The sequence below is a fragment of the Pelomonas lactea genome (genome assembly GCF_043555885.1).
GTDB lineage: Bacteria > Pseudomonadota > Gammaproteobacteria > Burkholderiales > Burkholderiaceae_C > Pelomonas > Pelomonas lactea.
Genome location: NZ_JBIGHX010000003.1, coordinates 835,787 through 942,499, shown reverse-complemented (window position 1 = coordinate 942,499; position 106,713 = coordinate 835,787). Strand labels below are relative to the sequence as shown.

The window sequence follows — 106,713 nt, the reverse complement described above, 5'->3', positions numbered from 1 at the left end:
GCGGCAGCATCGCGCTGCCGCGCATCGAGGCGGCGCTGGCCAACGCGGCGGGCGGCGAACGCCTGAGCGTGAACCTGCTGGGCCTGCCCGACGGCGCCACGCTGACCGACGGCGTGCGCAGCGCCGCTGGCGGCGTGCCGGTGGACCTGGCCGGCTGGGACCTGACCCGCCTGAGCCTGGTGGCACCGGCCGGCTTCACGGGCGAATTCAGCCTCACCGTGGTGGCCGCCAGCGTCGAGGCCAGCAACGGCGCCAGCGCCAGCGTCAGCCAGGGCATCACCGTGCGCGTGCTGCCCGGCACTGCGGTGGCCACGCCGGTGGGGGTCAACCCCTTCGTCATCACGGCGACGCAGGCGCAGGCCACCCAGCGCCAGGCCGGCAGCTCCGCCGTGGCCGACGCGTCGGCCGCCGCGCTGGCACTGCTGGCCGACGACCGCGGCCGACTGGACGCCGGCGCCACGCCGGCCCCGCTGCCGCGCACCGCCGCCGAGATCGCCCAGGACGAGGCCGACCGCGCCCGCGCGCTCAGCGATGCCTGGCTCAAGGAGCTGGAAGAGCGCGCCAAGGCGCAGTGGCAGCAGCTGGTGGGGGGCAAGTAAGCCGCGTCGCTCGTGCCGGCGTCGCTCGCCCGCTCCTGCAGAGGAGTGGGTAAGCAGGGATCGCGGCCGAGCAGCCGCGATCCCGCGCGTGTGCACTGCTGCACTGCAGGCAGAGTCACGCATGGGGATCGCTTCGTTTCTCGCCGGTTGCTGTTCGCTACTCCGCCGGCCCTGACTGCGAGCCACCCCGATGCCCCGCATGCGACGGCAGGGTCGACAGGCCGCCCCGGCGCACCATCGGCATAGCGCCACGACATCAGCGCCGTCGAATGGCGGCTGGTCATCGAACCGCCACGCTCAAAAAAGAACCCCGGCGCGAGGCCGGGGAAGCAAATCCCGCGCTTGACTGGCGGGGCCTGCCCAGGGAGGGAGAAGCAGGCAGACGTAGCCTAGCGCTGCGTGGAAGCGCAGCACGTAGGACAAGACCGCGCTGCGGTGCGGAGAACCGTGAAGCGATGTGGCCTGTTTGCATGCGGTGTATCGGTCTGTGAGGCCGGCCACCACGGTCACGGTTGGCGATCTAGACTCGGAGCAGCCCAGACTCTGGGCAAGCAGGAAGTCGTCGATGGCCCCCACCCGTGAAGCAAGCCACAGCCCGCATACGCACCCGCACGGGGACGCGACGCTGCACCTGGACAGCGGGTTCGGCGGCCTGGAGGGCGAGGCCCGCGGCCTCGTCGAGCGCCGCTACGGCGACCGTGGGCTCAGCATCGGCCCCGAGCGCTACAGCTGCCGCAACCAGGATGGCGACATCGTCTGCACGGCCCGCGATCAGGGCCGCGTCGTCGGCACGCTGTCCGTACGCTTTGACGGGCCCGACGGGCTGCATGCCGACCTGCTGTTCCGCGAGGAGCTCGACGACTGGCGGGCCGAGGGCCTGAAGCTGTGCGAGTTCGGCGGCCTGGCCGTGGACAAGCACTCCCACGAGGCCAAGCGCGTGCTGGCGCAGATCTTTCACCTGGGCTATCTCCATGCCCACCGGCGGGCCGGCTGCCACCGGCTCATCATCGAGGTCAACCCGCGACACGTGGGCTTCTACCGCCGCTGCCTGGGGCTCGCGCCGCGCACCGCAGAGCGTCACAACCCGCGTGTCAACGCGCCGGCCGTGCTGATGAGCGTGGATCTGGCCGACGTGCGCGAGCAGATCTCGCGGTGGGGTGGCCAGCCGGAGCTGATGGCGACGGCACGCAGCCTGTACCCGCTGGCCTGGGGTCAGGCCGCCGAGGCCACGATGCTGGCCCGGCTTGCCAACAGCGGCTGAACAGGGGGCAGCCACCTGCTCAGAGCAGGCGCATGAAGCAGTCCAGCATGTGGAAGTGGTCGTCGTAGAACTGCGACTCCATCGCCGCCAGCTCGCCCACGGGCACCCAGCGCGCCAGCGCCGCGTCGTCGGCGCCCTGCACATCGGGCAGTTCACGGTCGCCGAGGTCGAAGTGGTGGGCATGCGTGATGGTGCGGCCGCGCTGGCTGCGGTCGGGGTGGTCGAACACGGCCACGCCGCGCAGCGCCCGCTGCAGCACGTCGGGCAGCAGGCGCAGGCCGGTCTCCTCCTCCAGCTCGCGCACGGCCGACTGGTACAGCGTGTCGCGCGGCTCGACGAAGCCGCCGGGCAGCGCCCACAGGCCCTGGCCGGGGTCCTTGGCGCGCTGGATCAGCAGCACATGGCCGGCGCACTGCAGCACCAGATCCACGGTCACGAACACCGGCGCGTAGGGCGCCGCCGCCCACGCCTGCCGGTAGGCCTTCAGCATGGCCCACTCACGCCGCAGCGGCGCGAGATAGGGCAGCCGTGCCCAGGCCTGCACGAAGGCCCTTGTGCCCGGCGGCACCTGGTCCACCCAGCTGGCGAGCACGCCGTCGACGTCGTCCGGCGCGGCCTCGAACAGCGCCGCGCGCAGGTGCGTCGCGTCCACGCGGTGCTGGCGCGGCAGGCTCAGCAGCTTCCACGGCGAGAAGCGGCGCAGGTAGTCGCTGGTGGCGTCCTTGAAGTGGCCCACCAGCGTCACGTCGCCGTTGCCCGCGCGCTGCTGCACGGCGTCCCGCACGGCCTGCACCCAGCGCGCTTCGTCGTAGAGGTCGCGCAGCGGCACGATCTCCACGCGCTCACGCTCGGCGTCGGTGAGCGCCAGGCGCAGCATCTCGGCGCGCTCCGTCCAGCTGAACGGATGACGGGGCGAGCGCGCCTGGTGGGCCGAACCCAGCAGCACGACGACGCGTGCCGCCTCGGCCAGCGCCGCGCGCAGCAGCGCGACGTGGCCGTTGTGGACGGGCTGGAAGCGGCCGATGAGGACGGCGGTTGAGGTCATGACAAAACTCCCGGATAGACCGCCGCGATCGGCATCTGCCGCCCCTGGCCGAAGGCCCGCGCGCGCAGGCGGATCAATGGCGGCGCCTGGCGGCGCTTGTATTCGCTGCGCTGGATCAGGCGGGCGATCTTCTCGATGAGCGCCCGGCCCTCGGCCGTCTCGCGCAGCGCGGCCAGGCGGCCCTCGGCGGGCTCGCGTTCGCCGGCGGCCAGCCGCTCGCCCTCGACGAGCAGCTTGAGCAGGTCGTCCAGCACCGGGTACGGCGGCAGGCTGTCGCTGTCGCGCTGGCCCGGCGCCAGTTCGGCGGACGGCTCTTTCTCGATGATGGCCTGCGGGATCAGCTCGCGCCCCGCCACGTCGTTGAGGTGGCGGCTCAGCGCGAAGACCTCGGTCTTGTAGAGGTCGCCGATCAGGCCCAGGCCGCCGTTGGTGTCGCCGTACAGCGTGCAGTAGCCCACCGACACCTCGCTCTTGTTGCCGGTGGTCAGCAGCAGGTGGCCGTGCGCGTTGGAATACGCCATCAGGATGGTGCCGCGCACGCGGGCCTGCAGGTTCTCCAGCGTCAGACCCTGCATGGGCGTGCCGATGCTGTCGGCGAACTGCGCCTTCAGCGCGTCGACGGCGCCGTGGATGGGGTGGTTGAGCAACGTGATGCCGAGGTTGCGGCACAGCGCCTCGGAGTCCGTCACCGAGCCGGCGGACGAGAAGCTGGACGGCATCGTGATGCCGACGACGTTGTCCGCGCCCAGCGCCTCGGCGGCCAGCGCCAGCGTCAGCGCGCTGTCGATGCCGCCGGAGCAGCCGACGACGGCCTGCGTGAAGCCGCAGCGGCGCGCGTAGTCGCGCAGGCCCAGCACGATCTGCGCGCGGTAGAAGGCCATCGCGCTCATGCCCGCCGGGTCGGGCCGCGCGGGGCGGTGGCCGTCCAGCTCGACGAAGCGGCCGTCCTCGAAGCCCAGTGTGCGGACGGACTCGACGAAGCGCTCGGCCTCGAAGACGACGCCGGCCTCGGGCTCGACGGCAAAGCTGGCACCGTCGTAGACGAGCTGGTCATGCCCGCCGACATGGTTGACGTAGAGGATGGGCAGGCCGTTGCGCCGGGCAGCGGCCGTGAACACCTGGTGGCGCTGCTCGCGTTTGCCGAGGTGGCTGGGGCTGGCGTTGATGCTGATGACGAGGTCGGGCGCGGCGTCGCGCAGGCGCTCGAAGGGGTTCACGCCGTAGTCCGCGCCGGCGTCGTTCCAGCCGTCCTCGCAGATCAGCAGGCCCACCTGCGCCGAGCCGACGCGCAGCACCTTGGCGACGTCGGGGCCGGGCTCGAAGTGGCGGCGCTCGTCGAAGATGTTGTAGGTGGGCAGCAGCTGCTTGGCATAGCGCAGCAGCACCTCGCCGCGTTGCAGCACCAGCAGGCCGTTCTCCAGCGGCTTGCCCGGGCCGTCACGCAGCAGCGGCGCGCCGAACACCCAGGTCAGGTCGGGCAGCTCGCGCGAAGCCTGGCGCAGCGACTGCAGGCCGGCCTCGACCTGGCGCAGGAAGGCCGGTTCGTCCAGCAGGTCGCCGGGGTAGTAGCCGCTGACGGCCAGTTCGGGGAAGACGACCAGCTGCGAACCCGCCCAGGCCGCCTGCCGCGCGGCGGCCACCATGCGCTGCACATTGCCCGCCACGTCACCGACGGTGAGGTTCAGCTGGGCGAGGGTGAGCTTGATCATGACTTGATGCCGAAGACTTGCCGCAGATAGGCCAGGAAGGTCTCGTCCTCGCACAGCGTCTTGCCGGGGCTGTCGCTGAGCTTGGCCACGGGCTGGCCGTTGGCATGCGTGAGCTTCATGACGATGTTCAGCGGCGTGAGGCCCAGATCGTTGCTGAGGTGGGTGCCGATGCCGAAGCCCAGCTGCACGCGGTCGGCGAAGTGGCGGTACAGCTCGATGGCCTTCGTGACGGTGAGGCCGTCGCTGAACACGAGGCGTTTGGTGTGGGTGTCGATGCGCAGCTTGGCGTAGTGCGCCAGCGCCTTCTCGCCCCACACGACCGGGTCGCCGCTGTCGTGGCGCAGACCGTCGAACAGCTTGGCGAAGTAGAGGTCGAAGTCGGCCAGGAAGGCGTCCATGCCCACCACGTCGGTCAGCGCTGTACCGAGGTCGCCGCGGTACTCCTGCACCCAGTCCTCCAGCGCGGCCTTCTGGTGGTCGCGCAGTCGCACGGTGCCCAGCGCCTGGTACGTCTGCAGGTACTCGTGCGCCATCGTGCCGATGGGCACCAGGCCCAGCTCCTTGGCCAGCAGCACGTTGGAGCTGCCCTTGAAATGCTGGGGCAGCGCGTCGCGCAGCTGCCGCACCACCTCGCGCTGCCAGGGGCCCGAGAAGCGCCGGCGCAGGCCGAAGTCGAACAGGTCGAACGGGTGGCGCTGCGGGCGCGGCTCGGCGGCGAAGGCCTGCAGCGCGGCGATCTTGGCGCTGAGCCGGCTTTGGCCTTCCGCCCTCACCTCGGGCGTGTCCAGGCGGCGGAAGTACAGCTCGTTGACGATGGCCAGCACCGGGATCTCGAAGCCCATCACGTGCACCTGCGGCCCGCGGGCGACGATGTGCAGCTGCTCCCCCTCGGTGCTCACGTCGATGAACGCGCGCTGGAAGCGGAAGATGCGCAGGAAGTCGACGAAGTCGCTCTTGATGAAGCGCAGGCCCTGCAGGTAGGCCAGTTCGTCCTCGCGGAAGCTCAGGGCGCACAGCGCGTCCAGCTCGCGCTCGACGTCGGCCTTCAGCTCGGCCAGCGGGTAGCCGGGCCGGTTGCGGCAGACGAAGCGGTACTCGCTCTGCGTCTGCGGGTGGCGATGCAGCAGCGTCTGCCACATCGTGAACTTGTAGAGGTCGGTGTCCAGCAGGCTGGTGATGACGGGGGTGTTCATGGGGGTCCTCAAATCTCCGTGCTGGCGGCCTGCTGCAGGCCGGCGGCGCGCATCGCCGCCAGGAACTCGGCCTGCTGCGCCTCGAAGCCCGTCACGGGGCTGATGCAGTCGGTCAGCAGCACCAGCTTGCCGAGCTGGCGCGACGGCAGGTGCGCGGCCAAATGCTCCACCGTGGCGCGCACGCAGTGGCTGCCGGCCTCGCCGGCGATGAGCACGCGGTCGAAGCGGTCCAGCGCGGCCAGCAGCGCCCGGTTCAACGCGGTGCCTTCGTCGGCCGGGTCGGGCACCTCGGCCTGCAGAGCGCTGTAGTGCTCGGTCCAGGGGTTCTCGCCCTTGGTGACGATCTCCACCGAGCGGCCCTGCGCGTCCGCCCACACGTCCAGCGCCGCCTGCAGGCCGGCATGCACACCATGGCCCCAGCTGCCCATCTGGCAGTGCACGGGCCACACCATCAGCGTGTAGCGGCCGGTGGCCTCCAGCGCGTCCAGGTAGGCCAGCACGCGGCCCAGCACGGCGGCGTCGCGCGGCCGGTAGTCGCCGGCCCGAACCTGCGCGGCCGTGATGGGCGTGAACGGCCCCGGCACGCGGCCCGTGGCGGCCGCCACCCAGAAACCGGGGTGGGCGATGTCGATGCGGTGGTGGGAATCCAGCGTCACGGTGATGGCGTCCAGCCCGCCACCCAGCCGCTGCACCAGTTGCGCGGCGCGCTGCAGGTCGGCGTGGGCGCCGGCCACCGGCAGCGCGGGGCGCAGCAGCTCACCGTTCACCGGCGAGCGCGGCAGCCAGTCCTCGGGCAGATCGCAGAAGTCGTTCTGCGGGTCGATCAACAGCAGATGTGTCGTCATGGGCAGGTCCTGTCGTGGTGTGGCGCCATGATAACCCCACTTAAATTAACAATGCAACTAAGTGGTTGTGAAGGATCGACCAGCCAGCCGACCGCTTATCCTCGCTTCGGTGAACGATTCAACGAACTCCCTGCCCGACCACCGGCTGATCTGCACGGTGGACATCGTGCTGCTGACGCTGCGCGCCGGGCAGCTGCAGGTGATGCTGCTCAAGCGCGACCGCGAGCCCTTCGCCGGTGCGCTGGCGCTGCCGGGCGGCTACGTGCACGCCAGCGAAGACCAGGACTGCGAGGACGCAGCGCAGCGCGTGCTGCTGAACAAGGCCGGGCTGCAGAGCCCCTACCTGGAGCAGCTGGCCAGCTTCAGCGGCCCGGCCCGCGACCCGCGCGGCTGGAGCGTGTCTGTGGCCTACATGGCGCTGGTGCCGGCGCCCGAGCCCGCCCTGCCCGGCCAGCACTGGCTGCCGGTGGACCGCCTGCCGCAGCTGCCGTTCGACCACGGCCGCATCGTCGCCGCGGCCGCCGAGCGCGTGCGCAACAAGAGCCAGTACTCGTCGCTGCCCGTGCACCTGTGCCCCGAGCCGTTCACGCTGCCGCAGCTGCACGGCATCTACGAGACGCTGCTGGGCGAGGCCATCAACCCGGTGAGCTTTCGCCGCAAGATGGACGAGCTGGCCATCCTCGAACCGGTGCCGGGCGCCAAGCGCGCCGAAGGCCCGCACCGGCCGGCCCAGCTGTATCGGCTGAAGGACGAGTTCCGGCAGACGCTGCGCCTCGTCGGGCGCGGGCTGAACGCCTGAAGAAGAACGCCCGGACCGTGGAGCGGCCCGGGCGTTGAACGCGTGGATGTGGGTGCGTCAGCGCAGCGTGTAGCCCCGACCGTCCATGCAAGCCTCGACGGCGCGGTTGAACACATCGCTGTCGGCCATGGCGGCCTGCTGCGTCGTCGCCCAGCGGTTGCAGTCCCGCCGATCGAATTCCAGCTGCTCGGCGCCCTGGCCGTTGCGCGGGTAGATGACCGGCGCCGGCCGGCTGGGCGCGGCGCTGAGCACCGGGGCGGGCACGTAGACCGTCTGCACCGGCGGCGGGGGCGGAGGTGGCGGCGCGTAGACGACGTCCGGCGCACGGTCCGCACGGCTGGCCAGCGCGATCAGCGGCACCGCCAGCGCCAGGCCCAGCACCACGGCGCCGGCAGACGGGCCTCGGTGATGGTGATGATGGTGGTGGTGATATCGGTCGTAGTACCGCGGCCCGGCGCCTGCCAGGCCTTGGCCCGCCACCAGGGCGGTCACGATCAGGGCTCTGACGATGGGCTTCACGGCGGCCTCGCTCGGGATGGAACCGCACCAACGCTTCAGCAGCGCAGCCGGTTGACGCAACGCGGCCGGAGGCTTGTGTCGAAAAAAACGCCCGGGCTCTTGCGAGCCCGGGCGCCTGATGCGGTAGTGGCCTGCCCACCAGGAATCGAACCCGGAACCTGCGGCTTAGAAGGCCGCTGCTCTATCCAGTTGAGCTATGGGCAGACGGAAAACCGGTGATTATCAGATCAGCACGTTGATGATCGCGTTGCCGATGCCCATCAGCGCGGCGCCGGAGATCAGGCCGGCGCAGATGGGCTCCATGCCGTCGACCCAGACACGCCAGCCCTGGGTGCCCTTGGTCTTGTGCTTGCGTCCCATCAGGAAGAACACGACGGCGCCGATGAACATCGCCAGCACGGATTCCGGCGGCAGCACGACACCCAGGCCCGTGGCCACGGCGGACAGCTGGAAGCGGCCCTTGGTCTTGATGCGCGCCACTTCCATGACGACAGCCGCCAGCGCGGCCACGCCCATGGAGATCAGCGCCGACGTCGGCAGGCCCTTCAGGCCCTTGGCGATGATGTCGGCCACGCCCTTCCACTGCAGCGCGGCGGGCATCGCGAACTGGTCGGACACCAGCGTCGCGACGCTGCGCACGCCGTTGGCGTCGGGCGTCAGGAACAGCAGGAAGAACAGCGGCACGCAGAACAGCACGCCGGCCAGGTTGCCGATGATGTGGCCGATGGCCTGGTGGCGCGGCTTGCCGCCCAGCATGTAGCCGGGCTTGATGTCGGACAGCAGGTTGGCCGCGTTGGACGCGATCTCGCTGGTCATGCCCGCCGGCAGCAGGTTGGAGCCGGGGTTGCTGCGGTCGATGGCGCCCATCGTGAACTGCGTGATCTTGGACAGCGAGCCGGTGGGCGTCCAGGACGTCAGCGCCATGGAGTTCGTGCAGATGATGGTCAGCACGAAGATCAGCGGCAGCGACACCAGCGCCAGCCAGAACGGCACGTCGAAGAACACGTGCGTGACGTAGCTGCCCAGCACGCTGAACACCGGCACGCCGATGTAGCTGATCCACAGCGGTACCTCGATGTCCTTCAGCAGGTCGCTGCTGTCGGCCTTGGCGGCCGGCGCCTTGCGCTTGAAGGCGCTCTTGAAGATCTCAGGCTTGGCCAGCAGGCCCACCAGCGCGCCGACGACCATCATCGTCACACCCCACCACAGCGACCACTGGTTGACGATCTCGGCGCGGTTCAGCGGCACCAGCACGCCGTCGGCACCGATGCGCGGCGCGATGTCGCCGGCCTGGATCATCAGCGGCGCCAGCACGACGAAGTTGATGAAGGCGCCCAGGAAGCAGCTCGTCGCCACGGCGATGCCCATCAGGCCGCCGACGCCCAGCATGGCGGCATCCAGCGTGAAGCGCAGGCCCAGCTGACGGATGTCGGTGCCGAGGATGGTGGGAATGAGCGCGGTCGTCTTGCCGGCCCAGGCGTAGTAGTACTGGTCCAGCCGCTCATGCAGGTGCCAGGGCTCCTTCAGGCCGGCCCACTTGTCCAGCATCAGGATCTTGAACTGGATCAGCTTCATCCAGCCATCGCTGACCAGCGCCTGGTAGATGGCCGTGAAGCCGCCCACGACGCCCAGCAGCTTGGCCTTGAAGATGCCTTCGTCACCGGCGCCGTGGTACAGCGAGTCCAGCACCACGCCGCAGGCGCGGCCTTCCGGGAACGGCGCCTGGTCTTCGTTGATGAAGCGGCGCTTCAGCGGGAAGGCCAGCAGCACGCCGATGAGGGCCACGACGAAGATCCAGATCATCAGCTGCCACCACGCCGGGATGACGCCGGTGACCAGCATGTAGGCCGCCAGGCTGGAGAACAGCGGCGTGATGACGTAGCCCGCCGCTGTCGCGATGGACTGGGTGCAGTTGTTCTCGAGGATGGTGTAGTCCTGCGCGAAGCCGCTGGCGTGCAGCGCGCGGAACAGCGCGAACGCCAGGATCACCGAGGTCAGGCCCACGCCGATGGCGATGCCGGTCTTGGCGCCGATGTACAGGCCCGTGGCCGACAGGATGCCGCCCAGCAGGAAGCCGGTGAAGCCGGAGCGCAGCGTCAGCTGGGCCATGTCGCCGCGGAACACGTTCTTGAACCACCACTCGTCCTTTTGGGCGCGGGTCCAGGTGGCGATCTGCTCGTCGGTCAGGTGTTGGAGTGCCATGGGATCTCGGGCGCGGCTCGTGGCCTTGCCGGGGGTTGCAGCAATGCGGCGGATTGTCATGGCCGACCGTTCGGTCGGACTTTGGGGGATGCCCCAGGAGCGAGGCCCCGTGGATGCGGGGCTTCTAAAAAGACAAACCCGCCGGTGGCACAAGGCCAGCGGCGGGTTGTTGAAAAGGTTTGGTCGGGGCGGCGGGATTCGAACTCGCGACCCTCTGCTCCCAAAGCAGATGCGCTACCAGGCTGCGCTACGCCCCGATCAAGCCCGCCATTCTAGCCGACAGAAATCACCCGGCCCTCGCCGCTGATCAACGCGGCCTTCACGGGCTCGCCCGGCTGCAGCGCCTGCACCGCCGCCACGTAGCCGCGCAGCTGCTCGTGGTAGGCCTGCTGGGCCTCGGGCGTCAGGCCAAGCTTGTAGTCCAGCACCCACCAGCAGCCGTCGCGGCGTTGCACGAGGCGGTCGATGCGCCCTTCCCCGCTCGGCAGCGTCACGGCCACCTCGTTGCCCGCCCACAGCAGCTCGGCCGGGTCGAAGAACGGCCCGGCCTCGGCGCTGGCCAGGATGGCGCGCACCGCGGCCTCCAGCTGCTTGCGCCCGGCCGCGTCCAGCCCGAAGGCCTGGCTGCTGCCGGCCAGCAGCACGGCCAGCGGCTGCATCTGCCCCGGCTGGCTGACCCACTCCAGCGCGCGGTGCAGCGCCTCGCCCACCTGCGCCGCGCGGGCGTTGTCGGCCGCACGTTCCTGCAGCGGCACGCGCTGGCCCTGCCAGGCCGGCAGCGGCCACCAACGCGGCGCCGGCGCCTCGCCCGCGGCGCCGTCCTGCAGCGGCAGCGGCCAGGGCTGGCCCAGCGGCGCCAGGCGCGCCCACCAGCTCGCCTGCGGCCGCTTGGCCGGCGTGCGGCTAACGATCAGCGTGCGCCGCGCGCGAGTCAGCGCCACGTACAGCGCGTTGAACTCCTCACGTTCGCGGGCGGCCTGCTCCTGGGCCACCAGCCCGGCCAGCGACGGCGGCGGCTTGGCCTCGGAGCCGAAAAAGGCCGCCTGCCGCGGCGCCGGCTGATCCACCGGCCAGTCCAGCAACAGGCCGTAGGTCTCGGCCTTCGGCGGCGCGGCCTCGGTGTCCAGCAGGATGACGACCTCGGCCTCCAACCCTTTGGCGCCGTGGATGGTCAGCAACTGCACGCCGGGCCCGCCCGCCGTCTGCCCCCAAGTCAGCGGCCGGCTGCGCAGCGCACGCACGAAGCCGTAGAGCTGCGCGTAGCGGCCGCCGTCCAGGTCCAGCGCGGCGCGCAGCAGCGCCTGCACGCTCTGCACGCGGGCGGCCGCCTCGGTGGGCGGGCTGGCGGCCAGCACGCGCGGCAGCAGCTCGCCCTCATGGACGATGCGGTCCAGCAGCTCGTGCGGCGTGCTGAGCGCGGCGGCCTCGCGCCAGCCGGCCAGCAGGCCGCGCGCGCGGGCCAGCGCCGGGCTGGGGTCGGCCAGCGTCTGCACGGTCGCCCACCAGGGCTGCGGCTGCTCCGCCGCCGGCGCGTCCAGATAGGCGACGCGGCCCGCCGCGCGGGCGATGCGCAGCAGCTCGTCGTCGCCGATGCCGAAGAGCGGGCTGGCCAGCGCCTGGGCCAGCGAATGGTCGTGGCCGGGCGACGCCAGCACGTCCAGCAGCGCCAGCAGGTCGCGCACGGCCGGCGCGTCGGCCAGCGGCGTTTCCTCCGGCGCGGCATGCGGGATGCCGGCCGTCGTCAGCGCGACGCTGAGCTGGCGCAGCGGCTCGCGCTTGCGCGCCAGCACGAAGATGTCCTCCGGCCCCAGGTCGGGCCGCGCCGCCAGCAGGCCGGCGATGCAAGTGGCCACGCGCTGCGCCTCGGCGGCACGGCGTTCGAACTCGGGCTCGTGGCGCGGCTCGGTCAGGCTGGGGCGCCAGGCCAGCGCGTTGGTCTCGCGCTCGGCCTTCTCGCCGGGCGGGCCGTCCAGCAGCCACAGGCCGGCCAGCGCATCCGTGCCCGGCGTGCCCTCGGTGGTGTGCGGGCGAAAGCCGTCCAGCACGCCGTCCAGCGCGCCATTCACCGCGGCCAGCACCTCGGGTGCGTTGCGCCGCGTGTGGTCGCAGGCCAGGCTGACGCCGCCCAGGCCGCCCAGCACGAACTCGCGTGCGGCGATGAACACGCGCGGCTCGGCGCGGCGGAAGCGGTAGATGCTCTGCTTGGGGTCGCCGACGATGAAGACGCTGATCTGCGCACCGCCGCCCGCGCCGGCATAGGCCTGCAGCCAGCCGTGCAACGCCTGCCACTGCAGCGGGCTGGTGTCCTGGAATTCGTCGATGAGCAGGTGGCGCACCTGCGCATCCAGCCGCTGCTGCACCCACCCGGCCAGCTCAGGCCGGGCCAGCAGCGCCAGCGCGCCGCGCTCCAGGTCGTTCATGTCGACGAGGCCGCGGCCGCGCTTGAGCGCGTCGAACTCCGCCACCAGCACACGGGCCAGCCGGCACATGCGGGCATGCTGCTCGGCGGCGGCCAGCTGATCGAAGTCGGCACGCAGGCTCTCGAGCTCGACGAGCGCGGCGCGCAGCGACGGCAGCGCATCGCTGGCCTTGTCCAGCTTGCGCGGCGTGCCGGCCGCGGTGAACAGCGCGGCCCAGACCTCGTCGAAGCTGCCCGCGTCCACCAGTGCCGCCGCGGCCGTCTGCGCCTTGGCGCCGCCCTGCCCCAGCTCGCGGGCCACGGTCACCAGCGACGGCGCCAGCAGCTCGAAGCGCTCGGCCGGGTCTTGCCGGGGCGGCAGCAGGCTGGCGTCCAGCACGCCGGTCGCATCGGCCAGGCCCAGTTCCACACGCTTGGAAAAAGCGGCCAGCAACCATTCGCGCAGGTTGTGCCGGCCGCGTGCCAGCGTCAGGGCCTGGAAGTCCGCCAGCAACTCAGACTCGGCGAGCACGAGGCCGTGGAAGCGCCGCCACAGCGGCGGCATCAGCTCGGCCTCGTCCTCGATGAGCTGCAGTTCCGGCGAGATGCCCAGCTCGGCCAGCAGGCTCATCGGCGCCGCGCGCAGCAGCTGCGAGAACCAGCCGTGGAAGGTGCGCACCTCCACGCCACGCCCGCCGCGCAGCAGCTCGCCGTGCAGCGTGGCCAGCCGCGGGCGCAGGCGCTCGGCCTCGGCGGCGTCCAGGCCGCGGTCGATCAGCGCCTGGCGCTGCACGGCCTCGTCGGCGGCCGCAAAGCCGGCCAGCCATTCGGACAGCCGCTCGCGCATCTCGCCCGCGGCCTTGCGCGTGAACGTGATGGCGACGATCTGCTGCGGCTCGGCGCCGGCCAGCAGCGCCCGCAGGATGCGCGAGACGAGCATCCACGTCTTGCCGGCACCGGCGCAGGCCTCGACGATGCTGCTGCGCGCCGGGTCGCAGGCGATGGCGTAGAAACGCTCGCGGGGGATCAGCCGGCCGTCGGCGTAGTAGGCGAAGGTGCTCATATCAGTTGTTCATCCGGCTTCGCATTCACGGGCCGAGCGCCGGGCCGCTCCCAAGCCGGCCCGTCCTGGCGATGTGCTTGCGGCTCAATGCCGCAAGCATCGCCGTCCCCGCGGGGGCTGAGGCCGGACACAAGGCGTCCGGTGGACGCCTTGTGCCTGCCGAAGCGTTGCGGCGCAAGCCGCAACGCGGTCCCAGACCAGACTCGCTCGCGTTCAGCGACGCGAGGATGGGCGAGGGGCACTGTCATGCCCAGTCATCCTTGCGGCACAGGCCGCGGGCTTCGCAGTAGTCGCAGACGCGGCCTTCGCCGAGGGCCGGCAGCGCGGCGCCGCCCAGCACGGCGGACAGGTCGGCCTGCAGGCCGTCGCGCAGCACCAGCGCCGTGTCGCTGACGGCCTCGTGCGGCACCAGCTTCAGCGCGTCGGGCTCGTCCAGCGCCAGGTAGGCGGCCTGTAGCGCCGGGTCGGCGCCCATCAGCAGCGCGTAGACGGCCAGCTGCGTGTCCTCCAGCGGCGCCTTCAGCTTGTCCCGCAGCTCGGCGGCCTTGCCGGTCTTGTAGTCCAGCAGCAGCGGGCCCTGGGGCGTCGTGTCGATGCGGTCCAGGCGCCCCTGCAGCGCCAGCCCGGCCATCGCGCCGTCGAAGGGCTGGCAGCGCTTGTCGACCTCGCCGGCCTCGAAGTGCTGGCCCTGAGCCTCGGTCTCGGCCAGCCAGCTGACGTAGCGCGGCAGCACACGCTCGAAGGCGGCGCGGTAGGGCAGGAAGTCGGCCGCGTCCAGGCGCTCGCCCTCGATGTCGGCCGCGGCGCGCAAATCGGCCAGGTCGTCGCCGCTGCGGTGGTCGTGGAAGCGCTTCAGCACGTCGTGCAGCCAGGTGCCGTAGTCGCGCTTGTCCAGTTCCACCTCCAGTTCGTCCGGCTCGCGCAGGCCCAGCAGGCTGCGGCTGAAGAACTGGTAGGGGCAGTTGCGCAGCGCCTCGATGCTGCTGGCGCTCAACGCGCCCGGCAGGCAGGCCGGGACGGCCTGGCGCCGCTTCGCAGGCTGGCGGGCCAGCGCGGCCGCCGTGCGCTCGTCCTGCCAGGCCGGCAGCGCGTGGCCCCAGGCAGCCTCCAGGCGCTCCAGCAGCGGGCTGGGCGGCAGCGGCTCGGCGCCGGCATGGCTGCAGCGCAGCAGCGTGACGGCCGGCAGCCGCAGCAGCTGCGCGAACGCCCAGGCCTGCGCCTCGCGCTGCGCGGCCAGGTGCGGCAGGCCCAGCGCCTGCGCGTCGGCGTCCGACAGCACGCCGTTGCGCGGCGGCGAGGCGGCCAGCGTCGCCGCGTCCACGCCGGGCAGCACGGCGGCGCCGAAGGGCCGCAGCAGCGCGCGCGCCATCGGCGTGATGACAACGGCCGCCTGCGCGTCCTCCTGCGGGCTGAACTGCGCGCCCTCCAGCGTCGCGTCCACCCAGGCGAGGAATTCGTCCGGGCGCAGCTTGGTCGCGCCGATGACCTGCTCGTGCGCGCTGCCCTCCCAGGGGTTGCGGCTGATCCACAGCGCGTTCAGCAACTCCTCCCCGCCCTCCACGCCCGTCAGAGGCCCCAGACGGCGCAGCACGCGGCCCAGGTCGGCCAGCCAGCCGCCCAGCTTGCGCGCGCCGCCGGCCAGCGGCGCCGCGGCCTCGCGGGCTTCACGCCACAGCGGCAGGCCCAGCGCGTCCAGCGGGCCGGTGGAGCGCCAGCCCTTGCGGCGGCACAGCGCCTCCAGCTCGCGCAGCGCGGCGGCGTCCCAGACGGCGCCCAGCGGCGACTTCAGCCAGGCCAGCCATTCATCCAGCGTGGGCTGGGCCAGCATCGCGCGCAGCAGCGCCATCAGCGCCGCGGCGGCGGGCGTGGTCGCCAGCGTCCAGCCGGTCTCGTCCTGTACCGGCACGCGCTGGCGCATCAGCAGCGTGCGCACGCGGCGCACGACGACACGGTCCTGCGCCAGCAGCGCCACCGGCGCGCGGCCGGCGTTGAGGTGCTGCAGCACGGCGGTGGCGGCCTGTTCGGCCAGCGATTCGAAGTCGGCACTGGCGGCCAGGCGCAGGTCCACGCCGGTGACCGTGGCGGTGTCGAGGTCCACGTCGGCCTGCAGGCACAGCGCGGGCACGCCCTGGCCCATCAGTGCCTGGGCGAGCGGATCCGGGCCGCCGACCTGCAGCACCAGCCAGGCGCCGGGGCGCTGGGTGAACAGCGCATCGGTGGCGGGCCGGCGGTCGTCGGCCTCCACCCACGCCACGGCCACCAGGCCCAGCGCCCGCTCCAGGTCGCCCGGGCCGCCGGCCTGCAGCTGCAGCCGCTCACGCGCGGTGTCGAAAAAGCCCGTGCGCGCCTCCGGCGGCCGCTGCGCCGCGCCCCGGGCGAGCGCATGGGCCGTCTCGACCAGCCGCGCGCGGGCCGCCACGTAGGCCTTCTCGTCGCGCGCGCGCAGCGCCTGCGCCCAGCTCTGCCCGGCCAGCAGGCCCTCGGCGGTGAAGGCGTCGATGGCTGCGTCCTGGCTGATCTGCCCCGGCGCGGCCAGCCGACTGGGGCCCAGCGACGAGGCCAGGCTGTTGGTGGTCGTGATCAGCGGCGTCCAGCCGCCGCGCACCGCGAACGCACGCCGCGCGGGCGCGATCTGCTGCGCGAACGGCAGCAGCAGCACGGCGTCGCGCAGCGGCACACGCTGCGCGCCCAGCCAGTCCGTACAGGTCGATGCGACCCGGCGCCAGAAACCGGCAATGTCTTCCCCGGGCGCCAGGCCCAGATTCACGGCTTGCAATGAGCCCTCCCGCCCTCAAGTCCGCCACTGATGCGGTCACCCCGCTGACCGTCTGGGCAAAAGTGGCGATGTCATAATCATTTTTGCCTATTCGGACGGCGCAACGCGGCGACCGTCAACACCTAGAGGCCAAGGAACCCTCCCATGAGCAGCGAATTGATCAAGCATGTTTCCGACGCGTCGTTCGACGCCGACGTCATCCAGTCCGGCAAGCCGGTGCTGGTGGACTACTGGGCCGAATGGTGCGGCCCCTGCAAGATGATCGCGCCCATCCTGGACGAGGTCGCCAGCGGCTACGGCGAGAAGCTGCAGGTCGCCAAGATGAACGTGGACGAGAACCGCGAAGTGCCGGCCAAGTTCGGCATCCGCGGCATCCCGACGCTGATGCTGTTCAAGGACGGCCAGCTGGCTGCCACCAAGGTCGGCGCCCTGTCCAAGGCCCAGTTGACCGCCTTCCTCGACGCGAACCTATAATCGCGCCCAACTGCTGCAGCGATGCCGGCGCCTCCCGGCGCCTCGCTGCAGCAGCCAAAGCCAACACGCCCCGGGCTCCACGAAGGAGTCCAGCCAGCGTGGCCTCGGCTCCCCCTCCCCCACTTCCTGAATCCGCTTCGCTCGCAGTTTGAGCGTTGGCCCTTCCGGTCCTTTCCTGGGGCAGCCGTGGAATCGCCGTTGCGCCTGGGCTGGCGCTGCGGCCCCTGACGGGTATCCACCCATGCATCTTTCCGAACTGAAAGCGCTCCACGTTTCCGCCCTCATCAAGATGGGCGAGGAGCTGGAGATCGACAACGTCACCCGCCTGCGCAAGCAGGAGCTGATGTTCGCCATCATGAAGAAGCGCGCCAAGGCCGGCGAGCAGGTCTTCGGCGATGGCGTCCTCGAAGTGCTGCCGGACGGCTTCGGCTTCCTGCGCTCCATCGAGGCCAGCTACATGGCGTCGACCGACGACATCTACCTGTCGCCCAGCCAGATCCGCCGCTTCAACCTGCACACCGGCGACCTGGTGGAAGGTGAAGTGCGCGTGCCCAAGGATGGCGAGCGTTACTTCGCTCTCGTGAAGGTCGACCGTGTCAACGGCCAGACCCCCGAGGAGAGCAAGAACAAGATCATGTTCGAGAACCTGACGCCCTTGTTCCCCAAGGAGCAGTTCAAGCTCGAGCGTGAAGGCTACAAGGGCGAAGAGAACATCACCGGCCGCATCATCGACCTGACCTCGCCCATCGGCAAAGGCCAGCGCGCGCTGATCGTCGCCCAGCCCAAGACCGGCAAGACCGAGATGATGAAGAGCATCGCCCATGCTCTGGTCGCCAACCACCCGGACTGCCACCTCATCGTGCTGCTCGTTGACGAGCGCCCCGAGGAAGTGACCGAAATGCTGCGCACCGTGCGCGGCGAGGTCATCAGCTCCACCTTCGACGAGCCCGCCGCCCGTCACGTGCAGGTTGCCGAGATGGTGATCGAGCGCGCCAAGCGCCTGGTGGAGCTGAAGAAGGACGTGATCATCCTGCTGGACTCGATCACCCGCCTGGCCCGTGCCTACAACAACGTGCTGCCCAGCTCCGGCAAGGTGCTGACCGGCGGTGTGGACGCCAACGCGCTGCAACGCCCCAAGCGCTTCTTCGGCGCCGCGCGCAACATCGAGGAAGGCGGCTCGCTGACCATCATCGGCACCGCGCTCATCGACACCGGCTCCAAGATGGACGAGGTGATCTACGAAGAGTTCAAGGGCACCGGCAACTGCGAAATCCACCTGGATCGCCGCATGGCCGAGAAGCGCGTCTACCCGTCCATCCTGATCAACAAGTCCGGAACCCGCCGTGAAGAGCTGCTGCTCAAGCCCGAGATCCTGCAAAAGAGCTGGATCCTGCGCAAGCTGCTCTACAACATGGACGAGATCGAGGCGATGGAGTTCATCCTCGACAAGATGAAGGCGTCGAAGAACAACCTGGACTTCTTCGACATGATGCGGCGCGGCGGGTGATCCTTTCCCCCCGAAACTAGCCAGACCGCAGGGAAGCCCGCTACAATCGCGGGTTTTCCGCCCCAACACCCCGGAAAGTGCAACAGCGCTGTGCTGATGTGGCTCCCGACCTAAGCCGAGAGGTTCCCATGAAAGAAGGCATTCACCCCAACTACCGCGACGTCGTCTTCGTCGACCTGTCCAACGGTTTCCAGTTCGTGACGCGCTCGACCGTCCAGACCAAGGAAACCATCGAACTCGACGGCAAGACCCTGCCGCTGGTGAAGCTGGAAACCACCAGCGAATCGCACCCCTTCTACACGGGCACGCAGAAGAGCGTGGACAACCTGGGCGGCCGCGTCGAGAAGTTCCGCAACAAGTTCGCTCACCTCAAGAAGTGATCGGGCCGCAGTCCTCGCGACTGCACCACCTCCGAAAGGGCAGCTCAGGCTGCCCTTTTGCATTCTTGCTGCACTGCTGACAGCCTTTTGCTGGACGACGCCGGTTTGACGGCATGATGCCGGCCGGCTCTTCGAACTTAACCGCGTGAACCTGCCTACCCCCGCCATCGTTGCCGAGCGCGGCGTCGAGCGCCTGCCGCGGCTGGCGCTGATACTGCTGTGCGCTGCCTATCTGCTGCCTGGCATCTTCGGCCGCGCGCCGTGGCGCAATGCCGACCTGACGGCCTTCGGCTTCATGGCCAGCATCGCGCAGGGGCATGCGCCCTGGTGGCAGCCGGCCATCGCGGGCATCCCGGCCGAAGGCGGCCCGCTGCCGTACTGGCTGGGCGCGCTGGCCATCAAGGCCCTGCCATTCCTGGATGCACCCACAGCCGCCCGGCTGCCCTACGCACTGGTGTTGGCGGGCGTTTTCGTCGCCGTCTGGTATGCCTGCTTCCACCTGGCCCGCACCGAGGCCGCCCAGCCGGTGGCATTCGCCTTCGGCGGCGAGGCGCAGGCGGTGGACTACGCGCGCGCGCTGGCCGACGGTGCGCTGCTGGCGCTGATGGCGTCGCTGGGCCTGCTGCAGCTGGGCCACGAGACCTCGCCGGAGCTGCTGCAGCTGCTGGCGGTGTCGGTTTACCTGTACGGACTGGCGGCGGCGCCGTTCCGCCGCTGGCAATCCCGCGTGGCCGTGCTGATGGCGCTGCCCGTGCTGGCCGCCAGCGATGCACCGACGGTGGCCTGCGCGCTGGGCCTGCTGGGGCTGCTGCTGAACCACCGCTCCAGCTACGACGAAGCGAAGCGCCAGCGCGTGTGGCTGCTGGGCGCGCTGACGCTGGCTGTGCTGGCCGCCTGGGCCTTCAACGGCTGGGCCTGGCGCGTGCGACCGGACACCGACGTCGCGTCGCTGCTGAGCCTGCTGGCCTGGTTCTGCTGGCCGGCCGGGCCGCTGGCGCTGTGGACGCTGTGGCGCTGGCGCCGCCACGGGCTGCGCCGCCACATCACCGTGCCGGCCATCGCGCTGCTGGTGCCGCTGCTGGCCTGCGTGACGATGAACGGCTCGGAGCGCGCGCTGCTGCTGGCGCTGCCGTCGCTGGCCATCCTGGCCGCGTTCGCGCTGCCGACGCTGAGCCGCGGCTTCGCGGCCGCGGTGGACTGGTTCTCGGTGTTCTTCTTCAGCGCCGCGGCGCTGTTCTTCTGGCTGTACTACCTGTCCATGCACACCGGCTGGCCCGCCCGGCCGCTGGCCAACCTGCGCCGGCTGGCCGAAGGCTTCGAGCCCAGCTTCAGCTTGCTGGCGCTGGTGTTCGCCGTCGCGGCCACGGCCGCCTGGCTGGCCCTCGTGCGCTGGCGCACGGCCCGCCACCGCCACGCGCTGTGGAAGAGTCTGGCGCTGCCGGCCGGCGGCGTCGCTTTAGGCTGGCTGCTGGTCATGAGCCTGCTGCTGCCACCGCTGGACTACGCCCGCAGCCTGGCGCCGCTGGTCGCGCGGCTGAAGGCCCGCATGCCGGCCGACGCCGCCTGCCTGGCCGCGCCGGGCCAGGGTCTGCCGACGCTGGCGGCGCTGGAATGGCACGGCGGCTGGCACGTCGAGGGACGCGCCTCGCTGGCGCGCACGGCCTGCAGCCATGCCGTCATCGCGGCCGGTCAGCCCACGCCAGCGGGCTGGACGCCCGTCGCGCAGGTGAAGCGGCCGACCGACCGCAGCGGCAGCGCGGGGTTGGTGCTGCTGAAGCGCGACTGATTCGGGAGCGAGGCGCGACGCCTCGGTCAATGCTCCGACAGCGCGGCGTTGAACGCTGCCTCATCGCCCAGCGCCGAATCGCTGGCCTGGCGGACCCGCGCACCGGGGAAGACCAGGCGGAAGCGCGAGCCCTTGCCGACCTCGCTCTGCACCATCAGCTCGCCGCCGTGGCGCTGCATGACATGCTTGACGATGGACAGCCCCAGGCCGGTGCCGCCGGTCTCGCGCGAGCGGCTGCCGTCGACGCGGTAGAAGCGTTCCGTGAGGCGCGGGATGTGTTCGCGCGCGATGCCCGGGCCCGTGTCGACGACAGCCAGCTCACCGCTGCCATCTTCCAGCAGCCGCCAGGTCACCTCCACGTCGCCGCCGTCGGGCGTGTAGCGCACGGCGTTGGTGACGAGGTTGGCGATGGCGCTGAGCAGTTCGCTCTCGATGCCGGCCAGCTCGACATTGGTGGCCGGCTTGAGACGCAGCGTGTGGCGGCCGGCGGACAGCGCCTCGGCATCGGCCGCGATGCGCTGCAGCAGCCCGTCCAGCCCCACCCAGCGGTCCGGCGCTGGCCGCGGGCTGCCCTCCAGCTGCGACAGCGCCAGCAGGTCGGACACCAGCGTCTGCATGCGCTGGGTCTGCTGCGTCATCAGCGTCAGCACGCGCTCGCGTTCCACGGCAGTCAGCGGCAGCGAGTGCATGGTCTCGATGAAGCCGGACAGCACGGTCAGCGGCGTGCGGATCTCATGCGAGACGTTGGCAACGAAGTCGCGCCGCATGGCCTCGTTGCGCAGCCGCTCGGTGATGTCCAGCGACAGCACCAGGCGCATGCCCTCGCCGTACTCGCGCACGACGATGGACAGCGTGCCGGGGCCGCGGCCGTTGCCCAGCACCAGCGGCTCGGCGTAGCGGCCGGCCTGCAGGTGCGCGACGAAGGCCGGCGCGCGCACGAGGTTGGTGATGCGCTGGCGAAGATCGCGCTGCGGGTCCAGCGAGAAATGATCGGCCGCGACGCGGTTGCACCAGACGATCTGCTCCTGCGCGTCCAGCATCAGCACGCCGTTGGGCGAGGCCTCGATGGCCGACAGGAACTGCTCCAGCTCCAGCTGCCCGCGCGTGACGGCGCGGTCGCGGTCGCGCACGGCGCGCTCGATGCGATAGCCCACCTCGCCCCACAGCCCCGTGTCACGCGGCGCGTTCTCGAACTGGTTGCCGCGCAGCCAGTTCAGCAGCCGATGGCCGCGCACCGCGTCCACCAACATCATCAGCACGACGCCGCTGACGACGCCGAAACCCAGGCCCAGGCTGTCGACGCCGGTGGCCTTGCGGACCGCGACGCCGATGGCGAAACCCAGCAGCGCGGCCACCAGGGCCATCAACAGTCGCGGCAACAACCAGGTCATGTGGCCGAGTGAGTCTCTATGGTTTGCGGGCCGAGCGCCGGGCCGCTCCCAAGCCGGCCCGCTCTGGCGATGTGCTTGCCGGTCGATCCGGCAAGCATCGCCGTCCCCGCGGGGGACCGGCCAAGGTACGCCTTGGACGAGGGGCTCATGCGGACAGCGCGCTGCTCTGCTGCGTCAAACGGTAGCCGGCACCGCGGACCGTCTCGATCATTCGGGCGCACTGCACGCGCTCCAACGCCTCGCGCAGCCGCTTGACGTGGACGTCGATGGTGCGCTCCTCGATGAAGACGTGGTCGCCCCAGACGCGGTCCAGCAGCTGCGAGCGGCTGTGCACGCGCTCGGGGTGCGTCATGAGGAAATGCAGCAGGCGGAACTCGGTCGGGCCCAGCTTGACCTCGGTGCCGTCACGGCTGACGCGGCGCGTGCCCGGGTCCAGCAGCAGCGGGCCCACCTCGACCGCGCTGTCCAGCGCCTCGGGCGCCTTGCGGCGCAGCACGGCGCGGATGCGGGCCAGCAGTTCGTTGGTGGAGAACGGCTTGGTCACGTAGTCGTCGGCACCGGCGTCCAGGCCGGCGATCTTGTCGCCCTCCTCGGCGCGCGCCGTCAGCATGATGACGGGCAGCTCCTTGGTGCGGGCGGCACCGCGCCACTGGCGGGCCAGCGCGACGCCCGACTGGCCGGGCAGCATCCAGTCCAGCACGACGAGGTCGGGCAGCACGCGGTCCACCTCGTACTGCGCCTGCGTGGCGCTGCCGGCGATGGTGACCTCGAAGCCAGCGTGGCGCAGATTGATGGAGATCAGCTCGGCAATCGCCGATTCGTCTTCCACCACAAGGATTCGACTCATTCGTTCGCTCCCTTCAACGGACCATGGTCTCAACAGCCTCGGGCGTGTTGTGGCGCACGTCCTGACCCTTGACGACATAGATGACGACCTCGGCCAGGTTCTTGGCGTGGTCGCCCACGCGCTCGATGGCCTTGGCGACGAACACCAGGTCGATGGACGACGAGATGGTGCGCGGGTCTTCCATCATGTAGGTGATGAGCTTGCGCAGCAGGCCGTCGAATTCCTTGTCGATCTCGTCGTCGTGCTTGAGCACGTCCAGCGCGCGCTCGACGTCCAGCCGGGCGAAGGCGTCCAGTGCCTTGCGCAGCTGAGCGGTCGCCAGCTCGGCCTCGTAGGCCAGGTCGGACATCGGCACGCGCAGGCGGCTGGAGACGCCGCCCGACACCAGGCGCTGCACCGTGCGGGCGATGCGCGCGGCTTCGTCACCGACGCGCTCGAGGTTGGCGATGCTCTTGCTGATCGCGATCAACAGGCGCAGGTCGCGGGCCGTGGGCTGGCGGCGGGCGATGATGGTGGAGAGATCGCGGTCAATCTCGATTTCCATCGAGTTCACGCGGCCTTCGCGGGACAGCACTTCATCGGCGGATTCGGCACTGAAATCGCCCAGGGCCTGCACGGCCTGGGCCACCTGGGCCTCGACGAGGCCGCCCATTTCGAGCACACGGGTGGAGATGCCGCTGAGCTCGGCATCGAACTGGGTGGAGAGATGTTTGTCGACCATTCTGTGCTCCTGGATCAGCCGAAGCGGCCGGTGATGTAGTCCTCGGTGTCCTTGCGCTTGGGCTTCATGAAGAGCTCGGCCGTCGGCCCGAACTCGATCAGGTCACCCAGGTACATGTACGCCGTGTAGTCGGAGCAGCGGGCGGCCTGCTGCATGTTGTGCGTCACGATGGCAACGGTGTAGTCGCTCTTGAGCTCGTGGATGAGCTCTTCGATCTTGCCGGTGGAGATCGGGTCCAGCGCCGAGCAGGGTTCGTCCAGCAGCAGCACCTCGGGCTTGATCGCGATGCCACGGGCGATGCACAGCCGCTGCTGCTGGCCGCCTGAGAGGCCGGCGCCGCTCTGGTTGAGCTTGTCCTTCACCTCGGTCCAGAGGGCCGCCTTCTTCAGCGCCCACTCGACGCGCTCGTCCATCTCCACGCGCGGCAGCGTCTCGAACAGCTTCACGCCGAACGCGATGTTGTCGTAGATGGACATGGGGAACGGCGTGGGCTTCTGGAAGACCATGCCGACCTTGGCGCGGATCAGCGAGACGTCATCCTTGCTGGTCAGGATGTCCTCGCCGTCCAGCAGGATCTGGCCTTCGGCGCGCTGCTCGGGATAGAGCTCGAACATGCGGTTCAACGTGCGCAGCAGCGTGGACTTGCCGCAGCCCGACGGGCCGATGAAGGCGGTGACCTTCTTCTCGGGGATGTCCAGGTTGATGTTCTTCAGCGCGTGGAAGCCGCCGTAGAAGAAGTTCAGGTTGCGCACCGACAGCTTGGCGCGCTCGCCCACGGGCGTTTCGATCTTGGCGTCCATGGTGGGGTCCTCAGTGTTTGTTCTTGAAAAGCACGCGGGCCAGGATGTTCAGCATCAGCACGCCGACCGTGATCAGGAAGACGCCGGCCCAGGCCAGCTTCTGCCAGTTCTCGTAGGGGCTCATCGCGAACTTGAAGATCGTGACCGGCAGGCTGGCCATCGGCGCGCCGAGGTCGCTGGTCCAGAACTGGTTGGACAGCGCCGTGAACAGCAGCGGCGCGGTCTCGCCGGACACACGGGCCAGCGCCAGCAGGATGCCGGTGATGACGCCGGCGCGGGCGGCCTTCAGCGTGATGGAAAGGATGACCTTCCACTTGGGCGTGCCCAGCGCATAGGCTGCCTCGCGCAGCGCGTTGGGCACCAGCGTCAGCATGTTCTCGGTGGTGCGGATGACGACCGGGATGACCAGCAGCGCCAGCGCCAGCGAGCCAGCCAGGCCGGAGAACGTGTGCATGCGCGCCACGACCACGGCGTAGACGAACAGGCCCACCACGATGGACGGCGCCGACAGCAGGATGTCGTTGATGAAGCGCACCGACGCGCCCAGCCAGTTCTTCTGCCCGTACTCGGCCAGGTACACGCCGGCCAGGATGCCGACGGGCGTGCCCACCAGCGTCGCCAGGCCCACCATGACGAAGCTGCCGAACAGCGCATTCGCCAGGCCACCGCCCTCACCCTGCGGTGGTGGCGTCATCTGCGTGAAGGTCGCCAGGTTCAGCCCGCCGATGCCCAGGTAGATGGTTTCGAACAGGATCCAGATCAGCCAGAACACGCCGAACGCCATGGCGCCCAGCGACAACGTCAGCGCGACGGCATTGGTGCGCTTGCGCTTCTTGTGCATCGCCAGGCGGCGAGCGTCGAGGGTTGAGCTCATGAGCGGGCTCCTTCGTTCTTCTTCAGGCGCAGCAGCAGCAGCTTGGAGATGGACAGCACGACGAAGGTGATGAGGAACAGCACGAGGCCGAGGTACATCAGCGACGCCTGGTGCAGGCCTTCGCCGGCTTCGGCGAACTCGTTGGCCAGCGTGGACGTGATGCTGTTGGCGGCCTCGAAGACCGACAGCGAGTTCAGCTGGCTCATGTTGCCGATGACGAAGGTGACCGCCATCGTCTCGCCCAGTGCGCGCCCCAGGCCCAGCATGATGCCGCCCACGACGCCGGTCTTCGTGTAGGGCAGCACGACGCGGGAGACAACCTCCCAGGTCGTCGCGCCCAGCCCGTAGGCCGACTCCTTCAGCATGGGCGGCGTGACCTCGAAGACGTCACGCATCACCGACGCGATGAAGGGAATGATCATGATCGCCAGGATGATGCCGGCCGACAGGATGCCGATGCCCACCGGCGGGCCCGAGAACAGCGCGCCGAGATAAGGCACGCCGCCGAACACGGCCTGCAGCGGCTGCTGCACGAAGGTGGCCAGGATGGGGCCGAATACCAGCAGGCCCCACATGCCGTAGACGATGGACGGCACGGCCGCCAGCAGCTCGATGGCGATGCCCAGAGGGCGCTTGAGCCAGCTGGGCGACAGTTCGGTCAGGAAAATGGCGATGCCGAAGCTGACGGGCACGGCGATGACCAGCGCGATGAACGAGCTGGCCAGCGTGCCATAGATCATCACCAGGCCGCCGAACTTCTCCTGCACCGGGTCCCATTCCGCACTGGTCAGGAAGCCCAGGCCGAAGGCCTTGAGTGCCGGCGCAGCGCCGACAACGAGCGAGCCGATGATGCCGACCATCAGCAGCAAGGTCAGCCAGGCGGCACCTTGCGACAAGGCGGCGAACAAGGTGTCGGCCCAGGGGGCGACGCGGCGGCGCTGGGGTTGAGGGCTCATCGGCGCGGTCTGCGGTTCGCTTCTTCTGTTGATGCCGGCATCGCCGGCTGGAAGGATGGCTGCCAAGGAACCTCCTGCGGGTGGGGTCAGACAAAAACGGGCGCTGTGGACACGCCAAAGCCCGGCACGCGCCGGGCCTGGCTCAGCGCCTCGGGATCACTTGAAGGCGACGGGCTTGCCGGCGCTGTCCTTGATCTGCTCGGTCCATTGCTTGCGCACCAGATCCTTCACGTTGGCGGGCAGCGGCACGTAGTCGAGGTCGTCAGCCATCTTGTCGCCGTTGCCATAGGCCCAGTCGAAGAACTTCAGCGCGGCGCTGGCCTGCGCGGGCTTGTCCTGCGACTTGAACATCAGGATGTACGTCGGGTTGGTCAGCGGCCAGGCAGCCTTGCCGGGCTGATCGGTCGTGATCTGGTAGAAGGTCTTGTTCCAGTCGGCACCGGCGGCGGCGGCCTTGAACGCGTCATCGCTCGGGTTGACCCACTGGCCGTCCTTGTTCTTCAGCTGGACGTAGGTCATCTTGTTCTGCTTCACATAGGCGTACTCGACGTAGCCGATGGAGTTGGGCAGACGCTGCACGAAGGCAGCAACGCCTTCGTTGCCCTTGCCGGCCGTGCCGGCCAGCCACTTGACCGTCGTACCTTCGCCGACCTGGGTCTTCCAGGCTTCGCTGACCTTGGACAGGTAGTTCGTGAAGATGAAGGTGGTGCCGGAGCCGTCGGCACGAGCGACCGGGGCAATGGCCGCGTCGGGCAGCGCCACGCCGGGGTTCAGCGCGGTGATGGCCGCGTCGTTCCACTTCGCGATCTTGCCCAGATAGATGTCGGCCAGCACCGTGCCCGTCAGCTTGATCTGGCCCGGGGCGATGCCCTTGATGTTGACGACCGGCACCACGCCACCGATGACGGTGGGGAACTGCACCAGGCCGTCCTTGGCCAGCTCTTCATCCTTCAGCGGCATGTCGGAGGCGCCGAAATCCACCGTCTTGGCCTTGATCTGGCGGATGCCGGCACCGGAGCCGACGGACTGGTAGTTGATGCGGGCACCGGTGGCCTTGTTGTAAGCGTCGGCCCACTTGGCGTAGATGGGCGCAGGGAAGGTGGCGCCGGCGCCGGTCACGTCCTGGGCGAGGACCGCTTGGGTGCCGACCAAGCCCACGACGAGCGCGAGCGACTTGCTGACCTGGACAAACTTCATCTGAGACACCTTCCGCACAGCGGTTTTGACGATGCCCTGCATCCTAGGGACGGAATGTGACGATTCGGTGACCGTCCTGTCATCCATTTGGGCATTGGAGCGTGACGCGATGCTCATGTGAAGCCCAGGGCAGCCCTTTGTGACACTGTCATTTGAGATTCATGTGACGGTCATATTGGACTCCTAGAGTGCCGCTCGGCCCATTTCTGCCTCCGACGGAGCTTCCGATGACCCGAACCACGACCCTGATCGCCCTGGCCGCCGCGGCCCTGCTGTCCGCCTGCGCCACCACCCCTGCCCCGGCGCCGCTGGCCGACACGCTGGCGCGCGATCCGCAACTCAGCACGTTCAACCGTCTGGCTGCCCAGTCCGGCCTGACCGAGGAACTGCGCGCGGCCGGCCCGATGACCGTCTTCGTGCCCAGCGACGAGGCCTTCAAGGCCGTTCCCGCCAAGACGATGGAAGCCCTGGCCGCCGACCGCGCCCAGCTCAAGGCCGTGCTGAGCAACCATGTCATCGACGGCCGTGTCGCCGCCGCCGACGTCAAGGCAGGCACCGCCAAAAGCCGACAGGGCAGCAACCTGGCGTTGGCCAAGGCCGGCAGCTTCGTGACCGTGGACGAGGCTGTCGTCCAGCAGGCCGATATCGTCGCGACGAACGGCGTCGCGCACGTCGTCGACCGCGTGCTGATCCCGGCGAAGAAGTAAGGCCTCGCCCGACAACGCAAAAGGCCGCCTCGAAGGCGGCCTTTTTTGTCGTGGCGCCATGCGCTCAAGCAGACACGGCGTCCACCAGCCGCTGCGCGCAGCGCTGCGACACGCCGGCATCGGACGCCTCGACCATGATGCGAAGCAGCGGCTCGGTGCCCGAGGCGCGGATCAGGATGCGGCCCTTGTTACCCAGCTCGGCCGTGACGGCGGACTGCTCCTCCGCCAGCCGCGTGCTGCTCTTCCAGTCCTGGCCCGGCTGCAGCCGCACATTGAGCAGGGTCTGCGGGAACAGGTCCACGCCCTGCAACTGCTCCGCCAGGCTGCGGCCACTGCGGCAGACGGACTGCAGCACCAGCAGCGCGCTGACGATGCCGTCACCGGTGGTGTGCTTGTCCAGCGCCAGCAGGTGCCCCGAGCCCTCGCCGCCCAGCTGCCAGCCGCGCGCGGCCAGTTCCTCCAGCACGTAGCGGTCACCGACCTTGGCACGCACGAACTCGACGTCACGCGAACGCAGCGCCAGCTCGACTGCCATGTTGGTCATCAGCGTGCCGACTGCGCCAGGCACGCGCTGGCCCTGGGCCAGTCGGTCCGACACCATCGCGTAGAGCAGCTCGTCGCCGTTGTAGAGGCGACCGCTGCCATCCACCAGTTGCAGGCGGTCGGCATCGCCGTCCAGCGCCACCCCGTAGTCGGCACCGTGCGCCTTGACGGCCTCCACCAGCGCGCCCGGCGACGTCGCGCCGAAGCCGGCATTGATGTTGAAGCCGTCGGGCTTGCAGCCAATGGAGACGACCTCGGCGCCCAGCTCGTGGAAGACGTCCGGCGCGACGTGATAGGCCGCGCCGTGGGCCGCGTCGACGACGATCTTCAGCCCCTTGAGCGTCAGGTCGGAGCCGAAGCTGTTCTTGCAGAACTCGATGTAGCGGCCACGCGCGTCTTCCAGGCGCTTGGCGCGGCCCAGGCTGGCGGAGTCCACCCACTGCGGCGCCTCATCCAGCGCTGCCTCGACGGCCAGCTCCCAGGCGTCGGGCAGCTTCTCGCCCCTGGCGGAGAAGAACTTGATGCCGTTGTCCTGGAATGGGTTGTGCGATGCGCTGATGACGACACCCAGGTCCAGCCGCAGCGCGCGCGTCAGGTAGGCCACGCCAGGCGTGGGCAGCGGGCCGGTCAGCAGCACATTGACGCCGGCGGAGGCGAAGCCGGCCTCCAGCGCCGACTCCAGCATGTAGCCGGAAATGCGCGTGTCCTTGCCGATCAGCACCGTCGGGCGATTGCCCGCCTTGCGCAGCACGCGGCCGACGGCGTGGCCCAGGCGAAGCATGAAGTCCGGCGTGATGGGGGCTTGGCCGACCGTGCCACGAATGCCGTCGGTCCCGAAATACTTGCGGCTCATCGAGCTCTTCCTTTTATGCAATGTCTGGGATTTTCGCCGCATCGACGGCGGCCCACACCTTGACGGCGTCAACCGTGGCGGCGACATCGTGCACACGCACAACACGGGCGCCCGCGGCGACGGCCCTCAGCGCGGCCGCGAGGCTGGCCGGCAGGCGCTGATCGACCGGCCTGCCGGTGATGTCGCCCAGCGTGCGCTTGCGCGACCAGCCCACCAGCAGCGGGTAGCCCAACTCGGCCAGGCGCTGCTGGCCAGCCAGCAGGCTCAGGTTGTGCTCGGCGGACTTGGCAAAACCGTAGCCCGGGTCCAGCGCAATGGCGTCGGCCGGAATGCCGGCCTCCTGCGCAGCCCTGGCACGCTGCACGAGAAACGCACCCACCTCGGCCACGACGTCACCATAGACCGCCAGTTCCATCATCGACGCCGGCTCACCGCGCATGTGCATCAGGCACACGCCCGCACCGCTGCCGGCAACCGCCGCCAGCGCGCCGGGCAACTGCAGCGCCTGCACGTCATTGACGATGTCGGCACTCGCGTCCAGCGCGCGGCGCATGACCTCCGGCTTGTAGGTGTCGACGGAGACCGGCACCCCCAGCGTGACGGCCGCCGCCAGCACCGGCGCGATGCGCGCCCACTCGCTGTCGGCATCGACCCTGGGCGCGCCGGGCCGCGTGGACTCGCCACCGAGGTCGAGGATGTCGGCCCCTTCGGCGACAAGCCGCTCGCAATGCGCGATGGCCGCGCGGCTGTCGTCATGCCGGCCACCGTCGGAGAAGGAATCGGGCGTCACGTTGACGATGCCCATGACCCGGGGGCGAGTCAGGTCAATGCGGAAACGGCGGGTCTGCCAATGCATGTGCGTGGTCGGCAATGAAAAAGGCCCGGTGCGAACCGGGCCCGTCACGTCGGGAGGATCAGGCCGCGGCCGGGGCGCCGTCAGTGCTGACCGGCGGCGTACCGCCGCTCGGGCCGTTGCTGGCCAGCGGCGAACCACCGCCCGGCTCGCGCGGCGGGCGGCCGGCCATGATGTCCAGGATCTGGTCGCGGTCGATGGTTTCCCACTTCATCAGCGCCTCGGTCATCACCTCGACCTTGTCTCGGTTGTCCTCGAGGATCTTCTGCGCGACGGCGTACTGCTCGTCGAGGATGCGGCGGATCTCGCTGTCGACCTTTTGCTGCGTGCTCTCGCTGATGTTGGCCGTCTTGGTCATGCTGCGGCCGAGGAAGACTTCGCCCTCGTTCTCGGCGTAGACCATCGGGCCGAGCGCCTCGCTCATGCCGTAACGCGTGACCATGTCGCGGGCCATGCGGGTGGCTCGCTCGTAGTCGTTGGAGGCGCCGGTGGAGATGTCGTGGACGAACAGGTCCTCGGCGATGCGGCCACCGAACATGATGCTGATGCTGTTGAGCATCTGCTTGAAGTACAGGCTGTGCTGGTCACGCTCAGGCAGCTGCCAGGTCACGCCCAGCGCGCGGCCGCGCGGCATGATGGTGACCTTGTGGACCGGATCGGTGCCGGGCAACAGCTCGGCGACGACGGCGTGCCCGGACTCGTGATAGGCCGTAGCGCGCTTCTCGTCCTCGGTCATGACCATGCTCTTGCGCTCGGGGCCCATGTAGAGCTTGTCTTTGGCGCGCTCGAAGTCGATCATTTCCACGAGGCGGCCGTTGCGGCGGGCGGCGAACAGCGCGGCCTCGTTGACGAGGTTGGCGAGGTCCGCACCGCTCATGCCAGGCGTGCCGCGGGCCAGGATGGACGCGTTGACGTCCTGACCGATGGGCACCTTGCGCATGTGCACGTTCAGGATCTGCTCACGGCCGCGGATGTCCGGCAGCGTGACGTAGACCTGGCGGTCGAAACGGCCCGGGCGCAGCAGGGCGGGGTCAAGAATGTCCGGGCGGTTGGTGGCCGCGATGACGATGACGCCGAGGTTGGTGTCGAAGCCGTCCATCTCGACCAGCATCTGGTTGAGCGTCTGCTCGCGCTCGTCGTTACCGCCGCCCAGGCCGGCGCCACGGTGACGGCCGACGGCGTCGATTTCGTCGATGAAGATGATGCAGGGCGCGCTCTTCTTGGCCTGCTCGAACATGTCGCGCACGCGGGCGGCGCCCACGCCGACGAACATCTCGACGAAGTCGGAGCCCGAGATCGTGAAGAACGGCACCTTGGCCTCGCCGGCGATGGACTTGGCCAGCAGCGTCTTGCCGGTACCCGGGGGGCCGACCATCAGCACGCCACGGGGGATGCGGCCGCCGAGCTTCTGGAACTTCTGCGGATCCTTCAGGAAGTCGACGAGTTCCTTCACCTCTTCCTTGGCCTCGTCGCAACCGGCGACGTCGGCGAAGGTGATGGTGTTGTTGTTCTCGTCCAGCATGCGTGCCTTGGACTTGCCGAAGCTGAACGCGCCGCCCTTGCCGCCGCCCTGCATCTGTCGCATGAAGTAGACCCACACGCCGATCAGCAGCAGCATGGGCGTCCAGTTGATCAGCATGCTGACCAGGAAGCTCTGCTCCTCACGGGGCTTGATGTCGAACTTGACGCCGTTGTTGCGCAGGTCACCCACCAGACCGCGGTCCTGGTAGGTGGCAAGAGTGCGCAGCTTGTTGCCTTCGGTGTCCTCCGCGACGATGTCGCCGGTGATGCCGTCAGGCAGCGTGACGGACTTGATCCGACGTGCCTGGACGAGATCCAGGAACTCGGAATACGTCACCTGCTTGCCAGGCGCCGTCGTGCCGCCGAACTGCTTGACGACCGTGAACAGCACCAGCGCGATCACGATCCAGACGGCGAACTTAGAAAACCATTGATTGTTCACTGCGACTCCTTGGCCCTGATGGCCCAGCGCGGGTTTCAGGACAGTGGGGGCGATTTTAGGGGCGGCAAGGGGGCAACCCCTGTAATCACCGGTTTTTCAATCCGATGCCGACCAAGAATGTCTCGGAAGAGCGTTCCCGCGAGGCCTTGGGCTTCACGACCTTGACCGTCTTGAAGTGGGCTCGGAACAGCTGCACGAGCTCGTTGTAGCCGCTGCCGTGGAAGACCTTGGCCACCAGAGCCCCTTCGGGCTTCAGGTGCTTGCCGGCGAAATCGACCGCCAGCTCGATTAGCAGCGAGATGCGCGCGGCATCGGTCACGGCGATGCCGGACAGATTGGGCGCCATGTCCGACACCACGACGTCCACGGGCCGGCCGGCCAGCGCCTCCTCGAGCTGCGCCAACACCGCGTCTTCCTGGAAATCACCCTGGATGAACTGCACGCCCTCGATGGGCTCGAAATCCAGCAGGTCCAGCGCGATGATGGTGCCGTTGAGCTGCCCCACCGCAGCACCGCCCTGCCCGGCTTCCTTGGGCGCGAACTTGCGCCGCAGGTACTGGCTCCACGCGCCCGGCGTGGCACCCAGGTCCACGACGACCTGGCCCGGGCGGATCAGCTTCAGCTCCTCGTCGATTTCCTTGAGCTTGTAGGCGGCACGGGAGCGGTAGCCGTCCTTCTGCGCCTGCTGCACATAGGGGTCGGACACATGGTTGTTCAACCACGCCTTGTTGACCTTCTTGCTTTTTGTCTGCGTTTTCATGCCTACGGGATAATACGGTGATGCCTCAAATCAATCTCACCCCCGCCCAGCGCAAGGACAAGCGCGCCGACGCCCACCATCTCGACCCCGTCGTGATGATTGGCGGCGACGGCCTCACCCCTGCCGTCGTGAAGGAAACCGACGCCGCGCTGAAGGCCCACGGCCTGATCAAGGTGCGGGTGCTGGGCGACGACCGCGCCGCCCGCGAGGCGATGTTCGTGCAGCTCTGCGACGAGCTGAACGCCGCACCCATCCAGCACATCGGCAAGCTGCTGGTGCTGTGGCGGCCCGTCCCCGAGAAGGTGGTCGCCGAGCGCACGGACGCCAAGCCTGGCCCGCGCGTCGTCAAGATCGTCAAGTTCTCCAAGAGCGGCAATGGCCGACCGCAGGTCACCAAGCTGAACGTGCTGGGCAATCAACGCGTCGCCCAGGGCGGTGAACTCAAGCGCGCCAAGCGACGCCAGACCAGCGTCAAGAAGAACGTCGCTGACTGATCCAGGCCAGGGCCAGCACGGCAAGGCCCTTGATGCCGAAGAACGCCAGCGACGCGCCGTGCAGCGCGCCGAACGACGCCACGCCTGCGCCGGCTCTAGCATCCGCCATCAGCGGCTGCAGACCGTAGTAGCCGGCGATCGTGCAGAACAGCGCAGCGGCAGGCAACAGCAAGCGGGCCGAGAACTGGCTGCCGGCTTGGCCCGCCTCTGCCGCATCACGCGCGATGCGTCGCTCGATCATCATCAACACCAAGCCCAGCACAAGGCTGGCCTGCGCCTCGATGGCAAACACGCGCGCCACGTAGGCGCCCGCCTGCGCCCGCTCCAACACGGCGAACGCGCTCGGTGTCGCGATGAAGGCGACACACAGCAAAAGGCCGCCCCAGAGAGCGGCCAGCAGGCTTTGGAGCCGGTGCAACATCAGACGTAACGGACTTCGATGATCTCGTAGCGGCGCACGCCGCCCGGGGCCTGCACCTCGGCCGTGTCGCCGGCTTCCTTGCCGATCAGCGCGCGCGCGATGGGCGAGCTGATGGAGATACGGCCCAGCTTGATGTCGGCCTCGTCGTCGCCGGTGATCTGGTAGGTCACGGCATTGCCGCTGTCCTCGTCTTCCAGGTCCACGGTGGCGCCGAACACCACGCGGCCGCCGGCATCCAGCGTCGACGGATCGATGATCTGCGCCACCGACAGCTTGCCCTCGACTTCCAGGATGCGGCCTTCGATGAAGCCCTGCTTGTCCTTGGCCGCGTCGTACTCGGCGTTCTCGCTCAGGTCGCCCTGGGCGCGCGCTTCGGCGATGGCCAGGATGACGGCCGGACGCTCCACCGTCTTCAGGCGGTGCAGCTCTTCCTTCAGCGCCTCGGCGCCGCGCTTGGTCAGGGGAATGGTGCTCATAGCTCTATCGGGGTCAGGCAAAAAAGAGACCGCCGCTGCGATCCGGGGAGCCCGGACGGCGGCGGCGGAATCAGTGGTTGCGAAGTTTAGGCGAGTTCGGCGTGCAGCTCTTGCAGGGATTGCACGAGCAGGCCGTCCTGGTGCTTCATGCCTTCCACGGCGGCCTCGCAGCCGGCCATCGTCGTGTAGTAGGTGACGCGGTTGGCCAGGGCAGCCTGGCGGATGTAGCGGCTGTCGGCAATGGCCGTGCGGGTTTCGTCCACGGTCGTGAAGACGAGCTGGATGTCACCACCCTTGAGCGCATCGACGATGTGCGGGCGGCCGTCCTTGATCTTGTTGATCAGCTTGACGGGCACGCCGGCTTCCGAAATGGCCGCGGCCGTGCCCTTGGTCGCCACGATGCCGAAGCCCAGCGCATGCAGATCCTTGGCGATGGCAACCGCACGGGCCTTGTCGCTGTTCTTCACGGTGATCAGCACATTGCCCGAGCGCGGCAGGCGCGAACCGGCGCCGATCTGGCTCTTCAGCATGGCTTCGCCGAAGGTCTTGGCAGCGCCCATCACCTCGCCGGTCGAGCGCATCTCGGGGCTGAGGATGGGGTCCACGCCCGGGAACTTGTTGAACGGGAAAACGGCTTCCTTGACGCTGTAGTACGGCGGCACCACCTCTTGCGGCACACGGCCCTTGCGGTCGCGCTGGTCGGCCAGCTTCTGGCCGGCCATGCAACGGGCGGCAATCTTGGCGAGCTGCTGGCCGGTGGCCTTGGACACATACGGCACCGTGCGCGAGGCGCGCGGGTTCACTTCCAGCACGTAAATCGTGCAGGCCGACAGGCCCTTCGTCACGTCGCCCTGGATGGCGAACTGCACGTTCATCAAGCCCACCACCTTCAGCGCCTTGGCCATGGCGGCCGTCTGGCGGCGCAGCTCGCCCTGCACGTCAGCCGCCAGCGTGTACGGGGGCAGCGAGCAGGCCGAGTCGCCGGAGTGGATGCCGGCCGCTTCGATGTGCTCCATGATGCCGCCAATCATGGTGTCGACGCCGTCGGAGATGCAGTCCACGTCCACCTCGACGGCATCCTGCAGGAAGTGGTCCAGCAGCACCGGCGACTTCTCGGAGACGCGCACCGCTTCGCGCATGTAGCGCTCCAGGTCCTTGTCGCCGTGCACGATTTCCATCGCGCGGCCGCCCAGCACATAGCTGGGGCGCACGACCAGCGGGTAGCCGATCTCGTTGGCCAGCGTCACGGCCTGCTCTTCGGTCCGGGCGGTGCGGTTGGGCGGCTGCTTCAGGCCCAGCTCGTGCAGCAGCTTTTGGAAGCGCTCACGGTCTTCGGCGATGTCGATGGAATCGGGCGTCGTGCCGATGATGGGCACACCAGCGCGCTCCAGGTCCAGCGCCAGCTTCAGCGGCGTCTGGCCGCCGTACTGCACGATGACGCCGACCGGCTTTTCCTTGTCGACGATCTCCAGCACGTCTTCCAGCGTCACGGGCTCGAAGTACAGGCGGTCGGAGGTGTCGTAGTCGGTCGACACGGTCTCCGGGTTGCAGTTGACCATGATGGTCTCGTACCCGTCCTCGCGCATCGCGAGGGCCGCGTGGACGCAGCAGTAGTCGAACTCGATGCCCTGGCCGATGCGGTTCGGCCCCCCACCCAGCACCATGATCTTCTTCTTGTCGGTGGGCTGCGCCTCGCACTCGGCGTCCGCACCTTCGTAGGAGGAGTACATGTACGCCGTCTGCGTGGAGAACTCGGCCGCGCAGGTGTCCACGCGCTTGTAGACCGGGCGCACGGCCAGCGCATGGCGGCGCTCACGCACCGCGTGCTGGTTCGTGCCCAGCAGCTTGGCCAGGCGCTTGTCCGAGAAGCCCTTGGTCTTCAGCAGGCGCAGCTCGGCTTCGGTGAGGGACTCCACCGTGCGGCCCTTCAGCGCGCCTTCGATTTGCACCAGCTGCTCGATCTGCGCCAGGAACCACGGGTCCACCGCGGTTTCTTCGTAGATTTCGTCCAGCGACATGCCCACGCGGAAGGCGTCGGCGAGGAACAGGATGCGCTCGGGGCCGGCTTCGCCGATCTCTTGCACGATCTCTTCACGGTCGGTCGAGCGCTCGGTCAGGCCGTCGATGCCCGTCTCCAGGCCGCGCAGCGCCTTCTGGAACGACTCCTGGAAGGTGCGGCCCATGGCCATCACCTCGCCCACCGACTTCATCTGCGTCGTCAGGCGCGAGTCGGCCATCGGGAATTTCTCGAAGGCGAAGCGCGGGATCTTCGTCACGACGTAGTCGATGCTCGGCTCGAAAGACGCCGGCGTGGCACCGCCGGTGATGTCGTTCTTCAGCTCGTCCAGCGTGTAGCCGACGGCCAGCTTGGCGGCGACCTTGGCGATGGGGAAGCCCGTGGCCTTGGAGGCCAGCGCGGAGGAACGCGACACGCGCGGGTTCATCTCGATGACGACCATGCGGCCGTCCTTCGGGTTGATGGAGAACTGCACGTTGGAGCCGCCGGTGTCCACGCCGATCTCGCGCAGCACGGCCAGCGAGGCGTTGCGCAGCAGCTGGTATTCCTTGTCGGACAGCGTCTGGCTGGGCGCCACGGTGATGGAGTCACCGGTGTGGATGCCCATCGGGTCCAGGTTCTCGATGGAGCAGACGATGATGCAGTTGTCCGCCTTGTCGCGGACCACTTCCATCTCGTATTCCTTCCAGCCGATCAGGCTCTCTTCGATGAGCAGTTCGTTGGTGGGCGAGAGGTCCAGACCGCGCTTGCAGATGGTCTCGAACTCTTCCGGGTTGTAGGCAATGCCGCCGCCCGTGCCGCCCAGCGTGAAGCTGGGACGGATGACCATCGGGAAGCCGCTGCCGCCGATCTCGGCGTGGATCTGTTTCTGCACCGCCCACGCCTCTTCCAGCGAGTGCGCGATGCCCGACTTGGCGGAACCGAGACCGATCTTGGTCATCGCGTCCTTGAACTTCAGGCGGTCCTCAGCCTTCTCGATGGCGACCTCGTTCGCGCCGATCATCTCGACACCGTACTTGGCCAGCACGCCATGCTTGTGCAGGTCCAGCGCGCAGTTCAGCGCGGTCTGGCCGCCCATGGTCGGCAGGACTGCGTCCGGGCGCTCCTTGGCGATGATCTTCTCGACCACCTGCCAGGTGATGGGCTCGATGTAGGTGACGTCCGCCGTGTCCGGGTCCGTCATGATCGTCGCCGGGTTGCTGTTCACCAGGATGACCTTGTAGCCCTCCTCGCGCAGCGCCTTGCAGGCCTGGGCGCCGGAGTAGTCGAACTCGCAGGCCTGGCCGATGATGATCGGGCCGGCGCCGATGATGAGGATGCTCTTGAGGTCTGTACGTTTCGGCATGGCGGTCTGCGCTCTTGGAACTTTTTAGAGGGTGGCCGTGGCCAGCTTGGCCCCGAATCCAACGAAAAGGGCTCCGACGCCGGCATTGGCGGCGCCCGAGAGTCGACGCCGCGCACGGAAGGCCGCCGCAAGGCGGGCGCCGGCAAAGATCAGCGTCGAGAGATAGACAAAGCTCAGCACCTGGATGATGGAACCCAGGATCAGGAAGGTCAGCGCGGGATGCGGGTAGGCCGGATCGACGAACTGAATGAAGAACGACAACAGGAAGGCGATGGCCTTGGGGTTCAGCAGGCTCACCACCAGCGCCTTGCGGAACGGCTGGCTGGCATCGACGGCGCGCGGCGCCTCGGTGGGTGCCTCGCCACGCCAGCTCTTCACGCCACCGCGCAGCAGCTGGAAGCCGAGCCAGGCCAGGTAGGCCGCGCCGACCATCTTCACGACGAAGAAGATTTGCGGGCTGGCCATCAGCAGCGACGCGCCCCCGGCGGCCGCTGCCGTCATCAGCACCGTGTCGCCGACGAACACGCCGCACGCGGCCGTGTAGCCGGCGCGCACGCCGCGCTGCGCAGCCACGGACAGCACGTACAGCGAATTGGGCCCCGGCAGCAGGATGATGAAGATCGCCGCCGCGAGGTAGGTGCCGAGGTCGGTGATGCCGAACATCTGCGTGCCCTCAGGCCTTGGACATCAGGCCGATGAAGCGGTCGAACAGGTAGGCGATGTCGTGCGGGCCGGGGCTGGCTTCCGGGTGACCCTGGAAGCTGAAGGCCGGCTTGTCGGTGCGCGCGATGCCCTGCAGCGTGCCGTCAAACAGGCTGATGTGCGTGGCGCGCAGGTGGGCCGGCAGCGTGTCGGGGTCCACCGCGAAACCGTGGTTCTGGCTGGTGATGCCCACGCGGCCGCTGTCCAGGTCCTTCACCGGGTGGTTGGCGCCGTGGTGGCCGAACTTCATCTTGAAGGTCTTGGCGCCGGAGGCCAGCGCCAGGATCTGGTGACCCAGACAGATGCCGAACACCGGAATGCCGGACTCGATCAGGGTGGCAGTGGCCTGGATGGCGTAGTCGCACGGCTCCGGGTCGCCAGGGCCGTTGGACAGAAAGATGCCGTCCGGGTTCAGCGCGAGCACGTCGGCCGCCGGCGTTTGAGCCGGCACCACGGTGACCTTGCAGCCGCGCTCGGCCAGCATGCGCAGGATGTTGTGCTTGACGCCGAAGTCGTAGGCCACGACATGGAACTTCGGCGCGGTTTGCGCGCCGTAGCCGCTGCCCAGCTTCCATTCGCTCTGGGTCCAGACCTCACGCTCGCTGCGGCTGACGACCTTGGCCAGGTCCAGGCCCGCCATCGACGGCGCGGCCTTGGCTGCCGCCACCGCGGCGTCAATGTGCGCCTGCGTGACCGCTTCGCCTGTTGCCAGGGCCAGGATGCAGCCGTTTTGGGCGCCGGTCGTGCGCAGGATGCGGGTCAGGCGACGCGTGTCCAGGCCCGCGATGGCCACCGTGCCCTGCTCACGCAGGTACGCGTCCAGCGTCTGGTTGGCGCGGAAGTTGGAAGCGCGGACGGGCAGGTCTTTGACCACCAGGCCGGCGGCGTACACCTTGGACGACTCGACGTCTTCCGGGCTCACGCCATAGCTGCCGATGTGCGGGTAGGTCAGCGTGACGATCTGGCGGCAGTAGCTGGGGTCGGTCAGGATTTCCTGGTAGCCCGTCAGCGAGGTGTTGAACACCACCTCACCCACCGTCTGGCCGGTCGCACCGATGGACTGGCCTCGGAACACCGTCCCATCCGCCAGAGCCAGGATTGCTTGAGGGGGATGGAGCAGGTCGGTCAGCACAAAGGGTCTCCGCAAGTGGATCGCGTGCCCAGCATCAACCCATCGAAAGACGGGTCAATTTGTAGAAAACCGAGGGGGTTTTGGCGCCGGGCAGCGTAGGGTTCAGGTAAACCCATCGAGTATAGCCGACCCGGGTTAGTACGGAGGCTTCGTGACCGGTTCGTGACGCCTCAAAGTGCCGCGATGCCGGCCTTGGCGATCTCGGCGTCCTCGCTGGACTTGACGCCGCTGACGCCCACCGCGCCGACGACCTGGCCGTCGACGAGGATGGGCACGCCGCCTTCCAGCGTGCCGTACATGCCGGGCACGCTGAGGAAGGACACCCGGCCGCCGTTGATCATGTCCTCGTAGACCTTGGACTCGCGGCGCCCCAGCGCCGACGTATGCGCCTTGGCCGGCGCGAACATGGCGGAGCTGGGCGAGGCGCCGTCCAGCCGCTGCAGCCAGAGCAGGTGGCCGCCGGCGTCAACGATGGCGATGGACACGGCCCAGCCCTTTTCCAGGGCATGGGCCTCGGCGGCGGCGGCGATGCGCTTGACGTCGGAGAGTTCGAGTTGGGCTTGCTGTTTCATGGCTTGATTTCCGAGGGACAGCCCCCAATGTAGCCCGTCGACACCGCCCTAGAATGCCTGCGGTTTCCCATTCGTCCCTCGGAGGATTCACATGAACGAAAGCCTGCAAACCCAATACGGCTACGCCGCCCCGGGCCTGGCCGCCGACCGTCAGCGCGCGCTGCGCAACACCTACTGGCTGCTGGCCCTGTCCCTCGTGCCGACCGTGCTGGGCGCCTGGATCGGCGTGTCCACCGGCATGTTCAGGACCATGGGCGCCGGCATGAGCGCCATCATCTTCTTCGCCGGCGCATTCGGCCTGATGTTCGTCATCGAGAAGACCAAGGACAGCGCCGCTGGCGTCGCCGCGCTGCTGGCCTTCACTTTCTTCATGGGCCTGATGCTGTCGCGCCTGGTGGGCCACGTGCTGGGCTTCAAGAACGGCACGTCGCTGGTGATGACTGCCTTCGGCGGCACGGCGGCCGTGTTCTTCACGATGGCCAGCCTCGCCACCGTCATCAAGCGCGACCTGTCGTCTTGGGCCAAGTTCCTGGTGGTCGGCGCCGTCATCCTGATGATCGCCGGCATCGCCAACATCTTCCTGCAATCCTCGGCCCTGCTGCTGACGATGCTGGTGCTGTCGCTGGGCATCTTCTCGGCCTTCATGCTGTACGACATCAAGCGCGTCATCGACGGCGGCGAGACCAACTACATCAGCGCCACGCTGGCCATCTACCTGGACATCTACAACGTGTTCCAGAGCCTGCTGTCGCTGCTGGGCATCTTCGGCGGCGACCGCGACTGACGCGCCCTCGCAACCAACGACAAGGCGGCCCGCGGGCCGCCTTTTTCATTTTTTCATCGCCGCCGCGCCTACTTGGCCGGCACGAAGTTGCGCAGCACGAACGGCGCGCTGAGCCACAGGGGCTGGCCGACCTGCCCGATCTGCACCGACAGCGCCACGCTGCCGGCCGGCTGATCCACCTGCGACGTGCCGGTCAGCACGACCGGCTCCAGCTTGTTCGTCAGCACCGCCGAGCCCGACACCACGGCGGTGTACGGCGCCGTGCTGAGCTGCAGCGACACCGGCACGGTGGCCTGCGCCTTGGCGTCGTCCGTGTCCAGCCGCGCCCACAGCAGCACCTGCAGCTTGTCGCCCTTGCGGATGTCACCGGTGATGGGCGCCATGGCGCCGATGTCCCACGGGTTGGCACGCTTGCCCTGCAGGGCTACGCGCAGGCAGGTCTTGCCCGAGGCCTCGCAAGCCACCTGCTGCGTGGACTGCCCGTCACCGTACACCGACCAGGCGCTGACCTTGTTGACGTTGATGAGGTGGTCCAGCGCCGGATCGCTGCTGCGAGCGGCGGCGGGCGCTGCCGCGGCCACCGGGGCGCCGGGCGACGGCACCAGCGCGTTCAGGATGGGCTTGACCCAGCCGTCCGCCTTCATGTCCCAGACGATGAAGTCGGAGTCGAACTGCCAGTAGCTCCAGCCGAAGCCGCGCGCCTCGGCCGCGCGGGCCACCGTCGACGTCCATGCCACGCGTTGCGCCAGCGCCCCGGTCTCCAGCGCGCCGAACTCGCCCAGCAGGATGGGCCGGCCGTGCTTCTGCGCCCAGGCCTTGACCTTGTCGAAGTCCTTGCCGATCTGCTCGCGCTCGACGGCCGTGCCCCAGGTGACGCCCGAGGTGTTCTTGAACTCCTCCACCCAGTGCGCCCCCTGGTGCGTGAACGGGAACGGCGAGTAGTAGTGGAAAGTCACCACCAGGTTGCGGTCGGCCTCGGGCAGCTTGAGGCTGTCGAGGTGGTCCATCGAGTTCCAGAACTTCGGGCCCACGACGACCCGGCGCTTGGGATTCGTCTCGCGGATGATCTGCAGGTTCTCGGCCAGGATGTCGTTCCAGAGCGGATCGGCGGCGCCGTTGGGCTCGTTCAGGATCTCGAAGAGCACGCCGTCCGGCGCATCCTTGTAGCGCGGCGCCACCTGGCGCCAGAAGGCCTTGAGCTTGCTGCGGCAGGTGTCGATGGACTTGGCGCAGTCCATGAAGTTGTGCTGGTCGATGATGACCTGCAGGCCGGCGCTCAGCGACGCAGCCAGCACCTCGTCGAGCTGCTTGAACCAGCTCGCCGGCAACTGGCCTGCGGCGTCCATGTGCTCGAAGGCATGCAGGTTCACCCGCACATGGTCGAAGCCGCCGTCACGGATGGCCTGCAGATGCCGCATCTGGAAGCGCGCCTTGGCGGGCTCCTTCCAGATCGGGTCATAGCCCAGCACGTTCACGCCGCGCTTGAGCGCCTGGGCCGGCAGGGTCACGCCCTGTGCCAGCGCGGTGGACGCCAGGCCGAATGCCAGGCAGGCAGCGCCGAGCAGGCGCGGAAGATGGGTTCGCAACATGGCCAGCCTCTTGTCTCCGTGGAATGGTGCCGGTGCGGCGCTTGCATGGCGCTCGCACTCGGCGGGAAGAACTAAACAAACTTTGTTTGTTTATTGATTCTTCCGTACATCCACACGTCCGCCTCCTCGGGTTGTCCCGAAGAGCAGGCGTCAGGCCAGCATGTTTACTAAAACGTCAACGGTCGAAGACCGCAATGCTCTCCACGTGGGCGGTGTGCGGGAACATGTTCACCGCACTGGCCGCCGTGCAGCGGTAGCCCGCCACGTTGACCAGCAGCCCGGCGTCGCGCGCCAGCGTGGCCGGGTTGCAGCTCACGTAGACGATGCGCTTGGGCGCCACCCAGCCGGGCGCGAGCGACGGGTCCTGGGCGATGTCGGCCACGGCCTTGGCCAGCGCAAACGCGCCTTCCCGCGGCGGGTCGATGAGCCAGCGGTCCGCCGTGCCGTCCAGCGCCAGCAGCTCGGGCGTCATGTCGAACAGATTGCGCGCGACAAAACTCGTCTTGTGCGCCAGCCCGTTGGCCGCGGCGTTCTCGCGCGAGCGCTGCACCAGCGTCTCGCTGCCTTCGATGCCCAGCACCTCGCGCGCCTGCGTGGCCAGCGGCAGCGTGAAGTTGCCGAGGCCGCAGAACCAGTCGATGACGCGGTCGTCCTTCTGCACCGCCAGCAACCGCAGCGCGCGACCCACCAGCGCCGCGTTGATGTGCGGGTTGACCTGGGTGAAGTCGGTCGGCTTGAACGGCATCGTCACGCCGAACTCGGGCAGCCGGTAGGCCAGCTGCGGGCCGCCTTCGTCCAGCAGCTTGACGGTGTCCGGCCCCTTGGGCTGCAGCCACCACTGCACGCCGTGCTGCTCGGCAAACGCACGCAGCAGCGCGATGTCGCCCGCCGGCAGCGGGTTCAGATGGCGCAGCACGAGGGCGATGACCTCGTCACCCATCGCCAGCTCGATCTGCGGCAGCCGGTCACGCTCGGCCATGCGGGAAATGAGCTCGCGCAGCGGCATCAGCAGGTCGCTGACGACCTGGGGCACCACCTTGCAGACCTGCATGTCGGCCACGTAGCGGCTCTTGCGCTCGTGGAAGCCGATCAGCACCACACCCTTCTTCTGCACGTAACGCACCGAGAAGCGCGCGCGGTAGCGGTAGCCCCAGGTCGGGCCCTCGATGGGGCGCAACAGCACCTCGGGCTTGACCTTGCCGAGGTGCCACAGCTGGTCTTCCACGACGCGCTGCTTCACGGCCACCTGCGCGCCGGCCTGCAGGTGCTGCATCTTGCAGCCGCCACAGGCGCCGGCGTGCAGGCCGAAGTGCGGGCAGCCCGGCGTCACGCGCAGCGGGCTTTCCTTCCTGATCTCGGTGAGCTGGCCCTGCTCCCAGTTGTTCTTGCGGCGCGAGATCTGCGCCTTCACGATCTCGCCCGGCAACGCGCCGTCGATGAACACCACCTTGCCTTCGGCGTTGTGCGCCACGCCCTGCGCTTCAAGCTCGATGCTTTCGACCTTGAGCCAATCTGTCGTTTGAGTCATCCCCCGATTATCGGAGGAGGCTGGTTGGCCTCAGTTTTCCGGGCCGAGCGCCGGGCCGCTCCCAAACCGGCCCGTCTGGCGATGTGTTCGCGGCTCGATGCCGCGAGCATCGCCGCCTCCTGGGGGGACCGACCAGACTTGCCGGCGCTCAGCCAGGGCAAGGCTGGGCGAGAGGCTCAAAAGATGCTGTCCCGGTCGACCCCGTGCCGCATCATGTTGCGCTTGAGCTTGGCCAGCGCCTCGATCTGGATCTGGCGGATGCGCTCGCGCGTCAGCTTCAGGCGGATGGCCAGCACGTCCAGCGTCTCGGGCTCGCGGTCCGACAGGCCGTAGCGCCCCGCCAGCACTTCGCGCTCGCGATCGTTCAGGCTGGCCAGGCCATGCTGCAGCAACTCCTCCACCTCGCGCGACAGCCGCAGGCCCATCGGGTCAATGGCCTGATCGTCGGCGACGAGATCGAGCATGGACTCGCCGCCTTCGCCGTTGCGGTCCACGGGCGAATCCAGCGAGCTGGGCAGCTCGGCATAGGCCAGCAGTTCGGCCACCTCGTCGACGGGCCGGCCCAGCGCCTGCGCCACGTCCTCGGCGCGCACGCGGCCTTCCGCGCCCTGCGCGCTCTGCAGCGCCTCCAGCGCGCGGCGCGCCTTCAGCACCTGGTTGAGCTCGCGCACGATGTGCACCGGCAACCGCACGAGGCGGGCCTGGTGCATCAGCGCACGCTCGATGCTCTGGCGAATCCACCAGCTTGAGTAGGTCGAGAAGCGAAAGCCCCGCTCCGGCTCGAACTTGCCGATGGCGTGCATCAGGCCGAGGTTGCCTTCCTCGATGAGGTCGCTCATCGGCAGGCCGCGGCCCAGGTAGTTCTTGGCAATGCTGACGACGAGCCGCAGGTTGTGCTCGATCATGGCCTGGCGGGCGTCGAAATCGCCCGCGCGGGCAGCCACGGCGGTATCGAACTCCTGCTGCGGCGTCAGCAGCGGCGTGCGGCGGATGTCGCGCAGATAGGCCTGCAGCGCATTCCCCAGCTCGACATCCTGGCCACTGCCGTTGCGCAGCACCTGGGCGTCTTCGTCCGGGGCATCGGCGGCGGGCTCGGTGTCGGCGCCGCCGTTCATCGCGAGCATGACGGCCGGCTCGTGGGCCGCGCCGTCATGGCCGTTGTGACCGTTCGTCAGGGAGGGCGCAGCGCGTTTCATGACGTGATCGCTGGCCCAAGGTGCCTGATTCGCTAACGCGTCGTCTCAGCGCGCCGGCAACAGCTTGGCCGGATCGACGGGCTTGCCGAGCTTGCGCACTTCGAAGTGCAGCTTGACGGTGTCGCTTTCGGTGGAACCCATCTCGGCAATCCTCTGGCCCTTGCGTACCACCTGATCCTGCTCGACCAGCATCGCCCGGTTGTGGGCGTACGCCGTCAGGTAGGTGTTGTTGTGCTTGATGATGACCAAGTTGCCGTAGCCGCGCAAGCCCGAACCTGCGTAAACCACACGCCCATCGGCCACCGCCAGCACCGGGTCGCCCGGCTTGCCGGCGAAGTCCAGGCCCTTGTTGCGCTGCTCGTCGAAGCCAGCGCTGACCGGATGGGACACCGGCCACGCCCAGCCCAGCGTGTCGTCATCCGACGCGGCCGCCTCCTTCGGCGCCTCCTTCGCTGCGTCCTTCGCAGGCTCCTTGGGCGCCGCCGCCACGGCAGAGGCCGCACTGGCCGAGGTCTGCGGCGGTTTGGCATCCAGCGGACGCGCCTCGACCTTGGCGGTCACGACGGGTTTCACCGCCACGGCGCTTGCATCAACACCGGGCGGCACGACGCGCAGCACCTGGCCCACCTCGATGCGGTTGGGATTCTCCAGGCTGTTCCACTTGGCGACGTCGCGCCAGCTCTGGCCGTTGTCCAGCGCGATGCGGATCAGCGCATCACCCGGCTTCACGGTGTAGTAGCCTGGCTTGCCGGCGTTCTCCGCACCCGGCAGCGGCTTGGCCTCGGGCGCGGCGGGGGTGGATGCGGCAGGCGCAGGCGCGGCCGCTGCGGGCTTGGGAGGCTGGGGGTTGCGGTCCTCCACCGGGGCTCGGTGCAGCGACGTGCCGCAGGCGCTGAGCAGCAGCGAGGTGGTGAGGGCGAGAAGGGGACGCAGGCGTGAGGGCATCGTGTGAGGCACGTTGGGGGCCGCCCGGATTGTGTGGCGCGGTGCGCCAGCGGCTCCGTCAGACGACGCCGGATTTTAGGGGGACGAAGAGCACGGCCTCGTGCTCGCTGCGCAGCCAGCGGCTGACGCCGCCATCGACGACGTGATCCAACACCACCAGCACCTGGCCGCGGCCGCTGGACGCGGTGGGCGCGATGAGGCGGCCGCCGGGCGCCAGTTGCTCGGTCCAGGCGGGCGGGATGTCCTCGCCGCCGGCCGCCGCGATGATGCTGTCGAACGGCCCGCTGGCAGCATGGCCGACGCGGCCGTCGCCCCAGATGAGCCGCGGCGAGCGCGGCAGCACGAGGCGCTGCAGGTTGGCCCGGGCCTTGTCGTGCAGCCCTTGCAGGCGCTCGATGGACGTGACCTGGCGCGCCAGCATCGCGATGACTGCGGCCTGGTAGCCGCAGCCCGTGCCGATCTCCATCACGCGGCCCAGCGAGCCGCGCTGCCGGGCCCCGGCGCCCGCCATCAACAGGCCCAGCATGTGGGCCACGACGGAGGGCTTGGAGATGGTCTGCCCGTGTCCGATGGGCAGGGCCGTGTCCTCGTAGGCCTGCGCGGCCAGCGCGCTGTCGACGAACTCATGGCGCGGTACGGCGGCCATGGCGGCCAGCACGCGCTCGTCGAACCTGCCCTCGGCGCGCAGCCGGTCGACCATGCGCTGGCGCACGGCACCACCGTCCAGCCCCGTGCCGCTCGGGCGGGCCAGCCGGGCCGCGTCCCGCGTCGCCTGCTGAAGGTGGCGCTGCGGCATCAGCAGCTCGCGCTGCGGCGCCGTGGCCGACTTCAGGCTGGCCGGGAAACGCTTGGGCGTTGACATCGGATCAGAGGCCCAGGCGCCGCGCCCAGGCGCCCAGCGACGAATGCTCGGTCAGATCCACCTGCAGCGGCGTGATGGACACCTGGCCGTTGGCGGTGGCATGGAAGTCCGTGCCCTCGTCGGCATCCTTGGCCTCGCCCGCCGGGCCGATCCAGTAGATGGTCTCGCCGCGCGGGTTGACCTGCTCGATGATGGCCTCGGCCGAGTGGCGGCGCCCCAGCCGCGTGATCTTGCGCGGCAGCGTGTCGGCATCGGCCCGGTTGGGGATGTTGACGTTCAGCAGGAAGCTCTGGCCCAGCCCACCGGCGATGACCTGCTCGACGATGCTGCGCGCCGTGCGGGCGGCGGCCTCCAGTTCACCCCAGCCCTTCTCGGCCTGCGAGAACGCGATGGACGGGATGCCGAACAGATAGCCCTCGGTGGCCGCGGCCACGGTACCGGAGTACAGCGTGTCATCGCCCATGTTGGCGCCGTTGTTGATGCCCGAGAGCACCAGGTCCGGCCGGTAACCCAGCAGGCCGCTCAACGCGAGGTGGACGCCGTCCGACGGCGTGCCGCTGACGTAGCGGAAGCCGTTGGCGGCGCGGTAGACGTTCAGCGGGCGGTTCAGCGTCAGCGAGTTGGACGTGCCGCTGGCGTTCTGCTCGGGGGCGATGACGTCGATCTCGCCCAGGCCTTCGCAGGCTTTCACGAGGGCCGCCAAGCCGGGAGCGAGGTAGCCGTCGTCGTTGGAAATCAGGATGCGCATGGCAACGGATTGTAGGGAGCGCGTCACCTGCGAGACCGGGTGTAACCATGCTGATTCCTATCATGGCCGCTTCATTCCACGAGGAGACAGCAATGAAGGCATGGGTCTGCGAGAACCCGGTGGGCGTCGAGGCGCTGCAATGGCGCGATGTGCCCGCACCGCCGCTGGGCGCGGGTCAGATCCGCGTGGCCATCCGCGCCGCCAGCCTGAACTTCCCTGACCTGCTCATCGTGCAGAACAAGTACCAGATGAAACCGCCCCTGCCCTTCGTGCCGGGCACGGAGTTCTCGGGCGTCGTCACCGAGGTGGGCGACGGCGCAACGGGCTTCGCCGTGGGCCAGCGCGTCGCGGCCTTCGGCGGGCTGGGCGGCTTCGCCACCGAGGTGTGCATCCCCGCCGCGCTGGCCATGCCGCTGCCGGACGCCTTCAGCTTCGAGGATGCCGCGGCGTTCATCTGCACCTATGCCACCAGTCACCACGCACTGATGGACCGCGGCGCGCTACAGGCCGGCGAGACGGTGCTCATCCTCGGTGCGGCCGGCGGCGTCGGCACGGCGGCCCTCCAGATCGCCAAGGCCGCCGGCGCCCGCGTCATCGCGGCGGCCGGTAGCGACGCCAAGTGCGCCGCCTGCAAGGCGCTGGGCGCCGATGCCACCATCAACTACGCGACGCAGAACCTGCGCGACGAGTTGAAGGCGCTCACCGACGGCAAGGGCCCCGACGTCATCTACGACCCGGTCGGCGGCGACCTGGCCGAGGCCGCCTTCCGCTCCATCGCCTGGCGCGGCCGCCACCTCGTCATCGGCTTCGCGCAAGGCAGCATCCCCGCGCTGCCGCTGAACCTGGCACTGCTCAAGGGCGCGTCGCTGGTGGGTGTGTTCTGGGGCGAGTTCGCCAAACGCGAGCCGGGCCGCAATGCCAGGATGCTGGCTGAGCTGGCCGGCTGGTATGCAACCAGCAGGATCAAGCCCGTGCTGGACCGCGCGCTGCCCATGGCGGAGCTGCCTGCGGCATTTGCCCGCATGGCCGCCCGGGAAGTCGTCGGCAAGGTAGTTCTTACCAATCGTGAAGCCTGAAACGGGGGCGAGCCCCCCCGCAGACGCGGTCGATCGCAGCACGAGGCCTGCGCTACATTGGCCGGTCGAAACGACAGCCGCCGTCCCCCCATGACCGTCAAAGTCCTGATCATCGAAGACAACCCCGTCGCCCGCAGCTTCCTGTGCCGCGTGGTGCGCGAGAGCTTCAGCGACGCGATGGAGATCACCGAGGTGGGCGATCTCGAGAACGCGCGCCGCCAGGTGGCCAAGTTCGGCAACGCGCCGGACCACGGCTTCAAGCTCATCCTCGTCGACCTGGAACTGCCCGATGGCAACGGCATGGAGTTCCTGACCGAGTTGTCCGGCTCGACCGCCATCAAGATCGTCACGACGCTGTACTCCGACGACGACCACCTCTTCCCCGCGCTGCAATGCGGCGCCGACGGCTACCTGCTGAAGGAAGACCGCTTCGAGGTACTCGTGGAAGAGTTGCAGCGCATCGTGCGCGGCCAGCCGCCGCTGTCGCCGGCCATCGCACGCCGGCTGCTGTCGCACTTCCGCCCGTCGTCCTCCGGCGACAGCGGCACCATGCCGCTGAACTCCGGCTTCGGTTCGCTGTCGTCGTCGCACGCGCCGTTCAGCAACAGCCGCAATGTCGCGCTGGACCCGCCGCCCGAGTGGGAACGCCTGACGCCGCGCGAGAGCGAAGTGCTGACCTACCTGAGCAAGGGCTTCACGATCAAGGAGATCGCGAACCTGATGGGCATCAAGTGGTTCACCGTCAACGACCACATCAAGTCCATCTACAAGAAGCTCAACGTCAGCAGCCGCGCGGAAGCGGCGGTGCTGGCGTCAAAGCAAGGCCTGGTCTAACCAGCGCTGCATGAACCGCTGCAAGGCCCCGGCGAGTCCGGGGCCTTGTTGTTTGAGGCGGGGTCGACCAGCGGCTGCCCGCTCAAGCGGCCGAGCGCAGCTTCACGCCGGGGAAATCCACCGGCACGGCGAACGCGACGTTCACGTAGTTCGTGAACAGGTTCAGCGCCACGTGCGCCAGGATCTCGACGATCTGGCCGTCGCCGAAGCCCGCCGCACGCAGCGCGGCGACGTCGGCATCGCCCACCTGGCCGCGCTGCTCGACCAGCTTCAGCGCAAAACGCAGCGCGGCGGCCGTCGCCGGGTCGGCCGATTCGCCGGCCTGGGCGGCACTCATCTCGGCGGCCGATGCGCCCGCCTTGCGGCCCAGCGCCGTGTGCGCGGCCAGGCAGTACTCGCAGGCATTGCGGTCGGCCACGGCGACGGCGATCTGCTCGCCCAGCTTGGCCGGGAGGCTGCCGGTGCCTTGATCCGAAAGAGCGCCGAAGAAGCCCCACATCGCCTGCAGCGCGGCCGGCGAGTTGGCAACGGCGCGGAACATCGCGGGTGTGGCACCGAAGGCACCGTGCACGGCATCCAGCAGCGGGCGGCTGGCGGCGGGGGCATCGGCGGCGGAGACGAGGGGAACGCGGGAGGTCATGGAGTCACCTTTCGGTTGCAGTGGAGGAAGGCCTCCACTGTGCGCGCCGACTCAGGTCGATAGGTATCATTCAGTCCGCACAACATACCGATTCATCCCAATGCCCGATGCCTCGCCGCTGGACCGCCTCAGCCCGCTGCTGGAGCGCTTCCGCGTGCGCGCCAGCCTGTTCCACGCCGGGCCGCTGTGCGGCGTGACGCATTTCGACGCGCAGCCCGGACGGGGCTTCCTGCACGTGATGCGCAACGGCGAGATGGCCGTGCGCCACGCGGCCGGCAGCGGGCTCGTGGCGCAGCTGGTGGTGAGCGAACCCAGCCTGGTGTTCTACCCGCGCCCGCTGGCGCACGACTTCCACAACGCGCCCACCGAGGGTGCGGACTTCGTCTGCGCGACGCTGGACTTCGATCAGGGCGACGCCCACCCGCTGGTGCGCGCGCTGCCGCCGCTGGTGGTGCTGCCGCTGGCCCGCGTGGACGGCCTCAACGAGACGCTGACGCTGCTGTTCGGCGAGGCCGAGCGCGTGCGCTGCGGCCAGCGGCTGCTGGCGGACCGGCTGTTCGAGGTGCTGCTGCTGCAACTGCTGCGCTGGATGCTGGACCAGCGCGACAACCCGCTGCCGGTGGGCCTGCTGAACGGCCTGGCCGACGCGCGGCTGGCCCGCGCGCTGACCGCCGTGCACGCCCGCCCCGGCGAGGCCTGGACGCTGGAGCGGCTGGCCGCCGAGGCCGGCATGTCGCGCAGCCGTTTTGCCGAGGCCTTCCGCGACGCCGTCGGCACGACGCCCGCCGACTACGTGGCCGACTGGCGCCTGGCCATCGCCCGGGCCGAACTGCGGGCGGGCAAGTCGCTGAAGACGCTGGCCGCCGAGCTGGGCTACGCCAACGCGTCGGCGCTGAGCCGGCTGTTCACGCAACGGCACGGCGGGCTGTCGGCGCGGGCGTGGCGACAGCAAGGCGGTTAAAGTGCCAGCCATGCGTCGCCCCGGCCGCTTCCTCGTCCTCTGCCTGCTGCTCGTGCTGCTGCCGCTGCGCAGCGTGCTGGCGGCCGCGCAGCTGGAGTGCGGGCCGGTGCAGCCAACGCCGGCCGCGATGGCCCATGCGGAGCACGCGCATCACGACCACCAGGACATGGATGACACGGCCGACGCCCACCACAGCCAGGCATGCAAGCTGTGTGCCCCCTGCTGCCTGGCCGCCGCGCCGCCACCGGCGTTGGCGCTGACCGTGACGAGCGCACCGGCCCAGCGCGCGGCGCAGGTGCCGGCCGAGCGCTGGACGGGCGTCGTGCCGCCGCTGCCCGACCCGCCACCCCGGGGCTGAACTCCTCCCAACGCTGCCCTCCCGCCGCGCGCCTGGCTGCGCCTGGCGGGTCGATCACCCGTTCAGAGAGGCTGTCATGCCCTTGTTGTTCCCCCGCGTCGCGGCGCTGCTCGCCGCCGGCCTGGCGCTGAGCGCCACCGCCCAGACGCCCCGCCCCGACCCCGCCGATGCGCGCGCCCAGGTGCCGCGCGTTGCGCCCCGTAAGGCTGCGCCACCGCAGGCTGCCGATGACCCGCCCCGCGTCGACTGGCGCGCTGCCAACGACCGCGTCGAACGCGTGGGCGGCTGGCGCACCTACGCCCGCGAAACGCTGCCGCCGGAGAAGACGCCATGAAGCGTGCGCTGTCCCTGACCGCACTGGCACTGGCGCTGACCGGCTGCGCCAGCCTGACACCCGGCGATGAGGTCGGCGACGTCAGCCGCCTGACGCAGCCGCACACCGGCCAGGCGCTGGCTGCCGAACCGCTGCCGGCCGAGGAGCTGGCCGCCCGCCTGCGCGAGCCGCTGAGCGCCGACGCCGCCGTGCAACTCGCGCTGCGGAACAGCCGCGCGCTGCAGGCCCGACTGGCCCGCCTGGGCGTGACGGCCGCCGAGGTGGACGCCGCCGGCCGGCTGCCCAACCCCGGCTTCAGCTTCAGCCGCCTCACGCGCGGCGACGAGGTGGAGCTGGAGCGCGGCTGGCACGTCAACCTCGCCCGGCTGCTGACGTTGCCGCTGGTGCGCCAGGCCGAGCAGCGCCGCCTGCAGGCCGAGCAGCAGCAGGCGGCTGCCGACGTGCTGGCGCTGGCGGCGGACACGCGCCGCGCGTGGGTGGCCGCCGTGGCTGCGGAGGAGACGCTGACCTACCGCCGCCAGGTGCTGGAGGCCGCCGATGCCGGCGCCGAGCTGGCGCGGCGCATGCAGGCCGTCGGCAACTTCAACGCACTGACCCGTGCGCGCGAGCAGGGCTTTGCCGCCGAGGCGCGGCTGGCGCTGGCGCGCGCCGAGGGGCAACGCCTCGCGAGCCGCGAACGCCTCGTGCGCCTGCTGGGCCTGTGGGGCGACGACGCTGCCGCGCTGCGTGTGCCCGACCGGCTGCCCGCGCTGCCGACGACCGCCCGCGAGCAGCCCGACATCGAGACGCGGGCGCTCGCGCAGCGGCTGGACGTGCAGGCCGCACGGCTGCGGCTGGAGCAGGCCGCGCGCCAGGTGGACGCCGGGCGCATCAACCGCTTCGTGTCCATGCTGGAGCTGGGCGTCGTGCGCAACACGTCCAACGAGGCGCCGGTGCAGCGCGGCTGGGAGGTCACGCTGGAGCTGCCGCTGTTCGGCCCCGGCCCGCTGCCGCGCGCACAGGCGCTGGCCCGCGAGGCGGCGCACGACGCGGCCGACACGGCCATCCGCGCGCGCTCCGAGGTGCGCGAGGCCTACGGCCTGTACCGCAGCGCCTGGGACATCGCGCGCCAGCACCGCGACGAGCTGTTGCCGCTGGCCCAGCGCATCTCCGACGAGCAGTTGCTGCGCTACAACGGCATGCTGATCGGCGTGTTCGAGCTGCTGGCCGATGCCCGCGCCCAGGTGGCCGCCGTGGCCGCTGCGCAGGACGCGCTGCGCGACTTCTGGCTGGCCCAGGCCGACCTGGAGCAGGCCCTGCTGGGCCGCGCCACGCCCGCCCTGCCCTCCGCCGGCCCCGCCCCTGCCGCTGCCGCGGCGGCGGCCCACTGAACCCCGAGGACACCCCATGTTCAACCGACGTTCCCTGCTGGCGGGGTCGACGCTGGCATCGCTGGCCGCCGTCTCCAAGGCGGCGATGGCCGCGCTGCCCGAGCCCGTCATCCAGACCTCGCCCGACACGCAAGCCCCGCTCATCCCGCCCACCGGGCGGCCCTACAACCCCGTCGTCACGCTGAACGGCTGGACGGCGCCCTGGCGCATGAAGGACGGCGTCAAGGAGTTCCACCTCGTGGCCGAGCCCGTCGTGCGCGAGATGGCGCCCGGCTTCAAGGCCCACCTGTGGGGCTACAACGGCCAGAGCCCCGGGCCCACCATCGAGGTCGTCGAGGGCGACCGCGTGCGCATCTACGTGACCAACCGCCTGCCCGAGGTGACCAGCATGCACTGGCACGGCCAGCGCCTGCCCAACGGCATGGATGGCGTCAGCGGCCTGACGCAGCCGCCCATCCCGCCGGGCAAGACCTGGGTCTACGAGTTCGTCGCGCGCCGCCCCGGCACCTTCATGTACCACCCGCATGCCGACGAGATGGTGCAGATGGCCATGGGCATGATGGGCCTGTGGATCACGCACCCCAAGGCGAAGCACCCGCACATCGCCGACGTCGACCGTGACTACGCCTTCCTGCTGAACGCCTACGACATCGACCCCGGCAGCGCGACGCCCAAGGTCATGACGATGCTGGACTTCAACCTGTGGAGCTGGAACAGCCGCGTGTTCCCGGGCATCGCGCCGCTGGTGGCCCGCCAGGGCGACCGCGTGCGCATCCGCGTGGGCAACCTGACGATGACCAACCACCCCATCCACATCCATGGCCACGAGTTCGAGGTGACCGGCACGGACGGCGGCCCCGTGCCCAGGACCGCGCGCTGGCCCGAGGTGACGACGGACATCGCCGTGGGCCAGATGCGGCAGCTGGAGTTCATCGCCGACGAGGAAGGTGACTGGGCCTTCCACTGCCACAAGGCGCACCACACGATGAATGCGATGGGCCACAACGTGCCGACGATGATCGGCGTGGACCACAGCGGCCTGGCCGCCAGGATCCGCAAGCTGGTGCCGGACTACATGGTCATGGGCGAGCGTGGCATGCACGACATGACCGAGATGAGCATGCCGCTGCCCGACAACACGGCGCCCATGATGGCGGGCGAAGGCCCGTTCGGGCCGGTGGCCATGGGCGGCATGTTCAGCATGCTGAAGGTGCGGCGCGGGCTCAGGCGCGGCGACTACACGGACCCTGGCTGGTTCCAGCATCCGCCCGGCACCGTGGCGCGCGAGGTGGGCGATGCGCCGCCCGCGACGAGCGCGCCTGCGCCTGCGCCGCAGGCGTCCGACGTCGAGGTGCAGGTGCGCAAGCCGCAAGGCCACCACAACCATTGAGGCCCGCATGAAGACAGTCATCACCTCCCTCGCGCTGGCCCTCGCCGCCGCGGCAGTGCAGGCGCATGGCGACCATGCCGCCAGTGCACCGGCCGCCGTCAAGAAGGAACAGAAGGCCTGGGGCATTGCCGGCGAACGCCGCGCGGCCCGGCGCACCGTCGAGATCACGATGAGCGACGACATGCGCTTCACGCCGTCGCGCATCAACGTGCGCCAAGGCGAGACCGTGCGCCTGGTGCTGCGCAACACCGGCGCCGTGCTGCACGAGCTCGTCATCGGCACGCCCCGGGAACTGGAAGAGCACGCGGCGCTGATGCTCAAGTTCCCCGGCATGGAGCACGACGAGCCCTACATGGCCCATGTGCCCCCGGGCCAGACCGGCGAGATCGTCTGGACCTTCAACCGTGCAGGCGAGTTCGACTTCGCCTGCCTCATCGCCGGCCACTTCCAGGCCGGCATGCGCGGCAACATCGTCGTCCGCGCGCGCTGAAACTCATCAAGGAATTGCCATGAAAGAACTCCTCCTGTGCGCCGCGCTGCTGGCGATACCCGTGCTGTCGCGGGCGGCCGAGCCGCCGGCCATGCCAGCCTCCGCCGCCGACGCGATGACCGATGCCGAGGTCCGCAAGGTCGACCCGGCCGCGGCCAAGGTCACGCTGCGCCACGCCGAGATCCGGTCGCTGGACATGCCGGCGATGACGATGGTGTTCCAGGCCCGCGACAAGCGGCTGCTGGACGGGCTCAAGGTCGGCGACAAGGTGCGCTTTAAGGCCGCGCATGAAGGCGGCCAGTTCATCGTCACGGCCATCGAGGCGGCCAAGTGAGGGCGGCGCTCGCCTTGCTGTGCCTGGCCGCCAGCGGCGCCGCGGCAGCGGCCGCCCAGGTCGTCGACATCGCCTGGACCCCCGAAGGCCGCTTCACCCACATGGCGACACTGGCGCCGCGGGAACTGCTGGAGGTGTGCGGCAAGCTGCACCGGGGTGGCCGCGTGGCCTGGTCCTTCGAGGCCGGCGCGCCGCTTCCGTTCAACATCCACGTCCACCAGGGCAAGGCCGTGGTGTATCCGGCAAGGCTGGAGCGGGCCACCAAGGCGCAGGGTGTGCAGATCTTCGACGCCGAGCCTGCACATTGCTGGATGTGGACCAACACGGCCGCCGAGGCCGTGAAGGTCAGCGTCGAGCTGCAGCAGACGCCTCGCTGAGCGTCCGAAAAAGAAAAAGCCCGCCGGGGTTGCCGGCGGGCTGTTCTTGGCGGAGAGGGAGGGATTCGAACCCTCGGTGCGGGGATACCGCACGCCTGATTTCGAGTCAGGTACATTCGACCACTCTGCCACCTCTCCTGATGCGGTGCGCGTTGGTGCGAAGCCGGCCATTATAGCCAGCTTTTTGGCCTCGCTGCAAATCAGGCGCGCAACACCTCCACACCGCCCATGTAGGAGCGCAGCGCCTCGGGCACGGTGATGCTGCCGTCGGCGTTCTGGTAGTTCTCCAGCACCGCCACCAGCGTGCGGCCCACGGCCAGGCCGGAGCCGTTGAGCGTGTGCACCAGCTCGTTCTTGCCTTGCGCGTTCTTGAAGCGCGCCTGCATGCGGCGAGCCTGGAAGGCGCCCATGTTCGAGCAGGAGCTGATCTCGCGGTAGGTCTGCTGCGCCGGCACCCAGACTTCCAGGTCGTAGGTCTTCGTCGAGCCGAAGCCCATGTCGCCGGTGCACAGCAGCACGGTGCGGTACGGCAGGCCCAGCTTCTGCAGGATGGCCTCGGCATGCTGCGTCATCTCCTCCAGCGCGGCCATGCTGTGCTCGGGCTGCTCGATGCGCACCATCTCCACCTTGTCGAACTGGTGCTGGCGGATCAGGCCGCGCGTGTCGCGGCCGGCGGAGCCGGCTTCCGAGCGGAAGCAGGGGCTGTGCGCCGTCAGCTTGACGGGCAGGTCCTCGGCCTTCAGCACGCTCTCGCGCACGGTGTTGGTCAGCGAGATCTCCGACGTGGAGATCAGGTACTGCTCCACCTGCTCGTCATCGCCGCCGCGCAGCACCCAGAACATGTCTTCCTTGAACTTGGGCAGCTGGCCCGTGCCCTCCAGGATCTCGCGGTTGACGATGTAGGGCGTGTAGCACTCGGTGTAGCCGTGCTCGGTGGTCTGCACGTCCAGCATGAACTGCGCGAGCGCACGGTGCAAGCGCGCCACGGGCCCCTTCAGGAAGGTGAAGCGCGAGCCCGACAGCTTGGCGCCGGTCTCGAAGTCCAGGCCCAGCGGGGCGCCCAGGTCGACGTGGTCCTTGACGTCGAAATCGAACGCGCGGGGCGAGCCCCAGCGGCGCACCTCGACGTTGCCGGTCTCGTCGGCGCCGACCGGCACGCTGGCGTCCGGCAGGTTGGGCACGCCCATCAGCATCTGGTTGAGCTCTGCCTGGATGGCCTCCAGCCGCTCGGCGCCGGCCTTCAGCTCATCGCCGATGCCGCCGACCTCCGCCATCAGCGCCGAGGCGTCCTCGCCCTTGCCCTTGGCCATGCCGATCTGCTTGGACAGCGCGTTGCGGCGGGCCTGCAGTTCCTCGGTGCGGGTCTGCACGCCCTTGCGCTCGGCTTCCAGCGCCTTGAAACGCTCCACGTCGAGGTAGGGCTGCGGGTTCTTGCGCGCGTTCAGGCGCTCGATGACGGTATCGAGCTCCTTGCGCAGTTGGGTGATGTCAAGCATGGGTGTCCTTCAAGTCGGATACGAAAGCGGCGCCGATGTCAGGCGCCGCCGGAAGCTGGAAGCACCGGCTTCAAGATCGGGAGGCGCTGACCTCGGCCATGGACTTGTCGCCCAGGCCCAGCGGCAACGGGAAGCGCACATGCTCTTCCACGCCGGGCAGGCTGCGCACGGTCGTCGCGCCGAGCGCGCGCAGTCGGTCGATGACGGCTTGCACCAGCACATCAGGCGCCGAGGCACCGGCCGTCAGGCCCACGCGGGCGCGGCCGTCCAGCCATTCGGGCTTCAGGTCTTCGGCGGCATCGACCATGTAGCCCGGCGTGCCCAGGCGTTCGGCCAGTTCCCGCAGGCGGTTGCTGTTGGAGCTGGTGGGGCTGCCCACGACGATGACGACATCCACCTGTGGCGCCAGCACCTTGACGGCGTCCTGGCGGTTCTGCGTGGCATAGCAGATGTCCTGCTGCTTGGGCTCGCGCACCTGCGGGAACACGCGCTTGACCTCGGCCAGGATCTCGGCCGCGTCGTCGACGCTGAGCGTGGTCTGCGTGACGACGGCCAGCTTGCTCTGGTCCTTGACGACGACCTTGGCGACGTCCTCGACCTCTTCCACCAGGAAGATGCCATCGGACAGCTGGCCCATCGTGCCCTCGACCTCGGGGTGGCCCTTGTGGCCGATCATGATGAACTCGTAGCCCTCGCGGTGCAGCTTGGCCACCTCGACATGCACCTTGGTGACCAGCGGGCAGGTCGCGTCGAAGATCTGGAAGCCGCGCGCGGTGGCCTCGCGGCGCACCTCCTGGCTGACGCCGTGCGCGCTGAACACCAGCGTCGCACCGGCCGGCACCTCGGCCAGTTCCTCGATGAAGATGGCGCCGCGCGCCTTCAGGTCGTTGACGACGTAGGTGTTGTGGACGATCTCGTGGCGCACGTAGATGGGCGCGCCGAACTTCACCAGCGCCCGTTCGACGATCTCGATGGCGCGGTCCACGCCGGCGCAGAAGCCGCGCGGCTCGGCCAACAGCACTTCCTGGGGTTGCACGCCTGCACTCATCACAGCACCCCGATCACTTGCACTTCGAAGCTCACCGGCTGGCCGGCAAGCGGATGGTTGAAGTCGAACAGCAGCGATTCATCGCCCAGCTCGCGCACCACGCCGGCATAGCCACCCTGCCCGTCCGGACCGGGGAACTGCACGACGTCACCGACGTGGTAGGTCTCGTCCGGGTCGCCCAGCTGGCGCAGCAGCGTCAGCTTCACGCGCTGCAGCAACTCGGGGTTGCGATCGCCGAAGGCCTCGCCGGGCGCCAGCGTGAAGCGCTCATGCGCGCCCTCGGGCAGGCCGATGAGGCGCGCCTCGATGGCGGGCGACAGTTGCCCGGCACCGAGCGACAGCGTGGCGGGCTTGTCATCGAAGGTGTTGACGATGTCGGCACCGTCCGGGCCCGTGAGCCGGTAATGCAAGGTCAGGAAGGACCCGGCCTGGATGGGGTTCATGCGAGAGATGGGACGCTTGGCTAGACTGCGGCCGATTTTATGTCGCTGACCCACCTGCCCCCCGATGCCCGCCCGCGCGAGAAACTGCTCGCCCGTGGGCCGGCCGCACTGGCGGACGCCGAGCTGCTGGCGCTGCTGTTGCGCACGGGGCTCAAAGGCATGCCGGTGCTGCAACTGGCGCAGAGCCTGCTGGACCGCTTTGGCGGCTGGGCGGGGCTGCTGGCGGCCAGCGTGCAGGACCTGGGCAAGGTCAAGGGGCTGGGGCCGGCCAAGCGGGCGGAGATCGCCGCGGTGCTGGAGATCGCGCGGCGCTCGCTGAACCAGCAACTGGCCGACAAGCCGGCGATGAACGACGTCGACACCGTGAAGACCTACCTGCGCCTGCACCTGGGCGGCCTGGGGCAGGAGGTGTTCGCGGTGCTGTTCCTGGACGCGCAGTTGCGGCTCATCGCGATGGAGACGCTGTTCCACGGCACGCTGACGGCCACGACCGTGCACCCGCGCGAGGTCGTCAAGCGCGCGTTGGCGCTGGGCGCGGCCGCCGTCGTGCTGGCGCACAACCACCCCAGCGGCGTGGCGGAGCCGTCGCGCGCCGACGAGTCGCTGACGCGCCACCTCGCGCAGGCGCTGGCGCTGGTGGACGTGCGCGTGGTGGATCACTTCATCGTCGGCGCCGGCGGGGTGATGTCGTTTGCCGAGCGAGGCCTGCTGTGAGCCGCATCGCCCGCAGCCTGGCCGACCTGAAGCCGCTGGCCCGCGAGCTGGCCGCCGCGAGGCTGGCCGCGGAAGCCGAGCGCGAGCGCGTGGCCGCCGCGTTGCGGCTGGCCGAGCAGGAGCGCCGCGTCTTCGAGCTGACGGTCGGGCCGGTGACGCCGCTGCGCCGCGTCGACCGCGTGCTGCACGACCTGGCGCAACCCGAGCCCGAGCCGCGCCAGCGCGAGGCCGACGAGCGTGCGGTGCTGCTGCAGGCACTGTCCGACGAGATCGACATCGACAGCCTGCTGGAAACCGACGAGACGCTGTCGTTCCGCCGCGACGGCATCAGCCTGGAGGTCGTGCGCAAGCTGCGCCGCGGCCACTGGGCGCTGCAGGGTCAGCTGGACCTGCACGGCTTGCGCCGCGACGGCGCGCGCGAGGCGCTGAGCCACTTCATCCACGACAGCGCCCGGCGCGGCCTGCGCTGCGTGCGCGTCGTGCACGGCAAGGGGCACGGCTCGCCGGGGCGCGAACCGGTGCTCAAGGGCCGCGTGCGCCGCTGGCTGGTGCAGAAGAACGAGGTGATGGCCTTCGTGCAGGCCCGCGCCAGCGACGGCGGCGCGGGCGCCCTCATCGTGCTGCTCACCGGCACGGCCTGACACCGCACTGACGCCACGCCGTGCGTTTTGCCACGCGTGGCGCGCCGCCGACGGGCAAAGCCACCATTGACCCGCCGGCTGCCGCGGGCTTAGCCTGGGTTCAAGCCGCCGGACGTGCGGCCCTGGTGTCATCAACCGCAGCAGAGAGGATCGTCCATGAACCCGTCCCACACGCATGCCCAGCACGCCCCGCAACCCCAGCGTTATGTCGGCATCGGCCTGGTCGTGGCCCTGCACATCGCGGCCATCTATGCATTCAGCGCCGGCCTGATCCACCCGCCGGTCCGGGTCAAGGAACCCGCCGTGCTGCTGCCGCCCATCCCGGACAAGCCCCGGGAGCCCGAGACGCTGCGCAAGCCGGTCACGCCGGACAAGCCCAGCTTCTCGCCCATCCAGCTGGCCGATATTCCCTTGCAACCCTGGCAGGTGGAGCAGCCGTCCACCGTCACGACGACGACGCAGCGCGACGACGCGCCGCCGCACGTGACCGGCGGCACGGCCGGCCCGGTGGCGCCGCCGCACAACCCGCCGGCCGAGCAGCCCGCGATCCGCACGGCGGGCGCCGTCTGCGCCGTGATGCCCAAGCCCGAAGTTCCCGCCGTCAACTGGGCCGGCGAGGCCGTGTTCAACGTCATCGCCACGGTGCGCGGCGGCAAGGTCGTCGGCACCGAGTTCCGCGTCACCCAGGGGGCCCTGGACAGCAAGACACGCCGCTCGTTCCAGCGCTCCGTCGAAGCCGCGCTGGCGGGCTACCAGTGCCAGGGCGACGCGATGTTCCAGCAGGACTTCGCGTTCCGGCTGGATTGAAGGGTGGCGCGGCGCCTACCGCACCGCGTCAAGCAACGCCGTCAGCTGCTCGTGGCCTAGCGGCTTGACGATGTAGTCCGACGCACCGAGCCGCAGCGCCTGCTCGCGCACGCGGTCGTCGATCAGCCCGCTGAGCATGACGACCCGCGCACCGGCCGTGCGCGGGTCGGCCTTCATGGGAGCCAGCAGATCAAGCCCGCTCCCGTCCGGCAGGTTCACGTCCAGAAAGACGAGCTGCGGCGGCCGCTGCGTCACCGCCTCGCGCGCCTGCGCCAGCGTGCGTGCGGTAGCCGCGGCAAATCCCTCGAGTTCAATCAGCAGGGCCAGCACTTCGGAGGCGTCCGGGTTGTCGTCGACGACGAGAACGCGCGGGAGATCGGCAGATGTGTTCATTGCCGCACATGCTAGGCCAGTCGCCGCTGCCGCCAGCAGCGGTTACACCTCAGGCGCCGACGTTGCGCATCCAGTCGGCCGTTCCGGCGAACGACTCCGCCAGCCGGTCGCGCAGCACCGGGTCCACGCCGACCTCGTGCATGGCCTGGCCCATGCAGGCCAGCCATTCGTCGCGCTCAGCGATGCCGATGCGAAACGGCAGATGCCGGGCGCGCAGCCGCGGGTGGCCGAAGCGGCTGATGTAGTGATCGGGGCCGCCCAGCCAGCCGCACAGGAACCAGAACAGCTTGTCGCGCGCCGAGTCCAGCGTGTCGCCATGCGCGGCACGCAACCGTGCATAGGCGGGCTCCAGCTCCATCAGGTCGTAGAAGCGGTCGACGAGTTCGCGCACGCGGGCCTCGCCCCCGAGCCAGTCGAACGCCGTTGTCGCTTGCTCGTCAGCCAAGGAGCTTGCTCGCCAGGGCCTTGATGGCCTGAGCCGCGTCGCAGCCCGGGTAGTGCTCCAGCATCAGCTGGCGCTTGAGCACGGCCTGGCGCACCGCGACGTCGGCCTTGACCTCCGCCATCAGCTCCAGCTTGAACGTCTGCCCCGGCGTCGGGCCGACGAAGCGCTGCAGCACCTGTTGCAACTGGCCGCAGATCAGCTTGCCCTCGCCCACGCGGTTGGCCTGGTTGACGACCAGCCCCACCTGCCGGCGCTCCTGCTGCGTGGCCAGCACCTTGATGGTGGCGTACGCGTCGGTTAGCGACGTGGGCTCGGGCGTCGCAACCACCAGCACATCAGTGGCCAGCGAGATGGCGTACAGCACCACATCGGAAATGCCGGCGCCGGTGTCCAGCAGCACCCAGTCGAAGCGCGGCTTCACGAGGTCAATGATGTGCAGCAGCTTGTCGCGCACCTCGGGCGTCAGGCGCGAGTACTCCACCATGCCCGAACCGGCCAGCAGCACACTGAAGCCACCCGGCGCGGGCAGGATGGCCTGCTCCAGCGTGGCCTTCTCGGTGAAGACGTCGTGCAGCGTCAGCTTGGGATGCAGGTTCAGCACCACGTCCAGGTTGGCCAGCCCCAGGTCGGCGTCCAGCACCAGCACCTTCTGGCCGCGTGCGGCCAGCGCTGCGGCGAGGTTGGCGGTGACGAAGGTCTTGCCGACGCCGCCCTTGCCGCTGGTAACGGCGAGCGTGCGGGCGCCGGCGCGCACCGGCCGCGGTGGCGACGTGGCGGGAGCAGCAGGATCGGGGAGGTTGCTCATGGCAGGTCCTGTTGCGTTTCGAGATTCAGGGTGGCGAACAACATGCCCTTTTCTTCGGCGCTGACCAGGGAATCGATCTGAGGTTCGAGACAGGCGCGGTTGCGGCCCTCGGCCTTGGCACGGTAGAGCTGGCGGTCGGCGCGCTCGGTCCACAGCAGCGGCGACGAGCGCACCCACTGCGGCGCGAACGCGCCGCCCAGGCTGACGGTGACGCCCAGCATCTGCCCTGGCGAGATCTCGATGCTGAGTTCCGAGACTCGTTCACGCACGCGCTCGGCCACGGCCAGCCCCACGTGCGTGGCGCAGTTGGGCAGGATGATGGCGAATTCCTCGCCGCCCACGCGGGCCACGAGGTCCATGGGTCGCACGGTCTGAGCGACGGCGCTGGCGACGGCGCGGATGACCTGGTCGCCCGCGCCATGGCCGTGAGTGTCGTTGACGGCCTTGAAATGGTCGATGTCCAGCATCAGCAGCAGCGCCGCCTCGCCGGCGCGGGCGACGCGGTCGACCTCGCGGGCCAGCGCCATCTCGAAGCTGCGGCGGTTGACCAGCCCGGTCAGCGCGTCCTTGCTGGAGAGGTCGCACAGCGCATCGACGACGGCCTGCAGCCAGGCCGCACTGCCCGGCGCCGCGTCCGGAAGCAGCGCGCCGGCCTGCTGCAACAGCTGCAGGGCCTGTTCCAGATCGAGCGACTGGGCGTCGATCAGCGTCGGGTTGGGCTGGCGATGTTCCAAAGGCTGGCGGTACGGCGAGCGGACAGGGAAGGCGGTGGCGAGCCAGTCTATCAGCGGGGCTTGCGAGCGCGGGTCGTGAAACAGGCACGTTCCTGCGGTCTGTTTGCACTATGCTGGCCCGATCCAGGCCCGTACAAACAGGCCCGCGGTGCAGAATCGGCGCGCCGACGCCAGAACTGCTGCGAGCACCCACAAATCTGATTCACGAGACATGCCCGCACCCGACCTCGCCAACGGCAACGACGCTCTCGACCACGAGTTCAGTTTCAGCAAGGCCGATTTCGACCGCGTCCGCGAGCTGATCTACAAGCACGCCGGCATCAGCCTGCACGATGGCAAGCATGCGATGGTCTACAGCCGGCTGTCGCGCCGCCTGCGCGAGACCGGACACAAGAGCTTTTCGAGCTATCTGCAGTGGCTGGAAGCGTCCACCGGACCGTCCGGCGCGGCGGAGTGGCAGGAGTTCGTCAACTGCCTGACGACCAACCTGACCTCGTTCTTCCGCGAGGAGCATCATTTCCACGCACTCAAGGACGACCTCAAGCCCTTCGTCGGCAAGCAGGTGCGCATCTGGTGCTGCGCGGCCTCCACCGGCGAGGAGCCCTACTCCATCCTGATGACGTGCAGCGAGGCGCTGGGCGCGGGCGCTTCCGTGCAGCTGGTTGCCAGCGACATCGACACCAATGTGCTGGCCACCGCCCGGCGCGGCGTCTACAACGCCGACTCGCGCGGCCTCGACGCCACGCGGCTGAAGAACTTCTTCATGCGCGGCACGGGCGCCAACGGCGGCAAGATCCGCGTCAAGCCCGAGTTGCAGCGCTGGGTGGATTTCCGGCCGCTGAACCTGATGGACGCGCAGTGGCAGCTGGGAGATCCCTTCCACATGGTGTTCTGCCGCAACGTGATGATCTATTTCGACGCACCGACCCAGCGCAAGGTGCTGGAGCGCATCCACCGCGTCATGCGGCCAGGCGGGCTGCTCTTCGTGGGTCATTCCGAGAACTTCACCGAATCGCGCGACCTGTTCAAGCTGCGCGGCAAGACGATCTACGAACGGGTCTGATCCATGAGCACTCCTCTCGTCTCGGCATCAACCCTGGGCAATCCGGCCGCACTTGCGAAGGTCAACCAGCTCAAGGCGCAGCCCCGCAAACAGGGCGAAGCGTCCTTCTTCTTCTACGACGCGCACTTCAAGAACGCCGCCGTCAAGATCCTGCCGGGCGAGTACTTCGTCGACACCGAGGACCTGCTGGTCATGACGACGCTGGGCTCGTGCATCGCCGCCTGCCTGTGGGACCGTGTGGCCAAGGTCGGCGGCATGAACCACTTCATGCTGCCCGAAGGCAACGGCGACTCGGGCCGTTACGGGTCGTATGCGATGGAAATGCTGATCAACGAGATGATGAAGCGCGGCGCCAGCAAGTCACGCATGGAGGCCAAGATCTTCGGCGGCGGCGCCGTCATCTCGGGGATGAACTCGCTGAACGTCGGCGAGCGCAACACCAACTTCGTCATCGACTTCCTGAAGCTGGAGCGCATCCCAATCATGTCCAAGGACGTCATGGACGTGTACCCCCGCAAGGTGTGCTTCCTGCCCGCGAGCGGCAAGGCCATGGTCAAGCGCCTGGCCCCGACCAATACCGACGCCCTGGTCCAGCAGGACAAGGCCGCGATCCAGAAGGTGCAGCCCGTCGCCAGCAGCGGCGGCTCCATCGATCTGTTCTAGAGAGTTGTCGAGGAGGGCCAACGATGGCCAAGACCAAAGTGGTCGTGGTGGACGATTCCGCGCTGGTGCGGTCCATCCTGACCGAAATCATCAATCGCCAGTCCGACATGGAATGCATCGGTGCCGCGGCAGACCCGCTGGTCGCGCGCGAGATGATCCGCAACCTCAACCCCGACGTCATCACGCTGGACGTGGAGATGCCGCGCATGGACGGGCTGGACTTCCTGTCACGCCTGATGCGACTGCGCCCGATGCCGGTGGTGATGGTGTCCACACTGACCGAGCGCGGTGCCGACGTGACGCTGAAGGCGCTGGAACTGGGGGCGGTGGATTTCGTCGCCAAGCCCAAGATCGGCGTCGCCGACGGCATCAAGCTGCTGGCGCAGGACATCACTGACAAGATCCGCGTCGCCTCCAAGGCCCACATCCGCCGCGCCCCGCCCCCGCCGGCACCCGGTGCCGCAGCGCCCGCTCCCGCCAAGCCGGTCACCATGGCCAGCCTGGGCCGCGCGTCCACCGAGAAGCTCATCTTCATCGGGGCCTCGACCGGCGGCACGGAGGCCACCAAGGACGTGCTCGTCAACCTGCCGGCCGACAGCCCGGCCGTTGTCATCACGCAGCACATGCCGCCCGGCTTCACGAAGAGCTACGCGGCGCGGCTGGACGGCCTGTGCAAGATCCGCGTCAAGGAGGCACAGGACGGCGAGCGCATCCTGCCTGGCCACGGCTACATTGCGCCCGGCGGCTTCCACCTGACGGTGGAGCGCAGCGGCGCCAACTACATCGCCCGCGTGCAGGACGGCGACCCGATCAACCGCCACAAGCCGTCCGTCGAGGCGCTGTTCCTGTCGGCGGCGCGCGTGGTGGGCCAGAACGCGATCGGCATCATGCTGACCGGCATGGGCGCCGACGGCGCCAAGGCCATGAAGGTCATGAAGGACGCCGGCTCCTACAACTACTGCCAGGACGAGGCCACCTGCGTGGTCTTCGGCATGCCGCGCGAGGCCATCGCGGCCGGCGCGGCCGACGAGGTGCTGCCGCTGGGCCAGATCGCCACCAAGGTGCTGGAGCGCCTGCGCGCCACGTCGGGCATGTCGCTGAACCGCGTCTGACCCCTAATTCATCGGCACCTGCCCGGTGCCGGTTCGGTTACGGTGCGCGCTTCGTCAAGGAGCCCGCCCATGAAGCTGCACCGCCGCCTGCTAGCCCTAGCCCTGCTGGGCGCCGCCACCGCCCAGGCCGCCGACGGCAGCTTTGGTGACGCGGCCAGTTTCCTGGCCAGCGCCGGCAGCACGGCGATGGAGAGCTTCGAGAACCAGCCCGGGCGGCGGCGCGAGCTGACCCCGATCGACACGCCGCTGTTCACGATCGGCACGACCACCACGCCCATTGGCGTGCAGGTCGGCCCGGACGCACCGAGCACCGGCTTCGGCGCGCATGCCGTCGGCGACGGCAGCCGCTACCTGTCGGTCTACCTCGCGGGGCAGCCCCAGGGCCCCATCACCTTCCAGTTGGCTGCGCCCGCCACGGCCTTCGGTCTCTACCTGGTGGATGTGGGCGAGACGTCCGGGCAGATCATCTTCAAGACGAATGCCGGCGCGTTCTCCGGCACCGGCCTCAGCGTCGACGCCACGCCGCAACCCGACGGTGGTGTGCGCTTCCTGGGCTTCACGCAGACCCAGGCCTTCACACAGGTGACGCTGACGGTGACCGGCATCGACGAGGCCTACGGCGTGGACCAGGTCTACGTCAGCGCCGTGCCGGAGCCCGCGTCGGCGCTGCTGATGAGCCTGGGCCTGGCCGGCCTGCTGGCCGCGCGGCGCAGGCGCTGAGCCTCACCGCGACTGGGCCCTGGCCAGCGTCTGCGCCGGCGGCCGGCTCGCCACGGCCTCGCGCTCGGGCGGCAGCACCGGCTTGAAGCCGTCCAGCCGCTTGGCCGATGGCGGCACCCAGGCGGCCTGCCGCGCCGGCGGCGACTTGGCGACGACAACGACGCGGGCCGAGCGATCGGTCATGGCGTCCTTCAGGTCGGCATTCGCATCGGTGAAGGCCTGGGCCGGCAGCACCGTCAGCAGCAGGGCGGCGGCGGTCGACAACAGGGCGATCCAGGGGTAGCGAAGATTCAGCGTGCTCATGGGGATTCCTTGGTGTGCTGGTTATGCTAGGCACCCAAAACACCGCCACCAAGCGCTTGTTTCTGCACTGATTGGTTGGATTCACTTACCAGATGGTTTCGCTGGATCGCTTTCCGCTGCACTACCTCGCCGCCTTCCGCACCGCCGCGCAGACGCAAAACCTGCGCGCTGCCGCCGAGAGCCTGCACCTGACGCACAGCGCCGTCAGCCAGCAGATCCGTGGGCTGGAGACGCAACTGGGCTTCGAGCTGTTCACGCGCCAGGGCCGGCGCCTGACATTGAACCCCGCCGGGCAGGCACTGCAGCGCGCGGTCATCAAGATGTTCGCGGAACTGCAGGCCGGCCTGCTGGCTGCCACGCAGGCGCACGGCAGCGCGGCGCAGACGCTGCGCGTGACCGCCCTGCCCTCGTTCGCCCAGCGCTGGCTGCTGCCGCGCCTGCCACGCTGGCAGGTCCTGCAGCCCTGCATCACGCTGGACCTGCACTCGTCGCAGCAGGTGGTGGACCTGGAGCGCGAGGGCTTCCACATCGGGCTGCGCATCGGCCGCGGCCCCTGGCCCGGCCTCGTTTCGGAGCTGCTGTTCCATTCATCGCACATCGTCGTCGCCGCGCCGGTGCTGGCCCAACGGCTCGTGGGCCAGCCGCCGGAGCTGCTGGCCCAGCAACCGCTGCTCGGCGATGCAGACCTGTGGCGCGAATGGTTCACGCAGGCAGGGTGCCCGGCAACACCGACGCCCGTCGCCACCTTCAACGACGCGGCCCTGCTGGGCCAGGCCGCCGAGCAGGGCATGGGCGTCGCGCTGACGCGTGCGGCCTTTGCCGCCGACTCGCTGCTGGACGGGCGGCTTGTGCGCGTGTCGGCGCTCGCCATCGACGACGACGCCACGCGCGACTACCAGGTCGTCTATCCCGAGGCGCTGCGCGGCGACCCGGCCGTGCGTGCCTTCTGCGACTGGCTGCACGCCGAGATCGCGGCGCTGCAGCAGCGGCTCAGCGAGACCGCCAAGCCGGGCTGAAGCCCATCCGGCTCACAGGAACAACTGCTGCAGGTCGCTGAGGAAGTCGAAGCCGCGCTCGGTGGGCTGGATGCGGGCCGGGTCGGCCGCCAGCAGGCCGCGGCCGCGCGCCGTCTCCAGCGCCTTGGCAATGCTGGACGGAGGCAGCCCCGTGCGCTCCAGGAACTGCAGCACGGTCACGCCGTCCTTCAGCCGCAGCGCGTTCAGCATGAACTCGAACGGCAGGTCCTTGCGCGCCACCTCGTGCTCGTTGCTGACCTTGTTGTCCTGCGCCATGAACGCGGCCGGCTCGCGCCAGCGCACCTGGCGCAGCACGCGGTTCGGAAAGCTGAGCTTGCTGTGCGCGCCGGCGCCGATGCCGAGGTAGTCGCCGAACTGCCAGTAGTTCAGGTTGTGCGCACAGCGGTGGCCGTCGCGGGCGTAGGCCGACACCTCGTAGCGCGACAGCCCCGCCGCGCCGGTCTTCTCGGTGATGAGGTCCAGCATGTCGCTGGCGAGGTCGGGGTCGGGCAGGTGCTCGGGCGTGCGCGTCGCGAACACCGTGTTGGGCTCGATGGTCAGGTGGTAGATGGACAGGTGCGGCGGCTTGAAGCCCAGCGCCGTGTCCAGCTCGCGCGCCAGGTCGTCCAGCGTCTGGCCCGGCAGCGCGTACATCAGGTCGAGGTTCCAGGTCTCGAACGCACCGGCCGCCTCGGTCAGCGCCTCGCGCGCCTGGGCCGAGCTGTGCACACGGCCCAGCGTCTTCAGTTGCGCGTCGTCGAAGCTCTGTACACCGACCGACAGCCGCGTGACGCCGGCCTGGCGGAAGCCGGCAAAGCGCTCGCGCTCGAACGTGCCGGGGTTGGCCTCCAGCGTGATCTCGCAGCCGGGCTCCAGCGGCAGGCGCGCGCGGATGTCGCTGATGAGCTGCGCGATCTGCTCCGGGTTGAACAGGCTGGGCGTGCCGCCGCCGATGAAGATGCTGACGACCGGCCGGCCCCAGATCAGCGGCAGCGCGGCTTCCAGGTCGGCCCGCAGCGCCGCGAGGTAGGCCTCGGCCGTGTCGGCGGACAGCCCGCCGCTCTTCACCTCGTGCGAGTTGAAGTCGCAGTACGGGCACTTGCGCAGGCACCACGGCAGGTGCACGTACAGCGCGAGCGGCGGCAGCGCCGGCAGCTGCAGCGTGCCCGGGCGCATCAGGTGCTGGAGATCGGCCATGGATCAGCCGAGATGCCAGGCCGCGCGGAACTGCTCGATCAGCTGCGCCGCCGCCAGGGCGCGGTGGCTGTGGCGGTTCTTCACCTCGGCGCCCAGACTGGCGACGGTCTGCCCCAGCGCCGGGATGTGCATCAGCGGGTCGTAGCCGAAACCGCCCTCGCCGCTGGGCGCCGTCAGGATCTCGCCCATCCAGCGGCCCATCGCGATCAGCGGCTCCGGGTCGTCGGCGCTGCGCACCGCTACCAGCGCGCAGACGAAGCGCGCGCGGCGGTCCGCCACGCCGGCGAGTTCGCGCAGCAGCCGTTCGTTGTTGGCGGCATCGCTCTTCTCGCCGCCGGCGTCCAGTGCATAGCGCGCTGAGCGCACGCCCGGCGCACCGTCCAGCGCATCGACGCTGATGCCGGAGTCGTCGGCCAGCGCCGGCAGGCCGCTGAGCCGCGCCGCGTGCCGGGCCTTGGCCAGCGCGTTCTCGGCAAAGGTGTCGAACGGCTCCTCCGCCTCCGGGATGCCGAGGCTGCCCTGGGTGACCAGCTCGATGCCCAGTGGCGTGAACAGCGCCTGCAGCTCGACGAGCTTCTTCGCGTTGTTGGAGGCCAGGACCAGCTTCATGCCGACTTCTGCAAAGCGATCAGCTCACGGATGCCCTTGTCCGCCAGGTCCAGCAGCGCGTTCATCTCGTCGCGCGTGAAGACCACGCCCTCGGCGGTGCCCTGCAGCTCGACGAAGCCGCCCGAGCCGGTCATGACGACGTTCATGTCGGTGTCGCAGGCCGAGTCTTCGGTGTATTCCAGGTCCAGCAACGGCACGCCGTCGACGATGCCCACCGAGATGGCCGCCACCGAGTCCTTGATCGGCGAGCGCGACAGCTTGCTGTCGGCGATGAGCTTGGCGACCGCGTCCTGCGCGGCGACGAAGGCGCCGGTGATGGCGGCCGTGCGCGTGCCGCCATCGGCCTGCAGCACGTCGCAGTCCAGCGTGATGGTGCGCTCGCCCAGGGCGGCGAGGTCGAACACGGCGCGCAGCGAGCGGCCGATGAGGCGCTGGATCTCCTGCGTGCGGCCGCTCTGCTTGCCCTTGGCGGCCTCGCGGTCACTGCGGGTGTGCGTGGCACGCGGCAGCATGCCGTACTCGGCCGTCACCCAGCCCTCGCCCGAACCGCGCTTGTGCGGCGGCACGCGCTCTTCCACCGACGCGGTGCACAGCACGCGCGTCGAGCCGAACTCGATCAGCACCGAGCCTTCGGCGTGCACGGTAAAGCCGCGCGTGATGCGCACCGGGCGCAATTGATTGGCAGCGCGGCCTGCGCTGCGCGTGAAGGTCTTGGTCATGACGGGAGAAAAAGGTTAGCGGCGGTTCAGGCCGCGGCCGGACTGGCGGATGACTTCGTTGATCTCGCGCACGGAGCGCTCGATCTCCTCGTCGTCCATCGCGGCCATGCCCGCCACCAGGTCGGCGTCCAGCGCCCCCTGGATGGTGGACGCAAAGCCGGAGTTGCCGAGGTTCTGCGTGGTGTCGCCGGCGGGGTCGCCCTCGCCTTCCCACTCGACGGACAGCAGCGTCACGTTGTCGCTGCGCTCGCCGCCGCGGCGCAGCGCCTGCTCGACGAGGTCGGGCACCGCCTCCGAGATGACCTGGTCGGCCATGTGCTGGACGATCTCGTGGTCTTCGACGCTGCCCCACAAGCCGTCGGAGCACAGCAGGATGCGGTCGCCCGGCTCCATGACCAGCGGCCCCTGGCAATCCACCATGGGTTTGCCGGGGCTTCCCAGGCAGGTGAACAGCACGTTGCGGTTGAACGGCTCGGCGCCGCGGCCAACGCGACCCAGCGCTTCCTGCAGTTCGGAATAGGAGTGATCGCGCGTGCGTGCGATCAGCTTGCCGCCGCGCACGAGGTACAGGCGCGAGTCGCCGCAATGTGCCCACCAGGCCTGGTTGCCCTGGAGGATGCAGGCCACGACAGTGGTGCGCGGCGTGTCCGTCAGGCCCTTGCTCTGTGCGTAGCGCAGCAGCTGCTGGTGGGCGATGACGATGGTTTCCTGCAGGAAGCGCTGCGGGTCGTCCAGCACCGGCCGGGCGTCCTGCTGGAACAGCGCGGCCAGCGTCTGCAGCGCGATCTGCGCGGCGACCTCGCCCTCGGGGTGCCCGCCCATGCCGTCAGCCAGCGCGAACAGACCCGCCTCCCGCGTGAAGCAATAGCCCATGCGGTCTTCATTGGTCTCACGGCCGCCGCGGCGGCTGACTTGGAAGACGCTGAATCTCAAGCTTTTGCTCCGGACTTGAGGTTTTCCAATTGGAGTTTCAACCGCTCGCTGAACGACAGCTTGGTGTAGCGCCGCTCGGTCTCGCGGGCCAGTTCCTTCTGCAGCGCGAACACGCTCTGCGGGCGCGCCAGCGGGTCCAGCGACATGCACCACTCGGTCACTTCGAGCAGGTTGTCGGAGTAGACATTGCGCAGCCGGCTCAGGCTCAGGTTGAGACGGTCCTTCTCCAGCCGCTGGGGCGCATCGTTGGGCGGGTAGCCCTGCATGCAGGCGTAGATGCAGGCGCCGATGGCGTAGATGTCCGTCCACGGGCCCAGCGAGCCGTCGCGGCGGTACATCTCGGGCGCGGCAAAGCCGGGCGTGTACATCGGGCGGATGAAGTTGCCTTCCTTGCTCAGCACCTCGCGCGCGGCGCCGAAGTCCAGCAGCACGGCCTTGTTGTCGTTCGTGATGAAGATGTTGGCCGGCTTGATGTCCAGGTGCAGCATCTTGTGCTGGTGCACGATGCGCAGCCCGCGCAGGATCTCGTCGAACAGGCTGCGGATGGTGGACTCGCGGAACACCTTGTCACGCTTCATGTCGCGCGCGGTCACGATGAAATCCTGCAGCGTGTCGCCCTGCAGGTAATTCATGACCATGTAGACGGTTTCGTTCTCGCGCAGGAAATTCAGCACCGAGACGACGCTGGGGTGCGAGATTTGCGCGAGCGAGCGCCCCTCTTCGAAGAAACTCTTCAGCCCCAGCCGGTACAGCGGCTGCTTTTCGGGCTTGACGCGCGGCGTCAGCTCCCCCGGGGAACGCTCGGCCAGCGACGAGGGCAGATATTCCTTCAACGCGACGAGGTGATGGTCCGGGTCTTCGGCGAGATACACCACGCCGAAACCGCCCGCCGCCAGTCGCTTGATGATCTGATAGCCCCCAACCACCGTGCCTGCGGGCAATGGCGCCGGCTTCGGCTTGGACATAATCGCGTTTTGTCTGTTTTGCGAGATGCGAAATGCCAGTCTACAGCATGACCGGGTACGCCAATTCCGTGGCGCAACCCCCTAAAGCCGAGGACGGCAACAACTCCACACAAGCCAGCGTCAGCGTCGAATTGCGGTCGGTGAATGGCCGGTTTCTGGACCTGTCCATGCGCATGCCGGAAGAACTGCGCGGGCTGGAGCCTCAATTGCGCGAATTGATTGCGGCGCGATTCAAGCGCGGCAAGATCGAACTGCGCATCAATACCCAGCGCGAGGCCGACGGCGGCTGGCCGCAGCCGCTGCCGGAACAGCTGAACCGCCTGGCCAATCTGGAATCCAAGGTGCGCGCCTGGCTGCCGCAGGCGGCACCGCTGTCCGTGCAGGAAGCCTTGAACTGGTGCAAGAGCGGCGGTGGCACCGCGGTCGCGCTGGACGGCCCGACGCTGGAGGCCGCCCGCGCCTGCGTTGAAGGCCTGGCCGAATCGCGCGAGCGTGAGGGCGAGAAGCTGGTGGCCATCCTGATGGAGCGCATCCAGCGCCTGCGCACGCTGGCCGACGAGGCCGAACCGCTGCTGCCCGCCGTTGTGGCACGCCAGCAGCAGCGCTTCCTGGAGCGCTGGCAGGAGGCGCTGGCCGGCACCGGCGCCGCCAGCAGCGTGCCGCAGGAGGCGCTGCAGGAACGCGCGCTGAACGAGGCGGCGGCGTTCGCGATCCGCATCGACGTGGCCGAGGAACTGGGCCGGCTGCGCGCCCACCTGGAGGAGTTGAGCCGGCTGCTGAAGAAAGGCGGCGAACTCGGCAAGCGTCTGGACTTCCTGATCCAGGAATTGCACCGCGAGGCCAATACCCTGGGCTCGAAATCGGCGGCGCTGGAGCTGACAAATATCTCCGTCGAGATGAAGGTCGCGATCGAGCAGATGCGCGAGCAGGTGCAGAACATCGAGTAGGTTGGCGACGCCCCCTGCGGCAGGGAGGCTTCCCCGCCGCTGCACGGAACCTGCGCGCACCGGACCTGCCGGCGGCGCAAAAAAAATGGCCCCTGGTCCGCACGACCAGGGGCCAAGGTCTTCACCATCGCTGCGCGGCATGCCATGCAGGCTTGAAGACTCACCGGGATGAGTAGAGCGAGGCCTGCCGCGGCGGGCCTCGGCGGGTCAGAACTTGAATTCCGCGCTCAACACGTAGGCCCGGCCCAGCACGTCGGCCACGCTGGTCAGGTAGCCGCGGTAGGCGGTGTGGTTGGTCAGCGGCGGCTCCTTGTCGAGCAGGTTGCTGACACCCAGCGACAGCTTGATGTTCCGCCAGCCGCTGTACTTCACCATCAGGTTGTATTGCGAATAGGCCGACACATTGCGCGGCCCGGAGGTGCCGGCGCCGGTGGCGGCGGGCAGGTTCTGGTCGGCGATCTTGCTCTGGTAGCGCTGCGACAGCTGCACCATCCACTCGGCGTTCTGCCAGGCCACCTGCGCCGTGTGGCGCCAGCGGTTGTTCAGGCCGCGCGTGGCGTTGGACAAGCCGGCGTTGGGGTTCACCGGCACCACGTCGTTGTAATAGCCCAGCGCCGACACCCAGTCGCCGTTGTTGACGCCCTCGGAGCGCGCGTCCCAGCGCGTCAGGTAGGCGATGTCAATGCCACCCGAGAGCGTGCCCCAGCTCTGCCTGGGTGCGCTGTACTTGAGGCTGGCGTCGATGCCGGCGCCGCGGATGGAGCCGACGTTGGACGGCGTGTTGACGACCGCATCGCGCGAGCCCGAGGCGGACACCACGCCCAGCGTGCCGTCAGCGTTGCGCAGGAACAGGCCGGGATAGGTGGCGGGGTTGGCCAGGATGTAGTCGATGGCACGGTTGCCGATGACGTCGTCGATCTGCGTGCGCCAGTAGTCCAGCGTCAGCGTGAGGTTCTTGATGGGTTCGAAGCCACCGCCGAAGGTCAGGCTGCGCGAGGTCTCGGGCTTCACACCGGCGTTGTTGGGCACCTTGGTGATCTGGTTGTAGCCGGTCAGGCCGCAGACCAGCTCGGGCGCAAAACCGGGCTTGGCCGTCGGCACGCCGTTGACCGTGGGGCAGTTCAGCGGGTCGTTGAACACCGGGATCAGCGTGCGCTCGGTTTCCTTGGTGTAGATCTCGGGCAGGCTGGGCGCGCGGTAGCCGGTGTTGGCAGAGGCGCGCAGCACCAGGCTCTTCAGTGGCGTCCAACGCGCGCTGAGCTTGGGGTTCACCGTCGTCTCGTTGAGGTCGCCGTACTTGTCGCCGCGCACTGACGCGTTCAGCGTCAGGTCGCGGCGCAGCGGCGCGTCCAGCTCGGCATACAGCGAGGTGATGGTGCGGCCGATCTTGGTGCTCGTGGCGGAGGTGGCGCCGCTGGCCAGGTTGTCGCCACCCAGCAGGTCGATCTGGCCGTTCAGCGCGGTGGACACGTCGTTGGCAGCCTGGCCGACGGGCTGCCAGCTGTCGCGGCGCAGCTCGCCGCCGACGGCCAGCATCATGTCGCCACCGGGCAGCTTCATGACGCTGCGCGAGAAGGTCGCGTCCACGCTGCTGTTCTCGGCCTTGTGCAGGCGCAGTGTCTGGCCGTCCAGTGATGCGCCGGCCAGCAGTTCCAGCCCGGCCGCGTCCTGCAGGCCGAAGGGGTTGAGCCTGGGGTCCAGGTACAGCGTGCGCGAGGTCGTGCCCTGCACGCTGGCGATGCCGCTCACCTTCAGCCAGCCCGAGCCGGCCTTGGTGTTGCGCTCGGAGCGGCCGTAGTTCAGCCCGGTACGGTAGTCCCAGCCGCCGAGCGCGCCCTCGGCGGTCAGCACGAGGCGGTCGTTGCTGTGCACGTCGTTGCGGATGCGCGCACCGGCGTCCGCCACCGACCACAGCACATCGATGGGCCGTCCGGCCAGGTTCAGCCCGGCCACCGCCGGCACCTTGCCATTGCCCGGGTAGTAGGGATGGGCGCTGGTCAGGCGCACCGTGGGCGCGGCGGGGTTGTTGTACTGGTCGACCTCGAACTGGCTGTGGTTGAACTCGGCCGTCAGCAGGTGGTCGCCCGGCAGCTGCAGCTTGCCCTGGGCGTAGAAGTTCAGGATGCCGTTCTTGTTGTTGAACGTCGTGTACTGCGTGTTGGCATCCAGGAAGCAGGTCTGGCGCCCGCCCGAGGTGCTGGGCACCGAGTACGGCGGCAGGCAGCCCGCCGCATACATCGGGTTGTAGCGCACCGTGCGCAGCGACGCGGTGGGGTTGGTCGGATCGGTGAAGTTGCCCGGTGTCGCGTTCGCGCCCAGGCCGGGCGCCGTGCTGATGCCCAGCGCCGTGAGCGCCGAGCCGTCCGTCAGCTCGGGTCGGGCCGAGCGGGGCAGTTCCTCGCGCTTCTGGATGTCGAAAGCGGCATAGACGTTCCAGCGGTCCTGCGCCAGGTCGCCCACGCCGGCGATCAGGCCCAGCGCGCGCGTCGCGCCGCCGCCCGAGCGCTCGGGCTGCATGGCCTCCAGCTTGATGCCCACGCCCTTGTAGGCCGGCAGCGTGTAGAAGGCCTGCACGCCGCCCATCGCGTCGGAGCCGTAGCTGGACGAGGCGCCGTCGCGCAGGATGTCCACATGGCTCATCGCCATGCGCGGCATCACGTTGACGCTGACGTACTGGTTGGTCAGCGGCTCCTTGGCCAGGCGGCGGCCGTTGAGCAGCGTCAGTGTGCGCATGGGGCCGAAGCCGCGCAGGCTGGTCATGGGCCCGGCCGTGCCGGCATTGGTGCCCAGCGAGTTGGCCTGCGGCAGCTCCAGCATCATGTCCTTGAGCTCGGTGTTGACGCGGGCGCTGAGCTCGGTCGCCTTCATCGACGTGACCGGCAGCGCCGCCTCGTCGTTGATGGAGCGCCGGATGATGGAACCGGTGACCTCCACGCGCTCGATGACGGCGCGCTCCGGCTCCTGCGCCAGCACGGGTGTGCCGGCCAGGCTCATCAGCGCGAGCGCGATCGCGCTGGGGCGTGCGCCCGAGGGGCGACGGGGTTGGTGCATGTCTTGTCTCCTGTGAGGGGCGGAAAAGGGCGTGGCCTCTGCGTGCCTGGGCCCTGGGGGCGGGTCAGCGGCTCGCGGTCTTCATGCGCTCGCGGCTGTTGTTGAGGTGCATGAACATGGCCGCCCGCGCACCGGCGGCGTCGCCGCGGCGGATGGCCTCCAGCACGGCCCAGTGCTCCTGGGCCGTGATTTCCTTGCCCGGCCGCAGCTCGGGCGACGACTCGCCGAAGCGCGCCGCCTTCGTGCCGTTGCCGGCGCTGCTGCGGCGGGCCGCCGCCTGGCGCGGCATGGTGGCGTTGCCCAGCGTGCGCAGCACGTGCGAGAAATACTCGTTGCCGGTGGCCTGGGCGATCAGTTCGTGGAAGCGGAAGTCCGCCTCGGCCGTGCCCTCGCCCGTGGTGTGCTGGGTGTCGAAGTCGTCCAGCGCCTGCTCCATCGCGCGCAACTGCTCCGGCGTGCGCCGCTGGGCGGCCAGCGCGGCGGCCTCGGGCTCCAGGCTCAGGCGCAGCTCCAGCATGGCCAGCTTCTGCTGCAGCTTCAGCTCCGCGCCCGCGGCCTGCTGCAGCGAGGGCAGCCGCACCTGCGGCGCCAACACGAAGCTGCCCACGCCCTGCTGCGTGCGCAGCAGCCCGCTGGCCTGCAGGCGCGACACGGCCTCGCGCACCACGCTGCGGCTGACGCCGAACTCCTGCATCAGCACCGGCTCGGTGGGCACGCGGTCACCCGGCTTCAGTGCGCCGCTGGCGATGCGCTCCGACAGGCCGTCGACGACGCGCTGCGACAGGCTGGGCGGGCGGGCACTGGCGGGTGAGGTGGCGTTGCTGTTCATGGCGGGCATCCCTTGCGTCGCCCAACTCATCAGACGACTGATGTCAGTATAGGCAGGTCGTCCGACCTTGTTTCACGCGCACTTTCTCGATTTCATCGTGGTTTTCCCTTGAAACACTGACATGCACAGCAGCGCTGGCTACACTGCAGTCATCAGACGACTGACGAGATTGCAAACCATGATCAAGATTGAAAGCGTGAGCGCCGTCGAATTCACGCACCCCACGCGGCGCTCGGTCGACGCCGCCGGCCACTCCCACCCCGGCCCGCCGGGCACGGGCCACCTGGCGCTGCTGAGCATCCGCAGCACCGACGGCGTGGAAGGCCACTGCTTCGCGCCGCCGCAGGTGGTGCGCCCGCATGTGCTGAACCAGTTCGTGCGCCGCGTGCTGGTGGGCGGCGATGCGCTGCAGCGCGAAAAGCTCTGGTGCGAGCTGGAGCACTGGCAGCGCGGCAGCGCCGGCCAGCTGACCGACCGCGCGCTGGGCGCCGTCGACAGCGCACTGCACGACCTCATCGGCCGCACGCTGGGCGTGCCGGTCTACCAGCTGCTGGGCGGCTACCGCGACAAGGTGCCCGCCTACGGCAGCACCATGTGCGGGGACGAACTCCAAGGCGGCCTGTCCACCCCCGAGGAATATGCCGACTTCGCGCGTCAGCTCGTGGCACGCGGCTACAAGGCCATCAAGCTGCACACCTGGATGCCGCCGGTCTCGTTCGCGCCCAGCGTCGCGATGGACATCAAGGCCTGCACCGCCGTGCGCGAGGCCGTGGGGCCGGACATCGAGCTCATGCTGGACGGCTACCACGAGTACAGCCGCACCGACGCGCTGCGCATCGGCCGCGCGCTGGAGGAGCTGAACTTCGCGTGGTTCGAGGAAATGATGAACGAGCAGAGCACGGCCTCCTACACCTGGCTGGCCGGCCAGCTCGACGTGCCGCTGCTGGGCCCCGAGAGCCTGTCGGGCAAGCACTATGCGCGGGCCGACTGGGTCAAGGCCGGCGCCAGCGACATCCTGCGTGCCGGCGTCACCGGCTGCGGCGGCATCGCGCCGACGATGAAGGTGGCCCACCTGGCCGAGTCCTTCGGCATGAACTGCGAGGTGCACGGCAACGGCGCGCCCAACCTGGCCGTCGTCGGCGCCATCCGCAACTGCCGCTGGTACGAGCGCGGCCTGCTGCACCCATTCCTGGACTACGACGAGGTGCCGGCCTATCTGAACGCCCTCGTCGACCCGATGGACGCAGACGGCTTCGTGCACCTGCCGCAGCGGCCGGGCCTGGGCGAAGACATCAACTTCGACTACATCCAGCGCCACACGGTCGCCACCTACTGAGCGCCGCCATGTTCCCGGCATCCTCGTGGCCGCTGCGCCGCCGCCGCCTGCTCGCGCTGCCCGCGCTGCTCGCCGGGGGCGTGGCCAGCGCCGACTCCCCCGACGACCAGTTGCTGATCGGCATGAGCATGAACAACCTGCTCTCGCTGGACCCGGCCGCCGCCACCGGCCTGGACGCGGCCACCGTGGCCTGCAACCTCTACGACAGCCTGCTCGAAGTCGACGCGGCGGACCCGACACGGCTGCGGCCCAGCCTCGCGCAGTCCTGGGCCGTGAGCGACGCTGGCCGGCGCCTCACGCTGACGCTGCGCGGCGACGTGCGCTTCGCCAGCGGCCGGCCGCTGACGGCCGCGCACGCGGCCTGGTCGCTGCAGCGGGTGCTCAAGCTCAACCTCGCGCTGGCGTCGGTGTGGAAGAGCTACGGCTTCACCGCCGCCAACGCGACGACAAACATCCGCGCCGAGGACGCGCTGACGCTGGTCATCGACCTGCCCTTTCCCACCGACCCGGCGCTGGTGCTGATGACGCTGGCCACCTCCATGAGCGGCTACGTGCTGGACCGCGACACCGTGCTCGCCCACGAGCAACGCGGCGACCTCGGCAACGCCTGGCTCACCACGCATGCCGCCGGCTCCGGCGCCTTTGAGCTGGAGGAATGGCGGCCCAAGGAGCTGCTGACCATGCGCCGCGTGGCCACCTACTGGCAGCCCGCGGCCAGGCTGCGGCGCGTGGTGTTCCGCCACATGACCGAGTCGCAGACGCTGCGGCTGATGCTGATGCGTGGCGACCTGGACATCGCCGGCGGCCTGTCCGCGCCCGACGTGCGCGCGCTGGCCCAGCGCCCCGAGCTCGTCGTCGAGGAAGTGCGCCGCGCCACGATGTACTACGTGGCCGTCAATGCCCGCCACCCGCGCTTTGCGGACGAGCGCGTGCGCCGCGCCGTGCTGCGCCACCTGATCGACTTCCAGGGCGTCGCCACCGGCGTGCTGCCCTTCTACGGCGCGCTGCAGATGCGCCCCGTGCCGCCAGGCCTGCCGGCCTCGCTGCCGCAGCCCGGCTACCGCTTCGCCCCCGCCGCCGCACGCCGGCTGCTGGCCGAGGCCGGCCTGCCCGACGGCTTCGACACCACCATCCGCGTCATCGCCGAGGCGCCCTTCACCGGCATCGCCACCAGCCTGCAGGCCACGCTGGCGGCAGGCGGCATCCGCGCCAGCATCCTGCCGGGCACCGGCAACCAGGTCTACGGCGCCATGCGCGAGCGCAGCTTCGAGATCGTCGTCGGCCGTGGCGGCGGCGGCGGCGAGGCGCACCCGCACTCCAGCCTGCGCGCGCTGGTCTACAACCCCGACAACCGCGACAGCGCGCGCCTGAGCAACTTCCAGGGCTGGCGCACGGGCCACGCGGATGCCGAGCTGAACCGCCTCATCGAACAGGCCCTGCTGGCGCCCGACGCCGCCGCGCAGGCCGCGCTGTACCGCCAGGCACAGCAGCGCTTTGACAGCCACGTCGGCGCCATCCAGCCCATCGCACAGATGCTGGACACGCAGGTCATGCGCCGCGCGGTGCGGGGCTACCACGGCCACCCCAGCGGCGCCACGCGGCTGCGCGAGGTCTACAAGGAGGCTCGCCCATGAGCGCGAAATGGCTGCGCGGCGGCAGCAGTGCCGCCCTGGCCCTGCTGGGCCTGCTGCTGCTGACCTTCATGATCGGCCGCGTGATGCCGCTGGACCCGGTGCTGGCCATCGTCGGCCCCGACGCCGACCGCGCCACCTACGAGCAGGTCCACCGCCAGCTCGGCCTGGACCGGCCGCTGTGGGTGCAGTTCGGCCGCTACCTGGGCGACCTCGCGCAGGGCGAGCTCGGTCGCTCGCTGCTCACCGGCCTGCCCGTCACGCAAGACCTGGCCCGCGTGCTGCCGGCCACGCTGGAGCTGGCCACGCTGGCCATCGTGCTCGGCGCGCTGCTAGGCGTGCCGCTGGGCGTGTGGGCCGCCAGCCACCACAAGCGCTGGCCCGACCACCTCGCCCGCGTCCTGGGCCTGGCGGGCCACTCCACGCCGGTGTTCTGGTTCGGCATGATGGGCCTGCTGGTGTTCTACGCCTGGCTGGGCTGGGCCGGCGGCATCGGCCGCATCGGGCTGGGATTTGAAGGCGCCATCCCGCGCGTGACCGGCCTGATGCTCATCGACACGCTGCTGGCCGGCGACACGGCCGCCTTCCGCAGCGCGCTGCGCCACCTGCTGCTGCCTGCCTGCGTACTGGGGCTGCACTCCATGGCGTATCTCAGCCGCATGACGCGCAGCTTCATGCTCGCGCAGCTGAGCCAGGAATACATCACCACCGCGCGCGTCAAGGGCCTGAGCCGCCGCCAGGTCGTCTGGGGCCACGCCTTCCTGAACATCCGCGTGCAGCTGCTCACCATCCTGGCGCTGGCCTACGGCGGCCTGCTGGAAGGCGCCGTGCTCGTCGAGACCGTGTTCGGCTGGCCCGGCTTCGGCAGCTACCTGACCGGCAGCCTGCTGCTGGGCGACATGAACGCGGTGATGGGCTCGGTGCTGGTCATCGGCCTGCTGTTCGTGGCCCTCAACCTGACCGCCGACGCGCTGTACCGCGTGTTCGACCCGCGAGCCCGCACATGACCGCTTCCACCCTTCCCGCGCCCGGCGGCGCCTGGCAAGCCTGGTGGGCCGATGCCGGCGTCACCGCGCGCAAGCTGCTCGCCAACCCGCTGACGACCATCGGCATGGCCGTCATCGCCCTGCTGGTGCTGGTGGCGCTGTTCGCCCCGTGGATCGCCACGCACGACCCGCTGCGCCAGGACCTCGCCGCCGCCCTGCAGCCGCCCGGCAGCGCACACTGGTTCGGCACCGACGAGTTCGGCCGCGACGTCTTCAGCCGCCTCGTGCACGGCACCCGCATCACGCTGTTCATCGTCGTGCTGGTGACGGTGGTGGTGGGCCCGCTGGGCATGGGCATCGGCGTGGTGTCGGGCTACTTCGGCGGCCGCGTCGACCTGCTGTGCATGCGCGTGGCCGACGTGTTCCTGTCCTTCCCCAGCCTGGTGCTGGCGCTGGCCTTCGTCGCCGCCCTGGGCCCGGGGCTGGACCACGCCGTGCTCGCCATCGCGCTGACCGCCTGGCCGGCCATCGCCCGCCTGGCCCGCGCCGAGGCCATGACGCTGCGCAACGCCGACTTCATCGTCGCGGCGCAGCTGCAGGGCGCCTCGCACCTGCGCGTGCTGTGCCGGCACCTGGCGCCGCTGTGCCTGCCGTCGGTGCTGGTGCGGCTGACGATGAACATGGCCTCCGTCGTGCTCACCGCCGCCGGCCTGGGCTTCCTGGGCCTGGGTGCGCAGCCGCCGCTACCCGAGTGGGGCGCCATGATCTCCGAGGGCCGCCGCTACATGCTGGACAGCTGGTGGACCGTGGCCGCGCCGGGTGCGGCCATCCTGGCCGTCAGCATGGCCTTCAACCTGCTGGGCGACGGCCTCAACGACGCGCTCGACCCGAGGCAATCGTCATGACGACATCTCCCCTGCTCGACGTGCAAGGCCTGCACGTCGCCTACGGCAGCCCTGCCGCGCCCGTGCCCGTGGTGCGCGGCGTGTCCTTCACCCTGGGCCGCGAGAAGGTCGCCGTCGTCGGCGAGTCCGGCTCCGGCAAGACCACCGTCGGCCGCGCACTGCTGAAGCTGCTGCCGGGCCAGGCCCGCATCGCCGCCGAGCGCCTGCAGTTCGACGGCATCGACCTGCTGCGCGCCAGCGAGCGCGACATGCAGGCGCTGCGCGGCCGGCGGCTGTCGATGATCATGCAAGACCCCAAGTACTCGCTGAACCCCGTCATGAGCATCGGCCGCCAGATCGGCGAGGCGGTGCAGCGTGCGGCCACGCTGTCGCGCGCCGAATGCGACGAGCGCGTCCAGGCGCTGCTGGCGCGCGTGCGCATCCGCGACCCGAAGCGCGTGGCGGCCCAGTACCCGCACGAGGTCTCGGGCGGCATGGGCCAGCGCGTGATGATCGCGATGATGCTGGCCCAGCGCCCGCAGCTGCTGATCGCCGACGAGCCGACCTCGGCGCTGGACGTGTCGGTGCGCCAGGAGGTGCTGGGCCTGCTGGACGAGCTGGTCGCCGAGCAAGGCCTGGCGCTGCTATTCATCAGCCACGACCTGCACCTCGTGAAGCACTTCTGCGACCGCGTGCTGGTGATGTATGCCGGCCGCATCGTCGAGACGCTGGCGGCGGCCGACCTCGCGCATGCGAGCCATCCCTACACGCAAGGCCTGATGGCCTCGCTGCCCAGCCTGCAGCGGCGCCGCGCGGTGCTGCCGGTGCTGCAGCGCGACGCGGCCTGGAGCGCGGCATGACGGCGCCGATGCTGTCTGTGCGCGACCTGCGCCTGGCCTTCGGCGAGGGCCCCGAGGCGCGCACCGTGCTGCACGGCGTGAGCCTGGCCGTGGCGCGCGGCCAGGCCTTCGGGCTGGTGGGCGAGTCGGGCTCGGGCAAGACCACCGTGCTGCGCTGCCTGGCCGGCCAGTACCACCACTGGCAGGGCGAGGTCGCCATCGCCGGCGAGGCCTACCGGGGCGAGCGCAGCCGCGCCCACGCGCGCCGCGCGCAGATGGTGTTCCAGGACCCCTACGGCTCCCTGCACCCGCGCCACACCGTGCGCACCGCGCTGGCCGAGCCGCTGCACGTGCATGGGCTGGACCGCGTCGACGAGCGCATCGACGAGGCCCTGCACCAGGTCGGCCTGCCGCTGCATTTCCGCTTTCGCTACCCGCACCAGATCTCCGGGGGCCAGCGCCAGCGCGTCGCCATCGCCCGCGCGCTCATCCTGCAGCCGCCCCTGCTGCTGCTGGACGAGCCCACCTCGGCGCTGGACGTGTCGGTGCAGGCCGAGATCCTGAACCTGCTGGCCGACCTGCGCGAACGACAAGGGCTGACCTATCTGCTGGTGAGCCACGACCTGGGCGTCGTGGCCCACCTGTGCGACAGCCTCGCCGTCATGCAGCAGGGGCGCATCGTCGAGACGCTGAGCAGCGATGCGCTGTGCCGGGGCGAGGCCCGGCACGCCTACACGCAGGCGCTGGTGGCGGCCAGCCACGCCTGAGTCGCTCCGATGCACGAGCTTGACGTCGCTCAAGCCCGCAGCCGGCCCGATTTAAGGCAGATCAAGGTCGCGGCTCGGCGGGCCGACGAGCATGGGCCACCATGCCCACGACCGCGTCTCCGCCCAGTTGCTGCGCCGGCCTGCGCCAGACCCTGATCCAGGGCTGGCAGCAGGACTTCCCGCTGCATCCCTCGCCCTTCCGGCAGATGGCCGCGCGCAGCGGTGCGACGCCGCGGGAGCTGCTCAGCACCTGCCGCGAGCTGAACCGCAGCGGCGCGCTGCAGCCCATCCGCGTGCGCTGGGGCGCCACGCTGCGGCGCGGGCGCTGGCGGCTGGCGTTCGACGCGCCCCCCGGCTTCGCCACCGCGCTGGCCGCGCTGCCCGGCTGCTTCCGCATCGAGCGTGCCCAGGCCGGCGACGGGCTGCCGACGCTGTGGGCCGAGATCGAGGCGCTGGACGAGGCCGCGCTGGGCCGCCAGCTCGCGCGGCTGGCGCTGCCACCGCTGGCGCGGCTGCGGCTGCCGTCGCCCGACACCACGCTGAGCTGCGACGACCCGCAGCTGGCCGCCTGCGTGGAGCGCGGCCTGCCCGTCTGCTCCAAACCGTTTGCCGAGTGCGCACGGCAGCTCGGCTGCAGCGAGCATCACGTGCTGTCCAGCCTCAGCGCCTGGCGGCGCCAGGGCCAGCTCGAAGGCCTGGTGCTGAAGCCGCCGCCCACGCCGGTGCCGCAGCTGGGCACGCTGGCGCTGTGGCGGCGCCTCGAACCCTCGGCGGCGCTGCTGCAGCGGCTGCGCGAGCAGCGCGGCATCGACCGCGTCATCACCGGGCCGGGCTCCGACGACTGGCCGTGGCAGCTGGGCGTGGTGCTGCGCGCAGCCCCTCAGCTGGGCGCCGAACCCTGGCGCGAGCGCCTCGCCGCCGCCGGGCTGGCCGCCGCGCCGGACGCCAGCCAGCCGCTGCGCATCGAACAGCCGCGCGATCAGGCGCTGCTGTTCAACACCTGAGGCGAATCGCCCGTCACGCCGGCGTGCCCAGCGGCACGCCCGGTGTCAGCAGGCGCTCCAGCAGCTGGCTGACGCTGGCGATCTGCGGGCCGAACGGCAGGTCGCCGCGGCCGCGGAAGAACAGGCCCTTGGCCATCTCACCGCGCAGCGCGGCCGCCAGACGCTGGTCGATGCAGAACTGGCCCCAGCCCTTGAGGCCGTCGCGCAGCCCGCACTGGGCCAGGCAGTCGAAGGCCATCGTGCAGCGCTGCTTCAGCTGGGCCACGGTCTGCAGCCGCTCCTCGGCCTTCAGATACTTCTTCAGCCACGGTGTCAGCACGGCGCGGGCCGGCAGGCCGGCCACGCTGGTGAACTCGACAAGGTCCTCGTCACGCGACTCGGCCAGTACCTGCTTGAAGTTGGGGTGGGCGTCACACTCCTGCGTGGCCACGAAGGCCGTGCCGAGCTGGGCCGCGTCGGCACCCAGCGACTGCAGGCGCTGGATGTCCTCGCAGCGGCGCACGCCGCCCGCGGCGATCAGCGGCACCTGGCCTTCGACACCGGCGTCGCGCAGATGCTGGCGCACGGCCGGCAGCACGGTCTCGAACTCGAAGCGCGCATCGCCCAGGTCGGCCACCCGGGCCGCGCCGAGGTGGCCGGCGGCGTGGGCCGGGTGCTCGATGACGATGGCGCTGGGGATGCGCTGGCGGCGCTCCCACTTGCGCCACAGCAGCGCCACGCCGCGGGCATCGCTGAGGATGGGGATCAGCGCCGTGTCGGGGTGGTCCTGCGCGAGTTCGGGCAGGTCCAGCGGCAGGCCGGCACCGACGACCAGCGCCTGCGCGCCCTGCTGCAGCGCCGTGCGCACCGAGGCCGCATAGTCGCTGACGGCGCGCATCACGTTGACGGCCACCAGGCCGCGCCCGCCGGCAAGCTCGCGCGCACCGCGGATCTCGCGCGCCAGCGCCTCCTGGTTGGCCTGCTCGATGACGGCCTTCTTCTCCGGTCCGTCGGCCAGGCCCTCGCTGCGCGCCATCAGGTCGGCATGGTGGCGGCGCAGGTCCACCGAGGCGATGGTGCCCCAGGCACCCTGGGCGGCGACGCTGCCGGCCAGCCGGTGGGCCGAGATGCCCACGCCCATGCCGCCCTGCACGATGGGCAGCAGCTGGCGGCCGGCCAGTTGCAGCGGGCGCAGGCCGGCGGCCGTCATGCGTTCCAGGAGCGAGAGAGAGGTCATGGCGGGTCCGGGGTTGAACGACGAAGACGGCGATGCTGCAGCCAGAAAGGCGCGGCCGCCTTGACGTGGTGCAAAGCCGCTTCGAATAGACGACGTTTGCGCCCGCTCCGGCAGCAAGCCGCGGGGCCGAGCCGTCAGGCCGCCAGGGCGGCGATGCGCTTGACGGGCTTGAGCTGGAAGACGGCCGGATCGCGCGCGCAGTCCAGCAACAGGGCGCGCACCCGCTGCAGCCACAGCTGCGCGAAGTCGGCCTCCTCCTGCGCGTTCGCGCGGCCGCCGACGCAGCGCTCCAGCAGCGGCTGCAGGCGCGGGTCGGCCGGCACATGGGCCATGTCGACGCTGGCGTCCACCGCCTCCTGCGTGTCCAGCCGCGTGAAGCGCAACGTGCTCAGCAGGTCGGGCTTGTAGCGGATCAGGCCAGCGCGCGCGAAGCGCCCGGCCAGGCCCTTGAAACCCGAACCGCCGGCGGCGCCGGTCAGCATCTGCACGACGGTGGCCACCACGCCGCTGCTGCCCGAGCGCGCGTCATCGCGGAACTCCACCTTGATCTGGCCGCGCTGCGGCAGCGTGTCGGCGTACAGATGCTCAAGCGCGAGATAGGTCAGCCAGTAGGCCGCGGCCACGGTCGGGCAGGCATGGCCCGTCAGCCGCACGGCATCCGCGAAGCCGTACGCCAGCAGGCCGTCCTCGGCGCAGCCCAGCAGGCGGGCGAGCGGGTCCTGCACCACGATCCGGGGCACCTCATCGAAAAACGGCTGCAGCTTCATGGGAATCCTTGGCGTCGCGAGGGTGGGAGGCGAGGACGAATCGTCCGCGCTGGCCGCGTCCCGAGGCTTGATGGGCGTCAAGCCAGCGACATCCGCTCAGTTGACCGGCTAGGCTTCACCCCGGCCGCCCGTCGACGCGCGGCCGCGACAGCACCGGCCAGTAGCGCCACGCGTACAGACCGAAGCCGGCCGACCACAGCGCCGCGGAGGCCTGCACGGCCGGCAGCGTCCAGGCCGGCTGCAGCAGCGGCAGCACCACCCGCACCAGCGCAGCCAGCAGAACGGCGACGTAGCAGGCCGTCTCGAAGCCGTCGGCGCGCAGCGCCCGGCCGGTGTGGCCGCGGGCCGTGCGGGTCATCATGCCGATGACGAGGCCGCCGACCGCGCCCACCGTCAGCGCGTGCGTCGCGAGCGACGGCGTCACCCAGTCGAGCGCGCCACCGGCGCGCAGCAGCAGGTGCACGGGAATCCAGGCATAGGCCAGATGCAACACCCAGACCAGCGGCACGCGCAGCGTCTTCCACGGCTGCCACAACGCCCAGCGCACGGCGTGGGCGGCGCCAGCGGCGGCCGCGATGGCGGCCACCGGCCAGCCGCCCAGGCCCAGCAGGTCCGCCACGCCCAGCGCCAGCACCAGGCCCAGCGCCGCCTTCTCCACCACCGGCCGCCGCGTCGCGGCCGCGCCCGGCACGCCGTTGTTCGTGAACATCGGGATCACGCGCCCGCCCATGACGGTGAGGATGAAGAGCACCACATCCAGCGCCACCTGCAGGCCCGGCAGCGGCGCCACCGCGATGAACCCCAGCTGCCCCAGGTGGAAGACCGCGGCGACAGCGGCCAGCAGCAGCAGCAGGCCGATGAAGAAGTAGTTGCGCCGGTTGCGCGCGCGGACGAAGGGCACCGCCAGCGCGCCGGCCGCGGCCAGCGGGAAGGCGATGTTGGCCAGGGCGGCGGCCACGCCCCAGCGCGTCAGCACGAGCACGCGGGCGGCCAGCCACAGCAGCACCAGCGCCGCCAGCGGCCCGCCGGTGGGTGTCGGCAGGTTGGTCCAGTTGCGGCCGGCCGTGAACAGGAAGCCGACGATGACGGCCAGCGTGAAGCCGAACAGCATCTCGTGCGCATGCCACAGCGGCCCGGCCAGGTAGGCATGGCCCAGCAGGCCCGAGAACTGCAGCGCCCACAGCGGGACGGACAGCGCGGCGAACACGCTGGCCAGCAGGTAGAACGGGCGGAAGCCCAGCGCGAACAGCGCGAAGGCGGGCCGCGGCGCGCGCGGCGGCTCCTCAAGAGGGATCAGTGCCATGGAGTCCTTGCCGTGACGGCGAATGTCGAAAGGCCAGCGCCGCGGCAACCACGGTGGCCGCGAAGCCGGCAATGGCCAGTGCGTTGCCGGCCGCGCCGGCGGCCAGCAGGCCGGCGCCGCCGAACAGGCGCACGGCCAGCGAGCCGTGCAGCAGCGCCAGCGGCAGGTACCACGCCCAGCCGAAGCGCAGCTTGACGCGGGCGATGGCCGGCAGGATCACCGGCGCATGGCCGAACACCATGCCGATGACGAAGCCCAGCCCGAGGCCGTGCAGCGCCGCGTCGCGCAGCGGCCAGCCCAGCGCCGTGGCCGCCCAGGCCAGCCCTGCGACGGCCAGCCAGCCGTAGCCCAGCAGCAGGCAGACGGCCATGTAGCGGCTCAGGCCGTGGGCGCGCACGGTGCGGCGCGCGATGTCGAACGCCAGCAGCCAGGCGGCCAGTGCCGCCAGCGCCACGCCGAACAGCAGGCCCGACACCGCCGCGCCCAGCAGCAGCGCCGCCAGGATGGCGTACAGCGCCCACGACGCCCCGGGCCGGCGGCGCATCAACCGCGTCATCTCCAGCCGCTCGGCGGCGATGGTCAGCACCAGGAAGGCGAACCACCACGGCACGACCGTGGCGGCCGATGCCCCCAGGGCGTGCAGCAGGCTGCCGGCGGCCCAGCACAGCCCGCCCAGCACCAGCAGCGCCGTGTGCGCCGCGCGCTGCCGGGCGACGATGACCGCGTTGACCGCCACGAAGGCGAGCGACGCCGCCACGGCCAGCCAGGCGGCAACATCCGCGGCCCCGCCCAGCTGGGCCAGGCCCGCGCCGGCCGACGCCAGCGGGCCGGCGAAGCACAGCGGGTGCCGCACGGCCACCGCGCGCTCGACGGCGATGATGGTCGCGAGGACCGCGCTGATCATCAGGAAGGCATGCGCCTGCACGGCGCCCCCCAGCCAGGCGCCGCCTGCCGCGGGCAGCGGCACGCCGGCGCGCAGCAGGCCGCCTGCGATGCCGGCCACCAGCAAGACCGGCACGGCCAGCGCCAGCGGTGCGAGCCAGCGTCCGTGAGGGTGGCGGCCGTGGCGCATGGGTGGATCCCGCCTCACCAGCCCATGAAGGCCTTGGCGCTGGCGCTCATGCGGTCGGTCGTCCAGGGCGGCTCCCAGACGAGCTCGATGTCCACCGCCATGCCAGGTGGCGCGACGGCCTCCAGCTCGGTGAAGGCGTCGTCCAGGATCACGTCGGCCACCGGGCAGGCGGCGGACGTCATCGTCAGCAGCACGTGCAGCCGCTCGGGCGTCACCGTGACGCCGTAGACCAGCCCCACGTCGACGATGCTCATCGCCACCTCCGGGTCGACGACACGGTGCAGCGCCGCGAGGATGCGCGCGCGCAGCGCCTCGGCGCCGGCGTAGGGGTAGTTCTCGCCGTGCGTCATGCGGCCCTTGCCGGGTGGATCTGCAGCACGCCGGCCAGCGCCTCGCGGTTGCGGGTGATGTCGGCCAGCGTGTAGCGGTCCAGCACGGCATGGAAGGCGCTCACGGCCTCGGCCAGCACGCCCTTCAGGCGGCAGCTGCGCACGATGGCACAGTGGCTCTGCTCGCTGCTGAAGCACTCGGCCGGCTGGTCCAGCCCTTCCGCGTCGCGCACGACGCGGCCGACGCTGATCTGCTCGGCCGGCATCGCCAGCACCAGGCCGCCGCCCTTGCCCCGCACCGTGGCCACCCAGCCGCAGCGGGCGAGGTGGTGAACCACCTTGGTCAGGTGGTTGGCCTTGATGTCGAAGGCGGCGCAGATCTCGGCGACGGTGGCCCGGCGGTCGGGTTCCGTCGCCAGATAGATCAGCACGCGCAGGCTGTAGTCGGTGAAGGCGGTGAGCTTCATGGGTTCAAGGCTTGATCGCCGCTGCCCCGGCCGGCACCTGGCGCGCCGCCGGGCGGCGCAGCAGGCAGAGGGCATAGACGGCGAGGAAGACGCTGCCGGCGGCGAACACGATATCGCCCGGCACGCGCAGCCACACCAGCGCCTCCATCACCGGCGAGTGGATGACCTCGGGCGAGCGGGCATGCCACAGGCCTTGCGTGATGCTCTGGTAGGCCTGGTAGATGCCGGCCGGCAGCAGCGACATGAAGACCATCATGCCGAGGCCGAGGTTCAGCCCCCAGAACGCTGGCTTGAGCCACTTGTCGGCGTGCAGCGCACGGTCGTACAGCCCGCGCAGGCAGAACAGCATCAGGCCGACGCCCAGCATGCCGTAGACACCGAACAGCGCCGCGTGGCCGTGGGCCGCCGTCATGTTCAGGCCCTGCACGTAGTACAGCGAGGCCGGCGGGTTGATGGCGAAGCCCAGCAGGCCGGCGCCGACGGTGTTCCAGAAGCCCACGGCGACGAAGCTCAGGATGACCCACTTGTAGGCCGACAGCCAGGCCACGCCCTGCGAACGGCGCCAGGTCTGCAGCGCCTCCAGGCCGATCAGCGTCAGCGGCACCACTTCGAGCGCCGAGAACACCGAGCCGACGGCGATCACCGAGGTCGGCGTGCCGGTCCAGTACAGGTGGTGCAGCGTGCCGAGGATGCCGCCGAACAGGAACACGATGGTCTCCGCGACGATGGCCCGGTTGGCCGTCGCGGCGCGGATCAGGCCGAGGTTGGTGAAGATCAGCGCGACCACGGCGGTGGCGAAGACCTCGAAGAAGCCCTCCACCCACAGGTGCACCAGCCACCAGCGCCAGTACTCGACCATCGAGTAGTGCGTGTGCTGGCCCCAGGCGAGCGAGGTCGCGTAGAAACCGCCGATGCAGGTGGCCGACAGGAACACCATCGCGATGAGGCCGCGGGTCTCCGACGGCTTCTTCAACGCCGGCCACAGCGCGCGGCCCAGCAGGAAGACCCAGAACAGCAGGCCCACGAACAGCAGGATCTGCCAGAAGCGGCCCATGCTCGTGAACTCCAGGCCCTGGTTGCCGAACCAGAAGCTGAAGTCCACGCCGCGGTGCTGCAGCGTGCCCAGCCAGCCGGTGATGGTGGAGCCCAGCACGACGATGATCAGCGCCCAGAACAGCGCGTCGACGCCCAGCTTCTGCAACCTGGGCTCGCGGCCCGACAGCAGCGGCGCCACGTACAGGCCCGTCGCCAGCCACGCGGTGGCGATCCAGAACACGCCGATCTGCGTGTGCACCGTGCGGCTGATGGTGTAGGGCAGGATGTCCGCGAGCGGCAGGCCGAAGAAGGACTGGCCTTCCACCGCGTAGTGGGCGGTGATGACGCCCATGCCGATCTGCAGCAGCATCAGCGCGATGACGATGAAGAAGTACTTGCGCGTCGCCTTCATCGACGGCGTGGCCTTGGCGCCCAGCAGCGGGTCGGCCGCGGGCACGGCGGCTTCCTGCTCATGGGCATCGCCCTTGTGCAGCCACAGCATCGCGGCAATGCCGGCCAGCAGCAGCACGATGCTGGCCATGGACCACATCGCCGCCGACGTGCTCATGACGTTGCCCACAAGCGGCTCATGCGGCCAGTTGCTGGTGTAGGACAGGCCGGTCTCGCCGGGCCGGTCCGTCGTGGCCGCCCAGGCGGACCAGAAGAAGAACGCCGTCAGCGCCTGGCGGTTCTCGGCATCGGGCAGGCTGCCCGACGTCATCGCGTACTGCTCGCGCAGCTTGTCCAGGCGCGGGTCGGTGCCGAACAGGGCGTCGTAGTGGGCCGCCACGTCGCGGATGGCCTGCGCGCGCGCGGCCGACACCTTCACGACGCCGTTGCTGTCGTCATAGGTGTTGCGGCGCATCTCGTCGCGCACGGTCTGGGCGACGGCCGCCTGATCGGCGGCGCTGAGCGCCCGGCCGCCCTGCTGCTGCTCGGCCGTGCGCAGGTTGCCCAGCGCCACGGCCTCGCGGTGCAGCCAGTCGGCCGACCAGTCCGGCGCGACATAGGCACCATGGCCCCAGACGGTGCCCAGCTGCTGGCCGCCGGCCGACAGCCAGGCCTGCTGGCCGAGCTGGATCTGCTCGGCCGTGAACAGCACCTCGCCGTCGGTCGTGACGACCTGCCTGGGGATGGGCGGCGCGGAAAGATAGATCTGCCAGCCCAGGTAGCCCAAGGCGCCGAACGACAGGACGAAGATGAGGCCCAGCCAGCGCCAGAGCCTGCTTGCGGTGTTCATGATGTGCCCTCGTAGTGGATGAAGCGGCCGGCCGTCAGGCACCACCGCAGGAGCCGCAGCAGCGGCCGTCGCCGTGGGCGGCGAGCTTGACGATGCGCACGCGCCAGACCTCGGGGCCACGCTCGACGTCGTCCCAGGTGAAGCCCTCGGGCCACTCGGCGCGGAACTGCGCCAGCAGCGGCCGGGGGTCGTGGTCGTTGATCAGCTCGACCGATTCACCGGCGGCGAGGCTGCGAAAGGTGTTGACGACCAACGGGTGTCGCTCGCGCGGGGACAGCGGGCGCAGGTCGATCCGGGTGCCGTAGCTGGTCAGTGTCATGACTGCTCCTTTTAATATGCATTTCGCATGCGTATTTTTAAGAGGCGCCGCGGGGGGCGAATTGACGTCCGTCAAACCGGTGCTGAATCGACGCCGCAGCCGGGCACGCGCGCGGCCGGGCTGACTCCGCGCATCGGGGCTGCCCGGCAGGCACAAGCTAAAATCAACAGCTGCCGTTCGCCAAGGATTCCCGGCCTTGCACGAACAAAACTTGTGACTGCACAAGGACTTGGCCGCGCGGCCCGACACTCGGCCGCCGCCCACCGAACCCGCCCTCCCGACATGGAATACCCCGGCAATCTCTTCGTCGTCGCCGCCCCCAGCGGCGCCGGCAAATCCAGCCTCGTGAAGGCGCTGCTGGAGCTGGACGCCCGCCTGGCCGTCTCCGTCTCCCACACCTCGCGCGCGCCGCGCGGCCAGGAACAGCACGGCCGCGAGTACTGGTTCATCTCGCCGGACGAGTTCCGCGCGATGGCCGCCCGCGGCGAGTTCTTCGAGTGGGCCGAGGTGCACGACAACCTCTACGGCACCTCGCGCGCCGGCATCGAGACGCGGCTGCAGGCCGGCGAGGACGTGGTGCTGGAGATCGACTTCCAGGGCGCGCTGCAGATCAAGCAGCTGTTCCCGTACGCCGTGCTGATCTTCATCCTGCCGCCCAGCTGGGACGAACTGCGCCTGCGCCTGAGCCGCCGCGGCGACACCGCGCCCGAGGTCATCGCCAAGCGCATGAACAACGCCCGCATCGAGGTGGCGCAGGCGCAGAACTTCGATTTCGTCGTCGTGAACGCGGTGTTCGACACGGCCGTTTTCGACCTCAAGGCCATCGTCCACGCGCAGCGGCTAAGATATGCGGCTCAGCGGCGCAACCGCTCTGCCGTCTTTCAGGCGCTCGATCTGCCCTGATCGCGCTTCACACCCAAGGAACACCATGGCCCGCATCACCGTCGAAGACTGCCTGACCAAGATCCCCAACCGCTTTCAGCTCGTGCTGGCCGCGACCTACCGCGCCCGCATGCTGAGCCAGGGCCACAGCCCCCGCATCGAGAGCAAGAACAAGCCCAGCGTGACCGCTCTGCGCGAAATCGCCGCCGGCGAGGTGGGCCTGGAGATGCTGCGCAAGGTGCCGGTCTAAGCCGCCCCGCGCTGCACATGAAACGGGCGTCCTCGGACGCCCGTTTGCATTTCGGCCCTGCGGGCCCGGCGCCGGCGATGTACCTGCGACTGGATGCCGCAGGCATCGCCCACCCCCAGGGTGCCGGCCCCGGTATTTCCTTGGGCCGTGGGCACGGGCAGGCTTCGGCTAAATTCGGGGCCCTATGGCTCAACGCTCCCTGACTGCCTGGTTCACACTGCCTGGATTGCGGCAGCCGGCCCCGCCAACGCCGGCGGAGGCCGCCTCCTTCGACGCCCTGCTGCCCAAGCTGGGCTACCTCAGCAAGGCCGAGGTCAAGCGCGTGCGCGAGGCGTACAAGTTCGCCGACGAGGCGCACCTGGGCCAGAAGCGTGCCACCGGCGAGCCCTACATCACCCACCCCATCGCCGTGGCCGGCATCTGCGCCGAGTGGCGGCTGGACGCCCAGGCGCTGATGGCGGCCCTGATGCACGACGTCGTCGAGGACTGCGGCGTCTCCAAGGCCGAACTGATCGAGAAGTTCGACGCCACCACCGCCGACCTCGTCGACGGGCTGACCAAGCTGGACAAGCTGCAGTTCTCCACCAAGGAGGAGTCGCAGGCCGAGTCCTTCCGCAAGATGCTGCTGGCGATGGCCCGCGACCTGCGCGTCATCCTGATCAAGCTGGCCGACCGCCTGCACAACATGCGCACGATGGGCGCGATGGCGCCGCACAAGGCGCGCCGCATCGCCCGCGAGACCTTCGACATCTACGCGCCCATCGCCCACCGGCTGGGCCTGAACCAGACCTTCCGCGAACTGGAAGACCTGTCCTTCCGCTACTTCCACCCCTGGCGCTACGCGGCGCTGTCCAAGGCGGTGGCCAAGGCGCGCGGCAACCGGCGCGACCTCGTGTCGCGCATCGAGGGCGAGATCCGCGCCGCCTTCGCCAAGGCCAGCATGCGCGTGGCCGTGCAAGGGCGGGAGAAGACGGTCTACTCCATCTACAAGAAGATGCGCGAGAAGGGGCTGATGAGCTTCGCGCAGGTCAGCGACATCTTCGGCTTTCGCATCCTGACCGAGGAGCCCCTGCAGTGCTACACCGCGTTGGGCGTGCTGCACCAGCTCTACAAGCCGCAGGCCGGGCGCTTCAAGGACTACATCGCCAACCAGAAGGACAACGGCTACCAGTCTCTGCACACGACGCTGATGGGGCCGCTGGCCACGCCGCTGGAGTTCCAGCTGCGCACCGAGGGCATGCACCAGATCGCCGAGCAGGGCGTGGCGGCGCACTGGATCTACAAGAGCCGCGGCAAGCAGGCGTCGGCGCTGATCGCGCAGCAGGCCAATGCGCGCTGGCTGCAGAGCCTCATCGACATCCAGGACGAGACGCGCGACGCCAACGAGTTCCTGGAGCACGTCAAGATCGACCTGTTCCCCGATTCCATCTACGTCTTCACGCCCAAGTCCAAGATCATGGCGCTGCCCAAGGGCGCGACGCCGGTGGACTTCGCGTATGCGATCCACTCCGACGTTGGCGACCACTGCGTGGCGGCCCAGGTCAACGGCGAGGCCGTACCGCTGCGCGCCGAGCTCAAAAGCGGCGACATCGTCGAGATCGTCACAGCGCCCGGTGCCAGCCCCAACCCTGCCTGGCTGAGCTTCGTGCGCACCGGCCGCGCACGTTCCAAGATCCGCCACTACCTGAAGGACCTGGAGCAGGAGGAGTCGCGCGAGCTGGGCGAGAAGATGCTGGCCCAGGCCATGCGCGTGGAAGGCCTGGCCCTGCCCAGCCTGGAGCTGGACGACCCCGCCGCGCCCATCTGGCACGAGCTGGCCGACTGGGCCGGCAGCACCGGCACCGAGCAGTTGCTGGTGGACGTGGGCGCCGGCCGCAAGATCGCCGCCATCATCGCCAAGAAGCTGGCCCGGCTGATGGCCGAACAGGGCCAACGCCCCGACGCACTGGCGCTGACGCTGGGCCGCTTCACCGAGACGCCGGTGGACCGCGCCAGCGTCACCATCGACGGCAGTGAAGGCGCCTCCGTGCAGCTGGCCAGTTGCTGCCGCCCCATCCCCGGCGACGAGGTGCGCGGCTATCTGGGCCGCGGCGAAGGCCTGGTGGTGCACACCTGCGAGTGCGCCGTCGGCAAGCGGTTGTTCCAGCGCGACAGCGAGCACTGGATCCGCGTGGAATGGGCCGAGGAGCTCACGCGCGGCTTCGAGGTGGGCGTGTCGCTCCTGCTGACGAACGGCAAGGGCGTGCTGGCCCAGGTGGCGCAGGCGGTGGCGCAAGCCGAGGCCGACATCACGCACATCGCGATGGGCGACGAGGCACCGGCGCTGGAAGAGGTGGAAATGAGCCTGCTCATCTCCGTGCGCGACCGACTGCACCTGGCTGACGTGCTGCGCGTGCTGCGCCGCACACCCGCAGTTCAGCGCGTCTCCCGCACCCGTCCCTGACACCGTTGTCGGTGTTGCCGGTGGGCACCACGGCCGCTCAGCGCCGTGAGTGTTTCTGTTCGCGTCCGCGGGTTAACCAGTGTTTCCGGCCCCGGTATTCCTGGGCGAGATAGCAAATTCGGGAAATCGTATTTCTCGCGATGTAACCCCATGTTTAAGGTCCGCTCCGACGCCTGAAACGGAGTAGCGGACCCAGCTCTCCGTGACGGGCCAGAACCCTGAAAACAACGACGGCCGGATCGGGACCGGCGAACACGGAGAGAGACCATGACCAGCACTCCCATGCTGCAGCGCAGCCACATCGGCACCGCTGTTTCCATTGCCCTCGCACTGATGGCCCACGAGGCGGCCCTGGCCCAGACGCCGGCCGCACCCGCCGCAGCGGCGTCCGCGCCGGCTGCCGCCAAGCCGGCCGAGGCGCCCAAGGCCAAGGCGCCGGTCAACGAGTTGGAGACGGTGCTGGTCATCGGGACGCGTCGCTCGCAGCAGTCGGCCATCGACCGCAAGAAGAACGCCGCCACCAACCAGGACTCCATCGTCGCCGAGGACGTCGGCGCCTTCCCGGACCGCAACATCGGCGAGGCCATCTCGCGCATCGCCGGCGTGGCGCTGGACCGCGGCGACTTCGGCGAGGGCGTGAACGTCACCATCCGCGGCAACGGCCCGGAGCTGACCCGGGTCGAGATGGACGGCATGGCCGTGCGCTCGGGTGCAGGCACCGACCTGCTGGGCGGCGGCGACGGCCGCGGCACCGAGTTCCGCGAACTCTCGTCCGACCTCATCAAGAGCGTGGACATCGTCAAGGGCTCCACCGCTGCAATGGTGGAAGGCTCTCTGGGAGGCGGCGTCATCATCACGACCCGCACCGGCCTGGACTTCGACAAGCCCTATTACTCGCTGCGTGCCGCGGTCACGCAAACCGACCTGAACAAGAAGAACACGCCCAACTACAACCTGGTGCTGGCGGACAAGTTCTTCGACAAGCGCCTGGGCGTGCTGATCAACCTGAACAAGTCGCGCCTGCAGAATGAGCAGCACGGCATCACGCAGGGCGGCAGCAACGGCCAGCAGGGCCTGGTGCGGCTGGCGGACTTCGATAACTCGCCCGATAAGACGTTCACCTACAACCCGGCGACCGTCAACGGTCCCGAGATGAACACGCCCAACAACGTAGCGACGCTCATCGGCGGAGGTGTCTTCAACTCCGCCACGCCGCTGGAGCTGATCACCAAGTCGGCCTCGGCCCAGACCAAGGCGGACTGCTTCACGTTGTTTCCCAACCTGACGACGGCGCAGACCAACGCCCTGACCAGCGGCAACAACCGCACCAATGCCTACACCCAGCGTCAGAACGAGCAGATCACCTGCCTGAACCAGTGGAACGACTACACGCCGTCGCAAACCGCCGGCTTCCGCTACAACTTCAAGAGTCAGGATGACCGGCGCGAAGGCGGCGATGTGCGCCTGGACTTCAAGGTCAACGACAAGCTCACCGTCTATACCAAGCTGAGCCTGAACAAGCGCCACGTTGACGATGTCGTCGGCTTCCTGGGCGTGGGCAGCGCGCCCATCTTCAACCCGGCCGGCACGTTCGTCGACAACACGACGACCAACGTGCGCACGCTGAACCCAGCGTCGAGCGCCGTGGCCTCTCTGCTGCCCAATTCGCACTCCTGGCGCGCCAGCAATGCGCCGCTCGTGCTGGGCACGACCACCAGCATCCTGCCCGGCTACACGGTCGATTCGTCCCACCACGTGACGAGCTACTCGACCAACAACGGCGTGCTCGGCACCGACACCATCTTCAGCAGCATCGACACCGACTCGAAGACGCTGATCGGCGGCGGGGAGTACAAGGACGGCCGCCTGAGCGTGCAGGCGCTGGCGGGCTACACCAAGTCCACCGCGATGCGCTATGACCGCCGCGCGTCCTTCGGCTACACCTACGGCCTGGGCAGCTACAAGCTGGACCCGAGCAACGGCCTGTGGTCGTTCACGCTGCCCAACGGCATGGACCAGCTGAACGCAGCGCTGTACTCGCAGACCAGCCCCGGCGCCGCACTTGCAGCCAATCCCGTGTCGGCGCTCAATCCGGTCGCCACGCCGGCCTACACGAGTGCGCAGCGCGGCCTCTACACCAACAACACGCAGTTGCTGGTCATCCGCTCCTTCGACACCGAGAGCAGCGAGAAGACCGCCAAGGTGGACGTGGCCTACAACCTGGTCGACAAGGTGCCGGTGTTCACGTCGCTCAAGGGGGGCATCAACTTCCGCGACACCGGTGGCAAGACCTGGACAGGCGCCGGCGGCACCATCCGGGACGCCGTGGGCACCTTCGGTCAAGCCGGCTATGTCCCGGCCGTCTACATGGAACCGGTCAACACGCGCTGGAATGTCATCGGCTGCGAGAACACAACCGGCTCGCAGGGCACGGGCGGCCAGCCCTGCGCCTACGGCTACATCCCCAACAACCAGGCCAACAAGGGCATTGGCAGCGTGGTGGCCGGCACCAACACCCTGACGCAGGCGCAGTACCAGGAACTGGTGCGCCAGACGCTGACGAAAGCACCCGCCGGCCAGTTCTACGGCGGCTCCAAGGACCGCCCGGCCAACCTGATCGACGGCTGGAACCAGATCGATGTCGACAAGCTGTTCCAACTGGCGGGCATCCCGGTTCGGCTGGACTGCTTCCGCCAGTGCACAGCGTCAGACGGCAAGGTCTACGACATGCCCATGACCAGCTTTTCCGAGAAGAGCAAGGCCGCCTACCTGATGTCGGACTTCGAGCTGCCGCTGTGGGGCAATGCCGAGCTGTCGGGCAACTTCGGCGTGCGCGTCGTGCAGACCGACGTGCAGGGCACCGGCTTCATCACCTTCCGCTCGGTGCGCAAGACGGCGTCGTTCGACCCGCTGAACCCCACCGCCCCGGGCGGCACGACCACCTACTCCGTCGTGCAGGCGGCCACCATCGCCGACAAGTCCACCGACGTGATGCCGTCGCTGAACCTTGCGTTCTGGCCCATCGCCGACAAGCTGGCGGCGCGCTACAACATCGGCCGCACCATTGCGCGCCCGCCCATGTCCAAGCTGCTGGCCTCTGGCGGCACCAACGTGGTCTGCGCGCTCAGCCAGGTCATCCAGGAGGAAAGCCCCGACGAGGCCGATGGCTCGGTTGCCGACCAGTTCTGCACCGGCACGATGGGCAACCCGGCGCTGAAACCCCAGACCAACGTCAACCAGAACCTGTCACTGGAGTGGTATGCCAACCGAGACACCAGCCTGTCGCTGAGCGTCTTCCGCCAGCGCGGTCTCATCGGTGCGCCCACGATCGGCCGGCTGCGCAACAACACCAAGGTGTTCCAGAACAGCAACGCCGTGGACCCGCAGACGGGCACGGCGCTGCGCGACATCGAGTTCAACTTCTCGCAGTGGGACAACGCAGCCCCGTCTACCCGCCGTGGCATCGAGTTCGGCGTGAAGACCGCCTTCACTTTCCTGCCGTCCATCCTGCGCTACACCGGCATCGACGCCAACTACAGCCGCGCCCGCTCCAGCCAGGGCGCCCCGGTGCTGGACCTGATCAGCGGCGACGTGATGCCGGTCGGCAACGAGCCGAAGTACTCGTGGAACGCATCGCTCTGGTATGACGACGGCGGCTTCCAGGCCCGCGTGGCGATGCAGGTCGTGGCACCGCGCTACTTCCTGTTCTCGCCCAACACCGGCAACAACGTCGGCGTCTTCAACTACCCGTCGGTCGGCACGGCCTACCGCACGGGCCTGACGAGCTACAACCCCGGCGCACCCATCTGGGGCAAGAAGACGGCCTACGTCGACGGCAAGGTCTCCTACCGCTTCAAGAACGGCCTGGAAATCTTCGCCGACGTGCGCAACCTGACCGGCGAGCGCGTGCAGAGCAACACCGGCGGCTACCAGGACTACGCCGACGGCGTGCCCAGCATCTACACGGACGGCTACAGCGGCCGCCGCTACATGGTGGGTTTCACGCTGCGCAGCCCGCGTTAAGCAGGAGGAGTGTCCGTGACCGACAGCGTCCGCCCTTCCCGAACTCCAAGCCGGGCGGCGTCTGCCGGCTTGGCGCTCTCGTTGACCCTCCTGGCCGCGGTATCGCAGGCGCAGTCACCGGCCGCCAGCGCCCCCGCAGCCAACACGCTGGACACCGTCAAGGTGAACGGCAGTCGCGGCGGCGGCGTCGACCCCTCCATCGTCGACGCCGCCAAGAGCAAGGTGCTGTCGCGCAATTTCGCGTCGTCCTGCGCGTTCATGAGCGGCTACTCGGCGGCGGATGACGCCGTGACGCTGGCCTACATGCGGGACTTCCGCCTGATGGACAGTCCGTCCAACGAGTCCGAGCGTTTCAGCGACCTCAGCCCCGACGGCAACGCCAAGACGGCATCGGTGGGCAGTGCCATCGAGGAGCAGACCACGGCGTTCGGCGCCGGCGGCAAGGACGCGATGGCCCCCGCCACCGTCTGCGGTGCCGGCGACCGCCGGTTCGCCGCCGGCCGCAACTGGATCGCCCGCAAGGACAAGTCGCTGACGCAGGCGTTTGAGGCCTACGAGGCCGGCAACTACGCCGAGGCACGTGCGCGCTTCGAGCAGGGCTGGAAGAAGCTCGGCTACGAGGAAGCTGCGCTGATGCTGGGCCGCCTGCACCTGCTCGGTCTGGGCACGCCGCGCGACACGCCCAAGGCCATCGCCTGGCTGCGCGAGGTCGTCGACGCGCGCTACGACCCGGTCAAGGACCGGTTCCAGTTCAACCCGCAGAAGCCGGACCTCATCAACACGCGCGTCGAGGCGGCGTTGCTGCTGGCCCGCATCCACCTTGCCGGCCAGGGCGTCGCGCGTGACCCGGCCCAGGCCTACAAGTGGTGGAGCAAGGCGCTGGACTACGGTTTCGAGCCCGCGGGCACGCTGCTGGCCCAGGCGCACCTGAGCGGCATCGGCACGCAGACCGACGTGAAGCCAGCGCTGGCCTATCTGGAAGCCGCCAGTCAGGCCGGCGACGTGACCGCGCTCTACATGCTGGGCCAGCTCTACCACCACCAGCTGCCTCGGCAACCCGACGGCGTGCCGCTGGACCTCCAGCGCGCCGGCGCCTACTACGGCGCCGCCGCCAAGGCCGGTCACCTCGACGCCACGCTGGCCGCCGCCCGCATGATGGACCTCGGCGAAGGCCTGCCGGCCCCGGCGCCGGAGCGCGCCGTCGTGCTCTACAAGGACGCCGCCCTCAAGGGCAACGCGGACGCGCAGAACGCGCTGGCCACGTTCTTCTACCGCGGCGAGGTGGTGCCGCAGAACCTGGCCACCGCACGCCAGTTCTTCCAGGCCGCCGCGCAGCGACGCCAGCCGGACGCGATGTTCAACCTCGCCGTCATGCTGGCCCAGGGCCAGGGGGGCGACAAGGACATGGCCGCCGCCTACGCCTGGTGCAGCCTCAGCAAGAGCCTGGGCCACCCGCAGGCCGCCGCGGCACTGCCTGTGCTGGCGGCAAGCCTGACGCCCGAGGAGAAGGCCCGCGCCGACGCGATGCTCAAGCCGGCGCCGAAGAAGTCCTGAGCCATTCCCGGCCGCGGCCGGGGAGCTTCATCACGCTCCGGCCGCAGGCGCCCGGGGCTTCATCACCCCCCGGCCGCAGGCGCCGGGGGCTTCGTCACTCCCCGGCGGCAGGCGCCGGGGGCTTCGTCACTCCCCGGCGGCAGGCGCCGGGTAAGTCACCTCGACGACCTCGATCTTCTCCACGCCCACTGGCGTCACGAGGTTGAGCTCGTCGCCCACGCGCGCCTTCAGCAGCGTGCGTGCGATGGGCGAGATCCAGCTGACCTCGCCGGCCAGGCTGTCGGACTCGTCGATGCCCTTGATCGTGATCGTCTTCTCGTCGCCCCGGGCGGTGGCGTAGGTCACCGTCGCGCCAAAGAACACCTGCTCGGAGCCATGGTGGGCGCTGGGGTCCACCACCTCGGCGATGTCCAGCCGCTTGGTCAGGAAGCGCAGCCGCCGGTCGATCTCGCGCAGCCGCTTCTTGCCGTAGAGGTAGTCGCCGTTCTCCGAGCGGTCGCCGTTCTTGGCCGCCCACGAGACCGTCTCCACCATCCTCGGTCGCTCGACGTCGATGAGCTGCATGAACTCCGCCCGCAGCCGCGCGTAACCGCCTGGCGTCATGTAGTTGCGCGTGCCCGCGGGCAGCGCCGGCAGCGACGGGCCGTCGCCGTCATCATCATCCGGCGCGTCGGATTCCTTGGTGAAAGCCTTGCTCATGCCAACATTGTCCGATGCAAGCGCCCTCCTCCCGCGGCCCGCTCGCCGGGCTGCACGTCATCGAGATGGCCGGCCTCGGCCCCTGCCCGCTGACCGGCATGCTGTTGGCCGACCATGGCGCCGACGTGCTGGTCATCGACCGCCCGGGGACGCCGGCCATCACCACCGGCACCGGGCTGGACCGCGGCAAGCGCCGCGTCACGCTGGACCTGAAACACGCAGACGGCCTGGCCGAGGCCCGCCGGCTCATCGACGGCGCGGATGCCGTCATCGAGGGCTTCCGCCCCGGCGTCATGGAGCGGCTGGGGCTGGGGCCCGACACGTTTGTGGCCAGCCACCCGCGGCTCGTCTACGGCCGTGTCACCGGTTGGGGCCAGACCGGCCCGCTCGCACAGGCAGCCGGGCACGACATCAACTACGTGGCGCTGACCGGCGTGCTGTCCGTCGCATCGCGGCCCGGCGTGGTGCCCAGCATCCCGGCCACGCTGATCGGCGACATGGGCGGCGGCGCGATGCTGCTGGCCTTCGGCCTGATGGCCGCACTGTGGGACGCGCAGCGCACCGGCCGCGGCCGCGTGGTGGACGCCGCCATGGTGGACGGCGTGGGGCTGATGTCCAGCCTGCTGCACTCGCTGCGCGCCGCCGGGCAGTGGGCCGACGACCCGGCACGGAACTTCTTCCTGCACGGCTCACCGTTCTACGACTGCTTCGAGTGCGCCGACGGCCGGCACGTGTCGCTGGGCGCGCTGGAGCCGCAGTTCTACGCGGCACTGCTGCAGCGCCTGGGCCTCACCGATGTCGACCCCGCGGCCCAGCACGACACCCGCCAATGGCCGGCACTGCGCGAGCGCGTGGCGGCACGCATCCGCGAGAAGACGCGCGACGAATGGACCGCGCTGCTGGAGGGCAGCGACGTCTGCTTCGCGCCGGTGCTGACGCTGGCCGAGGCGCCGCAGCACCCGCACGCGCAGGCGCGCGGCAGCTTCGTACAAGACGACGACGGTCACTGGCAGCCAGCGGCCGCGCCCCGCTTCTCGCGCTAGTCGCGCGCAAACACTCCAAGCGCACAAAGAAAAACGCCCCGAAGCAAGCTTCGAGGCGTTTCAACATCTTCTTGTTTTGGCGCGGCTGGCAGGATTCGAACCCACGACCCCTTGGTTCGTAGCCAAGTACTCTATCCAACTGAGCTACAGCCGCTGGTATTTCGACGGTGGTGCGGGCGGCGCGCTAACGCACGGACCCGAGAACTTTCTTGTTGTTGTTGGCGCGGCTGGCAGGATTCGAACCCACGACCCCTTGGTTCGTAGCCAAGTACTCTATCCAACTGAGCTACAGCCGCTGCAAGCCTCACAGTATAACCAGATTTTCACACCCTCAGCAAGAGTTCGCCGGTTTTATGTCGTGCCCCCCCTGGAAAGCCATCGAAGGCTGCATCGCGGGCGCCTCAGGGTAGTCGCGCGGCCGACTCGAAGCAGCGCGCGCGGCGGCCGTCGTCGCCCTCCTGCTCGGCCAGCGTCGCGAGCACCAGCCAACTGCGCCGACGCGCGGCGGCGGGCATGGTGGCGTCTTCCGCAACGGCATCCAGCATCAGGCGCGCCTTGCCCCACAGCTGGCGCTCGGCCAGCGCGTGGCCCAGCGCATAGGCCAGCGCGCGTTCGCGCGGGAAACGCGACTGTGCGGTCTCCAGGCGCTGCAACCAGTCCGGCCCGCAGCCGGCCAGCACGGGCACCAGCGCCAGCGCGAGCTCAGCGCGGTCATCGGGTTGCAGGTCGCCCAGATCGTCGAAGAACGGTCGCAGCCAGCCGCGGCCGTCGTCCGGCGCGCCGAGGTGGGCGGCGCACTGGGCGGCGCGGACGGCCACCAGCGGATCACGGCGGTCAGCCGGGTCCAGTTGCTGCCAGACGGTGCGCAGTTGGTCCACATCGCGGGCACCGTCCAGGGCTTCGAAGGCCAGCGAGCGCAGCAGGCCTTGCGCGGCCACCTTGGAGAAGGCCTGGTGCTTGGCCAGCAGCCGCGCGGTGCGCAGCGCGTCCAGCGGCTGCCGGCCCAGGCGCGACGCCTGAAGGCGCAACCGCAGCGCCTGCGTGCGACGCGCCACGCCGGGCGGCAGCTCGGCCAGCAGGCCGAGCGCGCGGTTGGCGTCGCGGTCGTCCAGCGCCCATTCGGCGGCCAGCAGCCGCGCACCGTCCTCCTGCGCGCGCGCGCCGCCGGTGCGGCGCGCCAGCTCCAGCGCACGGTTCAACTGCTCGTCGCGGTGGCGGCGATCCTGCAGGCGGTGCGCGCTGGCGGCGGCCAGCAGGTGGGCCAGCGCCATGAAGGCCTGGTCGGCGGCCAGCTCGGGCGTGGCGGACTGGATGTGCAGCGCCTTCTGCGACGCCTTCTGCGCCCGGCTGAAGCGGGCGCCGAAGAACTCGACGAGCGCCTCGCGCAGCGCCAGCTGCGCGCTGCGTTCGCGCTGCGCGAGCCGCCACTCGCGGGCGCGCTTGGGCAGCGTCGTGAGCGCCTCGACGGCCTGGATGGCCGTGACGAGCGCAAAGCAGCTGGCGACCAGCAGCAGCAGGAACAGGTTCAGCGAGATGTCCACCCGCCAGCCCTTCCAGTAGAAGCTGGCAAGACCGTCGTTGGAGCCCAGCATCAGGGCCGCGACGACGGCGGCGACGAACAGCAGGACCAGCCAGATGACCAGACGCATGATCAGCGCCCCGCAGCGGCAGCAGTCAGCGCGGCCAGCGTGTCATCCGGCCGCGGCACGCTGACCTGGCGGGCCTGGCCGGCCACCTGGCGCAGCAGCTCGGCGACGCTGGCGACCTTGCGGGAGCGCGTGTCGAAGTAGCGGCTGAGCATCTCCTGGCTGTCGCGCAGGTCGGACTGCGTCGTGTCGAACTGGCGGCTCAGCAGCGCCAGGCGCGCGTTGAGCAGGCGCAGCTTGAGGTTCTCGCGCAGGAAGAAGCTCTGGTCGGGCGAGATCAGCGCGGCCTCGGGGTGCTCGATGCGGGTCACGCGCAGCAGCGTCTTCGCCTCGCCCCAGGCAAGGCCGGTCCAGCTGGACAGCTGCTGCGTGGCCTGCCACCACCACAGCGACATGCGACCCTCGGCGGCCGCGGCGGCCTGCTCGCGCTGCAGCTGCAGCGCGCGCTCGCGCTCCTTGGCCGCGGCATCGGCGCGGCGCTCCTCGCGCGGCGTGGCGGCTGCGTCGCCGCCGGACACCAGCGGCAGCTCGTCGGCCATGCGCACGACCTCGTCGAGCTTGATGGTCAGCGTGGAGACGTCGACGGTGGCGACGGCCTTCACGCGGTCCAGGTCGCGGGCGACGGCGCGGCGCACGCCCTCCAGCCGCGGCTGCTTGTAGCGCAGCAGGCGCTCGTCGGCCTGCTTGAGCGTGGCCACCAGCGGCTCGGCGCTGCCGGTGATCTGCGTCTGCTGCAGCGCCACGCGGATGGCGGCCTCGATGTCGCCGACGACGTTCTCGTCGCGCGAGCGGGACATGGACTGGATCAGTTCTTCGAGCTGGCCGCGCTGCAGCGCCACCTCGGCCAGGCGCGCCTCCAGCAGCGAAACCTTGGCGGCCGTGTCACGCACCAGGTCGGCCGACTGCTTGGCGGCCAGCCGCGCCTCGGTCGCCTCGGCGTGGCTGGTCTCCTGGCGGCGCACCAGCTCCTGCTCCAGCGACTGCTGGCGCGACAGGCTCTGCCAGGCCAGCACGACGCACAACAGCACGGCCGCACCCAGCAGCGCCAGCAGCCAGGGGAGCCAGGCCGGCAGCGAGTGGGGGGCGGGGGGCGGCGGGGCCGCGGGCTCGGCCGCGGGAACAACAGCGGTAATCGGCTCGGTCACAGTGCGACGGATTCTGTCAGAGGGCTTTCAGGGCCTGCGTCACCGCTTCGGGGTCGGGTCGCGCCAAAACCACAGGATGAAATCCGGCGGCGCGGGCAGCCTCGGCGATGCGTGGGTGGGTGGCGATGGCGCGCTGGCCGGCCAGCGGCAGGCCCTGCAGGTGGCCCACGGCCTCGGCGCTGCT

Annotated in this window: 101 protein-coding genes and 5 tRNA genes (1 of these 106 running past the window's edge); 42 read left to right on the top strand and 64 right to left on the bottom strand. The window is 69.7% G+C overall.

The annotated features are described in order from the left end of the window. Both ACG04Q_RS12980 and ACG04Q_RS12975 read left to right on the top strand, forming a co-directional pair. On the top strand, nt 1-599 hold a 599-nt coding region (locus ACG04Q_RS12980), incomplete at its 5' end, for a hypothetical protein (protein ID WP_394511338.1). A 565-nt stretch (nt 600-1,164) separates the two neighbouring features. After that, entirely contained in the window at nt 1,165-1,860 is a 696-nt protein-coding gene (locus tag ACG04Q_RS12975) for an N-acyl amino acid synthase FeeM domain-containing protein (protein WP_394511337.1), read from the top strand. A gap of 19 nt (nt 1,861-1,879) precedes the next feature. Here the strand turns inward: ACG04Q_RS12975 and ACG04Q_RS12970 are convergent, their stop codons facing one another. Genes ACG04Q_RS12970 through ACG04Q_RS12955 form a run of 4 tightly spaced genes read right to left on the bottom strand, consistent with a single transcriptional unit; the run spans nt 1,880 to nt 6,658 of the window. Continuing rightward, nucleotides 1,880-2,905: a bifunctional nicotinamide-nucleotide adenylyltransferase/Nudix hydroxylase gene (locus ACG04Q_RS12970; protein WP_394511336.1), complete on the bottom strand. Its 1,026-nt coding sequence runs from the start codon at nt 2,903-2,905 to the stop codon at nt 1,880-1,882. Next, complete coding sequence (locus tag ACG04Q_RS12965) at nt 2,902-4,614, bottom strand: NAD+ synthase (RefSeq protein WP_394511335.1); 1,713 nt, start codon at nt 4,612-4,614, stop codon at nt 2,902-2,904. Before ACG04Q_RS12965 ends, ACG04Q_RS12970 begins: the two co-directional genes overlap by 4 nt. Continuing rightward, nucleotides 4,611-5,807 carry a nicotinate phosphoribosyltransferase gene (pncB, locus tag ACG04Q_RS12960; protein ID WP_394511334.1) on the bottom strand — a complete coding sequence of 399 codons (1,197 nt, stop codon included), beginning with the start codon at nt 5,805-5,807 and terminating at the stop codon, nt 4,611-4,613. The genes ACG04Q_RS12965 and pncB overlap by 4 nt, the downstream gene beginning before the upstream one ends. Nucleotides 5,808-5,815: 8 nt before the next feature. Then, entirely contained in the window at nt 5,816-6,658 is an 843-nt protein-coding gene (locus ACG04Q_RS12955; RefSeq protein ID WP_394511353.1) for a cysteine hydrolase family protein, read from the bottom strand. A gap of 103 nt (nt 6,659-6,761) precedes the next feature. Between ACG04Q_RS12955 and ACG04Q_RS12950 the strand changes: the two genes are divergently transcribed. Then, the gene (locus tag ACG04Q_RS12950; protein ID WP_394511333.1) at nt 6,762-7,451 is read left to right on the top strand and encodes an NUDIX hydrolase; all 690 of its coding nucleotides are present in this window, start codon (nt 6,762-6,764) and stop codon (nt 7,449-7,451) included. Between the two features lie 57 nt (nt 7,452-7,508). On the opposite strand, the gene ACG04Q_RS12945 is transcribed toward ACG04Q_RS12950, so the two are convergent. The 6 genes from ACG04Q_RS12945 to ACG04Q_RS12920 form a co-directional block, all read right to left on the bottom strand. Further along, nucleotides 7,509-7,970: a hypothetical protein gene (locus ACG04Q_RS12945; RefSeq protein WP_394511332.1), complete on the bottom strand. Its 462-nt coding sequence runs from the start codon at nt 7,968-7,970 to the stop codon at nt 7,509-7,511. 127 nt (nt 7,971-8,097) lie between these two features. After that, nucleotides 8,098-8,174, bottom strand: a tRNA-Arg gene (locus tag ACG04Q_RS12940). An 18-nt stretch (nt 8,175-8,192) separates the two neighbouring features. Continuing rightward, nucleotides 8,193-10,172: an OPT family oligopeptide transporter gene (locus tag ACG04Q_RS12935; protein ID WP_394511331.1), complete on the bottom strand. Its 1,980-nt coding sequence runs from the start codon at nt 10,170-10,172 to the stop codon at nt 8,193-8,195. A gap of 180 nt (nt 10,173-10,352) precedes the next feature. Then, nucleotides 10,353-10,429, bottom strand: a tRNA-Pro gene (locus tag ACG04Q_RS12930). A 15-nt stretch (nt 10,430-10,444) separates the two neighbouring features. Then, a complete protein-coding gene (locus tag ACG04Q_RS12925) occupies nt 10,445-13,633 on the bottom strand; it encodes a UvrD-helicase domain-containing protein (RefSeq protein WP_394511330.1) in 3,189 nt (1,062 codons plus the stop codon). 244 nt (nt 13,634-13,877) lie between these two features. After that, entirely contained in the window at nt 13,878-16,400 is a 2,523-nt protein-coding gene (locus ACG04Q_RS12920) for a PD-(D/E)XK nuclease family protein (RefSeq protein WP_394511352.1), read from the bottom strand. 153 nt (nt 16,401-16,553) lie between these two features. Between ACG04Q_RS12920 and trxA the strand changes: the two genes are divergently transcribed. The 4 genes from trxA (at nt 16,554) to ACG04Q_RS12900 (ending at nt 20,556) form a co-directional block, all read left to right on the top strand. Then, the gene (trxA, locus tag ACG04Q_RS12915) at nt 16,554-16,883 is read left to right on the top strand and encodes a thioredoxin TrxA (protein ID WP_394511329.1); all 330 of its coding nucleotides are present in this window, start codon (nt 16,554-16,556) and stop codon (nt 16,881-16,883) included. Nucleotides 16,884-17,124: 241 nt separating this feature from the next. Continuing rightward, a complete protein-coding gene (gene rho / locus ACG04Q_RS12910) occupies nt 17,125-18,390 on the top strand; it encodes a transcription termination factor Rho (protein ID WP_268168107.1) in 1,266 nt (421 codons plus the stop codon). Between the two features lie 128 nt (nt 18,391-18,518). Next, nucleotides 18,519-18,770 carry a type B 50S ribosomal protein L31 gene (locus ACG04Q_RS12905; protein ID WP_088481742.1) on the top strand — a complete coding sequence of 84 codons (252 nt, stop codon included), beginning with the start codon at nt 18,519-18,521 and terminating at the stop codon, nt 18,768-18,770. Nucleotides 18,771-18,915: 145 nt separating this feature from the next. Then, nucleotides 18,916-20,556, top strand: a complete 1,641-nt coding sequence (locus ACG04Q_RS12900; RefSeq protein WP_394511328.1) for a hypothetical protein — start codon at nt 18,916-18,918, stop codon at nt 20,554-20,556. Nucleotides 20,557-20,582: 26 nt separating this feature from the next. Here ACG04Q_RS12900 and phoR read toward each other — a convergent pair whose 3' ends face one another. The 7 genes from phoR to pstS form a co-directional block, all read right to left on the bottom strand. Further along, a complete protein-coding gene (gene phoR, locus ACG04Q_RS12895) occupies nt 20,583-21,947 on the bottom strand; it encodes a phosphate regulon sensor histidine kinase PhoR (RefSeq protein WP_394511327.1) in 1,365 nt (454 codons plus the stop codon). A gap of 145 nt (nt 21,948-22,092) precedes the next feature. Continuing rightward, complete coding sequence (phoB, locus tag ACG04Q_RS12890; protein WP_394511326.1) at nt 22,093-22,794, bottom strand: phosphate regulon transcriptional regulator PhoB; 702 nt, start codon at nt 22,792-22,794, stop codon at nt 22,093-22,095. Between the two features lie 13 nt (nt 22,795-22,807). After that, nucleotides 22,808-23,515, bottom strand: a complete 708-nt coding sequence (phoU, locus tag ACG04Q_RS12885) for a phosphate signaling complex protein PhoU (protein ID WP_394511325.1) — start codon at nt 23,513-23,515, stop codon at nt 22,808-22,810. A 14-nt stretch (nt 23,516-23,529) separates the two neighbouring features. Further along, the gene (gene pstB / locus ACG04Q_RS12880) at nt 23,530-24,315 is read right to left on the bottom strand and encodes a phosphate ABC transporter ATP-binding protein PstB (RefSeq protein WP_394511324.1); all 786 of its coding nucleotides are present in this window, start codon (nt 24,313-24,315) and stop codon (nt 23,530-23,532) included. 10 nt (nt 24,316-24,325) lie between these two features. Further along, nucleotides 24,326-25,189 carry a phosphate ABC transporter permease PstA gene (gene pstA, locus ACG04Q_RS12875; protein ID WP_394511323.1) on the bottom strand — a complete coding sequence of 288 codons (864 nt, stop codon included), beginning with the start codon at nt 25,187-25,189 and terminating at the stop codon, nt 24,326-24,328. After that, nucleotides 25,186-26,145, bottom strand: coding sequence for a phosphate ABC transporter permease subunit PstC (gene pstC / locus ACG04Q_RS12870; RefSeq protein ID WP_394511322.1), 960 nt, complete (start codon nt 26,143-26,145; stop codon nt 25,186-25,188). Before pstC ends, pstA begins: the two co-directional genes overlap by 4 nt. Nucleotides 26,146-26,301: 156 nt before the next feature. Continuing rightward, nucleotides 26,302-27,342, bottom strand: a complete 1,041-nt coding sequence (gene pstS, locus ACG04Q_RS12865; protein ID WP_394511321.1) for a phosphate ABC transporter substrate-binding protein PstS — start codon at nt 27,340-27,342, stop codon at nt 26,302-26,304. A gap of 227 nt (nt 27,343-27,569) precedes the next feature. Between pstS and ACG04Q_RS12860 the strand changes: the two genes are divergently transcribed. Further along, on the top strand, nt 27,570-28,049 hold the full coding sequence (locus ACG04Q_RS12860) for a fasciclin domain-containing protein (protein WP_394511320.1): 480 nt from the start codon (nt 27,570-27,572) through the stop codon (nt 28,047-28,049). Between the two features lie 64 nt (nt 28,050-28,113). Here the strand turns inward: ACG04Q_RS12860 and glmM are convergent, their stop codons facing one another. The 4 genes from glmM to ACG04Q_RS12840 form a co-directional block, all read right to left on the bottom strand. Then, entirely contained in the window at nt 28,114-29,445 is a 1,332-nt protein-coding gene (gene glmM, locus ACG04Q_RS12855; protein ID WP_394511319.1) for a phosphoglucosamine mutase, read from the bottom strand. 13 nt (nt 29,446-29,458) lie between these two features. After that, entirely contained in the window at nt 29,459-30,301 is an 843-nt protein-coding gene (gene folP / locus ACG04Q_RS12850; RefSeq protein ID WP_394511318.1) for a dihydropteroate synthase, read from the bottom strand. A gap of 58 nt (nt 30,302-30,359) precedes the next feature. Next, entirely contained in the window at nt 30,360-32,261 is a 1,902-nt protein-coding gene (ftsH, locus tag ACG04Q_RS12845; RefSeq protein ID WP_394511317.1) for an ATP-dependent zinc metalloprotease FtsH, read from the bottom strand. A gap of 85 nt (nt 32,262-32,346) precedes the next feature. After that, nucleotides 32,347-33,021, bottom strand: a complete 675-nt coding sequence (locus tag ACG04Q_RS12840) for an RlmE family RNA methyltransferase (RefSeq protein WP_394511316.1) — start codon at nt 33,019-33,021, stop codon at nt 32,347-32,349. Nucleotides 33,022-33,041: 20 nt separating this feature from the next. On the opposite strand from ACG04Q_RS12840, the gene ACG04Q_RS12835 reads away from it, so the two are divergent. Beyond that, nucleotides 33,042-33,515 (top strand): YhbY family RNA-binding protein, encoded by a 474-nt coding sequence (locus ACG04Q_RS12835; protein ID WP_394511315.1) that lies wholly within the window; start codon nt 33,042-33,044, stop codon nt 33,513-33,515. Here ACG04Q_RS12835 and ACG04Q_RS12830 read toward each other — a convergent pair. From ACG04Q_RS12830 to ACG04Q_RS12805, 6 genes are all read right to left on the bottom strand, one after another. Beyond that, on the bottom strand, nt 33,493-33,936 hold the full coding sequence (locus ACG04Q_RS12830) for a DUF4149 domain-containing protein (RefSeq protein WP_394511314.1): 444 nt from the start codon (nt 33,934-33,936) through the stop codon (nt 33,493-33,495). The two genes, ACG04Q_RS12835 and ACG04Q_RS12830, sit on opposite strands and share 23 nt — an antisense overlap. Then, nucleotides 33,936-34,412 carry a transcription elongation factor GreA gene (greA, locus tag ACG04Q_RS12825; protein ID WP_394511313.1) on the bottom strand — a complete coding sequence of 159 codons (477 nt, stop codon included), beginning with the start codon at nt 34,410-34,412 and terminating at the stop codon, nt 33,936-33,938. Before greA ends, ACG04Q_RS12830 begins: the two co-directional genes overlap by 1 nt. 86 nt (nt 34,413-34,498) lie before the next feature. Further along, nucleotides 34,499-37,774, bottom strand: a complete 3,276-nt coding sequence (gene carB, locus ACG04Q_RS12820) for a carbamoyl-phosphate synthase large subunit (RefSeq protein ID WP_394511312.1) — start codon at nt 37,772-37,774, stop codon at nt 34,499-34,501. Nucleotides 37,775-37,798: 24 nt separating this feature from the next. Then, complete coding sequence (gene leuE, locus ACG04Q_RS12815) at nt 37,799-38,437, bottom strand: leucine efflux protein LeuE (RefSeq protein ID WP_394511311.1); 639 nt, start codon at nt 38,435-38,437, stop codon at nt 37,799-37,801. A 10-nt stretch (nt 38,438-38,447) separates the two neighbouring features. Then, complete coding sequence (gene carA / locus ACG04Q_RS12810) at nt 38,448-39,608, bottom strand: glutamine-hydrolyzing carbamoyl-phosphate synthase small subunit (RefSeq protein ID WP_394511310.1); 1,161 nt, start codon at nt 39,606-39,608, stop codon at nt 38,448-38,450. Between the two features lie 170 nt (nt 39,609-39,778). Beyond that, nucleotides 39,779-40,180 carry a GlcG/HbpS family heme-binding protein gene (locus tag ACG04Q_RS12805; RefSeq protein ID WP_394511309.1) on the bottom strand — a complete coding sequence of 134 codons (402 nt, stop codon included), beginning with the start codon at nt 40,178-40,180 and terminating at the stop codon, nt 39,779-39,781. A 91-nt stretch (nt 40,181-40,271) separates the two neighbouring features. On the opposite strand from ACG04Q_RS12805, the gene ACG04Q_RS12800 reads away from it, so the two are divergent. Further along, nucleotides 40,272-40,964 (top strand): Bax inhibitor-1/YccA family protein, encoded by a 693-nt coding sequence (locus tag ACG04Q_RS12800; protein WP_394511308.1) that lies wholly within the window; start codon nt 40,272-40,274, stop codon nt 40,962-40,964. A gap of 68 nt (nt 40,965-41,032) precedes the next feature. Here ACG04Q_RS12800 and ACG04Q_RS12795 read toward each other — a convergent pair whose 3' ends face one another. From ACG04Q_RS12795 to surE, 6 genes are all read right to left on the bottom strand, one after another. After that, nucleotides 41,033-42,553, bottom strand: coding sequence for a glycoside hydrolase family 5 protein (locus tag ACG04Q_RS12795; RefSeq protein WP_394511307.1), 1,521 nt, complete (start codon nt 42,551-42,553; stop codon nt 41,033-41,035). A gap of 175 nt (nt 42,554-42,728) precedes the next feature. After that, complete coding sequence (gene rlmD, locus ACG04Q_RS12790; protein ID WP_394511306.1) at nt 42,729-44,081, bottom strand: 23S rRNA (uracil(1939)-C(5))-methyltransferase RlmD; 1,353 nt, start codon at nt 44,079-44,081, stop codon at nt 42,729-42,731. A 176-nt stretch (nt 44,082-44,257) separates the two neighbouring features. Continuing rightward, nucleotides 44,258-45,277 carry an RNA polymerase sigma factor RpoS gene (rpoS, locus tag ACG04Q_RS12785; protein ID WP_394511305.1) on the bottom strand — a complete coding sequence of 340 codons (1,020 nt, stop codon included), beginning with the start codon at nt 45,275-45,277 and terminating at the stop codon, nt 44,258-44,260. 45 nt (nt 45,278-45,322) lie between these two features. Continuing rightward, entirely contained in the window at nt 45,323-46,222 is a 900-nt protein-coding gene (locus tag ACG04Q_RS12780; protein ID WP_394511304.1) for a peptidoglycan DD-metalloendopeptidase family protein, read from the bottom strand. A 58-nt stretch (nt 46,223-46,280) separates the two neighbouring features. Beyond that, a complete protein-coding gene (locus tag ACG04Q_RS12775; RefSeq protein WP_394511303.1) occupies nt 46,281-47,084 on the bottom strand; it encodes a protein-L-isoaspartate(D-aspartate) O-methyltransferase in 804 nt (267 codons plus the stop codon). Nucleotides 47,085-47,088: 4 nt separating this feature from the next. After that, entirely contained in the window at nt 47,089-47,832 is a 744-nt protein-coding gene (surE, locus tag ACG04Q_RS12770) for a 5'/3'-nucleotidase SurE (RefSeq protein ID WP_394511302.1), read from the bottom strand. 92 nt (nt 47,833-47,924) lie between these two features. On the opposite strand from surE, the gene ACG04Q_RS12765 reads away from it, so the two are divergent. Next, a complete protein-coding gene (locus ACG04Q_RS12765) occupies nt 47,925-48,908 on the top strand; it encodes an NADPH:quinone oxidoreductase family protein (RefSeq protein WP_394511301.1) in 984 nt (327 codons plus the stop codon). 90 nt (nt 48,909-48,998) lie between these two features. After that, nucleotides 48,999-49,742, top strand: coding sequence for a LuxR C-terminal-related transcriptional regulator (locus tag ACG04Q_RS12760; protein ID WP_394511300.1), 744 nt, complete (start codon nt 48,999-49,001; stop codon nt 49,740-49,742). 82 nt (nt 49,743-49,824) lie between these two features. Here ACG04Q_RS12760 and ACG04Q_RS12755 read toward each other — a convergent pair whose 3' ends face one another. After that, nucleotides 49,825-50,382, bottom strand: coding sequence for a carboxymuconolactone decarboxylase family protein (locus ACG04Q_RS12755; RefSeq protein ID WP_394511299.1), 558 nt, complete (start codon nt 50,380-50,382; stop codon nt 49,825-49,827). A 100-nt stretch (nt 50,383-50,482) separates the two neighbouring features. On the opposite strand from ACG04Q_RS12755, the gene ACG04Q_RS12750 reads away from it, so the two are divergent. From ACG04Q_RS12750 to ACG04Q_RS12715, 8 genes are all read left to right on the top strand, one after another. Then, nucleotides 50,483-51,343 (top strand): AraC family transcriptional regulator, encoded by an 861-nt coding sequence (locus ACG04Q_RS12750; RefSeq protein ID WP_394511298.1) that lies wholly within the window; start codon nt 50,483-50,485, stop codon nt 51,341-51,343. Nucleotides 51,344-51,353: 10 nt separating this feature from the next. After that, nucleotides 51,354-51,701, top strand: coding sequence for a hypothetical protein (locus tag ACG04Q_RS12745; RefSeq protein ID WP_394511297.1), 348 nt, complete (start codon nt 51,354-51,356; stop codon nt 51,699-51,701). A gap of 76 nt (nt 51,702-51,777) precedes the next feature. Further along, nucleotides 51,778-52,035: a hypothetical protein gene (locus ACG04Q_RS12740; RefSeq protein ID WP_394511296.1), complete on the top strand. Its 258-nt coding sequence runs from the start codon at nt 51,778-51,780 to the stop codon at nt 52,033-52,035. Further along, nucleotides 52,032-53,405: a TolC family protein gene (locus ACG04Q_RS12735; RefSeq protein ID WP_394511295.1), complete on the top strand. Its 1,374-nt coding sequence runs from the start codon at nt 52,032-52,034 to the stop codon at nt 53,403-53,405. The genes ACG04Q_RS12740 and ACG04Q_RS12735 overlap by 4 nt, the downstream gene beginning before the upstream one ends. A gap of 16 nt (nt 53,406-53,421) precedes the next feature. Then, nucleotides 53,422-54,795 (top strand): multicopper oxidase family protein, encoded by a 1,374-nt coding sequence (locus ACG04Q_RS12730; RefSeq protein WP_394511294.1) that lies wholly within the window; start codon nt 53,422-53,424, stop codon nt 54,793-54,795. A 7-nt stretch (nt 54,796-54,802) separates the two neighbouring features. Then, a complete protein-coding gene (locus ACG04Q_RS12725) occupies nt 54,803-55,285 on the top strand; it encodes a cupredoxin domain-containing protein (protein WP_394511293.1) in 483 nt (160 codons plus the stop codon). 19 nt (nt 55,286-55,304) lie between these two features. Continuing rightward, nucleotides 55,305-55,619 (top strand): copper-binding protein, encoded by a 315-nt coding sequence (locus tag ACG04Q_RS12720; protein ID WP_394511292.1) that lies wholly within the window; start codon nt 55,305-55,307, stop codon nt 55,617-55,619. Beyond that, on the top strand, nt 55,616-55,996 hold the full coding sequence (locus tag ACG04Q_RS12715; RefSeq protein WP_394511291.1) for a hypothetical protein: 381 nt from the start codon (nt 55,616-55,618) through the stop codon (nt 55,994-55,996). Before ACG04Q_RS12720 ends, ACG04Q_RS12715 begins: the two co-directional genes overlap by 4 nt. Before the next feature lie 47 nt (nt 55,997-56,043). Here the strand turns inward: ACG04Q_RS12715 and ACG04Q_RS12710 are convergent. The 4 genes from ACG04Q_RS12710 to ACG04Q_RS12695 all read right to left on the bottom strand — a co-directional run bounded on the left by ACG04Q_RS12710 (nt 56,044) and on the right by ACG04Q_RS12695 (nt 58,983). Then, nucleotides 56,044-56,134: transfer RNA gene (locus ACG04Q_RS12710), tRNA-Ser, on the bottom strand. 62 nt (nt 56,135-56,196) lie between these two features. Further along, nucleotides 56,197-57,492 carry a serine--tRNA ligase gene (serS, locus tag ACG04Q_RS12705; RefSeq protein WP_394511290.1) on the bottom strand — a complete coding sequence of 432 codons (1,296 nt, stop codon included), beginning with the start codon at nt 57,490-57,492 and terminating at the stop codon, nt 56,197-56,199. Between the two features lie 70 nt (nt 57,493-57,562). Further along, the gene (ispH, locus tag ACG04Q_RS12700; RefSeq protein ID WP_394511289.1) at nt 57,563-58,540 is read right to left on the bottom strand and encodes a 4-hydroxy-3-methylbut-2-enyl diphosphate reductase; all 978 of its coding nucleotides are present in this window, start codon (nt 58,538-58,540) and stop codon (nt 57,563-57,565) included. Next, a complete protein-coding gene (locus ACG04Q_RS12695) occupies nt 58,540-58,983 on the bottom strand; it encodes an FKBP-type peptidyl-prolyl cis-trans isomerase (RefSeq protein ID WP_394511288.1) in 444 nt (147 codons plus the stop codon). Before ACG04Q_RS12695 ends, ispH begins: the two co-directional genes overlap by 1 nt. A 39-nt stretch (nt 58,984-59,022) precedes the next feature. On the opposite strand from ACG04Q_RS12695, the gene radC reads away from it, so the two are divergent. From radC to ACG04Q_RS12680, 3 genes are all read left to right on the top strand, one after another. Next, a complete protein-coding gene (gene radC, locus ACG04Q_RS12690) occupies nt 59,023-59,697 on the top strand; it encodes a RadC family protein (RefSeq protein WP_394511287.1) in 675 nt (224 codons plus the stop codon). Continuing rightward, nucleotides 59,694-60,338 carry a Smr/MutS family protein gene (locus ACG04Q_RS12685; RefSeq protein WP_394511286.1) on the top strand — a complete coding sequence of 215 codons (645 nt, stop codon included), beginning with the start codon at nt 59,694-59,696 and terminating at the stop codon, nt 60,336-60,338. Before radC ends, ACG04Q_RS12685 begins: the two co-directional genes overlap by 4 nt. A gap of 156 nt (nt 60,339-60,494) precedes the next feature. After that, a complete protein-coding gene (locus ACG04Q_RS12680) occupies nt 60,495-61,145 on the top strand; it encodes a hypothetical protein (RefSeq protein ID WP_394511285.1) in 651 nt (216 codons plus the stop codon). Between the two features lie 15 nt (nt 61,146-61,160). Here ACG04Q_RS12680 and ACG04Q_RS12675 read toward each other — a convergent pair whose 3' ends face one another. The 4 genes from ACG04Q_RS12675 to ACG04Q_RS12660 are packed head-to-tail and all read right to left on the bottom strand — an operon-like array spanning nt 61,161 to nt 63,522. Beyond that, nucleotides 61,161-61,538 (bottom strand): response regulator, encoded by a 378-nt coding sequence (locus tag ACG04Q_RS12675; protein WP_394511284.1) that lies wholly within the window; start codon nt 61,536-61,538, stop codon nt 61,161-61,163. A 49-nt stretch (nt 61,539-61,587) separates the two neighbouring features. Then, the gene (locus ACG04Q_RS12670; protein WP_394511283.1) at nt 61,588-61,983 is read right to left on the bottom strand and encodes a group II truncated hemoglobin; all 396 of its coding nucleotides are present in this window, start codon (nt 61,981-61,983) and stop codon (nt 61,588-61,590) included. After that, nucleotides 61,976-62,788, bottom strand: a complete 813-nt coding sequence (locus tag ACG04Q_RS12665; protein ID WP_394511282.1) for a MinD/ParA family protein — start codon at nt 62,786-62,788, stop codon at nt 61,976-61,978. The genes ACG04Q_RS12670 and ACG04Q_RS12665 overlap by 8 nt, the downstream gene beginning before the upstream one ends. Further along, nucleotides 62,785-63,522, bottom strand: coding sequence for a GGDEF domain-containing protein (locus ACG04Q_RS12660; protein ID WP_394511281.1), 738 nt, complete (start codon nt 63,520-63,522; stop codon nt 62,785-62,787). Before ACG04Q_RS12660 ends, ACG04Q_RS12665 begins: the two co-directional genes overlap by 4 nt. Before the next feature lie 211 nt (nt 63,523-63,733). On the opposite strand from ACG04Q_RS12660, the gene ACG04Q_RS12655 reads away from it, so the two are divergent. From ACG04Q_RS12655 to ACG04Q_RS12640, 4 genes are all read left to right on the top strand, one after another. After that, complete coding sequence (locus tag ACG04Q_RS12655; protein ID WP_394511280.1) at nt 63,734-64,585, top strand: CheR family methyltransferase; 852 nt, start codon at nt 63,734-63,736, stop codon at nt 64,583-64,585. A gap of 3 nt (nt 64,586-64,588) precedes the next feature. Beyond that, nucleotides 64,589-65,248, top strand: a complete 660-nt coding sequence (gene cheD / locus ACG04Q_RS12650) for a chemoreceptor glutamine deamidase CheD (RefSeq protein WP_394511279.1) — start codon at nt 64,589-64,591, stop codon at nt 65,246-65,248. Nucleotides 65,249-65,271: 23 nt separating this feature from the next. After that, a complete protein-coding gene (locus ACG04Q_RS12645) occupies nt 65,272-66,360 on the top strand; it encodes a protein-glutamate methylesterase/protein-glutamine glutaminase (RefSeq protein WP_394511278.1) in 1,089 nt (362 codons plus the stop codon). A 69-nt stretch (nt 66,361-66,429) separates the two neighbouring features. Then, entirely contained in the window at nt 66,430-67,080 is a 651-nt protein-coding gene (locus tag ACG04Q_RS12640) for a PEP-CTERM sorting domain-containing protein (RefSeq protein WP_394511277.1), read from the top strand. A gap of 3 nt (nt 67,081-67,083) precedes the next feature. Here ACG04Q_RS12640 and ACG04Q_RS12635 read toward each other — a convergent pair whose 3' ends face one another. Next, entirely contained in the window at nt 67,084-67,383 is a 300-nt protein-coding gene (locus ACG04Q_RS12635) for a hypothetical protein (protein WP_394511276.1), read from the bottom strand. A 92-nt stretch (nt 67,384-67,475) separates the two neighbouring features. On the opposite strand from ACG04Q_RS12635, the gene ACG04Q_RS12630 reads away from it, so the two are divergent. Further along, the gene (locus ACG04Q_RS12630) at nt 67,476-68,399 is read left to right on the top strand and encodes a LysR substrate-binding domain-containing protein (protein WP_394511275.1); all 924 of its coding nucleotides are present in this window, start codon (nt 67,476-67,478) and stop codon (nt 68,397-68,399) included. A 12-nt stretch (nt 68,400-68,411) separates the two neighbouring features. Here ACG04Q_RS12630 and hemW read toward each other — a convergent pair whose 3' ends face one another. From hemW to ACG04Q_RS12605, 5 genes are read right to left on the bottom strand one after another with little or no spacing between them, the layout of a single operon-like run. Next, entirely contained in the window at nt 68,412-69,596 is a 1,185-nt protein-coding gene (gene hemW / locus ACG04Q_RS12625) for a radical SAM family heme chaperone HemW (RefSeq protein WP_394511274.1), read from the bottom strand. Between the two features lie 3 nt (nt 69,597-69,599). After that, the gene (rdgB, locus tag ACG04Q_RS12620) at nt 69,600-70,205 is read right to left on the bottom strand and encodes an RdgB/HAM1 family non-canonical purine NTP pyrophosphatase (protein ID WP_394511273.1); all 606 of its coding nucleotides are present in this window, start codon (nt 70,203-70,205) and stop codon (nt 69,600-69,602) included. Beyond that, a complete protein-coding gene (gene rph, locus ACG04Q_RS12615; RefSeq protein WP_394511272.1) occupies nt 70,202-70,924 on the bottom strand; it encodes a ribonuclease PH in 723 nt (240 codons plus the stop codon). The genes rdgB and rph overlap by 4 nt, the downstream gene beginning before the upstream one ends. Before the next feature lie 15 nt (nt 70,925-70,939). Next, nucleotides 70,940-71,857, bottom strand: a complete 918-nt coding sequence (locus tag ACG04Q_RS12610; protein WP_394511271.1) for a PP2C family protein-serine/threonine phosphatase — start codon at nt 71,855-71,857, stop codon at nt 70,940-70,942. Beyond that, a complete protein-coding gene (locus tag ACG04Q_RS12605; RefSeq protein WP_268150084.1) occupies nt 71,854-72,822 on the bottom strand; it encodes a serine/threonine protein kinase in 969 nt (322 codons plus the stop codon). Before ACG04Q_RS12605 ends, ACG04Q_RS12610 begins: the two co-directional genes overlap by 4 nt. Nucleotides 72,823-72,869: 47 nt before the next feature. Between ACG04Q_RS12605 and ACG04Q_RS12600 the strand changes: the two genes are divergently transcribed. Further along, nucleotides 72,870-73,769 carry a YicC/YloC family endoribonuclease gene (locus ACG04Q_RS12600; protein ID WP_394511270.1) on the top strand — a complete coding sequence of 300 codons (900 nt, stop codon included), beginning with the start codon at nt 72,870-72,872 and terminating at the stop codon, nt 73,767-73,769. A gap of 207 nt (nt 73,770-73,976) precedes the next feature. On the opposite strand, the gene ACG04Q_RS12595 is transcribed toward ACG04Q_RS12600, so the two are convergent. Further along, on the bottom strand, nt 73,977-76,820 hold the full coding sequence (locus tag ACG04Q_RS12595; RefSeq protein WP_394511269.1) for a TonB-dependent receptor domain-containing protein: 2,844 nt from the start codon (nt 76,818-76,820) through the stop codon (nt 73,977-73,979). Nucleotides 76,821-76,884: 64 nt separating this feature from the next. After that, nucleotides 76,885-77,649 carry a FadR/GntR family transcriptional regulator gene (locus ACG04Q_RS12590; protein ID WP_394511268.1) on the bottom strand — a complete coding sequence of 255 codons (765 nt, stop codon included), beginning with the start codon at nt 77,647-77,649 and terminating at the stop codon, nt 76,885-76,887. Nucleotides 77,650-77,827: 178 nt separating this feature from the next. Between ACG04Q_RS12590 and ACG04Q_RS12585 the strand changes: the two genes are divergently transcribed. The 7 genes from ACG04Q_RS12585 to ACG04Q_RS12555 all read left to right on the top strand — a co-directional run bounded on the left by ACG04Q_RS12585 (nt 77,828) and on the right by ACG04Q_RS12555 (nt 85,096). After that, nucleotides 77,828-78,985 (top strand): mandelate racemase family protein, encoded by a 1,158-nt coding sequence (locus ACG04Q_RS12585; RefSeq protein WP_394511267.1) that lies wholly within the window; start codon nt 77,828-77,830, stop codon nt 78,983-78,985. Nucleotides 78,986-78,993: 8 nt separating this feature from the next. Beyond that, on the top strand, nt 78,994-80,619 hold the full coding sequence (locus ACG04Q_RS12580) for an ABC transporter substrate-binding protein (protein WP_394511266.1): 1,626 nt from the start codon (nt 78,994-78,996) through the stop codon (nt 80,617-80,619). Then, on the top strand, nt 80,616-81,623 hold the full coding sequence (locus ACG04Q_RS12575) for an ABC transporter permease (protein ID WP_394511265.1): 1,008 nt from the start codon (nt 80,616-80,618) through the stop codon (nt 81,621-81,623). The genes ACG04Q_RS12580 and ACG04Q_RS12575 overlap by 4 nt, the downstream gene beginning before the upstream one ends. Next, nucleotides 81,620-82,507 carry an ABC transporter permease gene (locus tag ACG04Q_RS12570; protein WP_394511264.1) on the top strand — a complete coding sequence of 296 codons (888 nt, stop codon included), beginning with the start codon at nt 81,620-81,622 and terminating at the stop codon, nt 82,505-82,507. The genes ACG04Q_RS12575 and ACG04Q_RS12570 overlap by 4 nt, the downstream gene beginning before the upstream one ends. After that, nucleotides 82,504-83,346 (top strand): ABC transporter ATP-binding protein, encoded by an 843-nt coding sequence (locus ACG04Q_RS12565; protein ID WP_394511263.1) that lies wholly within the window; start codon nt 82,504-82,506, stop codon nt 83,344-83,346. The genes ACG04Q_RS12570 and ACG04Q_RS12565 overlap by 4 nt, the downstream gene beginning before the upstream one ends. After that, entirely contained in the window at nt 83,343-84,092 is a 750-nt protein-coding gene (locus ACG04Q_RS12560) for an ABC transporter ATP-binding protein (RefSeq protein ID WP_394511262.1), read from the top strand. Before ACG04Q_RS12565 ends, ACG04Q_RS12560 begins: the two co-directional genes overlap by 4 nt. Before the next feature lie 101 nt (nt 84,093-84,193). Next, a complete protein-coding gene (locus tag ACG04Q_RS12555) occupies nt 84,194-85,096 on the top strand; it encodes a hypothetical protein (protein WP_394511261.1) in 903 nt (300 codons plus the stop codon). 13 nt (nt 85,097-85,109) lie between these two features. Here the strand turns inward: ACG04Q_RS12555 and ACG04Q_RS12550 are convergent, their stop codons facing one another. The 8 genes from ACG04Q_RS12550 to ACG04Q_RS12515 all read right to left on the bottom strand — a co-directional run bounded on the left by ACG04Q_RS12550 (nt 85,110) and on the right by ACG04Q_RS12515 (nt 92,844). Next, nucleotides 85,110-86,312, bottom strand: a complete 1,203-nt coding sequence (locus tag ACG04Q_RS12550; protein ID WP_394511260.1) for an NAD(P)H-dependent flavin oxidoreductase — start codon at nt 86,310-86,312, stop codon at nt 85,110-85,112. 134 nt (nt 86,313-86,446) lie between these two features. Further along, entirely contained in the window at nt 86,447-87,079 is a 633-nt protein-coding gene (locus tag ACG04Q_RS12545; protein ID WP_394511259.1) for a hypothetical protein, read from the bottom strand. Between the two features lie 115 nt (nt 87,080-87,194). Further along, on the bottom strand, nt 87,195-88,382 hold the full coding sequence (locus ACG04Q_RS12540) for an NnrS family protein (protein ID WP_394511258.1): 1,188 nt from the start codon (nt 88,380-88,382) through the stop codon (nt 87,195-87,197). Beyond that, the gene (locus ACG04Q_RS12535; protein ID WP_394511257.1) at nt 88,363-89,454 is read right to left on the bottom strand and encodes a hypothetical protein; all 1,092 of its coding nucleotides are present in this window, start codon (nt 89,452-89,454) and stop codon (nt 88,363-88,365) included. Before ACG04Q_RS12535 ends, ACG04Q_RS12540 begins: the two co-directional genes overlap by 20 nt. Nucleotides 89,455-89,468: 14 nt before the next feature. Then, complete coding sequence (locus ACG04Q_RS12530; protein WP_394511256.1) at nt 89,469-89,804, bottom strand: metal-sulfur cluster assembly factor; 336 nt, start codon at nt 89,802-89,804, stop codon at nt 89,469-89,471. Continuing rightward, nucleotides 89,801-90,250, bottom strand: coding sequence for an Rrf2 family transcriptional regulator (locus ACG04Q_RS12525; protein ID WP_394511255.1), 450 nt, complete (start codon nt 90,248-90,250; stop codon nt 89,801-89,803). The genes ACG04Q_RS12530 and ACG04Q_RS12525 overlap by 4 nt, the downstream gene beginning before the upstream one ends. A 4-nt stretch (nt 90,251-90,254) precedes the next feature. Then, entirely contained in the window at nt 90,255-92,525 is a 2,271-nt protein-coding gene (locus tag ACG04Q_RS12520; protein ID WP_394511254.1) for a nitric-oxide reductase large subunit, read from the bottom strand. Between the two features lie 34 nt (nt 92,526-92,559). Next, nucleotides 92,560-92,844 carry a DUF2249 domain-containing protein gene (locus ACG04Q_RS12515; protein ID WP_394511253.1) on the bottom strand — a complete coding sequence of 95 codons (285 nt, stop codon included), beginning with the start codon at nt 92,842-92,844 and terminating at the stop codon, nt 92,560-92,562. 282 nt (nt 92,845-93,126) lie between these two features. Between ACG04Q_RS12515 and gmk the strand changes: the two genes are divergently transcribed. The 5 genes from gmk (at nt 93,127) to ACG04Q_RS12490 (ending at nt 101,996) form a co-directional block, all read left to right on the top strand. Beyond that, on the top strand, nt 93,127-93,747 hold the full coding sequence (gene gmk, locus ACG04Q_RS12510) for a guanylate kinase (protein WP_394511252.1): 621 nt from the start codon (nt 93,127-93,129) through the stop codon (nt 93,745-93,747). A gap of 25 nt (nt 93,748-93,772) precedes the next feature. Continuing rightward, nucleotides 93,773-93,976, top strand: coding sequence for a DNA-directed RNA polymerase subunit omega (rpoZ, locus tag ACG04Q_RS12505; RefSeq protein ID WP_233371272.1), 204 nt, complete (start codon nt 93,773-93,775; stop codon nt 93,974-93,976). A 184-nt stretch (nt 93,977-94,160) separates the two neighbouring features. Then, a complete protein-coding gene (locus tag ACG04Q_RS12500; protein WP_394511251.1) occupies nt 94,161-96,419 on the top strand; it encodes a RelA/SpoT family protein in 2,259 nt (752 codons plus the stop codon). Nucleotides 96,420-96,686: 267 nt separating this feature from the next. Further along, nucleotides 96,687-100,442, top strand: a complete 3,756-nt coding sequence (locus ACG04Q_RS12495) for a TonB-dependent receptor (protein WP_394511250.1) — start codon at nt 96,687-96,689, stop codon at nt 100,440-100,442. Nucleotides 100,443-100,523: 81 nt separating this feature from the next. Continuing rightward, entirely contained in the window at nt 100,524-101,996 is a 1,473-nt protein-coding gene (locus tag ACG04Q_RS12490) for a tetratricopeptide repeat protein (RefSeq protein ID WP_394511249.1), read from the top strand. Between the two features lie 126 nt (nt 101,997-102,122). Here the strand turns inward: ACG04Q_RS12490 and greB are convergent, their stop codons facing one another. Beyond that, nucleotides 102,123-102,695: a transcription elongation factor GreB gene (gene greB / locus ACG04Q_RS12485; RefSeq protein WP_394511248.1), complete on the bottom strand. Its 573-nt coding sequence runs from the start codon at nt 102,693-102,695 to the stop codon at nt 102,123-102,125. A gap of 14 nt (nt 102,696-102,709) precedes the next feature. Here greB and ACG04Q_RS12480 point away from each other — a divergent pair, with 14 nt between their 5' ends. Then, nucleotides 102,710-103,738: a CaiB/BaiF CoA transferase family protein gene (locus ACG04Q_RS12480; RefSeq protein WP_394511247.1), complete on the top strand. Its 1,029-nt coding sequence runs from the start codon at nt 102,710-102,712 to the stop codon at nt 103,736-103,738. Between the two features lie 77 nt (nt 103,739-103,815). On the opposite strand, the gene ACG04Q_RS12475 is transcribed toward ACG04Q_RS12480, so the two are convergent. From ACG04Q_RS12475 to ACG04Q_RS12455, 5 genes are all read right to left on the bottom strand, one after another. Next, nucleotides 103,816-103,892 (bottom strand) — tRNA-Arg (locus tag ACG04Q_RS12475). 65 nt (nt 103,893-103,957) lie between these two features. Next, a tRNA-Arg gene (locus ACG04Q_RS12470) sits at nt 103,958-104,034 on the bottom strand. A gap of 105 nt (nt 104,035-104,139) precedes the next feature. Next, nucleotides 104,140-105,387 carry a heme biosynthesis HemY N-terminal domain-containing protein gene (locus ACG04Q_RS12465; protein ID WP_394511246.1) on the bottom strand — a complete coding sequence of 416 codons (1,248 nt, stop codon included), beginning with the start codon at nt 105,385-105,387 and terminating at the stop codon, nt 104,140-104,142. A gap of 2 nt (nt 105,388-105,389) precedes the next feature. Further along, on the bottom strand, nt 105,390-106,529 hold the full coding sequence (locus tag ACG04Q_RS12460) for a uroporphyrinogen-III C-methyltransferase (protein ID WP_394511245.1): 1,140 nt from the start codon (nt 106,527-106,529) through the stop codon (nt 105,390-105,392). A gap of 16 nt (nt 106,530-106,545) precedes the next feature. Beyond that, on the bottom strand, nt 106,546-106,713 hold the end of the coding sequence (locus tag ACG04Q_RS12455; RefSeq protein ID WP_394511244.1) for a uroporphyrinogen-III synthase. It continues 576 nt past the right edge of the window; the window shows 168 of its 744 coding nt (coding positions 577-744); its start codon lies off the right edge, out of view — the gene reads right to left on this strand; the stop codon is at nt 106,546-106,548.

Bases quoted from the DNA above. Each gene is read 5' to 3' on its own strand.
- ACG04Q_RS12600 (WP_394511270.1), top strand. From the start codon at position 72,870: ATGACCGGGTACGCCAATTCCGTGGCGCAACCCCCTAAAGCCGAGGAC.
- ACG04Q_RS12545 (WP_394511259.1), bottom strand. From the start codon at position 87,079: ATGAAGCTGCAGCCGTTTTTCGATGAGGTGCCCCGGATCGTGGTGCAG.
- ACG04Q_RS12500 (WP_394511251.1), top strand. From the start codon at position 94,161: ATGGCTCAACGCTCCCTGACTGCCTGGTTCACACTGCCTGGATTGCGG.
- ACG04Q_RS12495 (WP_394511250.1), top strand. From the start codon at position 96,687: ATGACCAGCACTCCCATGCTGCAGCGCAGCCACATCGGCACCGCTGTT.
- ACG04Q_RS12655 (WP_394511280.1), top strand. From the start codon at position 63,734: ATGCCCGCACCCGACCTCGCCAACGGCAACGACGCTCTCGACCACGAG.
- ACG04Q_RS12830 (WP_394511314.1), bottom strand. From the start codon at position 33,936: ATGTTGCACCGGCTCCAAAGCCTGCTGGCCGCTCTCTGGGGCGGCCTT.
- ACG04Q_RS12775 (WP_394511303.1), bottom strand. From the start codon at position 47,084: ATGTCAACGCCCAAGCGTTTCCCGGCCAGCCTGAAGTCGGCCACGGCG.
- ACG04Q_RS12760 (WP_394511300.1), top strand. From the start codon at position 48,999: ATGACCGTCAAAGTCCTGATCATCGAAGACAACCCCGTCGCCCGCAGC.
- ACG04Q_RS12905 (WP_088481742.1), top strand. From the start codon at position 18,519: ATGAAAGAAGGCATTCACCCCAACTACCGCGACGTCGTCTTCGTCGAC.
- ACG04Q_RS12555 (WP_394511261.1), top strand. From the start codon at position 84,194: ATGCCCACGACCGCGTCTCCGCCCAGTTGCTGCGCCGGCCTGCGCCAG.
- ACG04Q_RS12575 (WP_394511265.1), top strand. From the start codon at position 80,616: ATGAGCGCGAAATGGCTGCGCGGCGGCAGCAGTGCCGCCCTGGCCCTG.
- radC (WP_394511287.1), top strand. From the start codon at position 59,023: ATGTCGCTGACCCACCTGCCCCCCGATGCCCGCCCGCGCGAGAAACTG.
- ACG04Q_RS12565 (WP_394511263.1), top strand. From the start codon at position 82,504: ATGACGACATCTCCCCTGCTCGACGTGCAAGGCCTGCACGTCGCCTAC.
- ACG04Q_RS12800 (WP_394511308.1), top strand. From the start codon at position 40,272: ATGAACGAAAGCCTGCAAACCCAATACGGCTACGCCGCCCCGGGCCTG.
- ACG04Q_RS12780 (WP_394511304.1), bottom strand. From the start codon at position 46,222: ATGCCCTCACGCCTGCGTCCCCTTCTCGCCCTCACCACCTCGCTGCTG.
- ACG04Q_RS12755 (WP_394511299.1), bottom strand. From the start codon at position 50,382: ATGACCTCCCGCGTTCCCCTCGTCTCCGCCGCCGATGCCCCCGCCGCC.
- ACG04Q_RS12935 (WP_394511331.1), bottom strand. From the start codon at position 10,172: ATGGCACTCCAACACCTGACCGACGAGCAGATCGCCACCTGGACCCGC.
- ACG04Q_RS12750 (WP_394511298.1), top strand. From the start codon at position 50,483: ATGCCCGATGCCTCGCCGCTGGACCGCCTCAGCCCGCTGCTGGAGCGC.
- ACG04Q_RS12665 (WP_394511282.1), bottom strand. From the start codon at position 62,788: ATGAGCAACCTCCCCGATCCTGCTGCTCCCGCCACGTCGCCACCGCGG.
- gmk (WP_394511252.1), top strand. From the start codon at position 93,127: ATGGAATACCCCGGCAATCTCTTCGTCGTCGCCGCCCCCAGCGGCGCC.
- ACG04Q_RS12550 (WP_394511260.1), bottom strand. From the start codon at position 86,312: ATGACCTCTCTCTCGCTCCTGGAACGCATGACGGCCGCCGGCCTGCGC.
- pncB (WP_394511334.1), bottom strand. From the start codon at position 5,807: ATGAACACCCCCGTCATCACCAGCCTGCTGGACACCGACCTCTACAAG.
- phoR (WP_394511327.1), bottom strand. From the start codon at position 21,947: ATGACCTGGTTGTTGCCGCGACTGTTGATGGCCCTGGTGGCCGCGCTG.
- leuE (WP_394511311.1), bottom strand. From the start codon at position 38,437: ATGTTCGGCATCACCGACCTCGGCACCTACCTCGCGGCGGCGATCTTC.
- ACG04Q_RS12970 (WP_394511336.1), bottom strand. From the start codon at position 2,905: ATGACCTCAACCGCCGTCCTCATCGGCCGCTTCCAGCCCGTCCACAAC.
- ispH (WP_394511289.1), bottom strand. From the start codon at position 58,540: ATGAGTGCAGGCGTGCAACCCCAGGAAGTGCTGTTGGCCGAGCCGCGC.
- ACG04Q_RS12645 (WP_394511278.1), top strand. From the start codon at position 65,272: ATGGCCAAGACCAAAGTGGTCGTGGTGGACGATTCCGCGCTGGTGCGG.
- ACG04Q_RS12695 (WP_394511288.1), bottom strand. From the start codon at position 58,983: ATGAACCCCATCCAGGCCGGGTCCTTCCTGACCTTGCATTACCGGCTC.
- ACG04Q_RS12860 (WP_394511320.1), top strand. From the start codon at position 27,570: ATGACCCGAACCACGACCCTGATCGCCCTGGCCGCCGCGGCCCTGCTG.
- ACG04Q_RS12520 (WP_394511254.1), bottom strand. From the start codon at position 92,525: ATGAACACCGCAAGCAGGCTCTGGCGCTGGCTGGGCCTCATCTTCGTC.
- carB (WP_394511312.1), bottom strand. From the start codon at position 37,774: ATGCCGAAACGTACAGACCTCAAGAGCATCCTCATCATCGGCGCCGGC.
- greA (WP_394511313.1), bottom strand. From the start codon at position 34,412: ATGAGCACCATTCCCCTGACCAAGCGCGGCGCCGAGGCGCTGAAGGAA.
- folP (WP_394511318.1), bottom strand. From the start codon at position 30,301: ATGCATTGGCAGACCCGCCGTTTCCGCATTGACCTGACTCGCCCCCGG.
- ACG04Q_RS12765 (WP_394511301.1), top strand. From the start codon at position 47,925: ATGAAGGCATGGGTCTGCGAGAACCCGGTGGGCGTCGAGGCGCTGCAA.
- ACG04Q_RS12540 (WP_394511258.1), bottom strand. From the start codon at position 88,382: ATGGCACTGATCCCTCTTGAGGAGCCGCCGCGCGCGCCGCGGCCCGCC.
- ACG04Q_RS12530 (WP_394511256.1), bottom strand. From the start codon at position 89,804: ATGACGCACGGCGAGAACTACCCCTACGCCGGCGCCGAGGCGCTGCGC.
- rdgB (WP_394511273.1), bottom strand. From the start codon at position 70,205: ATGAAGCTGGTCCTGGCCTCCAACAACGCGAAGAAGCTCGTCGAGCTG.
- ACG04Q_RS12965 (WP_394511335.1), bottom strand. From the start codon at position 4,614: ATGATCAAGCTCACCCTCGCCCAGCTGAACCTCACCGTCGGTGACGTG.
- rph (WP_394511272.1), bottom strand. From the start codon at position 70,924: ATGACCAAGACCTTCACGCGCAGCGCAGGCCGCGCTGCCAATCAATTG.
- ACG04Q_RS12680 (WP_394511285.1), top strand. From the start codon at position 60,495: ATGAACCCGTCCCACACGCATGCCCAGCACGCCCCGCAACCCCAGCGT.
- trxA (WP_394511329.1), top strand. From the start codon at position 16,554: ATGAGCAGCGAATTGATCAAGCATGTTTCCGACGCGTCGTTCGACGCC.
- ACG04Q_RS12740 (WP_394511296.1), top strand. From the start codon at position 51,778: ATGCCCTTGTTGTTCCCCCGCGTCGCGGCGCTGCTCGCCGCCGGCCTG.
- ACG04Q_RS12725 (WP_394511293.1), top strand. From the start codon at position 54,803: ATGAAGACAGTCATCACCTCCCTCGCGCTGGCCCTCGCCGCCGCGGCA.
- ACG04Q_RS12535 (WP_394511257.1), bottom strand. From the start codon at position 89,454: ATGCGCCACGGCCGCCACCCTCACGGACGCTGGCTCGCACCGCTGGCG.
- ACG04Q_RS12640 (WP_394511277.1), top strand. From the start codon at position 66,430: ATGAAGCTGCACCGCCGCCTGCTAGCCCTAGCCCTGCTGGGCGCCGCC.
- ACG04Q_RS12735 (WP_394511295.1), top strand. From the start codon at position 52,032: ATGAAGCGTGCGCTGTCCCTGACCGCACTGGCACTGGCGCTGACCGGC.
- glmM (WP_394511319.1), bottom strand. From the start codon at position 29,445: ATGAGCCGCAAGTATTTCGGGACCGACGGCATTCGTGGCACGGTCGGC.
- ACG04Q_RS12975 (WP_394511337.1), top strand. From the start codon at position 1,165: ATGGCCCCCACCCGTGAAGCAAGCCACAGCCCGCATACGCACCCGCAC.
- ACG04Q_RS12570 (WP_394511264.1), top strand. From the start codon at position 81,620: ATGACCGCTTCCACCCTTCCCGCGCCCGGCGGCGCCTGGCAAGCCTGG.
- ACG04Q_RS12585 (WP_394511267.1), top strand. From the start codon at position 77,828: ATGATCAAGATTGAAAGCGTGAGCGCCGTCGAATTCACGCACCCCACG.
- ACG04Q_RS12635 (WP_394511276.1), bottom strand. From the start codon at position 67,383: ATGAGCACGCTGAATCTTCGCTACCCCTGGATCGCCCTGTTGTCGACC.
- ACG04Q_RS12805 (WP_394511309.1), bottom strand. From the start codon at position 40,180: ATGAAACAGCAAGCCCAACTCGAACTCTCCGACGTCAAGCGCATCGCC.
- hemW (WP_394511274.1), bottom strand. From the start codon at position 69,596: ATGGCCGATCTCCAGCACCTGATGCGCCCGGGCACGCTGCAGCTGCCG.
- ACG04Q_RS12925 (WP_394511330.1), bottom strand. From the start codon at position 13,633: ATGAGCACCTTCGCCTACTACGCCGACGGCCGGCTGATCCCCCGCGAG.
- pstC (WP_394511322.1), bottom strand. From the start codon at position 26,145: ATGAGCCCTCAACCCCAGCGCCGCCGCGTCGCCCCCTGGGCCGACACC.
- ACG04Q_RS12480 (WP_394511247.1), top strand. From the start codon at position 102,710: ATGCAAGCGCCCTCCTCCCGCGGCCCGCTCGCCGGGCTGCACGTCATC.
- ACG04Q_RS12745 (WP_394511297.1), top strand. From the start codon at position 51,354: ATGCGTCGCCCCGGCCGCTTCCTCGTCCTCTGCCTGCTGCTCGTGCTG.
- ACG04Q_RS12590 (WP_394511268.1), bottom strand. From the start codon at position 77,649: ATGAACAGCAACGCCACCTCACCCGCCAGTGCCCGCCCGCCCAGCCTG.
- serS (WP_394511290.1), bottom strand. From the start codon at position 57,492: ATGCTTGACATCACCCAACTGCGCAAGGAGCTCGATACCGTCATCGAG.
- ACG04Q_RS12730 (WP_394511294.1), top strand. From the start codon at position 53,422: ATGTTCAACCGACGTTCCCTGCTGGCGGGGTCGACGCTGGCATCGCTG.
- ACG04Q_RS12465 (WP_394511246.1), bottom strand. From the start codon at position 105,387: ATGCGTCTGGTCATCTGGCTGGTCCTGCTGTTCGTCGCCGCCGTCGTC.
- ACG04Q_RS12835 (WP_394511315.1), top strand. From the start codon at position 33,042: ATGCCTCAAATCAATCTCACCCCCGCCCAGCGCAAGGACAAGCGCGCC.
- ACG04Q_RS12560 (WP_394511262.1), top strand. From the start codon at position 83,343: ATGACGGCGCCGATGCTGTCTGTGCGCGACCTGCGCCTGGCCTTCGGC.
- ACG04Q_RS12675 (WP_394511284.1), bottom strand. From the start codon at position 61,538: ATGAACACATCTGCCGATCTCCCGCGCGTTCTCGTCGTCGACGACAAC.
- rlmD (WP_394511306.1), bottom strand. From the start codon at position 44,081: ATGACTCAAACGACAGATTGGCTCAAGGTCGAAAGCATCGAGCTTGAA.
- rpoS (WP_394511305.1), bottom strand. From the start codon at position 45,277: ATGAAACGCGCTGCGCCCTCCCTGACGAACGGTCACAACGGCCATGAC.
- pstA (WP_394511323.1), bottom strand. From the start codon at position 25,189: ATGAGCTCAACCCTCGACGCTCGCCGCCTGGCGATGCACAAGAAGCGC.
- rho (WP_268168107.1), top strand. From the start codon at position 17,125: ATGCATCTTTCCGAACTGAAAGCGCTCCACGTTTCCGCCCTCATCAAG.
- phoB (WP_394511326.1), bottom strand. From the start codon at position 22,794: ATGAGTCGAATCCTTGTGGTGGAAGACGAATCGGCGATTGCCGAGCTG.
- greB (WP_394511248.1), bottom strand. From the start codon at position 102,695: ATGAGCAAGGCTTTCACCAAGGAATCCGACGCGCCGGATGATGATGAC.
- pstS (WP_394511321.1), bottom strand. From the start codon at position 27,342: ATGAAGTTTGTCCAGGTCAGCAAGTCGCTCGCGCTCGTCGTGGGCTTG.
- rpoZ (WP_233371272.1), top strand. From the start codon at position 93,773: ATGGCCCGCATCACCGTCGAAGACTGCCTGACCAAGATCCCCAACCGC.
- surE (WP_394511302.1), bottom strand. From the start codon at position 47,832: ATGCGCATCCTGATTTCCAACGACGACGGCTACCTCGCTCCCGGCTTG.
- ACG04Q_RS12525 (WP_394511255.1), bottom strand. From the start codon at position 90,250: ATGAAGCTCACCGCCTTCACCGACTACAGCCTGCGCGTGCTGATCTAT.
- phoU (WP_394511325.1), bottom strand. From the start codon at position 23,515: ATGGTCGACAAACATCTCTCCACCCAGTTCGATGCCGAGCTCAGCGGC.
- ACG04Q_RS12795 (WP_394511307.1), bottom strand. From the start codon at position 42,553: ATGTTGCGAACCCATCTTCCGCGCCTGCTCGGCGCTGCCTGCCTGGCA.
- ACG04Q_RS12840 (WP_394511316.1), bottom strand. From the start codon at position 33,021: ATGAAAACGCAGACAAAAAGCAAGAAGGTCAACAAGGCGTGGTTGAAC.
- pstB (WP_394511324.1), bottom strand. From the start codon at position 24,315: ATGGACGCCAAGATCGAAACGCCCGTGGGCGAGCGCGCCAAGCTGTCG.
- ACG04Q_RS12515 (WP_394511253.1), bottom strand. From the start codon at position 92,844: ATGACACTGACCAGCTACGGCACCCGGATCGACCTGCGCCCGCTGTCC.
- ACG04Q_RS12580 (WP_394511266.1), top strand. From the start codon at position 78,994: ATGTTCCCGGCATCCTCGTGGCCGCTGCGCCGCCGCCGCCTGCTCGCG.
- cheD (WP_394511279.1), top strand. From the start codon at position 64,589: ATGAGCACTCCTCTCGTCTCGGCATCAACCCTGGGCAATCCGGCCGCA.
- ACG04Q_RS12630 (WP_394511275.1), top strand. From the start codon at position 67,476: ATGGTTTCGCTGGATCGCTTTCCGCTGCACTACCTCGCCGCCTTCCGC.
- ACG04Q_RS12720 (WP_394511292.1), top strand. From the start codon at position 55,305: ATGAAAGAACTCCTCCTGTGCGCCGCGCTGCTGGCGATACCCGTGCTG.
- ACG04Q_RS12595 (WP_394511269.1), bottom strand. From the start codon at position 76,820: ATGCACCAACCCCGTCGCCCCTCGGGCGCACGCCCCAGCGCGATCGCG.
- ACG04Q_RS12605 (WP_268150084.1), bottom strand. From the start codon at position 72,822: ATGTCCAAGCCGAAGCCGGCGCCATTGCCCGCAGGCACGGTGGTTGGG.